This is a genomic window from Streptomyces sp. RG80 (assembly GCF_040446465.1).
Taxonomy (GTDB): Bacteria; Actinomycetota; Actinomycetes; order Streptomycetales; family Streptomycetaceae; genus Streptomyces.
This window is the reverse complement of record NZ_JBEAAJ010000001.1, coordinates 1,133,861-1,249,203: the sequence shown is the minus strand read 5'-3', so window position 1 is coordinate 1,249,203 and position 115,343 is coordinate 1,133,861. Positions and strand designations below refer to the sequence as shown.

Annotated in this window: 101 protein-coding genes (2 of these 101 running past the window's edge); 24 read left to right on the top strand and 77 right to left on the bottom strand. The window is 70.2% G+C overall.

Annotated elements, in window-relative coordinates; genetic code table 11:
• From ABKA17_RS05725 to ABKA17_RS05675, 11 genes are all read right to left on the bottom strand, one after another.
• Positions 1-1,691, bottom strand: partial view of a proline--tRNA ligase gene (locus tag ABKA17_RS05725; protein WP_353690701.1) — the 5' portion only. It extends 13 nt beyond the left edge of the window; the window shows 1,691 of its 1,704 coding nt (coding positions 1-1,691); the start codon lies at positions 1,689-1,691; its stop codon lies off the left edge, out of view.
• Between the two features lie 260 nt (positions 1,692-1,951).
• Positions 1,952-2,518: a GNAT family N-acetyltransferase gene (locus ABKA17_RS05720; RefSeq protein ID WP_353690700.1), complete on the bottom strand. Its 567-nt coding sequence runs from the start codon at positions 2,516-2,518 to the stop codon at positions 1,952-1,954.
• 132 nt (positions 2,519-2,650) lie between these two features.
• Positions 2,651-3,499, bottom strand: coding sequence for a GNAT family N-acetyltransferase (locus ABKA17_RS05715; protein WP_353690699.1), 849 nt, complete (start codon positions 3,497-3,499; stop codon positions 2,651-2,653).
• A 274-nt stretch (positions 3,500-3,773) separates the two neighbouring features.
• Positions 3,774-4,931, bottom strand: coding sequence for a flavodoxin-dependent (E)-4-hydroxy-3-methylbut-2-enyl-diphosphate synthase (gene ispG, locus ABKA17_RS05710; RefSeq protein WP_353690698.1), 1,158 nt, complete (start codon positions 4,929-4,931; stop codon positions 3,774-3,776).
• A gap of 169 nt (positions 4,932-5,100) precedes the next feature.
• Complete coding sequence (locus tag ABKA17_RS05705; protein WP_502994137.1) at positions 5,101-6,405, bottom strand: M50 family metallopeptidase; 1,305 nt, start codon at positions 6,403-6,405, stop codon at positions 5,101-5,103.
• Complete coding sequence (gene dxr / locus ABKA17_RS05700; protein ID WP_353690697.1) at positions 6,402-7,658, bottom strand: 1-deoxy-D-xylulose-5-phosphate reductoisomerase; 1,257 nt, start codon at positions 7,656-7,658, stop codon at positions 6,402-6,404. The genes ABKA17_RS05705 and dxr overlap by 4 nt, the downstream gene beginning before the upstream one ends.
• Before the next feature lie 110 nt (positions 7,659-7,768).
• Complete coding sequence (locus ABKA17_RS05695) at positions 7,769-8,005, bottom strand: helix-turn-helix domain-containing protein (RefSeq protein ID WP_353690696.1); 237 nt, start codon at positions 8,003-8,005, stop codon at positions 7,769-7,771.
• A gap of 103 nt (positions 8,006-8,108) precedes the next feature.
• Complete coding sequence (locus ABKA17_RS05690; protein WP_353690695.1) at positions 8,109-10,040, bottom strand: acyl-CoA dehydrogenase family protein; 1,932 nt, start codon at positions 10,038-10,040, stop codon at positions 8,109-8,111.
• 113 nt (positions 10,041-10,153) lie between these two features.
• Positions 10,154-10,963, bottom strand: coding sequence for a GH12 family glycosyl hydrolase domain-containing protein (locus ABKA17_RS05685; protein WP_353690694.1), 810 nt, complete (start codon positions 10,961-10,963; stop codon positions 10,154-10,156).
• A 74-nt stretch (positions 10,964-11,037) separates the two neighbouring features.
• Positions 11,038-11,286 carry a hypothetical protein gene (locus tag ABKA17_RS05680; RefSeq protein WP_353690784.1) on the bottom strand — a complete coding sequence of 83 codons (249 nt, stop codon included), beginning with the start codon at positions 11,284-11,286 and terminating at the stop codon, positions 11,038-11,040.
• Positions 11,183-11,704 carry a winged helix-turn-helix domain-containing protein gene (locus tag ABKA17_RS05675; protein WP_353690781.1) on the bottom strand — a complete coding sequence of 174 codons (522 nt, stop codon included), beginning with the start codon at positions 11,702-11,704 and terminating at the stop codon, positions 11,183-11,185. The genes ABKA17_RS05680 and ABKA17_RS05675 overlap by 104 nt, the downstream gene beginning before the upstream one ends.
• Positions 11,705-12,128: 424 nt before the next feature.
• Between ABKA17_RS05675 and ABKA17_RS05670 the strand changes: the two genes are divergently transcribed.
• Positions 12,129-13,142, top strand: a complete 1,014-nt coding sequence (locus ABKA17_RS05670; protein ID WP_353690693.1) for a LacI family DNA-binding transcriptional regulator — start codon at positions 12,129-12,131, stop codon at positions 13,140-13,142.
• 156 nt (positions 13,143-13,298) lie between these two features.
• Positions 13,299-15,347 carry a glycoside hydrolase family 31 protein gene (locus ABKA17_RS05665; protein WP_353690692.1) on the top strand — a complete coding sequence of 683 codons (2,049 nt, stop codon included), beginning with the start codon at positions 13,299-13,301 and terminating at the stop codon, positions 15,345-15,347.
• Positions 15,348-15,400: 53 nt separating this feature from the next.
• Here ABKA17_RS05665 and ABKA17_RS05660 read toward each other — a convergent pair whose 3' ends face one another.
• The 8 genes from ABKA17_RS05660 to ABKA17_RS05625 form a co-directional block, all read right to left on the bottom strand.
• Positions 15,401-15,967: a chorismate mutase gene (locus ABKA17_RS05660; protein WP_353690780.1), complete on the bottom strand. Its 567-nt coding sequence runs from the start codon at positions 15,965-15,967 to the stop codon at positions 15,401-15,403.
• A gap of 28 nt (positions 15,968-15,995) precedes the next feature.
• A complete protein-coding gene (locus ABKA17_RS05655) occupies positions 15,996-16,721 on the bottom strand; it encodes a glycoside hydrolase family 12 protein (RefSeq protein WP_353690691.1) in 726 nt (241 codons plus the stop codon).
• 41 nt (positions 16,722-16,762) lie between these two features.
• Positions 16,763-18,997, bottom strand: coding sequence for a glycosyl hydrolase family 95 catalytic domain-containing protein (locus tag ABKA17_RS05650; protein WP_353690690.1), 2,235 nt, complete (start codon positions 18,995-18,997; stop codon positions 16,763-16,765).
• Positions 18,994-20,961 carry a beta-galactosidase gene (locus ABKA17_RS05645; RefSeq protein WP_353690689.1) on the bottom strand — a complete coding sequence of 656 codons (1,968 nt, stop codon included), beginning with the start codon at positions 20,959-20,961 and terminating at the stop codon, positions 18,994-18,996. The genes ABKA17_RS05650 and ABKA17_RS05645 overlap by 4 nt, the downstream gene beginning before the upstream one ends.
• Positions 20,961-23,174, bottom strand: coding sequence for a 1,4-beta-glucanase (locus ABKA17_RS05640; RefSeq protein ID WP_353690688.1), 2,214 nt, complete (start codon positions 23,172-23,174; stop codon positions 20,961-20,963). The genes ABKA17_RS05645 and ABKA17_RS05640 overlap by 1 nt, the downstream gene beginning before the upstream one ends.
• 126 nt (positions 23,175-23,300) lie before the next feature.
• Positions 23,301-24,248: a carbohydrate ABC transporter permease gene (locus tag ABKA17_RS05635; protein WP_353690687.1), complete on the bottom strand. Its 948-nt coding sequence runs from the start codon at positions 24,246-24,248 to the stop codon at positions 23,301-23,303.
• On the bottom strand, positions 24,245-25,279 hold the full coding sequence (locus tag ABKA17_RS05630) for an ABC transporter permease (RefSeq protein WP_353690686.1): 1,035 nt from the start codon (positions 25,277-25,279) through the stop codon (positions 24,245-24,247). Before ABKA17_RS05630 ends, ABKA17_RS05635 begins: the two co-directional genes overlap by 4 nt.
• A 27-nt stretch (positions 25,280-25,306) precedes the next feature.
• Complete coding sequence (locus ABKA17_RS05625; protein WP_353690685.1) at positions 25,307-26,998, bottom strand: extracellular solute-binding protein; 1,692 nt, start codon at positions 26,996-26,998, stop codon at positions 25,307-25,309.
• Between the two features lie 328 nt (positions 26,999-27,326).
• Here ABKA17_RS05625 and ABKA17_RS05620 point away from each other — a divergent pair, with 328 nt between their 5' ends.
• On the top strand, positions 27,327-30,179 hold the full coding sequence (locus ABKA17_RS05620) for a glycoside hydrolase family 3 C-terminal domain-containing protein (RefSeq protein WP_353690684.1): 2,853 nt from the start codon (positions 27,327-27,329) through the stop codon (positions 30,177-30,179).
• Between the two features lie 190 nt (positions 30,180-30,369).
• On the opposite strand, the gene ABKA17_RS05615 is transcribed toward ABKA17_RS05620, so the two are convergent.
• The 3 genes from ABKA17_RS05615 to ABKA17_RS05605 form a co-directional block, all read right to left on the bottom strand.
• A complete protein-coding gene (locus ABKA17_RS05615) occupies positions 30,370-31,815 on the bottom strand; it encodes an aldehyde dehydrogenase family protein (RefSeq protein WP_353690683.1) in 1,446 nt (481 codons plus the stop codon).
• Positions 31,816-32,109: 294 nt separating this feature from the next.
• A complete protein-coding gene (locus tag ABKA17_RS05610; RefSeq protein WP_353690682.1) occupies positions 32,110-33,768 on the bottom strand; it encodes a PucR family transcriptional regulator in 1,659 nt (552 codons plus the stop codon).
• Between the two features lie 118 nt (positions 33,769-33,886).
• Positions 33,887-36,292 carry a type IV secretory system conjugative DNA transfer family protein gene (locus ABKA17_RS05605; RefSeq protein WP_353690681.1) on the bottom strand — a complete coding sequence of 802 codons (2,406 nt, stop codon included), beginning with the start codon at positions 36,290-36,292 and terminating at the stop codon, positions 33,887-33,889.
• A gap of 265 nt (positions 36,293-36,557) precedes the next feature.
• Between ABKA17_RS05605 and gabT the strand changes: the two genes are divergently transcribed.
• Positions 36,558-37,892 carry a 4-aminobutyrate--2-oxoglutarate transaminase gene (gabT, locus tag ABKA17_RS05600; protein ID WP_353690680.1) on the top strand — a complete coding sequence of 445 codons (1,335 nt, stop codon included), beginning with the start codon at positions 36,558-36,560 and terminating at the stop codon, positions 37,890-37,892.
• Positions 37,893-38,113: 221 nt separating this feature from the next.
• The gene (locus ABKA17_RS05595; protein ID WP_353690679.1) at positions 38,114-38,923 is read left to right on the top strand and encodes a phosphatase PAP2 family protein; all 810 of its coding nucleotides are present in this window, start codon (positions 38,114-38,116) and stop codon (positions 38,921-38,923) included.
• Between the two features lie 55 nt (positions 38,924-38,978).
• On the opposite strand, the gene ABKA17_RS05590 is transcribed toward ABKA17_RS05595, so the two are convergent.
• Complete coding sequence (locus ABKA17_RS05590) at positions 38,979-39,434, bottom strand: bifunctional DNA primase/polymerase (RefSeq protein WP_353690678.1); 456 nt, start codon at positions 39,432-39,434, stop codon at positions 38,979-38,981.
• Between the two features lie 138 nt (positions 39,435-39,572).
• Between ABKA17_RS05590 and ABKA17_RS05585 the strand changes: the two genes are divergently transcribed.
• Positions 39,573-40,160, top strand: a complete 588-nt coding sequence (locus tag ABKA17_RS05585; RefSeq protein ID WP_353690677.1) for a hypothetical protein — start codon at positions 39,573-39,575, stop codon at positions 40,158-40,160.
• 4 nt (positions 40,161-40,164) lie between these two features.
• On the opposite strand, the gene ABKA17_RS05580 is transcribed toward ABKA17_RS05585, so the two are convergent.
• Genes ABKA17_RS05580 through ABKA17_RS05555 form a run of 6 tightly spaced genes read right to left on the bottom strand, consistent with a single transcriptional unit; the run spans position 40,165 to position 47,360 of the window.
• On the bottom strand, positions 40,165-41,592 hold the full coding sequence (locus tag ABKA17_RS05580) for an NAD(P)/FAD-dependent oxidoreductase (protein WP_353690676.1): 1,428 nt from the start codon (positions 41,590-41,592) through the stop codon (positions 40,165-40,167).
• A 37-nt stretch (positions 41,593-41,629) separates the two neighbouring features.
• Complete coding sequence (locus ABKA17_RS05575; protein WP_353690675.1) at positions 41,630-42,430, bottom strand: ABC transporter permease; 801 nt, start codon at positions 42,428-42,430, stop codon at positions 41,630-41,632.
• Positions 42,431-43,360 carry an ABC transporter permease gene (locus ABKA17_RS05570; RefSeq protein ID WP_353690674.1) on the bottom strand — a complete coding sequence of 310 codons (930 nt, stop codon included), beginning with the start codon at positions 43,358-43,360 and terminating at the stop codon, positions 42,431-42,433.
• On the bottom strand, positions 43,360-44,526 hold the full coding sequence (locus ABKA17_RS05565; protein ID WP_353690673.1) for an ABC transporter ATP-binding protein: 1,167 nt from the start codon (positions 44,524-44,526) through the stop codon (positions 43,360-43,362). The genes ABKA17_RS05570 and ABKA17_RS05565 overlap by 1 nt, the downstream gene beginning before the upstream one ends.
• Positions 44,523-45,770 carry a polyamine ABC transporter substrate-binding protein gene (locus ABKA17_RS05560; RefSeq protein ID WP_353690672.1) on the bottom strand — a complete coding sequence of 416 codons (1,248 nt, stop codon included), beginning with the start codon at positions 45,768-45,770 and terminating at the stop codon, positions 44,523-44,525. The genes ABKA17_RS05565 and ABKA17_RS05560 overlap by 4 nt, the downstream gene beginning before the upstream one ends.
• Before the next feature lie 54 nt (positions 45,771-45,824).
• Positions 45,825-47,360, bottom strand: a complete 1,536-nt coding sequence (locus tag ABKA17_RS05555; protein WP_353690671.1) for a gamma-aminobutyraldehyde dehydrogenase — start codon at positions 47,358-47,360, stop codon at positions 45,825-45,827.
• A 210-nt stretch (positions 47,361-47,570) separates the two neighbouring features.
• Between ABKA17_RS05555 and ybiA the strand changes: the two genes are divergently transcribed.
• Positions 47,571-48,137 (top strand): riboflavin biosynthesis intermediates N-glycosidase, encoded by a 567-nt coding sequence (gene ybiA / locus ABKA17_RS05550; RefSeq protein ID WP_353690670.1) that lies wholly within the window; start codon positions 47,571-47,573, stop codon positions 48,135-48,137.
• A gap of 114 nt (positions 48,138-48,251) precedes the next feature.
• Here the strand turns inward: ybiA and ABKA17_RS05545 are convergent, their stop codons facing one another.
• Complete coding sequence (locus tag ABKA17_RS05545; RefSeq protein WP_353690669.1) at positions 48,252-48,893, bottom strand: DUF4190 domain-containing protein; 642 nt, start codon at positions 48,891-48,893, stop codon at positions 48,252-48,254.
• A gap of 470 nt (positions 48,894-49,363) precedes the next feature.
• Here ABKA17_RS05545 and ABKA17_RS05540 point away from each other — a divergent pair, with 470 nt between their 5' ends.
• Both ABKA17_RS05540 and ABKA17_RS05535 read left to right on the top strand, forming a co-directional pair.
• Positions 49,364-50,425 carry an adenosine deaminase gene (locus ABKA17_RS05540; RefSeq protein ID WP_502994135.1) on the top strand — a complete coding sequence of 354 codons (1,062 nt, stop codon included), beginning with the start codon at positions 49,364-49,366 and terminating at the stop codon, positions 50,423-50,425.
• Positions 50,426-50,443: 18 nt separating this feature from the next.
• The gene (locus ABKA17_RS05535) at positions 50,444-51,151 is read left to right on the top strand and encodes a glycerophosphodiester phosphodiesterase (RefSeq protein ID WP_353690668.1); all 708 of its coding nucleotides are present in this window, start codon (positions 50,444-50,446) and stop codon (positions 51,149-51,151) included.
• Here ABKA17_RS05535 and ABKA17_RS05530 read toward each other — a convergent pair.
• Positions 51,133-52,821 (bottom strand): RNA polymerase sigma factor, encoded by a 1,689-nt coding sequence (locus ABKA17_RS05530; protein WP_502994134.1) that lies wholly within the window; start codon positions 52,819-52,821, stop codon positions 51,133-51,135. The genes ABKA17_RS05535 and ABKA17_RS05530 overlap by 19 nt on opposite strands.
• Positions 52,822-53,061: 240 nt before the next feature.
• Here ABKA17_RS05530 and ABKA17_RS05525 point away from each other — a divergent pair, with 240 nt between their 5' ends.
• Positions 53,062-54,201 (top strand): serine hydrolase domain-containing protein, encoded by a 1,140-nt coding sequence (locus ABKA17_RS05525; protein WP_353690667.1) that lies wholly within the window; start codon positions 53,062-53,064, stop codon positions 54,199-54,201.
• Here the strand turns inward: ABKA17_RS05525 and ABKA17_RS05520 are convergent.
• From ABKA17_RS05520 to ABKA17_RS05490, 7 genes are all read right to left on the bottom strand, one after another.
• Positions 54,194-54,709, bottom strand: a complete 516-nt coding sequence (locus tag ABKA17_RS05520; protein ID WP_353690666.1) for a hypothetical protein — start codon at positions 54,707-54,709, stop codon at positions 54,194-54,196. The genes ABKA17_RS05525 and ABKA17_RS05520 overlap by 8 nt on opposite strands.
• A gap of 55 nt (positions 54,710-54,764) precedes the next feature.
• Positions 54,765-55,172: a hypothetical protein gene (locus tag ABKA17_RS05515; RefSeq protein ID WP_353690665.1), complete on the bottom strand. Its 408-nt coding sequence runs from the start codon at positions 55,170-55,172 to the stop codon at positions 54,765-54,767.
• A complete protein-coding gene (locus ABKA17_RS05510; RefSeq protein ID WP_353690664.1) occupies positions 55,156-55,647 on the bottom strand; it encodes an RNA polymerase sigma factor in 492 nt (163 codons plus the stop codon). Before ABKA17_RS05510 ends, ABKA17_RS05515 begins: the two co-directional genes overlap by 17 nt.
• Positions 55,644-56,258, bottom strand: coding sequence for a class F sortase (locus tag ABKA17_RS05505; RefSeq protein WP_353690663.1), 615 nt, complete (start codon positions 56,256-56,258; stop codon positions 55,644-55,646). Before ABKA17_RS05505 ends, ABKA17_RS05510 begins: the two co-directional genes overlap by 4 nt.
• Positions 56,255-56,605 carry a sortase-dependent protein gene (locus ABKA17_RS05500; RefSeq protein WP_353690662.1) on the bottom strand — a complete coding sequence of 117 codons (351 nt, stop codon included), beginning with the start codon at positions 56,603-56,605 and terminating at the stop codon, positions 56,255-56,257. The genes ABKA17_RS05505 and ABKA17_RS05500 overlap by 4 nt, the downstream gene beginning before the upstream one ends.
• A 111-nt stretch (positions 56,606-56,716) precedes the next feature.
• A complete protein-coding gene (locus ABKA17_RS05495) occupies positions 56,717-57,907 on the bottom strand; it encodes a polyamine ABC transporter substrate-binding protein (RefSeq protein WP_353690661.1) in 1,191 nt (396 codons plus the stop codon).
• 233 nt (positions 57,908-58,140) lie between these two features.
• Positions 58,141-59,580 (bottom strand): gamma-aminobutyraldehyde dehydrogenase, encoded by a 1,440-nt coding sequence (locus ABKA17_RS05490; protein ID WP_353690660.1) that lies wholly within the window; start codon positions 59,578-59,580, stop codon positions 58,141-58,143.
• A 171-nt stretch (positions 59,581-59,751) separates the two neighbouring features.
• Here ABKA17_RS05490 and ABKA17_RS05485 point away from each other — a divergent pair, with 171 nt between their 5' ends.
• The 7 genes from ABKA17_RS05485 (at position 59,752) to ABKA17_RS05455 (ending at position 66,529) form a co-directional block, all read left to right on the top strand.
• A complete protein-coding gene (locus ABKA17_RS05485) occupies positions 59,752-60,270 on the top strand; it encodes an Lrp/AsnC family transcriptional regulator (RefSeq protein ID WP_353690659.1) in 519 nt (172 codons plus the stop codon).
• Positions 60,271-60,289: 19 nt separating this feature from the next.
• Positions 60,290-61,654, top strand: coding sequence for an aspartate aminotransferase family protein (locus ABKA17_RS05480; RefSeq protein WP_353690658.1), 1,365 nt, complete (start codon positions 60,290-60,292; stop codon positions 61,652-61,654).
• A gap of 211 nt (positions 61,655-61,865) precedes the next feature.
• Positions 61,866-62,606: an ABC transporter ATP-binding protein gene (locus tag ABKA17_RS05475; RefSeq protein ID WP_353690657.1), complete on the top strand. Its 741-nt coding sequence runs from the start codon at positions 61,866-61,868 to the stop codon at positions 62,604-62,606.
• Entirely contained in the window at positions 62,588-64,000 is a 1,413-nt protein-coding gene (locus ABKA17_RS05470) for a hypothetical protein (RefSeq protein WP_353690656.1), read from the top strand. The genes ABKA17_RS05475 and ABKA17_RS05470 overlap by 19 nt, the downstream gene beginning before the upstream one ends.
• 99 nt (positions 64,001-64,099) lie before the next feature.
• On the top strand, positions 64,100-64,519 hold the full coding sequence (locus ABKA17_RS05465) for a VOC family protein (protein ID WP_353690655.1): 420 nt from the start codon (positions 64,100-64,102) through the stop codon (positions 64,517-64,519).
• Between the two features lie 36 nt (positions 64,520-64,555).
• Positions 64,556-65,677: an LOG family protein gene (locus ABKA17_RS05460; RefSeq protein WP_353690654.1), complete on the top strand. Its 1,122-nt coding sequence runs from the start codon at positions 64,556-64,558 to the stop codon at positions 65,675-65,677.
• A gap of 147 nt (positions 65,678-65,824) precedes the next feature.
• The gene (locus ABKA17_RS05455) at positions 65,825-66,529 is read left to right on the top strand and encodes an LAETG motif-containing sortase-dependent surface protein (RefSeq protein ID WP_353690653.1); all 705 of its coding nucleotides are present in this window, start codon (positions 65,825-65,827) and stop codon (positions 66,527-66,529) included.
• Between the two features lie 81 nt (positions 66,530-66,610).
• On the opposite strand, the gene ABKA17_RS05450 is transcribed toward ABKA17_RS05455, so the two are convergent.
• The 5 genes from ABKA17_RS05450 to ABKA17_RS05430 form a co-directional block, all read right to left on the bottom strand.
• Positions 66,611-67,633, bottom strand: coding sequence for an ABC transporter ATP-binding protein (locus ABKA17_RS05450; RefSeq protein ID WP_353690652.1), 1,023 nt, complete (start codon positions 67,631-67,633; stop codon positions 66,611-66,613).
• Complete coding sequence (locus ABKA17_RS05445; protein WP_353690777.1) at positions 67,633-69,234, bottom strand: ABC transporter permease; 1,602 nt, start codon at positions 69,232-69,234, stop codon at positions 67,633-67,635. Before ABKA17_RS05445 ends, ABKA17_RS05450 begins: the two co-directional genes overlap by 1 nt.
• 71 nt (positions 69,235-69,305) lie before the next feature.
• Positions 69,306-70,394: a thiamine ABC transporter substrate-binding protein gene (locus ABKA17_RS05440; RefSeq protein ID WP_353690651.1), complete on the bottom strand. Its 1,089-nt coding sequence runs from the start codon at positions 70,392-70,394 to the stop codon at positions 69,306-69,308.
• Positions 70,395-70,613: 219 nt separating this feature from the next.
• Positions 70,614-71,720, bottom strand: a complete 1,107-nt coding sequence (rlmN, locus tag ABKA17_RS05435; RefSeq protein ID WP_353690650.1) for a dual-specificity RNA methyltransferase RlmN — start codon at positions 71,718-71,720, stop codon at positions 70,614-70,616.
• 42 nt (positions 71,721-71,762) lie between these two features.
• Positions 71,763-72,296, bottom strand: coding sequence for an NUDIX domain-containing protein (locus ABKA17_RS05430; protein ID WP_353690649.1), 534 nt, complete (start codon positions 72,294-72,296; stop codon positions 71,763-71,765).
• Between the two features lie 151 nt (positions 72,297-72,447).
• Here ABKA17_RS05430 and ABKA17_RS05425 point away from each other — a divergent pair, with 151 nt between their 5' ends.
• Entirely contained in the window at positions 72,448-72,852 is a 405-nt protein-coding gene (locus ABKA17_RS05425; protein ID WP_353690648.1) for a hypothetical protein, read from the top strand.
• Positions 72,853-72,882: 30 nt separating this feature from the next.
• On the opposite strand, the gene ABKA17_RS05420 is transcribed toward ABKA17_RS05425, so the two are convergent.
• The 6 genes from ABKA17_RS05420 to rpsB form a co-directional block, all read right to left on the bottom strand.
• On the bottom strand, positions 72,883-73,332 hold the full coding sequence (locus ABKA17_RS05420) for an SRPBCC family protein (RefSeq protein WP_353690647.1): 450 nt from the start codon (positions 73,330-73,332) through the stop codon (positions 72,883-72,885).
• 287 nt (positions 73,333-73,619) lie between these two features.
• Positions 73,620-74,624 (bottom strand): phosphatidate cytidylyltransferase, encoded by a 1,005-nt coding sequence (locus ABKA17_RS05415; RefSeq protein WP_353690646.1) that lies wholly within the window; start codon positions 74,622-74,624, stop codon positions 73,620-73,622.
• 128 nt (positions 74,625-74,752) lie between these two features.
• Positions 74,753-75,310 carry a ribosome recycling factor gene (gene frr, locus ABKA17_RS05410; RefSeq protein WP_046261972.1) on the bottom strand — a complete coding sequence of 186 codons (558 nt, stop codon included), beginning with the start codon at positions 75,308-75,310 and terminating at the stop codon, positions 74,753-74,755.
• Between the two features lie 169 nt (positions 75,311-75,479).
• Complete coding sequence (gene pyrH / locus ABKA17_RS05405) at positions 75,480-76,238, bottom strand: UMP kinase (RefSeq protein WP_353690645.1); 759 nt, start codon at positions 76,236-76,238, stop codon at positions 75,480-75,482.
• A 189-nt stretch (positions 76,239-76,427) separates the two neighbouring features.
• Positions 76,428-77,264: a translation elongation factor Ts gene (gene tsf / locus ABKA17_RS05400; RefSeq protein WP_353690644.1), complete on the bottom strand. Its 837-nt coding sequence runs from the start codon at positions 77,262-77,264 to the stop codon at positions 76,428-76,430.
• Between the two features lie 95 nt (positions 77,265-77,359).
• Entirely contained in the window at positions 77,360-78,280 is a 921-nt protein-coding gene (rpsB, locus tag ABKA17_RS05395) for a 30S ribosomal protein S2 (RefSeq protein WP_353690643.1), read from the bottom strand.
• A gap of 252 nt (positions 78,281-78,532) precedes the next feature.
• On the opposite strand from rpsB, the gene ABKA17_RS05390 reads away from it, so the two are divergent.
• Entirely contained in the window at positions 78,533-79,111 is a 579-nt protein-coding gene (locus ABKA17_RS05390) for a murein hydrolase activator EnvC family protein (RefSeq protein WP_353690642.1), read from the top strand.
• Between the two features lie 227 nt (positions 79,112-79,338).
• Here ABKA17_RS05390 and ABKA17_RS05385 read toward each other — a convergent pair whose 3' ends face one another.
• From ABKA17_RS05385 to ABKA17_RS05305, 17 genes are all read right to left on the bottom strand, one after another.
• Entirely contained in the window at positions 79,339-79,896 is a 558-nt protein-coding gene (locus tag ABKA17_RS05385) for a TetR/AcrR family transcriptional regulator (RefSeq protein WP_353690776.1), read from the bottom strand.
• A 94-nt stretch (positions 79,897-79,990) separates the two neighbouring features.
• Complete coding sequence (whiG, locus tag ABKA17_RS05380) at positions 79,991-80,830, bottom strand: RNA polymerase sigma factor WhiG (RefSeq protein ID WP_353690641.1); 840 nt, start codon at positions 80,828-80,830, stop codon at positions 79,991-79,993.
• Between the two features lie 283 nt (positions 80,831-81,113).
• Positions 81,114-82,262 carry a DNA-processing protein DprA gene (dprA, locus tag ABKA17_RS05375; protein ID WP_353690640.1) on the bottom strand — a complete coding sequence of 383 codons (1,149 nt, stop codon included), beginning with the start codon at positions 82,260-82,262 and terminating at the stop codon, positions 81,114-81,116.
• Complete coding sequence (locus tag ABKA17_RS05370) at positions 82,259-83,869, bottom strand: YifB family Mg chelatase-like AAA ATPase (RefSeq protein WP_353690639.1); 1,611 nt, start codon at positions 83,867-83,869, stop codon at positions 82,259-82,261. Before ABKA17_RS05370 ends, dprA begins: the two co-directional genes overlap by 4 nt.
• A 1-nt stretch (position 83,870) precedes the next feature.
• A complete protein-coding gene (locus ABKA17_RS05365; RefSeq protein WP_353690638.1) occupies positions 83,871-84,233 on the bottom strand; it encodes a YraN family protein in 363 nt (120 codons plus the stop codon).
• A gap of 107 nt (positions 84,234-84,340) precedes the next feature.
• Positions 84,341-84,649 carry a DUF2469 domain-containing protein gene (locus ABKA17_RS05360; protein WP_005311352.1) on the bottom strand — a complete coding sequence of 103 codons (309 nt, stop codon included), beginning with the start codon at positions 84,647-84,649 and terminating at the stop codon, positions 84,341-84,343.
• Between the two features lie 56 nt (positions 84,650-84,705).
• Positions 84,706-85,221 carry an NUDIX hydrolase gene (locus tag ABKA17_RS05355; protein ID WP_353690637.1) on the bottom strand — a complete coding sequence of 172 codons (516 nt, stop codon included), beginning with the start codon at positions 85,219-85,221 and terminating at the stop codon, positions 84,706-84,708.
• On the bottom strand, positions 85,211-85,999 hold the full coding sequence (gene lepB, locus ABKA17_RS05350; protein ID WP_353690636.1) for a signal peptidase I: 789 nt from the start codon (positions 85,997-85,999) through the stop codon (positions 85,211-85,213). The genes ABKA17_RS05355 and lepB (ABKA17_RS05350) overlap by 11 nt, the downstream gene beginning before the upstream one ends.
• Before the next feature lie 105 nt (positions 86,000-86,104).
• Positions 86,105-87,067, bottom strand: a complete 963-nt coding sequence (lepB, locus tag ABKA17_RS05345) for a signal peptidase I (RefSeq protein WP_353690635.1) — start codon at positions 87,065-87,067, stop codon at positions 86,105-86,107.
• Positions 86,955-88,049 (bottom strand): signal peptidase I, encoded by a 1,095-nt coding sequence (lepB, locus tag ABKA17_RS05340; protein WP_353690634.1) that lies wholly within the window; start codon positions 88,047-88,049, stop codon positions 86,955-86,957. The genes lepB (ABKA17_RS05345) and lepB (ABKA17_RS05340) overlap by 113 nt, the downstream gene beginning before the upstream one ends.
• Complete coding sequence (lepB, locus tag ABKA17_RS05335) at positions 88,042-88,758, bottom strand: signal peptidase I (RefSeq protein ID WP_353690633.1); 717 nt, start codon at positions 88,756-88,758, stop codon at positions 88,042-88,044. The genes lepB (ABKA17_RS05340) and lepB (ABKA17_RS05335) overlap by 8 nt, the downstream gene beginning before the upstream one ends.
• Before the next feature lie 45 nt (positions 88,759-88,803).
• The gene (gene rplS, locus ABKA17_RS05330) at positions 88,804-89,154 is read right to left on the bottom strand and encodes a 50S ribosomal protein L19 (RefSeq protein ID WP_013000407.1); all 351 of its coding nucleotides are present in this window, start codon (positions 89,152-89,154) and stop codon (positions 88,804-88,806) included.
• 133 nt (positions 89,155-89,287) lie between these two features.
• Positions 89,288-90,121 carry a tRNA (guanosine(37)-N1)-methyltransferase TrmD gene (trmD, locus tag ABKA17_RS05325; RefSeq protein ID WP_353690632.1) on the bottom strand — a complete coding sequence of 278 codons (834 nt, stop codon included), beginning with the start codon at positions 90,119-90,121 and terminating at the stop codon, positions 89,288-89,290.
• Positions 90,121-90,705: a ribosome maturation factor RimM gene (gene rimM, locus ABKA17_RS05320; protein ID WP_353690631.1), complete on the bottom strand. Its 585-nt coding sequence runs from the start codon at positions 90,703-90,705 to the stop codon at positions 90,121-90,123. Before rimM ends, trmD begins: the two co-directional genes overlap by 1 nt.
• Before the next feature lie 104 nt (positions 90,706-90,809).
• A complete protein-coding gene (locus ABKA17_RS05315; RefSeq protein ID WP_003973401.1) occupies positions 90,810-91,049 on the bottom strand; it encodes an RNA-binding protein in 240 nt (79 codons plus the stop codon).
• A 2-nt stretch (positions 91,050-91,051) separates the two neighbouring features.
• Positions 91,052-91,471, bottom strand: coding sequence for a 30S ribosomal protein S16 (gene rpsP / locus ABKA17_RS05310; RefSeq protein WP_020138753.1), 420 nt, complete (start codon positions 91,469-91,471; stop codon positions 91,052-91,054).
• A gap of 267 nt (positions 91,472-91,738) precedes the next feature.
• Entirely contained in the window at positions 91,739-92,335 is a 597-nt protein-coding gene (locus tag ABKA17_RS05305) for a hypothetical protein (protein WP_055517136.1), read from the bottom strand.
• 574 nt (positions 92,336-92,909) lie between these two features.
• Between ABKA17_RS05305 and ABKA17_RS05300 the strand changes: the two genes are divergently transcribed.
• The gene (locus ABKA17_RS05300) at positions 92,910-93,767 is read left to right on the top strand and encodes an SAM-dependent methyltransferase (protein WP_353690630.1); all 858 of its coding nucleotides are present in this window, start codon (positions 92,910-92,912) and stop codon (positions 93,765-93,767) included.
• A gap of 27 nt (positions 93,768-93,794) precedes the next feature.
• Here ABKA17_RS05300 and ftsH read toward each other — a convergent pair whose 3' ends face one another.
• The 6 genes from ftsH to nsdA all read right to left on the bottom strand — a co-directional run bounded on the left by ftsH (position 93,795) and on the right by nsdA (position 103,496).
• Entirely contained in the window at positions 93,795-95,732 is a 1,938-nt protein-coding gene (gene ftsH, locus ABKA17_RS05295; RefSeq protein ID WP_353690629.1) for an ATP-dependent zinc metalloprotease FtsH, read from the bottom strand.
• A 174-nt stretch (positions 95,733-95,906) separates the two neighbouring features.
• The gene (ffh, locus tag ABKA17_RS05290; RefSeq protein WP_353690628.1) at positions 95,907-97,460 is read right to left on the bottom strand and encodes a signal recognition particle protein; all 1,554 of its coding nucleotides are present in this window, start codon (positions 97,458-97,460) and stop codon (positions 95,907-95,909) included.
• An 83-nt stretch (positions 97,461-97,543) separates the two neighbouring features.
• A complete protein-coding gene (locus tag ABKA17_RS05285; RefSeq protein ID WP_353690627.1) occupies positions 97,544-99,997 on the bottom strand; it encodes a [protein-PII] uridylyltransferase in 2,454 nt (817 codons plus the stop codon).
• A 24-nt stretch (positions 99,998-100,021) separates the two neighbouring features.
• A complete protein-coding gene (locus tag ABKA17_RS05280; protein ID WP_003997576.1) occupies positions 100,022-100,360 on the bottom strand; it encodes a P-II family nitrogen regulator in 339 nt (112 codons plus the stop codon).
• Positions 100,357-101,694, bottom strand: coding sequence for an ammonium transporter (locus ABKA17_RS05275; protein WP_353690626.1), 1,338 nt, complete (start codon positions 101,692-101,694; stop codon positions 100,357-100,359). Before ABKA17_RS05275 ends, ABKA17_RS05280 begins: the two co-directional genes overlap by 4 nt.
• Before the next feature lie 314 nt (positions 101,695-102,008).
• Complete coding sequence (nsdA, locus tag ABKA17_RS05270; protein ID WP_353690625.1) at positions 102,009-103,496, bottom strand: transcriptional repressor NsdA; 1,488 nt, start codon at positions 103,494-103,496, stop codon at positions 102,009-102,011.
• A gap of 447 nt (positions 103,497-103,943) precedes the next feature.
• Here nsdA and ABKA17_RS05265 point away from each other — a divergent pair, with 447 nt between their 5' ends.
• Positions 103,944-104,609, top strand: a complete 666-nt coding sequence (locus tag ABKA17_RS05265; RefSeq protein ID WP_353690624.1) for a bifunctional DNA primase/polymerase — start codon at positions 103,944-103,946, stop codon at positions 104,607-104,609.
• Positions 104,610-104,693: 84 nt separating this feature from the next.
• Here the strand turns inward: ABKA17_RS05265 and ftsY are convergent, their stop codons facing one another.
• Entirely contained in the window at positions 104,694-105,896 is a 1,203-nt protein-coding gene (ftsY, locus tag ABKA17_RS05260) for a signal recognition particle-docking protein FtsY (protein WP_353690623.1), read from the bottom strand.
• 130 nt (positions 105,897-106,026) lie between these two features.
• Between ftsY and ABKA17_RS05255 the strand changes: the two genes are divergently transcribed.
• Positions 106,027-107,448: a cytosine permease gene (locus ABKA17_RS05255; RefSeq protein WP_353690622.1), complete on the top strand. Its 1,422-nt coding sequence runs from the start codon at positions 106,027-106,029 to the stop codon at positions 107,446-107,448.
• A gap of 47 nt (positions 107,449-107,495) precedes the next feature.
• Complete coding sequence (locus tag ABKA17_RS05250; RefSeq protein ID WP_353690621.1) at positions 107,496-108,467, top strand: LLM class flavin-dependent oxidoreductase; 972 nt, start codon at positions 107,496-107,498, stop codon at positions 108,465-108,467.
• A 116-nt stretch (positions 108,468-108,583) separates the two neighbouring features.
• Here the strand turns inward: ABKA17_RS05250 and ABKA17_RS05245 are convergent, their stop codons facing one another.
• From ABKA17_RS05245 to ABKA17_RS05230, 4 genes are all read right to left on the bottom strand, one after another.
• Positions 108,584-110,002: a sugar porter family MFS transporter gene (locus tag ABKA17_RS05245; RefSeq protein WP_353690620.1), complete on the bottom strand. Its 1,419-nt coding sequence runs from the start codon at positions 110,000-110,002 to the stop codon at positions 108,584-108,586.
• A gap of 164 nt (positions 110,003-110,166) precedes the next feature.
• A complete protein-coding gene (gene smc, locus ABKA17_RS05240; protein WP_353690619.1) occupies positions 110,167-113,778 on the bottom strand; it encodes a chromosome segregation protein SMC in 3,612 nt (1,203 codons plus the stop codon).
• A gap of 236 nt (positions 113,779-114,014) precedes the next feature.
• Entirely contained in the window at positions 114,015-114,218 is a 204-nt protein-coding gene (locus tag ABKA17_RS05235) for a hypothetical protein (protein WP_037649730.1), read from the bottom strand.
• Between the two features lie 381 nt (positions 114,219-114,599).
• A complete protein-coding gene (locus ABKA17_RS05230; RefSeq protein WP_353690618.1) occupies positions 114,600-114,881 on the bottom strand; it encodes an acylphosphatase in 282 nt (93 codons plus the stop codon).
• A 173-nt stretch (positions 114,882-115,054) separates the two neighbouring features.
• Between ABKA17_RS05230 and ABKA17_RS05225 the strand changes: the two genes are divergently transcribed.
• A protein-coding gene (locus tag ABKA17_RS05225; protein ID WP_353690617.1) for a CAP domain-containing protein crosses the window boundary here: on the top strand, positions 115,055-115,343 show its 5' end (the start). Its footprint extends 848 nt past the window's final position; only the first 289 of its 1,137 coding nucleotides appear in the window; its start codon is at positions 115,055-115,057; the stop codon falls past the right edge of the window.

The window sequence follows — 115,343 nt, the reverse complement described above, 5'->3', positions numbered from 1 at the left end:
CGGGCGATCGCCTCGTCGACCGTCAGCTCCTCGCGCTCACCGGTCCTGCGGTCCTTGAGCTCCAGGACGCCCTCGGCGGAGCGGCGGCCCGCGACGAGGATCTTCGGTACGCCGATGAGCTCGGCGTCCGTGAACTTCACGCCCGGGGAGACGCCGGCCCGGTCGTCCACGAGGACGCGGAGGCCGGCGGCGCGCAGCTTCTCCGAGACGTCGAGGGCCAGCTCGGTCTGGAGGGCCTTGCCGGCGGCGACGACGTGCACGTCGGCCGGGGCGACCTCGGCGGGCCAGCACAGGCCCTGCTCGTCGGCGGTCTGCTCGGCGAGGGCGGCGACGGCGCGGGAGACGCCGATGCCGTAGGAGCCCATGGTCACGCGGACCGGCTTGCCCTGCTGGCCGAGGACGTCGAGCTTCAGCGCGTCCGCGTACTTGCGGCCGAGCTGGAAGATGTGGCCGATCTCGATGGCGCGGTCCAGCTTGAGGCCGGTGCCGCACTTCGGGCAGGGGTCGCCCTCCTGCACGACGACGACGTCTACGTACTCGCCGACCTCGAAGTCACGGCCCACGACGACGTTCTTGGTGTGCGTGTTCGCCTTGTTGGCGCCCGTGATCCACGCGGTGCCCGGTGCCACGCGCGGGTCGGCGATGTACTTGACCTTCTCGCCCAGCCCCCGCGGGCCGACGTAACCGCGGACCAGGTCCGGGCGGCCGGCGAAGTCCGCCTCGGTGACCATCTCGACGACGGCCGGGGCGAAGTGCGCCTCGACCTTGCCCATGTCGACCTCACGGTCACCGGGGACGCCGACGGCCACGATCTCGCCGTCGACCTTGACGAGGAGGTTCTTGAGGGTGGCGGAGGCCTCCACGCCGAGCTGGGCGGCGAGGGTCTCGATGGTGGGGGTGTCCGGGGTCGGGATGTCCTCGGCGGCGGGCACGGCGGAGCCGTCCACCGGCTTCAGCTCGTACGTGATCGCCTCGGTGTTGGCCGCGAAGTCGCAGTTGGGGCAGTCGGCGAAGGTGTCCTCGCCGGCGCCGGCCGGGGCCAGGAACTCCTCGGACTTCGAGCCGCCCATCGCACCCGCGGTCGCGGCGCAGATGCGGTAGTCGAGGCCGAGGCGCTCGAAGACGCGCTGGTAGGCCTCACGGTGCAGGGCGTAGGACTTGGCCAGGCCCTCGTCCTCGGTGTCGAAGGAGTACGAGTCCTTCATGAGGAACTCGCGGCCGCGCAGGATGCCGGCCCGGGGGCGGGCCTCGTCACGGTACTTGTGCTGGATCTGGTAGAGGATGACGGGCAGGTCCTTGTAGGAGGACGCCTGGTCCTTCACCAGCAGGGTGAAGATCTCCTCGTGGGTCGGACCGAGGAGGTAGTCGCCGCCCTTGCGGTCTTGGAGCCGGAACAGCTCCGGGCCGTACTCCTCCCAGCGGCCGGTCGCCTCGTACGGCTCGCGGGGCAGGATCGCGGGGAGCAGCACCTCCTGGGCGCCGATCGCGTCCATCTCCTCACGGACGATCCGCTCGACGTTGGCGAGGACCTTCTTGCCGAGGGGCAGCCAGCTCCAGATGCCGGCCGCAGTGCGACGGACATAGCCGGCCCGGACGAGGAGCTTGTGGCTGAGGACCTCGGCGTCCGCCGGGTCGTCGCGCAGCGTCTTCGCCATCAACTGGGACATGCGCTGGACCGGTGCGTTGGCCATGGTTCTCGTACTCCTGCCGGGTAAGGGTGGTGGCTGGGGGTGCCTGACACATTCCCGTCGTCCGTCCGCAGGACGGGCCCGGCGGCGTCTGGCGCGTGCGATCGCAAGGCGCCGGAGCGCCCTCGTGGCGGAGCCACGTGGGTGGTTCGGCAACGCGGCGAGCGTGCGTGCCAGGCGTCGCCGGGCAGGCGGGAATGTGTCAGGCACCCCCAGGGAGGTTAGCCGGGGGGCCGGTTCCGGTGGAAATCGGTTAGCGGTGGCTATCGCCTTCGGAGCGGGAGTGGGGCGCCCATCACGGCATACGGCTTGGGGGCGCTGGGGAACAGGACCTGGCGGGCGAGGTCCGTGTAGCCGAGCGAGTGGTAGAGGCCTCGGGCCGGGCTGTCGGTGTCGATCGCGGAGAGGATCGAGCGGGGTTCGCGGGCGCCGTCCGTGATCGTGGTGATCAGGGAGCGGCCGATGCCGCGGTTCTGGTAGCCCGGGTGGACGTGCAGTTCCGTGATGACGAAGGAGTCGTCCAGCCAGATGTCGTGCTCCTGGGCACGGAGGTACGGCTCGACGACCGTGGACCACCAGTGGGCGCGGTCGTTGGGCATGCCGTAGACGAAACCCACGAGGCGGCCGTCGGCTGTGGCGCCGAGGGCTCTCGCGCCGGGGTACGTCATGTGGCGCAGGACGATCTGGCGGCGTACGGCGACCTCGTCGGGGCCCAGTCCGAAAGCGATGGCCTGGACGGCGAGGGCTTCGTCGACGCGGGCCGACAGGTCGAGCGGGCCGATCACGATGTCGTCGGGGTGGCGGCGGTGTCCGTGACCGGGAAAGCGCATGTGGGGATCGTATAGGGGGGTGCGCGTTGTTGGGTGGGTGCGGGTTCGTAGTGGCTGGTCGCGCTCACGCGGCGGTAGCCGCAAATCGAAACAGCCCCGCACCCCTGGGGGCGTTGCCCCTCAGGGCGTCCTTCAGAAGAGCACGCTCATGAACGCGCCCACCTCTTGGAAGCCCACCCTCGTGTACGTCCTTCTCGCCGCCGTGTTGAAGTCGTTGACGTAGAGGCTGACCACCGGGGCCACGTCCGCGAGGGCGTAGCGCAGGACCGCTGCCATGCCGGGCGCCGCCAGGCCCCTCCCCCGGTACTCGGGGGCCACCCATACGCCCTGGATCTGGCAGGCCTGGGTCGTCGCCGCGCCGATCTCGGCCTTGAAGACGACCTTGCCGTCGCTGTCGAGGCGGGCGAACGAGCGGCCGGAACCCACGAGTTCGGCGACCCTGGCCTGGTAGAGGAGGCCGCCGTCGCCCGCCAGCGGGGAGACGCCGACCTCCTCGGTGAACATCGCCACGCACGCCGGCATGATCGTCTCCATCTCGTCCTTGCGGATGCGACGGAGGTAGGGATCCGGGGCGATGTCGGTGGGCATGCGGTCGGTGACCATGAGGGGCTGACGGCTGCGGACCTCTCGGGCCGGACCCCAGCTGGGTTCGAGCAGGCGCCACAGCTCGGCGGTGGCTTCCGCCGGGCCGACGATCGACGAGCAGCGGCGGCCCGCCCTGCGGGCACGGTCGGCGAAGGCCCGGACGGCTCGGGGGGTGGCGCAGATGGGGACCAGGTTGGCGCCGGCATAACAGAGGGACGTCAGCATGCCGTCCTCGTACCAGCCCCACATCTCGCCGCCGAGCCGCCAGGGGTCGAGGCCGGCGACCTGGACCCGGGAGGTCACGAAGGCGTTCGCGACCGGCTCGCGGTCCAGGACGGCGAGCGCGGCGTCCAGGTCGCTCGGTTCGAGGACCCGGGAGGTCGTCTGGGTCAACACGGGCGGGGCCTCACGCTGGGGACTGCTGATCTCCGCACTGTACCTGCGGAAGCTGAGCGGTGCCGCCCAGTGGAGGTGGCCGTTGTTTTTGCGGTACGCGGAGTGGGGGGCGGCGGGGCGCCTATGAGCTCGGGGCCTTGTGTCGAGTTGCGGCTGCGGGTCGTGGGGGCTTGTCACGCAGTTCCCCGCGCCCCTGGAGAGCTGGGGCCTGCGGCCCTCAGCCCCCAAACCCCTTCAGCCCTCCGAACCCTTCAGCCCCGAACCCTTCCGTTCCTCAGCCCGCTACCGCCACCGACGGCTCGCCCGATGCCACGCCGTCCGCCTCCATCTGTTCGGCCAGCTTCATGGCCTCCTCGATGAGGGTCTCGACGATCTTGGACTCGGGGACGGTCTTGATGACCTCGCCCTTGACGAAGATCTGGCCCTTGCCGTTGCCGGAGGCGACGCCGAGGTCGGCTTCGCGGGCCTCGCCGGGGCCGTTCACGACGCAGCCCATGACGGCTACGCGGAGCGGGACCTCCATGCCGGTGAGACCGGCCGTGACCTCTTCGGCCAGCTTGTAGACGTCGACCTGGGCGCGGCCGCAGGACGGGCAGGAGACGATCTCCAGGCCGCGCTGCTTGAGGTTCAGGGACTCCAGGATCTGGTTGCCGACCTTGACCTCCTCGACCGGCGGGGCCGAGAGGGAGACGCGGATCGTGTCGCCGATGCCCTGGGAGAGGAGGGCGCCGAAGGCGACCGCGCTCTTGATCGTGCCCTGGAATGCCGGGCCGGCCTCCGTCACGCCGAGGTGGAGGGGGTAGTCGCACTGGGCGGCGAGCTGCTTGTAGGCCTCGATCATCACGACCGGGTCGTTGTGCTTCACCGAGATCTTGATGTCCCGGAAGTCGTGCTCCTCGAAGAGGGACGCCTCCCACAGGGCCGACTCGACGAGCGCCTCGGGGGTCGCCTTGCCGTACTTCTTGAGGAGGCGGCTGTCCAGGGAGCCCGCGTTCACGCCGATGCGGATCGGGGTGCCGTGCTCCTTCGCGGCGCGCGCGATCTCCTTGACCTTGTCGTCGAACTGCTTGATGTTGCCGGGGTTCACCCGGACCGCGGCGCAGCCGGCCTCGATGGCGGCGAAGACGTACTTCGGCTGGAAGTGGATGTCCGCGATGACCGGGATCTGGGACTTGCGGGCGATGGTCGACAGGGCGTCCGCGTCGTCCTGGGTCGGGCACGCCACGCGGACGATCTGGCAGCCGGAGGCCGTCAGCTCGGCGATCTGCTGGAGGGTGGCGCCGATGTCGGACGTACGGGTCGTGGTCATCGACTGGACCGAGACCGGGGCGTCCCCGCCGACCGCGACGGAGCCGACCTGGATCTGCCGGCTCTTCCGGCGCTCGGCAACCCTGGTCGGAACGGACGGCATGCCGAGAGAAATCGCAGTCATCTGCTGTGCAACCCCAAGTCGTGGATCAAGGTCCGGTTCCCGTACGCAGCGGGCTCCAGGCTTCGAGATTACGGCACGCGCCGAGGCCCTGGCACATCCCGCTGATCAAGCCACACGAACGGGGACGGCCCGGCACAGAGTGTGCCGGGCCGCCGTGAACGCCGTATGGCTAGGAGATTCTCACCGGGTTGACCACGTCCGCGATGAGGACGAGGACGGTGAAGCAGATGAAGATTCCCGCCACCACATAGGCGACCGGCATCAGCTTCGCCACGTCGAACGGGCCCGGGTCCGGGCGGCGCATCACCTTTGCCACGTTCCGCCGCAGGGACTCCCACAGGGCGCCGGCGATGTGGCCGCCGTCGAGGGGGAGGAGCGGGAGCATGTTGAAGAGGAACAGGGAGAGGTTGAAGCCGGCGAGGAGCATCACGAACATCGCCAGTTGCTGGGACGCCGGGATGTCCAGGGTGGCGATCTCGCCGCCCACCCGCGCCGCGCCGACCACGCCCATCGGGGAGTCCGGTTCACGCTGGCCGTCGCCGAAGGCGGCGTCCCACAGAGCCGGGATCTTGGAGGGCAGGGCGGCGAGGGAGTCGACGGCGTCGCCGACACGGTCGGTCATCCAGACCACGGAGTCGCCGAAGTCCTGCTTGACGACGCCGGTGGCGGCGCTGAAGCCGAGGAAGCCGGCCTTGACGTACTCGCCCTGGACGTAGGCGCCGCTGGAGTCCTTCTTCGCGACGAGGTTGGTGGCGATCTTCGCCTGGAGAGCGACCTGTTTGCCGTCGCGGTCGACGACGATCGGGACCGTCTTGCCGGCGCTGTCGCGGATCAGGTCGGACAGGGTGTTCCAGTCGTCGGTCCGGACGCCCGCGAAGGAGACGATCTTGTCGCCCTTCTTCATGCCGGCCGCCGCGGCCGGGGAGGCCGCGTCGGTCTTCTTGCAGGTGTCGCGGTTCTCGCTCTGGGAGATGACGCACGGCGAGACCGAGGCCACGTCGGTGGTCTGCTGCTGGATGCCGAAGCCCATCAGGACCGTCAGGAACAGGGCGATCGCGAGGATCAGGTTCATGAAGGGGCCCGCGAACATCACGATGACCCGTTTCCAGGGCTTGCGGGTGTAGAACATCCGCTTCTCGTCACCCGGCTGGAGTTCCTCGTACGCGGCCGAGCGGGCGTCCTCGATCATGCCGCGCCAGGGCGAGGTGGAGCGGGCCTCCAGCTTGCCGTCGGCTCCCGGCGGGAACATGCCGATCATGCGGATGTAGCCGCCGAACGGGATGGCCTTGACGCCGTACTCGGTCTCGCCCTTGTTCCTCGACCAGATGGTCGGGCCGAAGCCGACCATGTACTGGGGCACGCGGATGCCGAAGAGCTTGGCCGTGGACAGGTGGCCGAGCTCGTGCCACGCGATCGAGACGAGGAGTCCGAACGCGAAGACCGCTATGCCGAGGATGAACATCAGGGTCGTCATGCACGGGCCTCCGCCGTCTGTGCTGCCAGTTCCCGGGCCCGGGTCCGCGCCCAGGTCTCCGCTTCGAGGACGTCCGACACGGTGAGTGAGGTTCCCGTGACCAGCGTGCCGTGTTCGTCCACCACGCGGGTCACGGTCTCCAGGATCCCGTTGAACGGCAGTGCGCCGGCCCGGAAGGCCTCCACGCACTCCTCGTTGGCGGCATTGAACACCGCCGGGGCCGTGCCCGCGAGCTCCCCCACGCGCCTCGCAAGGTTGACCGAAGGAAACGCGTCGTTGTCGAGCGGGAAGAACTCCCACGTCGACGCCTTGCTCCAGTCGAAGGCGGGGGCCGCGTCGGGGACGCGTTCGGGCCAGCCGAGGCCGATGGCGATGGGCCCGCGCATGTCGGGGGGCGTCGCCTGGGCGATTGTCGATCCGTCCGTGAACTCAACCATCGAGTGGACATACGACTGGGGATGCACGACCACCTCAATGCGGTCGAAGGGAATGTCGTAGAGGAGGTGCGCCTCGATGACCTCCAGGCCCTTGTTGACGAGGGTCGCGGAGTTGATCGTGATCACCGGGCCCATGGCCCAGGTGGGGTGGGCGAGGGCGTCCTCGACGGTGACGTTGGCGAGTTCCGCCTTGGTACGGCCGCGGAACGGGCCGCCGGATGCGGTCACGACCAGCTTCCGCACGTCGGCCCTCGTCCCGGAGGCCAGTGACTGGAACAGTGCCGCGTGCTCGGAGTCGACCGGGATGATCTGGCCGGGCTTGGCGAGCGCCTTGACCAGCGGGCCGCCGACGATGAGCGACTCCTTGTTGGCGAGCGCGAGGGTGCGGCCCGCCTCCAGGGCGGCGAGGGTCGGGGCGAGGCCGATGGAGCCGGTGATGCCGTTCAGCACGGTGTGGCACTCGGAGGCGGCGACCTGGGTGGCCGCGTCGGGTCCGGCGAGGATCTCGGGGAGCGGCTCGCCCGTGCCGTAGAGGCTCGTCAGCGCCTCGCGCAGCTGCGGTACGACGTCCTCGCGGGCGACCGCGACGGTCCGCACCCTCAGCCGGTGCGCCTGCTCGGCGAGGAGGGCGACCCGGCCGCCGTTGGCGGAGAGCGCGGTGACCCGGAACCGGTCCGGGTTGCGCAGGACGAGGTCGATGGCCTGCGTGCCGATCGACCCGGTGGAGCCGAGGATCACCACGTCCTTGGGACCGTCGCCCGCGACGGGGTCGTACACCAGATGCGGGTCGGCGAGGGGGGCTGGACTGTCGCTCATCCCCCCATTGTTGCCGTAAGGACGGTGTGTGAGGACAGCGCGTCCCCCTCACGGGGGTGCCGGCCGTCACATGAGCGACTCGCACCCCGTAGGTCTGGCTGAGCTGCCGCTCACTCGGCAACCAGATCCGCGGGCGACACGTCGAGGGCGTGGGCGATCAGCAGAAGGTCGTCGAGGCTCGTGTCGTAGGAGCCTCGCTCGACTTGCTCGATCCGGCTGCGCCCGAGCCTTGTCGCCCTTCCCAGATCATCCTGGGTGAGCCTCTGGTCCTCCCTGGCGGCTCGGACACTCTCTCCAAGCGCGAGAAGGCGGTCTACAACCCAGGCAGGCGGCGTCTCGGATCGCATGGGCGCACCTTGTGCCGGGTGATCGTTCGGGAGGGTATCGCTCAGCGGACGCCCGGTCGCCGGACAAGGGGTCCCCTTCACCAGGGGACACCCTTGCGGCCGGTCAGCGGATGGGGCGGTGGACGTTTTCGTGTTCGCTCGGGCCGGGGGTGGCGTCGGCGATCCAGGGGCCCTCGCCGGAGGGGTCGACGATGCCGTCCTCGAGCCATTCGTAGGTGCCGGACATGACGCCCTTGACGACCTTGCGGTCGACGTCGTCGGTGTTGGTCCACAGGCGGCCGAAGAGTTCCTCGACGCGGATGCGGGACTGGCGGCAGAAGGCGTCGGCGAGTTGGTAGGCCTGGCGGCCGTGGTCCTCGGTGGTGCGCAGGAGTTCGGCGCGGACACAGACCGCACTCATGGCGAAGAGCTCGGCGCCGATGTCCACGATCCGGCCGAGGAAGCCCTGCTTGGTCTCCATGCGGCCCTGCCAGCGGGACATGGCGTAGAAGGTGGAGCGGGCCAGTTTGCGGGCCGTTCGTTCCACGTAGCGGAGGTGCGGGGAGAGGTCCACCTCGTGTTTGAACTCGCTGTACGAGTACGGGAGTTGACCCTGGCCCGCGACCAGTTTCGGGAGCCACTTGGCGTAGAACGCGCCTGCCTGGGCGCCTGCCTTCGCCTTGTCCGAGAGGGACTTCTCCGGGTCGATCAGGTCGCCTGCGACGGAGAGGTGGGCGTCGACCGCCTCGCGGGCGATCAGCAGGTGCATGATCTCGGTCGAGCCTTCGAAGATGCGGTTGATACGGAGGTCTCGGAGGACCTGTTCGGCGGGGACCGCGCGTTCGCCGCGGGCCGCCAGCGAGGCGGCCGTCTCGAAGCCGCGGCCGCCGCGGATCTGGACGAGCTCGTCGGCGATGAGCCAGCCCATCTCGGAGGCGAAGAGCTTGGCGAGGGCGCCCTCGATGCGGATGTCGTTGCGGTCCTCGTCGGCCATCTGCGAGGACAGGTCCAGGACCGCCTCCAGGGCGAAGGTCGTCGCCGCGATGAAGCTGATCTTCGAGCCGACGGCCTCGTGGTGGGCGATCGGCTTGCCCCACTGCTCGCGGGCGGCCGACCACTCACGGGCGATCTTCAGGCACCACTTGCCGGCGGCCACGCAGGACGCGGGGAGGGAGAGACGGCCGGTGTTGAGGGTGGTGAGCGCGATCTTCAGACCGGTGCCCTCCGGGCCGATACGGTTCGCCGCCGGGACCCTGACCTGGTGGAAGCGGGTGACGCCGTTCTCGATGCCGCGCAGGCCCATGAAGGCGTTGCGGTTCTCGACGGTGATGCCCGGTGAGTTGGTCTCGACGACGAACGCGGTGATGCCGCCCTTGTGGCCCTCGCTCTTGGGCACCCGGGCCATCACGACGAGCAGGTCGGCGACGACGCCGTTGGTGGTCCAGAGCTTCACTCCGTCGAGGACGTAGTCGTCCCCGTCGGGGACGGCCGAGGTGGCGAGCCTGGCCGGGTCGGAGCCGACGTCCGGTTCGGTGAGGAGGAAGGCGCTGATGTCGGTGCGGGCGCAGCGGGGCAGGAAGGTGTCCTTCTGCTCCTGGGTGCCGAACAGCTTCAGCGGCTGGGGTACGCCGATGGACTGATGGGCGGAGAGCAGTACGCCGATCGCGGGGCTGGCCGAGCCGGCCAGGGCGAGTGCCTTGTTGTAGTACACCTGGGTGAGGCCGAGGCCGCCGTACTTGGTGTCGATCTTCATGCCGAGGGCGCCGAGCTCCTTGAGGCCGTTGATGACCTCGTCGGGGATGCGGGCCTCGCGTTCGATGAGGGCGCCGTCCACCTTGGTCTCGCAGAAGTCGCGGAGTTTGGCGAGGAACTCCTCGCCGCGCTGGGCGTCCTCCGCGGGCGGCATGGGGTGGGGGTGGACGAGGTCGAGGCGGAAGCGACCGAGGAACAGTTCCTTGGCGAAGCTGGGCTTGCGCCAGTCCTGTTCCCGGGCCGCCTCCGCGACCTGGCGGGCCTCACGTTCGGAGACGGTGGGTTTGCTGGGTGGGGCGGACATGAGGGTCACCTCGCCGCGAATCGGGATCTTGGACCGTTTTCGTTACCGACCGGTGCTACTCGATCGTATGTACCCGATCCCAGGCGACCCCACCACCCCTGGGGCGCGGCCGTTCAGCCGATGTTGACGGAGTAGGCCTTGGTGTCAAGGCGTCCGGTGCCCTTGAAGACCTCGGTGCCGGACTCGATGCCGGAGACGTACTTGTCGTTGCTCAGCAGCTTGCGCCGGACGAGTGCCTGGGTGAAGTCGTCCAGGTCGAGCGTGGCCTTGGTGGTGTTGGTGCGGCGGACGAAGGAGTACACCTTCCAGCCGATGTCGCCCTGGTAGATGTCCCACATGGCGCCGCCGAGGCTGACGGACCCGTACTTGCTGCCCAACGGGCCCGCCCCGCCCTGCCGGTTGAGCCAGATCATGATCTCGTCGGTGGGCTGGTCCTGCCAGTCGGCGGTGCTCTTGTTGTGCAGCCACAAGTCGTAGGCGACATTCATGACGCCCGGATCGGAGCTGACCGTGAACTCCCAGCTGGTCTTCACGGGCTTGCGGTCGCCGACGCGCAGGGGCAGCCCGGTGGAGTTCTTGTCGACCTTCCAGCCCCAGTGCCAGCCGAGGACGCTCGACGCGTAGGACTTCACGTCGTAGTCCTTGCCGGTGCCGCTGTTGGCGAGGCTGTAGTTCGTGCCCCAGGAGATCGTGGCGCCCGACTGGGAGTTGCTCCAGACGCACTGGGTGCCGGTGGCCTTCTCACGGTTCCAGACGTTGTTGTTCACGTAGTACTTGCCGAGCGTGATCGTGTCGAAGTCCGTGCACTTCTTGCTCGACTCGTCCGCCTGCGCGACGGTCACACCGACGGCCGCGGCGATCGCGACCGCACCGGAGACAAGGGTCTTCGCCCTTTTGGAGAAGCGGGGGCGGCGGTGCTGCATGGGGCGGGTCCTCACGAAGGGGGTGATCGGTTACGTCCCTTCAGTGGGCGCCGGGGTGGCAAAGGTTGCCGTGCCTAATCGGTGAGGTGCTCCCAGATGGCGTCGAACCATTCCTGAAAGGAGTTCACGAACACGGTCCCCTGGGAGTTCGGGTTCTCGTCCGTGACGTGATGGGCGAGGCCGACGCCAGCACCACTCACGTCAAGGACCCGCTCGATCTCACGGCCGTCCTCGAGAACGACGTTCCGCATGTAGAGCATGTAGTGCCCGAGCACCGCCTCCGCGCCGTTGAGGAGATAGAGCTTGAAGCTCGTCGTCGGCAAGGTCCGATGTGCGCCAGTACGGAAGTGACAGCGACTGGGCGGGCGACAGCACGCGCAGCGTGATGCGCCGGGGGGCGATCTCTCCGGCCCGTATCCGTTCGATCTGGAGGCGCAGGTGTGCGTCCAGCGACTCGCAGGTCAGGGTGAAGACATCCAGGGTCACCTCGCGCCGGCCGAACGCGCGATCAATGACTGACCGCAGGGTGACCGTTCCCTCAGGGTGCCTGTCGTTCGCGAGAGAGTGGATGTGCTGTGCCCTGACGACCCGGGTGCCCATTCCCTGCCGAGTCTCGATCCAGCCTTCGGCGCGGAGCTCCCTCAGTACTCGTTGCACGGTGTCGCGCGAAACACCCAGCTCCTCCGCCAGGTGGCGCTGCGGCGGCAGCAACGAGTTGAGGGGGTAGCTGCCGTCGGCCATGCGCGCCCGCAACACATCCGCGACGCGCGCGGACTCCCCGCCCCCGCCATCGCCGTCGCTCACACCGCGAACGTACCCGTCACGTCAGTGGGTAAGCGCGCAGGCGCGTGCCGCGCGAGAGCAGGCGTCGTGGGTCTCGGGTCCTGCCCGCGTGTCCGCGTGGAGGGCAGTGGTCGCGGAGAACCCGCAGAGTTACTCATGCGGGGTGGAGAACGCTCAAGTACCGTCGGTGTCCGACCCTGGTCGCCCCGCCCCCCGGAAGAGCCGTCGGGAGGCCCGAAGGGGACCCTGTTTCAAGTCGATGTCGAAGCGCTTCGACAACCTATGGACACCCACCTCGGGTGGAGCTACTGTCGAACCACCCTCACCCGCCCTTGTTCGTACTGCGCACTGTCGAAGCGCTTCACAAAGCTTGGAGAGCTGGATGGTCACCCTCGCCGAGGTCGCCCAGCACGCCGGAGTCTCGGCGAGCACGGTGAGCTATGTCCTCAGCGGCAAGCGGTCCATCTCCGGGGCCACCCGGCAGCGGGTCGAGGAGAGCATCCGCACACTGGGCTACCACCCGAACGCGGGCGCCCGCGCCCTGGCCAGCAGCAGGTCGAACATCATCGCGCTGATGGTCCCCCTCCGCACCGACATGTACGTGCCGGTGATGATGGAGATCGCCATCGCGGTGGCCACCACGGCCCGCCTCCACGGCTACGACGTCCTGCTGCTCACGGGCGAGGAGGGCCCCGACGCCGTCCGCCGGGTCACCGGCAGCGGGCTCGCCGACGCGATGATCCTGATGGACGTCGAACTCGACGACGAGCGGCTGCCGTTGCTGCGCGGCACCGACCAGCCGTCCGTGCTCATCGGCCTCCCCGCCGACATCTCCGGACTCACCTGCGTCGACCTCGACTTCCGGGCCACCGGCGCGCTCTGTGTCGAGCACCTCGCGATGCTCGGCCACCGGGACATCGCTGTCATCGGCGAGGCCCCGGCGGTCTACGAGCGGCACACCGGCTTCGCCGAGCGCACCCTCGACGGACTGCGGTCGCGGGCCCAGGAGTTGGGCGTACGACTGCTGCACCGGCCGTGCGAGGGCGGCTACGACGCGATGGCCGTGACCCTCGCCCGGATCCTCGACGAGCGCCCGGCCACCACGGGTTTCGTCGTGCAGAACGAGTCGGCCGTCGAGCCGCTGCTCGCCCTGCTGCGCCAGCAGGGGCGGGCCGTGCCCGAGGACGTGTCGGTGGTGGCGGTCTGCCCCGACCAGGTCGCGACCCAGGCCTCGGTGCGGCTGACGTCGGTCGCCATCCCCGCGCAGGAGATGGGCCGGCATGCCGTGGAGCGTCTGGTGGCCAAGCTCGAAGGGCGCGGCGAGGACGAAGTCGTGCTCATCGCACCGGAGTTGACGGTCCGGGCGAGTACGGGACCCGCGCCGTCGGCGCACTGAGAATCTGCCCGCACCGATCTCTCCGCACCGATCCCGCTGCACCTCCGCACCGATCATTCCGCAGCCTCTGAACCGATCTCTCCGCACCGATCCTTCCGCACCGCGCAGCCCCGCTGGGGCACCACCTGTCTCCACTCGCCTCCAGGAGCACATCTCGTGACTCAGCCTGCCGAAAACCAGCCCCAGCAGGGCACTGTCAGCCTCGCGCAGTCGTCCCCCACCGTCGGCACGTTCCGCGAGCGGGACGGTGCGCTGGAGTGGAGCGGCCGTCAGGAGACCCTCCGTATCGAGCCCTGGGGTCCGGACGCCGTCCGGGTGCGTGCCCGGCTCGGCGGGCCGATCCTCGAGGGGCTGCCCGGTGCCCTGCTCGACGAGGCGCCGGCCACCGAGAGCTCGGTCAAACTGGGCGACGGGGACGCCCAGTTGACCGTGGGGGCCCTGACCGTCCACGTCGACGCCGAGGGCCTGATCCGCTTTCTGCGCACCGACGACTCCACCGAGCTCCTCTCGGAGGCCCGCGCCCACTTCTGGTGGCCCGGCTCGCGTCTCTACACCGCCGTGGGCAACGGCCACCACCGCCTCGAGCAGCGTTTCGCCGCGTACGACGACGAGAAGCTGTACGGCCTCGGCCAGCACCAGCACGGCCGGCTCGACCAGAAGGGCCTGGTCCTGGACCTGGTGCAGCGCAACGCCGAGGTCGGCATCCCGGTGCTGACCTCCAGCCGCGGCTACACCCTGCTGTGGAACAACCCGGCGATCGGCCGTGTCGAGCTCGCCCACAACGGCACCCGCTGGGTCGCCGACTCGGCCCGGCAGATCGACTACTGGATCACGGCCGGCGCCCCGGCCGACGGGCAGCGCCGCTACTCCGCGGCGACCGGCCGTACGCCGATGATGCCGGAGTGGGCGGCGGGCTTCTGGCAGTGCAAGCTGCGCTACCGCACCCAGGACGAACTCCTCGCCGTGGCCCGGGAGTACAAGCGCCGGGGGCTGCCGATCTCGGCGATCGTCTGCGACTTCTTCCACTGGACGCACCTGGGCGACTGGAAGTTCGACCTGAGCGAGTGGCCCGACCCGGCCGCGATGGTCCGTGAACTGGAGGAGCTGGGCATCAAGTTGGTGGTCAGTGTCTGGCCATCGGTGTCCCCGCTGAGCGAGAACCACCAACTCATGGAGCAGCGAGGCTACTTCATCGGCACCCAGTACGGCCCGATGGCACACGCCGACTGGCCCGACAAGGAGGTCGCCTCCACGGTCCAGGTCGCGTTCTACGACGCCACGAACCCCGACGCCCGCGAGTTCATGTGGTCGCGCGTCCGCGACAACTACCTGAAGCCTTACGGCATCACGGCGTTCTGGCTGGACGCCTGCGAGCCCGAGCTGAAGCCCGGCTTCCCGGAGAACCTGCGCTACTGGGCGGGCCCCGGCCTGGAGGTCGGCAACAGCTACCCGGCCGAGAACTCCCGTACCTTCCACGAGGGCCTGACAGCGGAGGGCGAGGAGGTCATCACCCTCAACCGCTCGGCGTGGGCGGGCAGTCAGCGCTACGGCGCCGCCCTGTGGTCCGGCGACATCGGCACCGACTTCCCGACCCTGCGCCGCCAGATCGCGGCCGGCCTCAACACCGCGCTCTCCGGCGTCCCCTGGTGGAACACCGACATCGGCGGCTTCCACGGCGGCGACCCGGACGACCCGGCGTACCAGGAGGTCATGGTCCGCTGGTTCCAGTTCGGCACGCTGTCCCCGCTGATGCGGCTGCACGGCTTCCGCGACCCGGGCATGCCGCTGGGCCCGGAGATGACCGGCGGGCCCAACGAGGTGTGGTCGTACGGCGAGGCGGCCGGGGCCGTCCTGGAGCGGTATCTGCGGCTGCGCGAGCGCCTGAAGCCGTACATCCTGGAGGTCATGCGGGAGGCTCACGAGGAGGGGCTGCCGCCCATGCGGCCGCTGTTCCTGGAGTTCCCGGACGACCCGGCGACCTGGGCGGTCGACGACGCCTATCTCTTCGGCGGCGACCTGCTGGTGGCCCCGGTGCTGACGGCGGGCGCCACGGCCCGCACGGCCTATCTCCCGGCGGGCGCGACCTGGACGGACGCGTGGACCGGTGAGACGTACGAGGGCGGCAGGACCGTGACGGTCGACGCCCCGCTGGACCGCATCCCGCTCTTCCTGCGGGACGGGGCGCGCCTGCCCGTAGCGGAGTAGGCACGCCGGTGCGGCCGGTCCCGATAGGGGAGGGGACCGGCCGCACACTCATGTCAGCGGCAGACCGAGGCGAGCGAGCGGATCAGCGCGCTGGTGTGCAGGAGGTCCGGGTGCCGCTCGTGGTGGATCTCGACCACGGCGAGCGCGAGTTCGGGCTCGCAGGTGGGCGCGGTGCGCTCCTCGGTAGAGCCGGCGACGGCGTCGACGAGGTCGGTGTTCACACGGTTGATCCGCTCCCGTACGACGTTCAGGTCCGGCTTGGTCGTCGGCGCCTGGTCGGGATGCGCGGTCCAGCGGCGGTAGAGGCCGCGCTGGACCTGCTTGTTGGCCTCGATCTGGTCGCGGAAGATCCGCCGGATCTCGTCCGGGTCGGCGCCGATCCGCTGGGCCTGTGCGGCGACGGTGTCGAGGACCTGCTGTTCGCGGGCGGGGTCGTCGATGGGGCTGTCGGTGCCCCATTTCGCGGCCGCGACGAGGTCGGCGGTGGCAAGGCGCTCGGCGGCGAGGTCGGCCACTGGCCGCAGGTCCGAGGGCTGGGGTGCCGCCGCCGCGGTGCCCGGTGAGGCGAGCAGCGCGGCGGCGGCGATCAGGGTGACGGTGAGGGGGGTGGAGTTGCGCATGGGGTCCATGTAACCCCACCCCGCCTGCTCAACTGCTGCTGACCGTCAGGTTGTTGGTGACGAAGTCCAGACCGCCGGAGGAGCTGGTGATCTCGTAGCCGAACTGGACGTCGCCGATGGTCTCGCTGCTGGACATCCAGCCCTTGGTGCCCGAGATCCAGGTGAGGATCGGCTTGATGTTCACGGTGCCGGAGCTGGAGTCCGAGGTGCGCAGGAACGAGAACACCTCGTTGGCGCCGTTGCTGCCCTTGTAGACGGTCCAGGTGTGGCCGCCGAGGGTGACATTGCCCTGCGAGGTGCCGAGCGGGCCGACGGCCCCGTTGTAGTTGACCCAGAGCATGATCTCGTAGTCGTAGTCCGTGTCCCAGATGTCGTACGACGTGTTGTACGCGCCGGACGACGGGACCGTGACGTTGTAGCTGCTGGTGAGCGAGCCGAGGGAGGCGATGGTCTTGTTGACCACCTTCTTGGAGTTCGGGTAGGACTTGATGCCGCCGGTGTTGGGGTGGTTGGCCCAAACGCCCCAGTTCGTACCGGAGTTGGCCCAGACGCACTGGCTGCCGGCGCCGGAGCCCCAGATGTTGTTGTAGAGCGTGTAGCCGTTCAGGCTCGTGTTGCCCCACTGGTCGCAGGAGTTCCAGACGGCGGCGGAGGCGGGGGCGGAGGCGAGTCCGACGGTGGCGCCGAAGGCCATCGCCGGGGCGAGTACCGCCATGGTGATCCTGCGGAGGGTGTTCTTCCTGCTCTTTGCCATGGGGTCCCTTTCCATGGGTGGGGGGAATTGCGGGGGGGGTGTTACCACGCCCCAAGCGGCAGGACGTGGTCTTCTCCGGCGACGAGATCGAGCATCCGTGCGCCGGAGGAAGTCCGGAGTTCGACGCGGTGGCTGCGGGTGGGGCGCAGCACCGCGGTCGCTTCTTGCGGGTTCCAGCTGAGGTCGAGCTCCGCCCCGAACCGGGTGCGGATGCCCGTGACGCGTCCCGACGGGTACGCCGCCGGGACCGCCGGCAGCAGCACCAGCCGGTCCGGGGTGGACTGCGCGAGCATCTCGACGAGGACGGCCGGGAGGGTGTGTGCGGCGTCCGCGTTGTAGACGTCGCGGTTCGGGTAGTGCGCGCTCATCAGGGAGGCGTGGAAGAAGTCGCCCTTGAGGACCTGGCCGAGGGCGTGTGCGACCCGTTCGCCGTCGCGCAGCCGGGCGGCGATCAGGGCGTGGTGGAGGTGGCCGTGGGCCGAGTCGTTCTCGGCGCCGCGGAGTTCGAGGGCGCGGTACGCGGCGGCGGCGAGGTCCGGGGTGTCGTACGGGGTGATCTCGTCGAGCGGCCAGACGCCGTACAGGTGGCTGAGGTGGCGGTGGTCGTAGGTGTCGTCGAGGCCGGGCCAGGCCCATTCGGCGAGGGCCCCGTCGTCGTTGATCCGGTGCGGCGGGAGCCGGTCGGCGAGTGCCGTCCAGCGATCGGCCTCCCCCGTCCCGGGGTGGTACGCGGCGGCCGTCAGCAGCGCGTGCCGGGCGGCCGAGAGGTCCATGGCCGCGTTGATCGCGCCCCAACTGCCGTTGGCGGGGCGGTTCTCGGGCGAGTAGGACGGGACGACGACGAGGTGTCCGTCGGCGTCGGTGCGGGTGAGGAAGTCCTCGTAGAACTGGGCGACTTCGGCGAGTGCGGCGGCGGTGCGCGGGTCGCGTTCGCCGCGGGTCTCGTCGTGGTCGACGAGCGGCTTGAGCAGCCAGTCGGCGCCGGCGGTCCACAGGTGCAGCGGGTACTCGCGGCTGAAGTGGTACGTCAGTCCGGACTCGCCGTCGCTGTGCGGCGGGGCGACGACACCCCGGGCCCCGAAGATCGCGCGGGCGTTCTCGCGCCAGTCGTGGAGCTGACCATGGATCAGGGAGGCATGTGCCGCGGTGACTTCGGGGAGGGCTGCGACCGCGGAGGACGCGGTCTGGAGGTTGACGTTGGCGTCGTTGGTGAACGCTCCCGCCCAGGCCGTGTCCCAGTCTCCGGTCCACAGGCCGGTGAGGCGGGGCGGGAAGAGTCCACTGGCGGAGAGCAGGTGGTAGCGGCCGGCGGCGAAGAGGCGTTCCAGGAGGGCGGGGCTCTCGGTGCGGTGCAGCAACTCCGAGCCCGGCAGGGCGCGTTCGGCGGGGTCGGCGTGGAGGTCGAGGGTGACGCGCTCGTAGGCGGTGCGGTGCAGGGCGGTGTGCGCGTCCAGGAGGGTGTCGTACCCGGGGCCGAGGTCGCGCAGGGCGCGCGCCTGCTCCATGACGTCCAGCTCGCCGGTGTGCCGTTGGACGCGGGTGAGCAGCAGCACCGACTCGGCGCCGGTGATCCGCAGGCCGGGCGGGGTGAGGGTGGCGGTGCCGCCCGTGACGAGGACCAGGGTGATGCCGGTGTAGGCGCGGTCGCTGCCGGGGTAGCGGGCGCGCAGGGTGAGCAGGGCGCCGTCGGGGGTGAGGACGGCGCCGTGGCCGACGCCGAGGTCCTTCGGGGCGCCCGGGAGCCGGTGGTCCAGGGAGATGTCGAGGTCGGCCGTGGTGACCCGCTGGACGATGACGTCGTCGGCGCGGGAGACGAAGAGGCGGCTGCTCCAGCCCTCGTACTCGCTGTGGACGACTCCGGTGGCGAAGGAGACGGAGCGTCTGTAACCCTCGGCGTCTTCGTGTCCCCCCGCGTCCGCCTCTCCGTCTCTCCCCGCGCCATCGGGCGTTCCGCGCAGCCGTAGCTGGAAGGCCGGATGGAAGGGCTGCACCCACTGGAGGTCGCGTCCATCGGTGAAGGTCTCCGCCGCGGTCAGTTCCCCGGCGAGCAACCGGTCCTGGAGTGCGGGGAGTTCGGCGGCCAGCCTGGGCGGGCGGGCCCGTTCGGCTCCATTGGGGCGCACGAGGGTGTGATGGGTGACGACGACCCGCTCGCCGTTCGGCTCACCGAACACCAGAGCGCCGTGATGGCCGTTGCCGCTCAGGAAGCCGTCCTCCCAGCGGGTGGCGGGGGTGGGTTCCCAAGTGCCGTGCACCGTACCGAGTTCCGCGTTCATGGGCGCAACACCACCACGCCGTAACGGTCCAAGGTCAACTCGTCCGTGACGGTCGCCCCCGTCAGCAGGTCGTGGTGGGTGCCGGGCACCTCGACGCGCACGGACTCACGGGAGTGGTTGAGGACGAAGAGCAGCTCGCCACGGCGTACCGCCTCGACACCGGCTGGAAGCCCGTTGAGCACCGGCCGTACACCGGCCTCGGCCGCGATGCCGGCGAGGAGGGCGCGCAGGTCGCCGGAGTCGGGAAGCGTGGCGAGGTACCGGGTCCGGCCCTTGCGCAACACCGCGGGCAGACCGTCGAGTTCACCGCCCTTGAAGGCGGCCTCCGTCGTCGCCTCCTCGTCCTTCTCGATCTCCTCCGACCACAGCGTCCCGCGGAAGCCGTCGCACTCCACGCTCTCCCCCGCGTCCAGCGGCCACCACTCGTGCAGCGTGCGGATACCGAAGAGCTCACGCAGGCGCGAGTCCATCCCGCCGGCTCGCACCCGGTCGTCCTCGTCGGCGACGCCGGTGAGGAAGCCGGAGACGAGGGTGCCGCCGCCGCGGACGTACGCGAGGAGGTTCTCGATCGCCGCGTCGCCCAGGGAGTACAGCTGGGGCACGACGACGAGCTTGTACGCGGTGAGGTCGTGCTCGGGGTGGGCGAAGTCGGTGGCGAGCTGCGCCTCCCACAGGGCCCGGTGCCAGGCGGTGAGGACCTGTGCGTAGTCGACCTGGGTGGAGAGCCGGCCCTCATGGGAACCGGCCCACCAGGAGTGCCAGTCGTGCAGGACCGCGATGTCGCCGACGGTGTGACGGCCCGTCACCTCACCCGATATCCGGGCGAGTTCCGCCCCCAGCCGCTTGACCTCCTGATACGTACGGCCCCGCTCCCCCGCATGACTGACCATCCCGGAGTGGAACTTCTCCGCCCCCTGCCGCGACTGCCGCCACTGGAAGTAGCAGACGGCGTCGGCACCCCGGGCGACGGCCTGGAGGGACCAGAGGCGGTTGAGGCCACGGGGCTTGGGATGGTTGACGCCCCGCCAGTTGACCGGACCGGCCGCCTGCTCCATGAGCATCCAGGGGCCGCGGGCCTGCGAGCGGGTCATGTCCTGGACGAGAGCGCCGGACTGGGCACCGAGCGGGTCGCGTGGATCGGGGTAGAGGTCGACGGAGACGACGTCCTCCTCCTCGACCCACCGCCAGGCGTCCTGACCCACCCACAGCGGCATGAAGTTGGTGGTGACCGGGAGGTGCGGGGTGTGCCGCCGCACGATGTCCCGCTCGGCGAGGTAGCACTCCAGGAGCATGTCGGAGGTGAACCGCTTGAAGTCCAGCACCTGCGCCGGGTTCTTGAGGTAGTGGGCGTGGCGGGGCGTGTGCACCTCGGCCCAGTCGCCGTAGCCCTGGCTCCAGAAGGCGGTGCCCCAGGCCTCGTTGAGACCGTCGAGCGTGCCGTACCTGTCGCGCAGCCAGTCGCGGAAGCGGGCGGCGGCCTCGGGGCCCCAGTCGTAGGTGCAGTACTCGTTGTTGATGTGCCACAGGGTGAGGGCCGGGTGGCCGCCGTAGCGGGCGGCGAGGTCCTCGGTGATGGCGGCGGCGTAACGGCGGTAGACGGCACTGGAGTGGGAGAAGTGCTGCCGGCCGCCCCACCACTCGGTGCGGCCGTCCTGGTCGACGGGAAGGGTGTCGGGGTGCAGGTGCCCCATCCAGGGCGGCGGCGAGGAGGTGGGCGTGGCGAGGACGACACCGATGCCGTTCTCGTGCATCAGGTCCATGAGCCGGTCCAGCCAGCCGAAGTCCCGCTCCCCCGGGCGGGGTTCGAGCTTCGCCCAGGAGAAGACGCCGAGGGTGACGGTGTTGACCCCGGCGTCCTTCATGAGCCGGACGTCCTCGTGCCAGGTCTCCTCGGGCCACTGCTCGGGGTTGTAGTCGCCGCCGAAGAGGAGGCGACCGTTCGTCACCGCACCGAGGTCGGGCATCAGACGGGCTCTCCGTACTGGATGCCGCGCCCGTTGGTGGCGAGGTAGACCCGGCCGTACACGCGCGGGTCGCCGGTGATGACCTCGCCGGTCCACCCCCACTGGTGCTGGTCGTCGTTGATCCGGGTCCAGCTCTTGGCCTCGTCGTCGGAGCGGTACACGGCGGTGATGGACTCGGTCGAGCCGACCATGTAGATCGCCGGGTAGTCGGCGCCGTCGGCGGCCTTGCCGAAGCCGAGCGTGTACGAGGCCCAGCAGCTGGCGACCTTGGCGAAGCTCGCACCGCCGTCGGTGGACCGGTAGAGCCCGTTCCACTTCACGCTCAGCCACAGGTCGCCGGAGCGCCCGGGCGCGGCGACCAGCTCGAACTGGGTGTCACCGGAGGGCAGCCCGGTCGCACGCTCGGTGAAGCTGAGGCCACTGTCAGTGCTGGCGAGTAGCTTTCCCGTGTCGGTGTCGTACGCGTAGAGGAGCGTCGGGTCGGCCGGGTCGGCGACCGGCGTGGCGCCCTTCGGGAAGGAGGAGATCTCGGTCCAGGTGGCGCCGTTGTCCGCGGAGCGGTAGGCCGGGTACTTGGTGCCGTCCCAGTGCACGAAGACCCACAGCAGCACGCTGCCGTCGGCGTTGGTGGTGATCGGCCCCGGAGCGTCCTTGGCCATGGAGGGCTGGGCCTCGAAGGGCGCCCAGGTCTGCCCACCGTCGTTCGAGTACGCGCCGTTGCCGTGGTCGCCCCAGCCGCTGCGCACGACGTACGCCGGCTTCAGCGCGGCCTGCGCGAGTCCCGTCGCCGTCCCGAACACGGGGTTCGTGGCCATGCCGCGCGAGGGCGAGGCGGTGAGCCGCTCGTGGTACATCACGCCGATGTCCCCGAGCCCGCTGATCAGGTGCGCCTTCCCGACCGGGGGCGAGATCAGCTGGCGCACGGAGGTCTCCTCCAGGCCGCGGATCTGCGGGGCCCAGTGCTTCAGGTCCCGGGTGCCGTAGAGGGTGGCGCCGGTGCCGTAGACGACGTGCTTGGAGTCGTACGGGTCGAGGGCGAGGGCCTGGATCCACCAGCCGAACTTGGGCTTGTCGTCGCCCCACTTGAGGAAAGGAGTCTCGGAGACGTCGAAGACGGCGGAGTCCTTGAGGGACGTCCAGGTGCGACCACCGTCGGTGGACCGGAACACGGTGTCGACGGCGGCCCACCGGTTGTTGGTGGAGACGACGAGGGTCCCGGGTCTGCGGGCGTCCACGGCGACCCCGCCGTAGCCGAAGGTGTCGGAGGATCCGTCACTCGTCGTGCCGCCGGGCTTCACCGGAGTCACCTCGGTCCACTTGCCGTTGGCGGTGCACAGCTTGTGCACACTGCCGTCGGACTGCCCGTTGGGCCCGGGAGCGTTGGCGTACGTCAGGTACAGCTCGCGGGTGTGCTTGTCGTACGCGGCCCGGATCGGCACCTTGGCGGCGGCACCGGAGGGCTGCCCGGGCACGGCCTCCCACTTGGTGCCGTCGGCGGTGCGGTACAGGTTGGCGGCGGTGCCGTCGGAGTCTCCCCAGCCGGCGTAGAGGGTGCGCCCGGCGGCGACGAGCAGGGTGACGCCCTGCCCGGAGGCGCTCGGGGTGCCCGGGAAGCCGGTCGCGGTGGCCCAGGTGGCGCCCCGGTCGGTGGACTTGAGCAGCCCGTCGTGCCGGGTCCCCAGCCACAAAGTGTCACTGTCCCGCGGGTCGACGAGCAGGCGCTCACCACACCCACGCCCGTCCTCATTGGCCCCGAGCTTCACGGTGAGGTCGGTCCGGGCCCAGGTGGCACCGCGGTCGTCGGAGCGCAGCACGGCACCGTTCCCGGCCCACGCCTGGGCGTAGGTGCCGAGCGAGAGATAGACCCGGTTCGGGTGGGCCGGGTCGACGGCGATGGCCTCGACACCGAGAAGGTTCCAGTCGTCCCACCCGAGGTGATCGGTGAGCGGCACCCAGGAGGCGGCGGCGCTGTCCCACCGGTACGCCCCACCGATGTCGGTACGGGCGTAGGCGAGCCCGCGGACGGAGGGATGGAAGAGAACACCGGTCACGAACCCGGTACCCCCGATGACGGCGGTACGCCAGCGATAGGCGCCGGCACCGGCGGTCTCGGCGGCATGCGCACGCCCCGGCAGCAGGGGAACAGCGGTGAGCGCGGCGGCGGCCGCGGTCCCGGCAAGAACGGTTCGCCTACTGAGGCGGGACGTGCTCATGACATACCTCGCTCTATGAAAAGGGGGTGGAGATACCAACCTCAGGGGCGCGGGGAACTGCGCGACCAGCCACAACGAACCCGCAGCCGCCGTCCTGTCCCCGCCACCCTCTTCAATGGGCGCGGATCAACCCTTCACCGCGCCCGTCAACATGCCCTTCTTGAAATGCCGCTGGACGAACGGCGAAAGCACAGCCACCGGCAGCAACGCCATCACCATCACAGCCATCTGCACGGCCAGCCCGGACAGCTGCCCCGTCTTGATGGCCTGCCCCAGCCCCACCGGAGCCTCCTGCTTCTGCACCAGCTGGATCATGACGTTCTGGAGCGGCATCATGTCCTGGTCGTTGAGATACAGAGACGCGTTGAACCACGCACTCCAGTACCCGACCGCGTAGAACAGCGTGATCACCGCGATGACGGCCCGCGACAGCGGCATGATGATCTGCCACAGGATCCGGAAGTCCCCGGCCCCGTCGATCCGCGCACTGTCGGTCAGTTCCGGCGAGATCCCCATGAAGAACCCGCGCAGCACCAGGATGTTGAAGACACTGATCGCGCTCGGCAGGATCAGCGCGAGATAGCTGTCGGTCAGCCCGAGCGTCTGCACCAGCAGATACGTCGGGATGAGACCGGCGCTGAAGAACATGGTCGCCAGCAGGGCCATCAGGATCCACCGATGCCCCAGCGACCCGCTCCGCGACAGCCCGTACGCGCAGAGCACGGACACGGTCATGGAGAACGCCGTACCCACCAGCGTGACCAGGACGGAGATGATCGCGGCCCGCGTCACCTGTCCCCCGCTGAGGAGTTCCTGGTAGGCGATGAAGGTGATGTCCTTGGGCACCATCACCAGACCGCCGGCCTCGTCGATGGTCTTGCGCGAGGAGAGGCTGGTGACGACGACGATCCAGAGCGGGAACAGGATGGCCAGACAGGCGATGCCGAGCACCAGCCCCTTGCTCGCCAGTCCGACCTTGGAGGGTTCCTCCTCCCAGACCGGCCGGGGCGGCGCGGCCCACCGGCCGGGCTTGGGTACGGGCTTGGGTACCGGCTTGTCGATCACGGCGGTCACTTCTTGTACACCCCCTGCTCGCCCATGAGATGGGCCACTTTGTTCGCGGCCAGGACGAGGCCGATGCTGATGACGCCCTTGACGAGGCCGGCGGCGGCCGCGTAGCCGAAGTCCTGGTTGCGCACGCCGTTCCACCACACGAAGGTGTCGAGCACTTCCGCGGCGCCCGGTCCCACGGCGTCGCGTTGGAGAAGGATCTGTTCGAAGCCGACGGTCAGCGCGTCACCGACCCGCAGCACCAGCAGCAGCGCGATCACCGGTCGCAGCGCGGGCAGGGTGACGTGCCACATCCGGCGCCAGCGCGAGGCCCCGTCCATGGCCGCGGCCTCGTACAGGTCCGGGCTCACGGAGGCCAGCGCGGCGAGGAAGACGATGATCCCCCAGCCCGCGTCCTTCCACACCGACTGCGCGGTGACCAGGAACTTGAAGGTGTTCGGGTCGGTCATGATGTCGAGGCCGTCGTACCCGTGGTCGCGCAGCAGCGTCGAGAGCAGTCCGGCGCCGCCGAGCAGTTGCTGGAAGACCGCGATGACCAGCACCCACGAGAAGAAGTGCGGCAGATAGAGAACGGCCTGTGCGATCGCCCGCACCCGGGGCCTGATCACGCTGTTGATGAGCAGCGCGAGCAGGATCGGGATCGGGAAGAACAGCACGAGCTGGAGGACGAACAGCACGAGGGTGTTCTGGACCGCCTGCCAGAAGGAGGAGTCCGCGAAGATCCGCTGGAAGTTCTCCAGCCCCACCCAGGGGCTGTGCAGCATGGACACGACGCCGTTGTCGCTGATGTAGGGGTCGTAGTCCTGGAAGGCGACCACGTTGCCGAGGATCGGCACGTAGTTGAAGAGCAGGACCAGCACGACGGCCGGCAGGGTCATCAGGATGAGGACGCGGTCGCGCCGGAACCTGAGTCTCAGGCTCAGCTTGCCCGCGCGTTTCTTGCCCTTGGAGCCGGTGGCGCCGCCGGACGCCACCGGGGTCTTCTCCGTCGTGTCGGCCTCGGTCCTGCTCCGAGGCACCGTGCTGTGGGACACGGCCGTTCTCCTTGCCTCGGTACCCGGTCAGCTGGCCGCGGAGCCGTTCTCGTCGAGGATCTGCTTGTACCAGTCGCGCAGCTTGTCGCCGCCCTTGCTCTTCCAGTCGGAGACGGCCTGCTGCATGTCGCTGATCTTCTTGCGGCCGCGGACGATGTCGTCCTCCAGCTGCTCGAAGTCGTTGGCGAGGTTGGTGTAGCGGTTGGGCTCGGTGATCTGCATGCCCCAGAAGGTGGACTTCTTGGTGAAGGCGCCCATCCGCTGCTGCCACTCGACCTGGCCCTTGGCGACATCGGGGAAGTCGGGGTGCGCGATGGTCGCGGCGGGGCCGTCGATCATGACGTAGGCGTTCATCACCTCGAGGTTGCCCTGGTCGGTCTTGGCGGGGACGCCGTCCTTGACCGTGTAGTGGGTGCCCTCCACGCCGTAGTTGGTCATCATGTACTCCTTGGTGCCGTACGGCGCCGCGGTGACGTTGGCGACGGCGAGCACGTCGCGGATGACCGACTCGGAGGCCTTCTTGTTGACGAAGGCGAAGATGCCGGCGGGCTGCTCGGCGTAGATGGTGGGGTTGCCGCCGTCGTGGCCCCAGACGTCCATGCCCCAGATCTTGAACTCCGGGTTCTGCTGGGCCTGTTCGGCGGTGCGGCCCCACCACTGGGAGATGTTGTTGGGGTAGATCAGGAACTCGCCGGCCGCGAACTTGGGGCCCGGATCGGGGGCGTTCTTGCCCATCTTGGAGTCGGGGTGGACGACGCCTGCCTCGAACAGCTTGCGGGACCACTCGATCGCCTCGAGGTACTGCTCGGTCTCGACGCGGTAGACCAGCTTGCCGTCGACCATGTTCCAGCCGAGCGGCTTCTCGCTGCCGGAGAAGACACCGAAGGCCTGCCAGGCGGTCCACTTCATGTCCAGGCACGCCCAGCGCTTGGCCTTGGCGTTGGTGATCTCCTTGGCCAGTGCCATGAACTCGTCGCAGGACTTGGGTATCTCGTACCCTTCCTTGTCGAAGATGTCCTTGCGGTAAAGCGGCACGATGCTGGGGGCCCACGGCGACGGCATCGGCAGACCGCGCAGCTTGCCGCCGAAGATGGAGCGGCGCCAGGCGTCCGTCGGGATCGCCGCGAGGTTCGGGTAGTCCTTGACCGCGTCGCCGGAGAGGTAGGGGCCGAGGTCGGCGAACTTGCTCATGATGGCGGTGGGGATCTTGCCGTTCATGTTCCAGCCGGGGACGACCACCACGTCCGGCACGTCGCTGGAGGCGAGCACCGCGCCGAGCTTCTGCTCGTAGGTGTTGCCGTCCTGGTTCTGCCACTGGACGTCGACGCCGATCAGGTCGTTCATCGCCTTGTAGTAGGCGTTGCCGCTCTTGGGCGGGGAGCCCCAGAACGGCGACATGACGGTGACCTTGCCGCCCTTGCCGAGCTTCTTCTCGACCGACGTCTTCAGCGTGGCGAGGTCCAGCTTGCTGGTGAACCCGATCGCTGAGCCGTTCTTGGCGGGGATGTCCGGCGTCACCACGTTGCTCGCCACGTACGCCGGAAGGATCTTCTTCGCGTCCTTGCTCGACGTGGTGCCGTCGCGCGACCCGCTGTCCGAACCGCCGCAGGCGGCGAGCAGCGGCATTCCACCGGCCACCGCTGCGGTGGCGACCGCCGTGGAGGCGAGGAAGCTTCTCCGGCTCGGTCCGGAGGAGGCGGGGGCGGCGTTCGGCGTCATTGCGTCAACCCTTCATGGCGCACCAGGACACCCGGCGGTGGAGCCGTCGGCTGTGGTGTCTTGAGTGGAACTGGCTGAGCTGAAGCGATGCCCCGACGGATCCGGCCTACCGCCGTAGTCGAAGCGCTTCGATGTTGCTGTGAGGTTAAGTGAAGGCATGTGGGTGCACAAGAGTCGCTTCCAATATTCCTCCGGGGTATGGGAGGTGACCTTTTCTTATGCACGACTTGAAGTGACGGCGCTGCTCTCTTGACACCCGGCCCTGTGTCGAATCAGCATCGAAGCGCTTCGAAAGCGCTCGGCCGCTCCACTTCAAGGGGAACCCCACGTGACCGCACAGACGCCGCCCACGCCGCCTTTCCGCGATCCGCATCTGCCGTTCGCGAAGCGCATCGACGACCTGTTGTCGCGGCTGACCCTCGATGAGAAGACCGCGTTCCTGCACCAGTTCGCCCCCGCCGTGGAGCGGCTCGGCATCGAGGCCTTCCGCACCGGCCAGGAAGCCCTGCACGGGGTGGCCTGGATGGGCCCGGCGACGGTGTTCCCGCAGGCGGTGGGCCTGGGCGCGACCTGGAACACGGATCTCGTGCACCGGGTCGGCGAGGCCGTCTCCAAGGAGGTCCGGGCGATGCGCGCCCTCGACGACCGCGTCGGCCTCAACGTCTGGTCCCCCACGGTGAACCTGCTGCGCCACCCCCTGTGGGGCCGCAACGAGGAGGGCTACTCGGAGGACCCGAAGCTCACCTCGGCGATCGCCGTCGCGTACACCCGGGGCCTGCGCGGGGACCATCCGACGTACTGGCGCACCGCGCCCGTCCTCAAGCACTGGCTCGCCCACAACAACGAGACGGACCGGGCCACTTCGTCCAGTTCGGTCCGCCCGCGCGTGCTCCACGAGTACGACCTGCGCGCCTTCCGCGAGACCGTCGAGGCGGGCACGGTGGCCGGGGTGATGCCGGCGTACAACCTGGTCAACGGCCGCCCGAACCACGTCAGTCCGTATCTGCGCGAGCACCTGCGCACCTGGACGGACGAGGACCTGCTGGTCTGCTCGGACGCCGGCGCGCCCTCCAACCTGGTCGACCACGAGCACTACTACGACACCCACGAGGAGGCCACCGCGGCCTCGTTGCAGGCCGGCGTCGACAGCTTCACCGACCACGGCACCGACAGCTCGCAGATGGTCGGCCGGGTCAAGAGGGCTTACGAGCAGGGCCTGTTGACGGAGGCCGACATCGACACGGCGGTCCGCCGCCAGCTCTCGGTCCGCTTCCGCCTCGGCGAGTTCGACCCGCAGTACGACCCGTACGCGCTGACCAAGGACTTCGACACCCCGGCCCACCGCGCCCTCGCCCAGGAGGCGGCCGAGCAGTCGGCGGTGCTGCTGCGCAACGACGGTGTGCTGCCGCTCGCCCCGGACACCCGGCTCGCCGTGGTCGGGCTGCTCGCCGACGAGTGCAAGCTCGACTGGTACAGCGGCACACTGATCCACCGCTCCACCCCGCTGGAGGGCCTGTACGAGCGGTTCGGCGCCGACCGCGTGGAGTTCGCGGAGGGGGTGGACCGGGTCCTGCTGAAGACCTCGGACGGCACCTTCCTGCACGTCCCCGAGGCGGAGGCCGACGACGCGGTGCGCGGCGCCGAGGGCGCCCTCGACCCGGCGCTGCTGGCGGGCCGCACGGATCTGCCGCCGCTCGCCACCGGCCCGGTCGGCACCGAGCTCGCGCTGGTCGACTGGGGCGAGGGCGTACTGACCCTGCGCGCCCCCGACGGCCGCTATCTCTCGGTCGCCGACGACGGCTTCCTGCGCGCCTCCGCCGACCAGCCTGGAGGCTGGATCGTCCAGGAGACGTTCCGGCTGGAACCCCATGAACACGGACACCTCCTCAGGCACGTCGGTACGGGTCGCCACGTCTCTGTCGGCGCCGCCGGAGTAAAGGTTGCCGATGAGAACGCGGAACTCGACGATCAGCCCGAAATCTTCACGTTGATCGTCGCCGAGCACGGCAAGGACGCGGTGGCCAGGGTCGCCGCCGAGGCGGACGTGGTGCTGGTGGTCGCGGGCAACGACCCGCACATCAACGGCCGTGAGACCGAGGACCGTACGACGCTCGCCCTGCCCGCCCACCAGGAGCGCCTGCTGCGCGCGGCCCGCGCCGCCAACCCGAACACGGTGCTGGCCCTGGTCTCCGCCTACCCGTACGCCTTCGACCCGGCGCCGCTGCGTGCGGCGCTGTGGACCTCGCACGGCGGTCAGGCGGCCGGCACCGCGCTGGCCCGGATCCTGGCCGGCGACGTCTCCCCTGCGGGCCGCCTCCCGCAGACCTGGTACGCCGCCGACGCCGACCTTCCCGACCTGCTGGACTACGACGTGCTCGGCGGCCGCCAGACCTACCTGTACTACGAGGGCACCCCGCTGTTCCCCTTCGGCCACGGCCTGTCGTACGCGTCCTTCTCCTACGCGGACCTGAAGTCCCGTGTCGGGGAGGGGGAGTTGCAGGTCTCCTTCACAGTCACGAACACCGGGGACGTGCCGGCCGACGAGGTCGCCCAGCTCTACGCCCGCGCCGCCGATCCCTCGGTGCCGCGTCCGCGCCGTGAGCTGGTGGCGCACGAGAGGTTCACGCTGGCCCCCGGCGAGAAGCGGGAGCTGTCCTTCGAAGTACCGCTGCCGGCACTGGAGTTCTGGGACGTGGCGCACGGCCGGTGGCGCCTGGAGCCGGGCCCGTACGACCTGCTGGTCGGCGCCTCCAGCGAGGATGTCCGGCTGCGTACGACGGTCGTCCTGGACGGCGAGGCGGGCGGGCCGCGCCCGGTCGTCGAACGCGGTCTGCACGGGGCCGACTTCGACGAGCAGAGCGGTGTCGCGATCGTCGACCGCACGAAGACGGCGGGCGACGCGGTGACGCCCGCGAACGGTGGGTCGGCCGAACTGCTCTACCGCGCCTGCGACTTCGGGGCGGGGGTCACGGAGGTGACGGTGACCGTGGCGGGCGAGGGCGAGGTGGAGGTGTCGCTCGACGGCGGTTCGGCACTGGCGGTGCTGTCACCACCCGCGCCCACGTCGGGCCCGTACGACTATGTGACGGTGACCGCCCCGCTGCCCGCTTCCGGGGTGCATGACGTCCGTCTCAGGCTGCGCGGCCCGCTGCGGCTCGCGCGTGCCGGCTTCTCCGGTTGAGGGTCCGGAGGAGAGCGGCACAGTGAAGGGGCCCGGCACCGGAAGGCATCGGTGCCGGGCCCTTTCGGGTCAGCGGGCTAGCGCCGCTGTCGCCACCCTATCTGAAAATGGTTCCCATTAGCTAGAGGGTGGGCGAGAAGCGGCCGGAGCCCCCGCACAGCGGGCTCCGGCCGTCGGTCTTCCCCAGAGGTCAGAGCGCGATCCCCGTGAGCACGAGCACCCGCTCGTAGGTGTAGTCGTCCATCGCGAACTTCACGCCCTCGCGGCCCACACCGGACTGCTTGGCGCCGCCGTACGGCATCTGGTCGGCGCGGTAGGAGGGCACGTCGCCGATGACGACACCGCCGACCTCGAGCGCGCGGTGGGCACGGAAGGCGGCCTGGAGGTCGTGGGTGAACACGCCTGTCTGGAGGCCGTACTTGGAGTCGTTGGCGGCCGCGAAGGCCTCGGCCTCGCCGTTCACCTTCTGCACGGTCAGGACGGGCCCGAAGACCTCCTCGCAGGAGATCGTCGTGTCGGCCGGTACGTCGGTGAGGACGGTCGGCGCGTAGGAGGCGCCGTCGCGCTCGCCGCCGGTGAGGAGCGTGGCCCCGGCCTCGACGGCCTCCTTGACCCACGCCTCGACACGGAGGGCGGCGTCCTCGCTGACCAGCGGCCCGACGTCGGTCTTGTCGTCGCTCGGGTCACCGGTGACCTGGGCCTCGACGGCGGCGACGACGCGGGGCAGCAGCCGGTCGTACACGGACGCGTCCGCGATGACCCGCTGCACCGAGATGCAGGACTGGCCGCCCTGGTAGTTGGAGAAGGTCGCGATACGGGTCGCGGCCCAGTCGAGGTCGGCGTCGGAGGCGTAGTCGCCGAGCACGACGGCCGCGCCGTTGCCGCCCAGCTCCAGGGTGCAGTGCTTGCGCGGCACCGAGTCCATGATCGCGTAGCCGACCTTCTCGGAACCGGTGAAGGAGATGACCGGCAGCCGCTCGTCCTGGACGAGGGCGGGCATACGGTCGTTCGGCACCGGCAGGATGCTCCAGGAGCCCGCGGGCAGCTCGGTCTCGGCGAGCAGCTCGCCGATGATCAGCCCGGAGAGCGGGGTCGCCGGAGCCGGCTTCAGGATGATCGGCGCGCCGGCCGCGATCGCCGGGGCGATCTTGTGGGCGCACAGGTTGAGCGGGAAGTTGAAGGGCGCGATGCCGAGGACGACACCCTTGGGGAAGCGCCGGGTGAGCGCGAGGCGCCCCTGACCGCCGAGGTCGGTGTCGAGGCGCTGGGCCTCGCCGCCGTTGAACCGACGGGCCTCCTCGGCCGCGAACCGGAACACGGAGACGGCACGGCCGACCTCACCGCGGGCCCACTTGATCGGCTTGCCGTTCTCGGCGGAGATCAGCTGCGCGATCTCCTCGGTGCGCTCGACGAGGCGGCGGCTGACGTGGTCGAGGGCGGCGGCCCGCACATGGGCGGGCGTGGCGGCGAACTCGTCCCGTACGGCGTACGCGGCGGCGACGGCCTCCTCGGTCTGCGCCTCGCTCGGCACGCTGACCTTGCCGACGATCCGCCCGTCCCACGGCGAACTGACGTCGAAGCTGTCCTCGCCGGTGACCTGGCGGCCGGCGAGCCAGAAGGCGTGGGTGGAAGTCATATGCGGGTCCCGGCCCTTCCGCGTTGGGGGTGTGCGTTGGCTTTCGGGTCCACGGTAGGGGCGGGGGCGCGGAGGGGCGTTTGTCCGGGGCGGAGTGCTGGGGGGTGGGAGTGCGCCGGTTTGGCGGGGTGCCGCTCCTCGAACGCCGGAGGAGCTGACCGACCAGCCCGTCTGGGGGCACCCCCTCTGGGGGAGTTTGAGGACGAGGCCCTTTCGGGCCGAAGCGGGGGTCTGGGGGCGCAGCCCTCAGGGATGGGACGGGTAGGGGCAGCGGGGGCGAGAAAGACCCCGCGGTCACTGTTCCGTCGACGTCGCCTTCAGCGCCAGCCACAGCTCCATCCGTACATCCGGATCGTCCAGCGACCGCCCGAGGATCTCCTCCACCCGCCGCATCCGGTAGCGCAGCGTGTGCCGGTGCACCCCCAGATCCGCGGCCGCCGCGTCCCACTGCCCGTGCCGTGACAGCCACGCCCGCAGCGAGGCGACCAGATCTCCCCGCCCGGTCGCGTCGTGCTCGTACAACGCCCGCAGCAACCCGTCCGCGAACGCCTTCACCGCGTCGTCGGCGAGCAGCAGCAGCACCGACCCGGACGCCAGCTGCTCGTGCTCCACATACACCCGCCCCCGCCGGCGCGCGACGGACAACGCCTGCTCGGCCTGTCGGTACGCGGCCCCCACCGCGACCGGCCCGACCGGCGCCGACACCCCGACGACCAGCTCGGACCCGTCCCCCGAGCCGCCCTGCTCCCCCACGCCCCGCCCGGCCTCCAGAACGGCCGCGTACTCCCCGCACGCCCGGACCGCCGCACCCCCGTCCGCGGCCAGCACCACCAGCCGCTCCCCCTCGGGAACGACCAGCACCGCCTCCCCGGCCCGCGCCGCGGCGGACTCCACGACCTCGGTGAGCGCGTCCAGCGGATCGCCGTCGGAGTCGGCGGCGACCAGCGCGGCGGCCGACGGCCTCCCGGCGGGCCGCGCCGGAGCCTCCTCGCCCGCCATCCGTACCGCCGACACCGACTCGGCGACGATCACCCGGAACGGCGCGTCCAGCAGCGCCCCGTACAGATCCCCGGCCACGGCCCGCGCGTGGTCCGGCTCCCCTGCCAGCAGCATCCGCAGCACCGCCGCCCCGAGCCGCTGCTCGGCCTCGTGCAGGGACCGGGAACGCTCGGTGGTCAGGGTCAGCAGGGCGATGGCCGAATGGACGGCGTACCGCTCGGCCGTGCCCGGCGCCGCCGCCGTGCCCACCGCGAGCGCGGCCCGCGGGCGCCGCCCGGTGCCCAGGGAGTGCAGTTCGACGCGGTCCTCGTTGTCGGGCCCGCCCACCACGGAGGAGGCCGGCGCGGGCCGCTCCCGCAGCCGCTCCACGTCCGCGGTGAGCCGCGCGGCCCGCCGCCCCGCCCACTCCGGCGCGGTGGCGACGACGGCGCCGGACGCGTCGTACAGCGCCGCCCACCCGTCCACCTGCGAGGCGAGCGCGGCCAGCAGCCCCTCCGGCCCGTCGCTCAGCGCCTGCCTGGTCAGTTCCCGCTGCGCCGCGAACCCGGCCGTCACCGCCCGGTACTGGTCGGCGGCGATGGCCGCGGAGACCGCCTTGCTGATGGCGAGGAACGGCGTGCGCTGGGGCACCTCGAGCAGCGGGAACCCCTCGCCGACGGCGGCGTCGACGAGCGCCTCGGGAATGTCCTCGTAGTTGACCCCGACCGCGAACCCGAGCCCCACGACCCCGGCCCCGACCAGCCGCTTCACATACCGCCGCATCGCCTCCGGATCCTCCGCGTCCAGCTTCAGCGCGGTGATCAGCAGCAGTTCCCCGCCCTCCATGTACGGCACGGGATCGGCGAGTTCGCTGACATGCGCCCAGCGCACGGGAACGTCGAGCCGGTCCTCGCCCGCCCGCACGGTCAGCTTGAGCGCGGAGTGGTGGACGAGCGAGGCGAGCGTGGGAGGCATGAGGCCTTCAAGGTCTACGGGGATCAGATGAGCCTTGTGATCATTTGGCCGCCGTGTATGAACGGCCTGTGCCGATTCTGCCTCACCGTACGGTCACCCGGTCACCGCGAATCCTGGCCTAACCCCGCAGATCCACCAGCAGCGGCGGCGCGTGCTCGCCGTCGGCCCCGGTCAGCGACAGCACCGCGTGTCCCGGCGGCACGGCGTGCGCCAGCTCGGACGCGGACCACCGCTCCCGCTCGACCTGCCGGACGGTGACCGCCTCGGTCGTCACGGCCTTGCCGGTCACCAGCTTGCGCAGGGCGTGCATGGCCCGGGTCATCGGCTGGTCGGCGAAGACGGTGTGCTGGGCGACGTCCTTGGTCTCCACCCACTCGGTGCCCCAGGCGTTGGCGAAGCGGCTGCCGTCCCAGGTGGTCACCCCGGACAGCGCCATCCGGCAGCCCACCGCCCCGAACAGCGGCCCGTGCAGCGCCTCCGGTACGTCGGAGACCGTACGCAGCGCGAGCACGACCCCCGCGTTCTGCGAGCGCAGCCGCTGGATCCGCCGTACGGCCTCGGGGGTGACGGTGCCGGTGGCGTCGTCGACGACCAGGCCCGCGAAGTGCTCGCGCGCCCTGTCCCGTACGACGCCGCTGAACTGCGCCAGCACCAGCCGGGCGAGCAGCCGGGACGCCTCCTCGTGACCGCGGTCGGGCAGGTCGACACGGACCCGCAGGGGATGGTGGACGAGGGCGCGCAGCGAGAACGGGCGGAGCCCGTCGCCGACCGCGCCCCCCGCGCCGAGGAATCCGGCGAACGCGGGCCGGTCCAGCAGAGCCAGCCGGTCGGCGAGGACGGGACCGGGGTCACCGGGGTGTCCGTTCTGCCGCGCCCGTGCGTCGAGTTCGCGGCGCATCACCGCGAACCGCTCGTCGGCCAGCCGCCCGCGCAGCTCGTCGAGGAGCGCGGGGTCGCCTTCCAGCAGCTCCCTCAGAACCGGCAGCGGAGGGAAGTGCCCGTACGCGGCCCGATAGGGACCGAGGAGCTGGGCGAGAGCCCGTGCCGCGCGCTCGGGACCCACCGTGTCGAGATCCCCGGCCAGCGCCTCGGCGAGGAACCCGGCGGCCTCGTCGGGGTCGTCGGCCTCCGCGTACGGGTCGAGGTCGTGGACGGAGCCGGGGTCGCCGACGCGCACGACGACGTCGTACGACGAGTCGGCACCGATCGGTGTGCCCGCGCCGCACAGCACGACGACGGCGCAGCCGCCGGTGAGCGCCTGGAGCGCGAGGGACTCGACCACGGGGGCGATCACATGCCGGGTCTTGCCGGCGCCCGAGGGCCCGACGACCAGCAGCGAGGTGGCGAGGGTGGCCGGTCCGAGCGCCGCGCCCACTCCGCCGTACGCGCGCGGGGTGCGCTCGGCGGTGGCCCACCGCCCGATGCGGACCTGGCCGGTGAGCAGGTCGTGCCGGGCGATACGGCCGGACAGGTCGCGCGCGCCGGAGGGGTGGGTGAGCGCGGCGGCGCCCTGGCGCAGCACGGTGTCGGTGAAGGCGGTGTGCCTGCCCTGGCTCCGGGCCCGCTGCCAGCCGCGCTCGACGCGGGCGCAGTCCACGTCGTTCATCCGCCCGGCCTGCACCTCCGCGGTGAGCAGATCGGCGGCCTGGTACTGCCCGGCCTCCCGCAGCTCGGGCCAGCGCGAACGAGGCTGCTCGGCGACGGGCACCGGGTCCTCACCGTGCCGGGCCCGACTCCGGGCGGCGAGCCAGGTCCGGGCCAGCGGCCACCAGGCGCCGATCCGGGCGAAGGGCCACAGCACGAGGACGGTGACGAGGGCGTAGAGCGTGTCCGTGGCCCAGGGCGAGGTGTAGACGCCGTAGCCGCCACTGACGAGGGCGATGAGGGAGAACAGCGGGTTCACGACGGGCAGCGCGTCCCAGCCGACGAGGGGGAAGGCGTCCGGGAAGACGAAACTGAGGGTGATCAGGGCGCCCAGGGCGGCCAGCAGGGCGCGGGTGGGCTGCGGTTTGCGGCTCACGACGTGGCGGACGACGGCCGGCCAGCTGCCGAGCCGGCCCACCGTGTAGACGAGCACGGCGAAGAAGAGCCCGCTGTAGACCTCCAGGGCCTCCACGCCCGGGAACTCCAGCGACCGTCCCTCCAGCCGCTTGGGCGAGGCCATCGTGCCGCCCCACCACCAGTCGTCCGGGGTGAAGAGCCTGAGCAGCGTGAACTGGTACGGCAGCCCGCCGCGCCGCCACAGGGACCACAGCACGAGCGCCACCACGAACGGGATGAGCATGCCCGCGACGGTCAGCGGATTGAGCCGCTCCGACCGCGACGCGGCTTTCGGCAGCCGGTATCCAAACCGCCAGATGCCGGGCCCGGTCTCGGGCCGGTCCTCGTCGAGCCAGTCGGCCACGGACGCGCCGGGTGTGTGCGCCGGCCGCGGTGGCACCTTCGGCACGTCCGGCGGCCCCGCCGGTCGCGGCACAGGATTCGCATGCGTACCCCGCACGTCCCGCGTCCCGTCGCTGTCCATCGCCTTCGCTCCCTGACCAGCCGTTCCGTCCACCGTCAGCGGCCAATCTAACGCCCGCACAAGGGGAGTTCACCGCTTACGCGGCCGACGTCCGAGGAGCGGACGTACGCGGTCCGCACACCCTCGCTATGTCCACCACGGACAAACCCTCACCCCGGACAACGCCCACATGGAGCATGCCCACCCCCCGCCCTCCGTCCTAGCCTGCGAGAAAAGAAGAGAAGCGTCCGCAAAGACCCCGTTCGCAACACCCCAGGAGCCCCTCATGAGCGCACTTCCGCAGGAGCGCCGGATCGTCACCGCCATCCCCGGCCCGAAGTCGCAGGAGCTGCAGGCCCGCCGCGTGAACGCGGTCGCGCAGGGCGTGGGCTCGGTGCTGCCCGTGTTCACCGCGCGGGCGGGCGGCGGCATCATCGAGGACGTCGACGGCAACCGGCTCATCGACTTCGGTTCCGGCATCGCGGTGACGAGCGTCGGCGCCTCCGCCGAGGCCGTCGTACGCCGGGCCTCCGCGCAGCTCGCCGACTTCACCCACACCTGTTTCATGGTCACGCCGTACGAGGGCTACGTGGAGGTCGCCGAGGCCCTCGCGGAGCTCACGCCGGGTGACCACGCCAAGAAGTCCGCGCTGTTCAACTCCGGCGCCGAGGCCGTCGAGAACGCCGTCAAGATCGCCCGCGCGTACACCAAGCGCCAGGCCGTCGTCGTCTTCGACCACGGCTACCACGGCCGTACGAACCTCACGATGGCGCTGACCGCGAAGAACATGCCGTACAAGCACGGCTTCGGGCCCTTCGCGCCCGAGGTGTACCGCGTCCCGGTCGCCTACGGCTACCGCTGGCCGACCGGTCCGGACAACGCCGGTCCGGAGGCCGCCGCGCAGGCCATCGACCAGATCACCAAGCAGGTCGGCCCGGAGAACGTCGCCGCGATCATCATCGAGCCGGTGCTCGGCGAGGGCGGCTTCATCGAGCCCGCCAAGGGGTTCCTGCCCGCGCTGAGCAAGTTCGCCGCCGACAACGGCATCGTCTTCGTCGCCGACGAGATCCAGTCCGGCTTCTGCCGTACCGGGCAGTGGTTCGCGTGCGAGGACGAGGGAATCGTCCCGGACCTGATCACCACCGCCAAGGGCATCGCCGGCGGTCTGCCGCTGGCCGCCGTGACCGGCCGTGCCGAGATCATGGACGCCGCGCACGCCGGTGGCCTCGGTGGTACGTACGGCGGCAACCCGGTCGCCTGCGCCGGTGCGCTCGGCTCGATCGAGACGATGAAGGAGCTCGACCTCAACGCCAGGGCGAAGCACATCGAGGGGATCATGAAGGGCCGCCTCGGTGCCATGGCCGAGAAGTTCGACATCATCGGTGACGTGCGGGGCCGCGGCGCGATGATCGCCATCGAGCTGGTCAAGGACCGTACGACCAAGGAGCCGAACCCGGAGGCGACCGCCGCCCTCGCCAAGGCCTGCCACCAGGAGGGCCTGCTGGTCCTTACCTGTGGCACCTACGGCAACGTGCTGCGCTTCCTGCCCCCGCTGGTCATCGGCGAGGACCTCCTCAACGAGGGCCTCGACATCATCGAGCAGGCCTTCGCGCGCATCTGACGTCCCAGCGGACCCACTGGTGGGACTCGGCCGCAGGTCACTCCCGTCACACCCGCCCCAGCCCAGGATTCACAGCGGATTCCGGGTCTGGGGCGGCCGCCGTCAGAGGGTGTGAAGAACGTGTGCGAGGTGTCTGTCAGGACTCGATTCCGGCTGTCGCAGTCCCATCGGCTGCCGTAGGTTCTACCCAGATGAGAGATACACCCCGCCCACAGGGGACTGTGGGCGACATCAGGCCGGGGCCTCCCCAGCTTCGACCTGGTCGTGCCCTCGCGCACACAAACGGAGCCTCCGGCTCTGGATCTCCTCACCGATCGGACGGCCGCCCGCCCCAAACCCCCCGGGGCGCGCGGCGATCCGATCCGGACGGCCGCCCCGGAACCACCCCCCCTGTTCCGGGGCGGCCGACCTCCTTCTTCTTCCTCTTCTTTCTCCTCGGCCTGCCGGCCGCCCTCTTCGCGCTGATCACCTGGCAGGTCGTCGCCGACGGGCCGCTGCTGCGACTGGACCGGCGCCTGAGCGACGCGCTGGTCCATCCGGACCGCGCCTCCGCATTCCTCGCCGACCTGGGCAACGTCCAGGTAGCGGTCCCCGTCCTCGCCGTGGCACTGGTGTACGTGGCCCTGCGCGCCCGCCGTGCCGGTACAGACCGCTGGTGGTTCCCGCCCCTCGCGGCGGCCGGCCTCATGGCCCTGGTCCCGGCGCTGGTCATCCCGCTCAAGGAACTGACCGACCGCCACGGCACCTCCGTCGTACCGCCCAGCACCGGCTTCTACCCGTCCGGGCACACCGCCACGGCGGCCATCGCGTACGGCTGCGCGACCATGCTGCTCGTCCCGTACCTGCCGCGGGCCCGGCGCGCGCTGATCGCCCTCTGCGGGGTCCTCGTCCTCGGTGTCTCCTTCGGGCTGGTGCGACGGGGTTATCACTGGCCACTGGATGTCGTGGCCAGTTGGTGTCTGAGTGTGGTCCTGCTGTCGTCGCTGTGGCTGCTGCTCGGGCGGGGGACGCCCGGCACGCCGAAGAAGTGACCGATCGCGGGCCCGCGTCGGCCGCACGGGCGGCCGACGAGTCACCGGCGGACTGCTAGCCGTCGCCCTCCTGCGTGGCCAGGCCCGCCGCCGCCTCGTGCATCGCCAGTTCGAGGAGCGCCGGGTCGGTCAGCGTGCCGGAGCCGTCCGGCGGGACCAGCCAGCGGACACCACCGGTGGAACGCCCCGGATACGGCACGACGATCCAGGTGCCCGCCCCGGCCGTACGGATCCCCGTGCCGACCCACCGCGCGGCCGTGCCCGGCGGCACGAGGAACCCCATCCGGGCGTCACCGAAGTCGACCAGCACCGGACCCGGCTGGTCGATGATCCGGGTGAGGACGTCGAGCGTGGGATAACCGAGCTCGCCCGGCAGGATGAGCACGTCCCAGGCCTTGCCGGCGGGCAGCAGCGCGACCCCAAGAGGATTGCGCTCCCACTCCCAACGACAGGCCTCGGGATCCGGCGCCACCGATGCCAGCCACTCGACCGCCGTCTTCGCCCCACTCATGAGAAGACCTCCCTTTCCTACGTGAACGCGGATCGCGTCACGAGGGAGAGGGCAGTCCCGGGCAGGCATTACGCGGGTTTCGCCACCCTGTTGGAGTGAACTGAATCACTCACGGCGGAGAGAGCCTAGGGTGCCTCCATGCGGGGACACCCATGGTTCGAGAACGACGACCCTGACGACGAGTTCGAGTTCGACGAGGCGGAGTTCGCCTTCACCGAGCGGCTCGGTGAGCTGGCCGCTTCCTGGACCGTGCCATGGGCCGACAGTTGGGTGGGGCGGCCGGAGGACGACTCGTCACTGCTCGCCGTCGTCCGATTGAGCGACCCCGTGCGCCGCCTGTCGCTGGTAGACATCGGCGTCCATGTCACCGGATCCACCCTGCGCGGCGACCGCCTCCACAACCAGCTCTACTTCCTGCCGGACGAGCCGACGCGCCTCGCCACGAAGGCGACCGGCACGCCGCGGCAACTCGCCGAGCACGCCGCCGTGTGGTTCGAGGCCGTTCTGCGTGAGCCGATCGTGCGCTACGAGTGGGAGCACGACGGGCGGGTCTACGCCCACCTGTATCTCTTCGCGGACAGCAAGGAGGGCCTGGCCCAGAGCTACGACCGTCGGCTCGCCCCGCCCGGCCGACTGTCGCGTCTGGCGGCGGCCGGTTTCGCACGGAACGGCTGGGCCCAGACGGTCGGACTGGGCGATCCGGATCGCGTCGTCCCTGTCAGGTGAGACGTCAGCTGTCGAAACCGAGCCCCAGCTTGTCCATCGTTTTCAGCCACAGGTTGCGTCGGCCGCCGTGTGAGTCGGCTCGGGCCAGTGACCACTTGGTCAGGGCGATGCCGGTCCAGGCGAAGGGCTCGGGTGGGAAGGGCAGGGGCTTTTTGCGGACCATCTCCAGGGAGGTGCGTTCGGTGGTCTCGCCGTCGAGGAGGTCCAGCATGACGTCCGCGCCGAAGCGGGTCGCGCCGACGCCGAGTCCGGTGTAGCCCGCCGCGTAGGCCACGTTCCCGTGGTGCGCGGTGCCGAAGAACGCCGAGAAGCGCGAGCAGGTGTCGATGGCGCCGCCCCACGCGTGCGTGAAGCGGGTGCCCTCCAGCTGCGGGAAGCAGGTGAAGAAGTGCTCGGCCAGCTTGGCGTAGGTCTCCGGCCGGTCGTCGTACTCGGCGCGCACCCGGCCGCCGTAGTGGTGGACCGCGTCGTAGCCGCCCCACAGGATCCGGTTGTCGGCGGACAGCCGGAAGTAGTGGAACTGGTTGGCGCTGTCCCCGAGGCCCTGCCGGTTCTTCCAGCCGATCTCCGCGAGCTGCTCGTCGCCGAGCGGCTCGGTCATCAGCGCGTAGTCGTAGACCGGGACGGTGTACGAGCGGACCCGCTTGACCAGGTTCGGGAAGATGTTGGTGCCGAGCGCGACCTTGCGGGCGCGGACCGAGCCGTAGGGGGTGCGTACGGCCATCCCGGCACCGTACTGCTTCAGCGTCAGGGCGGGGGTGTGCTCGTAGACGCGGACGCCGAGCTGGACGCAGGCGCGCTTGAGGCCCCAGGCGAGCTTCGCCGGGTTGAGCATGGCGACACCCCGGCGGTCGTACAGGCCCGCCTGGAATGTCGGTGAGTCGACTTGTTCCCGTACCGCGTCCGCGTCCAGCCACTCGACGCCCTCGGCGAGACCCTCGCGCTCCATCTCCTCGTACCAGTCGCGCAGTTCCCACGCCTGGTACGTCTCGGTGGCGACGTCGATCTCGCCGGTGCGCTCGAAGTCGCAGTCGAGGGAGTAGCGGGCGACCGCCTTCTCGATCTCGTCGAGGTTGCGGGCGCCCAGCTCCTCCAGCTTGTGGATCTCGTCCGGCCAGCGGGTCAGCCCGTTGGCCAGACCGTGGGTGAGGGAGGCGGCGCAGAAGCCGCCGTTGCGGCCCGAGGCGGCCCAGCCCACCTCGCGGCCTTCCAGCAGGACCACGTCCCGCTGCGGGTCACGCTCCTTGGCGAGGAGCGCGGTCCACAGTCCGCTGTACCCACCACCGACGACCAGCAGATCGCAGGTCTCGGGGCCGGTGAGGGCGGGCTCGGGGTGGGGCTTGCCGGGGTCGTCCAGCCAGTACGGGACCGGCTGGGCGTCAGAGAGTGCCTTTGTCCAGTTACTGCCACGGCTCATGGCGCTTGGGGCCATGATTTCAACTCCCTACAGAGCGTTACGCGGTAAAGGCTTATGCCTTTTGCTTGTTACGGCGATTGCTGATGACCATAGAGGTCAGGACGAGCAGAACGGCGACCAGGAACATGGCCGTACCGATCACGTTGATCTGAACGGGTGTGCCGCGCTGTGCCGAGCCCCAGACGAACATGGGGAAGGTGACGGTCGAGCCCGCGTTGAAATTGGTGATGATGAAATCGTCGAAGGAGAGCGCGAAAGCCAGCAGCGCGCCCGCCGCGATTCCGGGGGCCGCGATCGGCAGGGTGACCCGGATGAACGTCTGGAACGGGCCGGCGTAGAGGTCCTGCGCGGCCTGCTCCAGCCTCGGGTCCATCGACATCACGCGCGCCTTGACCGCCGTCACTACGAAGCTGAGGCAGAACATGATGTGGGCGATCAGGATCGTCCAGAAGCCCAGCTGCGCGCCCATGTTGAGGAACAGGGTGAGCAGCGAGGCGGCCATGACGACCTCGGGCATCGCCATCGGCAGGAAGATCAGCGAGTTCACGGCACCGCGCGCGCGGAAGCGGTAGCGGACGAGCGCGAAGGCGATCATCGTGCCGAGGACGGTGGCGCCGATCGTCGCGAAGAACGCGATCTGGAGGCTGATCGACAGCGAGCCGCACATGTCGGCGACGCCGCACGGGTCCTTCCAGGCATCCAGGGAGAACTGCTGCCATTCGTAGTTGAAGCGCCCCTTCGGATTGTTGAAGGAGAACACCGTCACGACGACGTTGGGCAGCAGCAGATATCCGAGCGTCAGCAGTCCCGCGATGACGACGAATTTGCGCTTGAGCCAGTTGACGAAGGCCATTTAAACCAGATCCTCCGTTCCGGACCTGCGGATGTAGACCGTGACCATGACGAGGATGGCGGCCATCAGGATGAAGGAGAGCGCCGCCGCCGTCGGGTAGTCCAGAATGCGCAGGAACTGGGACTGGATGACGTTTCCGACCATGCGGGTGTCCGTCGAGCCGAGCAGATCGGCGTTGACGTAGTCACCGGCGGCCGGGATGAACGTCAGCAGCGTGCCGGAGACGACACCGGGCATCGACAGCGGGAAGGTGACCCGGCGGAAGGTCGTGGCCGGCTTGGCGTACAGATCGCCCGCGGCCTCGTGGAGGCGGGTGTCGATGCGCTCCAGCGAGGTGTAGAGCGGCAGGATCATGAACGGCAGGAAGTTGTACGTCAGACCGCACACCACCGCCATCGGCGTGGCCAGCACACGGTCGCCGGTGGTCCAGCCGAGCCAGCTGGTGACGTCCAGGACGTGCAGCGTGTTGAGCGCGCCGACGACCGGACCGCCGTCCGCGAGGATCGTCTTCCAGGCGAGCGTGCGGATCAGGAAGCTGGTGAAGAACGGCGCGATCACCAGGATCATGATCAGGTTCCGCCAACGGCCCGCGCGGAAGGCGATGAGGTACGCCAGCGGGTAGCCGAGGATCAGGCACAGGATCGTCGCCGAGCCCGCGTACAGGATCGAGCGCAGGTACTGCGGCCAGTACTCGGACAGCGCGTCCCAGTAGGTGGCGAAGTGCCAGGTGACCTTGTAGCCCTCCTCCAGGGAGCCCGTCTGCACGGACGTGGAGGCCTGGTAGATCATCGGCAGCGCGAAGAACACCAGCAGCCACAGGATGCCGGGCAGCAGCAGCCAGTACGGCACCAGGCGGCCGCGCTTGCGCGGGGGCTTCTTCTCGGGCGCGGTCGGGGAGAGCGGCGGCGGCGCCTCGGTGAGGGTCGTCATCAGACCGCCACCGCTTCGTCGACGCCGGCGTCGATGTCCTGGGCGGCGTCAAGGCCGAAGGTGTGCGCCGGGCTCCAGTGCAGGACGACGTCGGCGCCGGGCACCAGACGGGAGTCGCGCTCGATGTTCTGGACGTAGACCTCGAACTCGGGGCAGACCGCGCTGTCGATGACGTACTGCGTGGAGACGCCGATGAAACTGCCGTTGGCGATCTTGCCGGTGATGCGGTTGCGGCCCTCGGGGATCTCGCCCGCGTCGTCGGCGTGGGTGAGGGAGATCTTCTCGGGGCGGACGCCGACCAGCACCTTGCCGCCGGTCTGGGTGGGCGCCGAACAGCGCGACTCGGGCAGGACGAGCTTGCCGCCGCCGGCCTTGAGGACGATGTCGTCGCCGCTCTTGGAGTCGACCTCGGCCTCAATGAGGTTGGAGGTGCCGAGGAAGTTGGCGACGAAGGTCGTCTGCGGGTTCTCGTACAGGTCGGTCGGCGAGCCGAGCTGCTCGACGCGGCCCGCGTTCATCACGGCGACCTGGTCGGCCATGGTCATGGCCTCCTCCTGGTCGTGCGTGACGTGGATGAAGGTGATGCCGACCTCGGTCTGGATGCGCTTGAGCTCCAGCTGCATCTGGCGGCGCAGCTTGAGGTCGAGGGCGCCGAGGGGCTCGTCGAGGAGGAGCACCTTGGGCGTGTTGATCAGCGCGCGGGCCACGGCGACACGCTGCTGCTGGCCGCCGGAGAGCTGGTGCGGCTTCTTACGGGCCTGCTCGCCGAGCTGCACGAGTTCCAGCATGTCCTCGACCTGCTTCTTCACGCTCTTGATGCCACGCCGGCGCAGACCGAAGGCGACGTTCTCGAAGATGTCGAGGTGCGGGAAGAGGGCGTAGGACTGGAAGACGGTGTTCACCGGCCGCTTGTACGGCGGCAGGTGCGTCACGTCCTGCTCGCCGAGCGAGACGGTGCCCGTGGTGGGCTCCTCCAGCCCCGCGATCATCCGCAGGGTGGTGGTCTTGCCGCAGCCGGAGGCGCCGAGCAGCGCGAAGAACGAGCCCTGCGGCACGGTCAGGTCCAGCGGCTGTACGGCGGTGAAGCCGTTGTCGTACGTCTTGCTGATGCCGGAGAGACGGACGTCGCCGCTGCCCTCGGTGTTCTTGTTCGTCACGGTGGTCACGCCCCAGTCAGCTTCGCGAACTTCTCTTCGAACTCGGTCTCTTCCTTCGAGCTCAGTGAGCGGAAGGCGTGGGACTTCGCGGCCATGGCCTTGTCCGGGATGATCAGCGGGTTGTTCGCCGCATCCGGGTCGAGCTTCTCCAGCTCGGCCTTCACCCCGTCGACGGGCGTCACGTAGTTGATGTACGCGGCGAGTTCGGCGGCCGGCTTCGGCTCGTAGTAGAAGTCGATGAGCCGCTCGGCGTTCGTCTTGTGACGGGCCTTGTTCGGGATCAGCATGTTGTCGGTCGACGTGATGTAACCGCTGTCCGGGATCAGGAAGTCGATGTCCGGGCTGTCGGCCTTGAGCTGGACGACGTCACCGGCCCAGGCGATACAGGCCGCGAAGTCGCCGCTGGTCAGGTCCGAGGTGTAGTCGTTGCCGGTGAAGCGGCGGATCTGGCCCTTGTCGACGGCCTTCTGGATCCGGGCGATCGCGGCGTCGTAGTCGTCGGCGGTGAAGTTCGCCGGGTCCTTGCCCATGTCGAGGAGGGTCATGCCGATGCTGTCGCGCATCTCGGAGAGGAAGCCGACCTTGCCCTTGAGCTTGGGGTTGTCGAGCAGGTCGGAGACCGACTTCACCTCCACGCCGTCCAGCGCCTTCTTGTTGTAGGCGATGACGGTGGAGATGCCCTGCCAGACGTACGAGTAGGCGCGGCCCGGGTCCCAGTCGGGGTCGCGGAACTGCGCCGACAGGTTGGTGTACGCGTGCGGCAGGTTGGCCGGGTCCAGTTTCTGGACCCACCCGAGGCGGATCAGCCGGGCGGCCAGCCAGTCGGTGAGGACGATGATGTCGCGCCCGGTGTCCTGACCCGCCGCCAGCTGCGGCTTGATCTTGCCGAAGAACTCGACGTTGTCGTTGATGTCCTCGGTGTACTTGACCGAGATACCGGTGCGCTTCTTGAACTGGTCGAGCGTGGGGTGGTGCTTCTCGCTCTCGTCCACGTCGATGTACTCGGTCCAGTTGGAGAAGTTGACGACCTTCTCCTTCGCCGAGTGGTCCTCGGCGGAGACGCCGCCCTTGGTGTTGCCCGCCGCGGGGATGCCGCAGCCGGTCAGCGCGCCGAGGCCGCCGACCGCGAGCGCGCCACCTGCCGAGGCGCGCAACAGGGACCGCCGGGTCATGGCGGCCCGGCCATTGCGGAAGCTGCGCCGCATGGCGGCCACTTGGGCCGGGCTCAGGCGGTCGGGCTCGTACTGCTCCATGCGCGTGGTGCCCTTTCGGGAGGATCGGCCGCGGGTCGGGCGGCCTGTGTACGGCTATCGGTCCCCGAAGATCGTGCGGTGCCAGTCCTTCCTGACGACCGCCGTGTTGTCGAACATGACGTGCTTGATCTGGGTGTACTCCTCGAACGAGTACGCGGACATGTCCTTGCCGAAGCCGGACGCCTTGTAACCGCCGTGGGGCATCTCGCTGATGATCGGAATGTGGTCGTTGACCCACACACAGCCCGCCTTGATCTCGCGGGTGGCGCGGTTCGCCCGGTAGACGTCGCGGCTCCAGGCGGAGGCGGCGAGTCCGTACGGGGTGTCGTTGGCGAGCCGGATGCCCTCGTCGTCGCTGTCGAAGGGCAGGACGACCAGGACCGGCCCGAAGATCTCGGACTGGACGATCTCGCTGTCCTGGGCGGCGTCCGCGACCAGGGTGGGGCGATAGTACGCGCCGTTCTTGAGATCCCCCTGAGGGGCCTCGCCGCCGGTCACCACGCGCGCGTAGGCACGCGCACGGTCGACGAAGGCGGCGACGCGGTCCCGCTGGACGTGGGAAATGAGCGGGCCGAGGTCGGTACCGGCGGCGAAGGGGTCACCGAGGCAAACGGTCTCCATGAGCGCGGCCGTCTTCTCGACGAACGCCTCGTAGAGGGGCCGCTGCACGTACGCGCGCGTGGCGGCCGTGCAGTCCTGGCCGGTGTTGATGAGCGCGCCCGCGACGGCGCCGTTGGCGGCGGCGTCCAGGTCGGCGTCGTCGAAGACGACGAAGGGCGCCTTGCCGCCGAGCTCCAGGTGGATGCGCTTCACGGTGGCGGTCGCGATCTCGGCGACCCGCTTGCCGACGGCGGTGGACCCGGTGAAGGAGGTCATGGCCACGTCGGGATGCCCGACGAGATGCTCACCTGCCTCCTTCCCGGTCCCGGTGACGATGTTGATGACTCCGTCGGGGATCCCGGCGTCGGTCGCGGCCTGCGCGAAGAGCAGCGAGGTCAGCGGGGTGAGCTCGGCGGGCTTCAGCACGATGGTGTTGCCCGCGGCGATCGCCGGGAGGACCTTCCAGGCGGCCATCTGGAGGGGGTAGTTCCAGGGCGCGATGGACCCGACGACACCGATGGGCTCCCGGCGCACGTACGAGGTGTGGTCGCCGGAGTACTCCCCGGCCGACTGCCCCTGGAGATGCCGGGCGGCGCCCGCGAAGAAGGCGGTGTTGTCGATGGTCCCCGGCACGTCGAACTCACGGGTGAGCTTCAGCGGCTTGCCGCACTGGAGGGACTCGGCACGGGCGAAGTCCTCGGCGCGATCGGCGAGCACGGCGGCGAAACGGTGCAGCGCGTCCGAGCGTTCGCCGGGGGTGGTGGCGGCCCAGCCGGGGAACGCCGCCCGGGCCGCGGCGACGGCCGCGTCCACGTCGGCGGTGCTCGCCAGCTCGTAGGTGAGGACCTCCTCGCCGGACGACGGGTCGACGACCGCGTGCGTACGTCCTGAGGTGCCCTTGGTGAGGCGGCCCCCGATGTACTGCGCGCCGTCGGCGAAGCGTTCCTGTGCGGGGAATCGGTCCGGGGTGAAGGTGCCCGGGTTGTGCATGTCGCTCTCCTCCGCCGCCGGCCCACATTCCCGCAGGCGGTTGGCGTAGCTCCAGCTCGATTTGAGTGCCGATCCTGACAGAGCAAGTGCCGCTCGACAAGGGATTCCGTTGTTGCCTTTTAGTTACGCGACGGAATCTGTCGACCAGGTGTCGAGTCGGCATGGAAAAGCCAGGACGGAATGTCAGTGGTGGCTGCCAGACTCGCATGCATGACGAAGATCGATTCTCGGGACACCCTGGTCAGGGCGGTCCGGACGGGGGCGAGGGTCAAGTACCTCCACTTCTGGGGCCACCGCCCGCTGCCGGACGGCCGGCTCGGCGCGAGCTGTCTGAGCCAGTGGTGGCCGTCACCGTTCGTGGTGGACGGAGTGACCTATGCGACCGCCGAGCACTGGATGATGGCGGGCAAGGCACGGCTCTTCGGCGACTCGGAGGCGGAACGACGCGTCCTGGCCGCGGACCATCCCTCGGTCGCGAAGAAGGAGGGGCGTCTGGTCCGGGGCTTCGACGACACGGCCTGGGAGCGGGAGCGCTTCGGGATCGTCGTCGAGGGCAGCGTCCACAAGTTCGCCTCGGACGACGGGCTACGGGCGTTTCTGCTGGGCACCGGCGAGCGCGTACTGGTGGAGGCGAGCCCCGTCGACCGCGTCTGGGGCATCGGCCTCGCGGCGACGGACGAGGCCGCGCTGGACCCGGAGCGGTGGCGGGGGCCGAACCTGCTGGGGTTCGCTCTGATGGAGGCGCGGGCGCGGATACGGGGGGCCTGCGGCGCTTAGGCGAATTCGGGGTTCGGGGTTCGGGGGCGAGGCTCTGGCTGGGGGACGAGGGCGGGAGCTCAAGGTGGGACGACTCGTGGGGCCACTCGGGGATGCGGCCCCGCGTGCTCCCGTCTACGTCGCGATCAGCAGGACGACCATGCCGATGCCGAGTGCGATGCCCGCGACCCCGCAGATGAGCCCCGCGAGTGCCTGTCCGGGGTTGGTGGCCTGGCCCCTGCGGGCCTTACCGCGACCGATCGCGCCGAAGATCACGCCGAGAATGCCGAGGACGATCGCCAGCGGCCAGAGGCAGAAGACGAGCGCCGAGAGAACCCCCAGCACCAGCCCGGCGGTGCCCATGCCGTTACTGGGCAGCGACTGCATGCCGGGCCAGCCGTAGTACCCCTGCGGTGCGGCCCCCGGGTATCCGTACCCGCCACCCGGATAGCCGTAGGGCACCTGTCCCGGGCCGTCGGGGGCGATGGGCGGCGGAGGGACGTGGCCGTCGGCCGGTGGCGCGAAGGGGTTCACAGGGGGGCCGGGGTGCGGTGCGGCGAAGGGGTCGGCGGGGCCGCTGACCGGACCGGACGGAGGGGCGAACGGGTTGGCCGGTCCGCTCGCCAGGGTCTCGGGCGCTCCGAACGGACCCGACGTGCCGCTCCCCGGGGCCACCGGCGGGGCGAGCGGGGAGGACTGGCCGGGCGGGGCGAAGGGGTTGGCGGGACCGCTCGCCGGACCGGACGGCGGAGCGAAGGGGTTGGCCGGTCCGCTCACCAACGTCTCGGGCGCACCGGGCGGCGCCGACGCACCGCTCCCCGGGCCCACCGGCGCAGCAGGCTGTGAGGTCGAGGGGGAAGCCTCCGCCTTGTCCAGGCTCACCCTGGAAGCCGCTGCCTCGTCGCGCTCCTCAGGCTCAGTCGCCTCGGTCGGCCCCGCCCCGGAAGCCGCCGCCTCGTCCCGCTCCCCCGGCGCCGCAACCCCACCGCCCGGCCCCGCTCCGAATGCCACTGTCTCGTCCCGCTCCCCCGCGGAATCCCCCCGCGGAGTCGGCCCGTGCGCTTCGCCTTCCGGCGGACGCGCGTCGTCGGACATGGTCGGGACCCCCTCTGTCGTATGCCTCGTCATGCTACGGCCCGGGCCCCTCCCCCGCCCGGGCGGCCTACGATGATCCCCGAGTCATCGATCAGCCGATCACCCGCGCCCCGCCGCTCGCCGGCGAGAGGGCGCCGTTCCGGGGAGGAACCTTGACCGAGCACCTCATCGACCCCAGCGTCCCGCGCGACCTGCACGCGTTCATCGCCTCGCTGCCCAAGGCCGAACTGCACGTCCACCACGTCGGTTCCGCCTCCCCCCGGATCGTCTCCGAACTGGCCGCCCGCCACCCCGACTCCAAGGTCCCCACCGACCCCGAGGCCCTGGCCGACTACTTCACCTTCACGGACTTCGCCCACTTCATCGATGTGTACCTGTCCGTCGTCGACGTGATCCGGACACCGGAGGACGTACGCCTGCTGACGTACGAGGTGGCCCGGGACCTGGCCCGCCAGCAGGTGCGCTACGCCGAGCTGACCATCACGCCGTTCTCCTCGACCCGCCGCGGTATCGACGAGCGGGCCTTCATGGAGGCGATCGAGGACGCCCGCAAGGCGGCCGAGGCGGAGTTCGGGACCGTGCTGCGCTGGTGCTTCGACATCCCCGGCGAGGCGGGGCTGGAGTCCGCCGAGGAGACGGTCCGGCTCGCCACCGACGACCGGCTGCGCCCGGAGGGACTGGTCTCCTTCGGACTCGGCGGGCCCGAGATCGGCGTACCCCGCCCGCAGTTCAAGCCGTACTTCGACCGCGCGATCGCCGCCGGCCTGCACTCGGTGCCGCACGCCGGTGAGACGACCGGCCCGGAGACGGTGTGGGACGCGCTCACCCACCTCGGTGCCGAGCGCATCGGGCACGGCACCAGCTCGGCACAGGACGAGAAGCTGCTCGCGCACCTCGCCCAGGAGCGGATCGCCCTGGAGGTGTGCCCGACCTCCAACATCGCCACCCGCGCGGTCCGCACCCTCGACGAGCACCCGATCAAGGAGTTCGTGAAGGCCGGGATCATCGTCACCGTCAACTCCGACGACCCGCCCATGTTCGGCACCGACCTCAACAACGAGTACGCGGTCGCAGCCCGCCTCCTCGACCTCGACGAGCGCGGTCTCGCCGACCTCGCCAAGAACGCGGTCGACGTCTCCTTCCTCGACGAGCCCGGCAAGGCCCGCATCAAGGACGAGATCGACACGTACACCGCGGCTTGGCTCGCGTCCTGACGCCACCACAATGGGCGCATGCAGAAGCTGACCGCAGTGGCCCATCGCGGCGACCCCTACCGCGTCCGTGAGAACACGCTCGACTCCGTGCGTTCCGCGCTCGACCTGGGCGCGGACGCCGTCGAGATCGACGTACGCCTCACCCGGGACGGTGTCCCCGTGCTGCTGCACGACCACACGCTGAAGCGGCTGTGGGAGCACGACCGGCCCCTGCTGTCGCTGTCGTCGGACGAGGTGCGGGGACTGACGGAGGGGCGGGTTCCGACCCTCGCCGAGACCCTCGCCGTGGCCGACGGGAGCCGGCTGATGCTCGATCTGCCGGGCACGCCGGACGTGAAGGCGGCCCGCCGGGTCGTCGACGTGGTCCGGGAGTGCGGCGCCGAGGACCGCGTGTACTACTGCGCCGGGGCCCGGGCCATGCTCGCCGTACGGGCCGCCGACCCGGCCGCCGAGATCGCCCTGACCTGGACGTCGCTGGCCCCGCCGCGCCGCGCGCTGCTGGAGGCGGTCCGCCCTCGCTGGCTCAACTACCGCTTCGGGCTGGTCGACAAGGCCCTCGCCGACCGCGTCCACCGCGACGGCTTGCTGGTCTCCGTCTGGACCCCCGACACGGTCCGCTCGATGCGCCGCCTCATCGCGGCGGGCGTCGACTCGATCACCACGAACCGCGTCGACGCCCTGTGCGCCCTGCGCGACGACGCCGGCAGCTACACCCGGGAGCGCTGAGCGACCGTCGCCGGATCGGCGGGGTTCGCGCGGGTGACGTACTGCGGTACCGGCGTGGTGTCCGTGCCGTTGTCGCGGACCAGGCCGTAGCGGAGGGCGCCCTGCGGGGGGCCGTAGCGGATGTCCTTGTCGGCCGCCTCCCAGGTGGAGGGGAAGACGATGAGGCCGTAGTCGGCGCCGCGTTCGTTCTGGTTGAGGGTGACGGTGCCGTCCAGGTAGAAGTACTCGTTCTGCCACATCTGCTGGGCGCCGTCGGGGAGCACGGTGTAGCCGGTGGCGGGGCCTCCCATGCCGGTGGTGTCGGTGCCGGTGCTGTCGTCCATGCGGCGGCCGCCGCCGGAGGCGACGTGGAAGAGCTCGCCCTTCAAACCGGTCCAGGCCGGCATGGCCAGCGCGCCGGGCCGTGACTGCGGGGAGATCTGCCAGCGGACCAGGACATAGCCCTGGCCGCTGAGCGTCACCTTCTCGCCGCGGTGCTGCATGACGGCCTTCGCGCCCCAGGTGCTGGTGATCCCGGACTCGGGCCGGTGCGGCAGGGCCGCGGGCTCGGCGTTCGGGTCGGGGGCCCGGTCGACGGCGTCCACGACGGTGCCGTAGAGGGCGACCTTCCGCTGGGTGGGGGACGGCGAAGGGGTGGCGGAGGGGGACGGGGACGGGGAGACGACAGCCGGCGGGCGGGCCGTGCTCGCCGCCGTGGGGCTCGCGACCACCCGCGGGGGCGAACTGTCCGCGGGCCGCGTGACGACGTACGCGCCGCCCGCCACGATCGTCGCGCCCGTCGTCACCGCGACGACGGGCTGGGTGAGCGCGGCCATCACCTTGGCCGACCAGCCCACGGAGGTGGCCGCCGCGGTGGCGGCCGCGGCCGTCTTGCCGCCGAAGGCCAGGGACAGCGTGAAGCCGACGGGGAGCGGGACCAGGGCGATGCCGACGAGAAGGCGTTCGGCGGGTACGACGGTCTCGCGGGCGTCGCCGCAGTAGCCGCAGCCCCTGATGTGCCGGGCCAGCCGCTTGCGCCAGACGGAGTCGGGCCGGCCGTTCCAGCGGGCGGTCACCTCGCGCAGGTCGGGGCAGGCGCCGTCGAGGGCCCTGACGATGCCGCGCGCGGTCTCCACCCGCTCCTTGAGCCGCTGGACGCGCACGGCGGCGTGCTGCCGGTTGATGCCGGCGGCGGCCGCCAGTTCGCGCCGGGTGAGCTCGCCGGCGACCTCCAGCCACCACAGGGACAGCAACTGCCGGTCCTCGTCGTCGAGCCAGCGCACCGCCTCCGCGACCTCGCGCCGCTGCCCCTCCAACTGGAGCCTGAGGACGGTGAGTTCGGCGAAGTCGGCGGCGTCGCTCGCGGTGGACTCGTCGAGCGGGGCCGGGGCCGCCCGGCGCCGGGCCCGGTCCCGGATCTGGCGCATGGCGATCGCCACCAGCCAGGACCGGAAGCTGTCCGGGTCGCGCAGCGAGCCGAGGTTGTCGACGGCCCGCAGCATGGTCTCCTGGACGACGTCGTCGACGTCGGCGTGACCGTTCAGGGCCCGGCCGACGACGTTGTAGACCAACGGCAGCCAGCCCGCGACCAGGTCGTCCAGCGCCTGCCGGTCACCGGCCTGCGCGGCCGCGATGGTGTCGCGCCACTGCCGCGTCTCCACGTCGTTCCGTCCCTCGGTTCGGTTCTGCACGCACCCTCTCAGGCAGCCCCGGGGTCATGGCTATGCCGGAGATCACAGTGAGGAGACGGAGTGAAGGGCTCCGCGATAACACTTTTTCGTTCCCCTAGGTGGCTTCCCCGGCAACTCCCCTACCTGTAGCGGCAGTTGCCCCGGACCCAATCAGGGGTCGGCGCCCTTCTCGCCGACGATCCGGGAACCGCCGTGGCGACACAGGATGATCACAGATCCCCGACACCCTGGAGCCGTCGCATGCACCCCCTCAGCCGCAGAACCGTCCTCGCCACGTCCCTCGCCCTCACGCTGGGCGCAGGCCCCCTCGCCTCCGCCACCTCCGCCGCCTCCGCGCGGAGCGCCTCCGCCCCGAACGCCCGGGCCCTGCGCGCCGCGATCGCCGGACTCCCGGACACGGACGCCACCGCCGCGCTCGTCCGGGTCGGTGGCGGCGACGGCAGCTGGCGGGGCAGCTCGGGCGTGCGCGACCTGGCCAGTGGACGGCCTGCGCTTCCGCACGCCCGGTTCCGGGCCGGGTCGACGACGAAGGTGGTGACGGCGGCGACCGTCCTGTGCCTCGCCGCCGACGGCCGGATCGACCTGGCCGCGCCGATCCAGCGCTACCTGCCGGGGCTGCTCGGCCGGCAGTTCCGGCCGGTCACCGTGCGGCAGCTGCTCAACCACACGAGCGGCATCCCGGTGGGCGACAGCCTGGGAGACGACTTCGAGGAACTGTTCGCCCATCGCTACGAGTCGCTCGACCCGAGGCGGGTCGCCGCGTCTGCGGGCGCGAAGGAGCCGGAGTTCCGGCCCGGGAGGAAGCAGCACTACCTCAACATCAACTACACGTTCCTCGGGCTGCTGATCGAGAAGGTGACCGGACGGTCGTACGCCTCCGAGGCCACCCGGCTGGTCCTGGCACCGGCCGGGATGCGGGACACGTACTTCCCGGGCGCCGACCCGCGCATCCGCGGCCCGCACAACCTGGGCTACCAGGCCGTGGCGAAAGCCGACGGGACGACGGAGTTCGTGGACGTCACCGAGTGGAACCAGCTGGACCGGTTCGCGGCCGGGGAGATGATCTCCACGACCGCCGATCTGGAACGCCTGCTCTTCTCGCTCTTCAAGGGCCGGATCGTCCCCGAGCCGCAACTGGAGGAGATGTTCACTGTTCCGGCGGACATCGAGGGCGCCGACTACAGCGCCGGCCTCACGCGCTTCGAGGCCGACGGCGAGGTCTACTGGGTCAAGTCCGGCGCCCGCTGGGGCTACAGCTCGGCGGTCGCCGCCACCCGCGACCTCCGCCGCACCGTCGTGTACTCGGTCAACTCCACGGACGCGAAGAGCGAGGCCATGAACCCGGTCGTCGGCCGGATCATCACCGCCGCCCTCACGTAGCGGGCACCGCCCACGCGTTGCCCGGGGTCAGCGCCTCCAGCAGCTTGATCTTCCGCCGTACGACATACAGCGGGATCACCCCGAACACCCCGAACGACATGTCGATCACCTGCCACCAGAAGGGGATCCCGCGGATCGGCCCGCAGATCAGCGCGAGCGGGATGATTCCGGCGCAGGCGATCATCGAGAACTCCACGACCCAGATGTTGCGGACCGGGTCACGGTACGGGCCGTAGAAGGCGACCGCGATGACGAGGTGCGCGAAGGCGAGCCAGTCGGTGCCGTAGAGGAGGAAGGGGTGGTCGGCGTCGGCCGTGTCCAGGCCCTGCCGGACCCGCGTGATCCAGTCCGTGAGGGCGTCGGGGGCTGGCAGGTGCCGGAGCAGGTCCTCGGTCCAGCGCAGTTCGTGGACGAGGGGGAAGGCCGTGGCCCCGCTGAGCACCAGGCAGACGACGAACAGGACCAACCAGGCGCGGATGCCCTTGAGCAGGGCGGCTCTGTCGCTCATGGCAGCAGCGTACGCCTGGAATTGAACATGTTCAAAACACTTCCGCGGTCACTCGCTACGGCCGCTCCGTGGGCGTCGGTTCGGCGGCGCCGGTCGTCGTCGGTGTGGCGGTGGGCACCGAGGACGCCGAGGGCGTGTCGGGCACGGGGCTGATTGGTGCCGGCGTGGCCGTCGCGGGCGGCACGGACGAGGGGCTGCTCGCGGGCGGCGGCGCCAGCGGGACCGTCGGGGTCACGGGGGCCTCGGACGTCGACAGCCGCAGCGGCAGCAGTACGGCGGCGGCGACCCCGCAGGCCACGGCCGCGCCCGCCGCCGTGCGCAGCAGCTTGCGCCGGATCGCGCCGCGCCGGATCGCCTCGTAGCGGCCGTGCGGCGGGCCGAGGTAGTCGGCGGGCGGGCGCAGCAGAACGGTGAGCGGGTCGTCCGGGTCGAGGTCCGGGTCGTCGTCAGGGCGTGTGATCAAGGCTTCTCCTCAGGTGGGCGCGGAGCAGTTCGCGGGCCGCGTGGAGGTCGGCCTTGACGGTCCCTTCCTTGCGTCCGGTCAGCACGGACACCTCTCGGATCGGCATGTCGGCGTAGTAGTGCAGCAGGATCGGCACGCGCAGCCGCTCGGGAAGCGACTGGACGAGGAGTCGTACGGAGGGGTCCGCCTGTTCCGGCTGCGGGCGCACCGCGGCCTCGTGACCGGCCCGGCGCACGGCTCTGCGCTCGCGCTCCAGTTTGCGCCAGTGGTCGCGGACGATATTGGCCGCGGTGACGTAGAGGAAACCGCGTGGCTCCTCCACGGCCGTCCAGCGCGCCCACAGCCGGGTGAACGCCTCCGAGGCGATCTCGTGGGCCGTCTCGTCGTCGTCGACCAGCCGGCGGCACCAGCCGGCGAGACGTGGGTAGAGGGCGGCGAACAGTTCGGACGCCGCCCTCTCTCGGGACCGTTTCAACGTGCTCCTGAAGACATCGACGCGGCGAAGACGATCACGTTGTCGCGGTACCCGGCACCGGAACGGGGTCCGCCGCACGTGATGAGACGCAGCTCCGGCCGGTCGACGTTCCCGTAGACCGCGTCGGCCGGGAAGTCGGCCTTGGCGACCGTACGGACCTCGGTGACGGCGAACTCCGCCGTCGTGCCGTTCTCCAGGCGTGCCTCGACGCGGTCACCCCGGCGCAGTTCCCCCAGCCGCCGGAAGACCCCGTCCCCGTACTCGCCGACCGTGACATGCCCGAGGATCACCGACGGACCTACCCGACCGGGCACCGGGGAGTGCTCGTACCAGCCCGCCCGGTCGTGCGCGGTGACCGGAGGCACCTGCACCGTGCCGTCGGAGGCCAGCCCCAGGCGTATGACGGGGGTGTCGACGCCGATCTCGGGTATCCGCAGTCGCACGGGGACCGTACGGCCCTGCGGCGCCGTCGACTTGGCGGACGACGGCGTACTCGTCGGGGCCGTACGGCCCCCGGTTCCGGTGCCGGTCCCGGTCCCCTGGCCGCCGCACCCCGCGAGCAGCGTGGTCAGCGCCGCCGCGGTGAAGGCACGCCTGGAGAGCGGACTCATGCGCCGGTCGCCCGCCGACGTCGTACGAGAAGGACGGCACCGCCGCCGAGGACCACGGCCGAGGCGGCGCCCCCGCCGACCAGCGCGCCCGAGCCGCCGGACCCGGACGGCGTCACGCCGGTGTCGGGCGCCCCGCTGGGCACGACGGAGACCTGCCCGGACGGCGCCTCGGTGGGAGCGGCGGTCGGTTCGCTGGGAACCGGAGTGGCGGTCGGCGCCTCGCTCGGGGCCGTCGTGGCGGTCGGGACGGGGCTGGGGGTCGCGGTCGCGTCGGCGAACGCGGGCACCGCGCCCGCCAGGACGGCGGTGCACGCGAGTACCAGGGCACTGAGGCCGGTTCGGCGCATCAATCGCTCTCTTTCGTCGGTCCGCCCGCGGGCTGCGGGACGGATCGAGCGGAGAGACGAGACAGCCAGGGGGCAGGTTGTAAAGAGATGGCAAAGCCGACCGGGGGTCGTCTAGAGGCCCACGATCGCGTTCCACCTCTTCGCAAACCCCACCCGTTCCTTCGATGTGATGTCCCGCGCGATGACCAGCCGTTCCCGCATCTCGTCGTCGGGGAAGATCAGCGGGTTCTCGGCAAGCTCGGCGGTGTCCTTGTCGTCGGAGGCCGCGAGGACCTCCCGGGCCGCCGGTACCGGGCACACGTAGTTGACCCACGCGGCGAGCTCCGCGGCGACCTCGGGGTCGTAGTAGTAGTCGATCAGCCGCTCCGCGTTGGCCTTGTGCAGCGCCCGGTCGGGGACCATCAGCGAGTCCGACCAGAGCTCGGCGCCCTCCTCGGGGACGACGAAGCGGATGTCGGGGTTGTCGGCCTGGAGCTGGATGACGTCGCCGGAGTACGCCTGGCAGGCGAGGACGTCTCCGGTGACGAGGTCCTTGGTGTAGTCGTTGCCGGTGAAGCGGCGGATGTGGCCGCTGCGGACGTGCCGCTCGACCTGGTCGCAGACCTCGTCGAAGTCGGCCGCCCGCCACCTGCGGATGTCGACGCCGTTGCCCTGCATCAGCAGCGCGAACGCCTCGTCGAGCCCGGAGAGCAGGGTCACCCGGCCCTTGAGGTCGTCCGCCCAGAGGTCCCGCACGCTCCGTATCTCGCGGCCGAGCCTGCGGTGGTCGTAGGCGATCCCGGTGATGCCCGACTGCCACGGCACGGTGAACTTCCGGCCGGGGTCGAAGGCGGGCGACCTCAGCAGCGGGTCGAGGTACTCGGTGACGTTCGGCTGGTTCGCGCGGTCCATCTCCTGGACCCAGCCGAGGCGGACGAAGCGGGCGCACATCCAGTCGCTGATGACGATGAGATCCCGATCGGTCTGCTGGTGGTTCATCAGGGCCGGGCTGATCTTGCCGAAGAACTCGTCGTTGTCGTTGATCTCCTCGACGTAGTCGACGGTGATCCCCGTGCGCTTCCCGAACGCGTCCAGCGTCGGCCGCCTCGTCGAGTCGTCGTCGTCCGTGTCGATGTACAGCGGCCAGTTCGCCCACGTCAGCCGCTTGTCGGTGGTGGAGAGATCAGCGACGGCACGGTCCCCCGGCGCCACGTACGCGGCAGGCACCCCGCACCCGGAAAGCACGCCCAGCGCCGCACCGCCGCCGAGCGCGCGCAGCAGGGTCCGACGGGAGAGCGGAGGCGTCTTCGGTGTGAGGGGCATGGTGGGCAGCATGCCGTCCGTGCCTGGGCGCGGACAATCGACGCTGCGTCGAGCCCTGGCAGGCGCAGCGGACACCTTGTCGATCACGTGTGCGCAGCTCGCGCAAGCCCCATCGCTGCCCCGGGCGAGGAGTTCATCACACCCGGGGCCAGCGCACCCACCCAGGGGCGCGGGGAACTGCGCGACCAGCCCCCACGCACCCGCAGACGAATCCCGCCCCCCTCAGCGGAGCGTCACGCGTCCAGAGACGTCATCACGTGCTTGATCCGCGTGTAGTCGTCGAAGCCGTACCCCGAGAGGTCCTTGCCGTAGCCGGACTTCTTGAAGCCGCCGTGCGGCATCTCGGCGACCAGCGGGATGTGGGTGTTGATCCACACGCAGCCGAAGTCCAGCTTCTTCGACATCCGCATGGCCCGGCCGTGGTCCTTGGTCCACACCGACGAGGCCAGCGCGTAGTCGACGCCGTTGGCCCACTCGACGGCCTGGTCCTCGTCGGAGAAGGACTGGACGGTGATGACCGGCCCGAAGACCTCGTTCTGGATGATCTCGTCGTCCTGCTTGAGCCCGGAGACGACGGTCGGGGCGTAGAAGTAGCCCTTCTCGCCGACCTGGTGGCCGCCGGCCTCGACCTTGGCGTGGGCGGGCAGCCGCTCGATGAACCCGGTGACCTGCTTGAGCTGGTTGGGGTTGTTGAGGGGGCCGAAGAGCACGTCCTCGTCGTCGGGCTGTCCGGTCTTGGTCTCGGCCGCGGCCTTGGCCAGGGCCGCCACGAACTCGTCGTGGATCGAGGACTGCACCAGCACGCGGGTGGCCGCCGTACAGTCCTGGCCGGCGTTGAAGAAGCCCGCCACGGAGATGTCCTCGACAGCCTTGGCGATGTCGCTGTCCTCGAAGACGACGACCGGCGCCTTGCCGCCCAGCTCCAGGTGGACCCGCTTGAGGTCCTTGGACGCGGACTCGGCGACCGACATGCCGGCGCGCACGGAGCCGGTGATGGAGGCCATCGCCGGGGTCGGGTGCTCGACCATCAGACGGCCGGTGTCACGGTCGCCGGTGACGACGTTGAAGACGCCCTTGGGCAGGATGGAACCGATGATCTCCGCGATCAGGACGGTCGAGGCGGGAGTCGTGTCGGACGGCTTCAGCACGACCGTGTTGCCCGCCGCGATCGCCGGCGCGAACTTCCACACGGCCATCATCATCGGGTAGTTCCACGGCGCGACCTGGGCGCAGACACCGACCGGCTCGCGGCGCACGATGGAGGTCATGCCCTCCATGTACTCACCGGCCGAGCGGCCCTCCAGCATCCGCGCCGCGCCCGCGAAGAAGCGGATCTGGTCGACCATCGGCGGGATCTCCTCGGACCGCGTGAGCCCGATCGGCTTGCCCGTGTTCTCGACCTCGGCGGCGATCAGTTCCTCGGCCCGCTCCTCGAAGGCGTCCGCGATCTTCAGCAGGGCCTTCTGACGCTCGGCGGGAGTCGTGTCGCGCCAGCCGGGGAAGGCCGCGGCGGCCGCGCCCATCGCGGCGTCCACGTCCGCCTGCCCGGACAGCGGCGCGGTCGCGTACGCCTCGCCCGTCGCGGGGTTGACCACATCCGTGGTCCGTCCGTCGGCGGCGTCCCGGAACTCACCGTCGATGTAGTTGCGCAGACGACGCAGCTCGGTGCTCACTGACCGGCCTCCTGTGTCGGGTCGAACTGTCCATTGGTTGAGACACCCACCCTAATCGCCAGAGCCACGTTTTCAACACCCCTGATCGCACCGTTGCTGCGAAATCCGCAGGTCTGAATCACGTAAACAACGAATTTCATCGCTGCGGCCTTGCGAAACCGTCGAGACGTCGTGCACAGTGAGGTCGTGGCCAGTCGAAGCGCAGAGCACAGGGACTCCCGCGAGTCCAGGAACGGCACCAGCCCCAATCTGGACGCCGTCTCCCTCGCCATCATCGAACAGCTTCAGGAGGACGGCCGCCGGCCGTACGCCGCCATCGGCAAGGCCGTCGGCCTCTCCGAGGCGGCCGTGCGCCAGCGCGTCCAGAAGCTGCTCGACCAGGGCGTGATGCAGATCGTCGCCGTCACGGACCCGCTCACCGTGGGCTTCCGGCGCCAGGCGATGGTCGGCATCCATGTCGAGGGCGATGTCGAGTCCGTGGCCGACGCGCTGACCTCCATGTCCGAGTGCGAGTACGTGGTGATGACCGCGGGCTCCTTCGACCTGATGGTGGAGATCGTCTGCGAGGACGACGACCACCTGCTGGAGGTCATCAACCGACGTATCCGCGCCATCCCCGGCGTGCGCTCCACCGAGAGCTTCGTTTATCTGAAGCTCAAGAAGCAGACCTACATGTGGGGAACCCGATAACCGTGAGGACCCGATAACCGTGAGCTCCAAGGACCTCAGCCAGACCGCGTACGACCACCTGTGGATGCACTTCACCCGCATGTCCTCGTACGAGAAGTCGCCCGTGCCCACCATCGTCCGGGGCGAGGGCACCCACATCTACGACGACAAGGGCAAGCGCTACCTCGACGGTCTCGCGGGCCTGTTCGTGGTCCAGGCCGGCCACGGCCGCGTCGAGCTCGCCGAGGCCGCCTTCAAGCAGGCCCAGGAGCTCGCGTTCTTCCCCGTGTGGTCCTACGCCCACCCGAAGGCCGTGGAGCTGGCCGAGCGCCTCGCCCACCACGCGCCCGGCGACCTCAACAAGGTCTTCTTCACCACCGGTGGCGGCGAGGCGGTCGAGACCGCCTGGAAGCTCGCCAAGCAGTACTTCAAGCTCACCGGCAAGCCGACCAAGTACAAGGTCATCTCCCGCGCGGTCGCCTACCACGGCACCCCGCAGGGCGCCCTGTCCATCACCGGCCTGCCGGCCCTCAAGGCCCCCTTCGAGCCGCTGGTCCCCGGCGCGCACAAGGTGCCGAACACCAACATCTACCGCGCCCCGATCCACGGCGACGACCCCGAGGCCTACGGCCGCTGGGCCGCCGACCAGATCGAGCAGCAGATCCTCTTCGAGGGCCCCGACACGGTCGCCGCGGTCTTCCTGGAGCCGGTCCAGAACGCCGGCGGCTGCTTCCCGCCGCCGCCCGGCTACTTCCAGCGGGTCCGCGAGATCTGCGACCAGTACGACGTCCTGCTGGTCTCGGACGAGGTCATCTGCGCCTTCGGCCGCCTCGGCACGATGTTCGCCTGCGACAAGTTCGACTACGTCCCGGACATGATCACCTGCGCCAAGGGCATGACCTCGGGCTACTCCCCGATCGGCGCCTGCATCATCTCCGACCGCCTGGCCGAGCCGTTCTACAAGGGCGACAACACCTTCCTGCACGGCTACACCTTCGGCGGCCACCCGGTCTCGGCCGCGGTGGGCCTCGCCAACCTCGACCTGTTCGAGCGCGAGAACCTCAACCAGCACGTCCTCGACAACGAGGGCGCGTTCCGCTCGACCCTGGAGAAGCTGCACGACCTGCCGATCGTCGGCGACGTCCGCGGCAACGGCTTCTTCTACGGCATCGAGCTGGTGAAGGACAAGGCCACGAAGGAGTCCTTCAACGACGAGGAGACCGAGCGCGTCCTGTACGGCTTCCTCTCCAAGGCGCTGTACGACAACGGCCTGTACTGCCGCGCCGACGACCGTGGCGACCCGGTCGTCCAGCTCGCCCCGCCGCTGATCTCCGACCAGGGGACCTTCGACGAGATCGAGCAGATCCTGCGCGCGACGCTGACCGAGGCCTGGACGAAGCTCTAGTAGCTCGCAGTCCGTTCCCGCCTTCGGCGGTTCAGCCGCTTATACGGCCCGGGGTGCACCCGTCCGAGTGAGAAGGACGCACCCCGGGCCGCGTGCTGTCCGGGGTTTCCACCCCGTCTCTCTAGCGTGCCTGGTAACCGATCGGCCCTGTCTTCGTTCCCCCGCACGGGGGATTTGACGAGGCAAAAGGATCTGAACCGAGGTGTACGCCATGGTGGCCCCGCCCGACAACGACGTTCTCTGGGCTCGTGCCCTGCACTTCACCTACAAGGACGGCTCACCCGGCCTCGGTGGTGTCTCGCTCGGTGTCCAGGAGGGCGAGATCCTCGCCGTCAGCGGCCCGCGCGGCAGCGGCAAGACGACGCTCCTGCACTGTCTGTCCGGACTGGTCCCGGCTCAGCGCGGCGAGGTCTGGTTCAACAGCGTGCCGGTCCACACGATGGGCCCGATGACCCGCGAACGGCTGCGCCGCGACCGCTTCGGCTGGATCGACCCGGCCCCGGTGCTCGTCCCCGAGCTGAACGTCTGGGAGAACGCCGCCCTCCCCCTCATGCTCCGCGGCACCAGTCGCCGCCGCGCCAAGACGGCCGCGCTGGAGTGGCTGGAGCGCCTCGACGTGGGCGACCGGACCCGCAAGCGCCCGCACGAGCTGAACCAGTCGGAACGCCAGCGCGTCTGCATCGCGAGGGCCCTCGCCCCCGCCCCGACCGTGTTGTTCGCGGACGAACCGACGGCCCCGCTGCACCGCGCCGACCGCGGCCACGTCCTGCGCACCCTCACCACCGCCGCCCGCTCGCACGGCATCACCGTGGTCCTGGCGACCCACGAGGCGGAGACGGCCGCGCTCGCCGACCGCACGGTCTCGCTCCTGGACGGCCGCCGCGTGCACACGGTCCACCTCCCCCCGGTCACCGAGTCGGAAGGCCGGGCCGCGTGCTCGCTCTCCGTCTGACCCGCGGCGCGAAGCCGGCCGTACAGCTCCGCCGGCTGCTGGTGGCCATGGCCTCGGCGGGCACGGGCTTCCTGCTGCTGTGCACCCTCGGCTACGCGATGACCCACCAGGACGATCCGACGGGTTCGCTGCTCCGCCTGGCGTGGTGCCTCACCCCGCTGGCGGCCACGGTCCACTTCGCGATGGCGGTGGCCCGCACCGACCCGGGCACCCGCCCCCGGCCCGGCCTGGCGGCCATCGGTCTGGGCCCCGCCCGTCTGATGGCCGTCTCGGCGGCGACCACGGCCCTGTCCTGCACCCTGGGCTCGATGCTGGCGCTCCTGTTCTTCCTCCACCTGCGGGGCGACCTGACGGGCATGCCCTTCGACGGGGCGGCGGCGGAGTTCCTCGCGGCGGACGAGTCCCTGCCACTACCGGCCGCCCTGACACTGCTGGGCCTGGTCCCGGTGATCGCGTCGGTCGCCGTGGCCCTCGCCCACCGCCCGAAGGACACCCGCACCGCCGCGACCCGGCGGGCGGCCCGGTCGTACGGCAGGTTCGGGGCGTACGGCAGGACCGGGGCACGGGAGACGTTCGGCGCGTACGGCAGGTTCGGCGCCCGGCTGCGCGGAGCCGTCCAGCCGGCGGGCGGTCCAGCCGCCGAGGCGGCTCCCGAGCCGAAGAAGACCGGCGCCCCGCCCGCGCGGACAGGCGACCCCGCCCCCGCGGCGCCCCCCACCGACGAGAGCCGGCCCCACGACCCGACCCCCAACGACCTGGCCCCCCACGTCCTGCCCCCGGCGCCCCGAGAAGCCCCCAAGGGCCTCCCCTGGGGCATCGCGGTCCTCGCCGCGGGCCTGGCCACGGAGGCCTACGCGACCCGGGCCACGAACCCCCGTCCCCTCACCATGCCCGGCGGCCTGACCACCGCCCCCGTCCCCGTCCTCCTCGGCTGGCTCCTCACCGCCACGGGCCTCGCCCTCGCCGGCCCCGGACTGACCCACCTCTGCGGCCGGCTGCTCCAGTCCGCCCGCCCCGGAGCCCTGCGCCTCCTCGCCGGACGTGTCCTCATGGAGGAGGCCACCCGCATCGGCCGCCCCCTCGGTGTGGTCTGCGCGGTCGCCTCCGCGACGTACGCCATGACGGAACTCCAGGACCCGGGCACCGACGCCTTCGGCCCGCTCACCACCCTCGGCACGCTCCTGGTGACCGGCTGCACGATCGCGACTCTGCTCACCGCGGCGGTGGAGGCCAAGCACGCCCGGGCCGACACCACCGCCGCCCTGCTCCGCCTCGGCGCCCCCGCCACGATGCTCCGCAGTGCGGCCGCCCTGCGCGCGGGCGCGGTACTGGCCCTGTTCGCCCCGCTCACCCTTCTCGTCGCCGAGCTCGCGGCGATGCCGCTGACCCGCTGAGAAACTCCTCCGAAAAAAGTTGACCTCCCGCCGATGAGTTCCGCTCATCGCCCCGGTCTACCCACCGAACACGACGAACCCCGATGGGAGAGACCCGACATGACCGCCACGCCCTACCAGCAGATGATCTTCGTCAACCTGCCGGTCGACGACCTCGACGCCTCGAAGAAGTTCTTCACGGAGCTCGGCTACTCGATCAACGCCCAGTTCAGCAACGAGGACGCGGCCTCCGTGGTGATCAGCGACACCATCGTCGCGATGCTGCTGACCAAGTCGTTCTACTCGACCTTCACGAAGAAGGAGATCGCGGACGCCTCGAAGGCCAGCGAGGTGATCCTCTGTCTGAGCGCCGAGAGCCGCGAGAAGGTGGACGAGCTGGTCGAGAAGGCGGGCGCTGCGGGCGGCACCGTGTCGGACAAGGTCCAGGACCCCGGCTTCATGTACGGCCGCGCCTTCGACGACCTCGACGGCCACACCTGGGAGGTCGTGTGGATGGACCCGGCCGCGATGGAGGGCTGAACCACCCTCACAATTCGCCCTGTCTAGCATGGGCGGGTGCACACGATGCCCGCCCATGCGGCCCACCACGACGACCGTGAGATCGAGACCCTCGAAGAGTTCGACGCGACGGTCTCGGCCCGCGGCTCCCTCGCCGGCTTCCGTGTCCAGGCCGTCGATCTGACGGACCGCACACGGGAGTTGCTCGCCACGGACACCGCGAACGCCGTCTTCCTCGGCTGCCCGATGCGCGAGGACGCGGCGGCCAAGGTCCGCGCGGACGGCGCGATGGTCTTCCCGCCCGTCCCGGGCCTCCCGTTCGACCCGTACCGGGGTCTTCTCTACTCGCCGGACGAGCTGTTCGCCGGCCTCGCGAAGGGCTACGAGGAGACTCTCGACGCCCGCGCGTACGCCTGGTTCCAGCAGACCAAGGCCGACGGCGACATACTCGCCTCGATGCTCCGCTCGATCCATGACGACGCCGTCTCGGACGCCCTGGACGAACTCCTCAGAGACACCAGGGTCGTGGGCGTCATGGGCGGCCACGCGATGGGCCGCGGCACGGACGCCTACGCCGGTGCCGCGCGGCTCGGCCGGGAGCTGACCCGGGCCGGCTTCACGGTCGCCACCGGCGGCGGCCCGGGGGCGATGGAGGCGGCGAACCTCGGCGCGTACGCCACCCCGTTCGACGACGAGATGCTCACCGAGGCGCTCCAACTCCTCGCCAAGGCACCGAAGTTCACCCCCTCGATCACCGACTGGGCGGCGGCCGCGTTCGAGGTGCGCACCCGTTGGCCCCGGGGCGGCGCGTCCGTGGGCATCCCGACCTGGTTCTACGGCCATGAGCCGCCGAACCCCTTCGCCTCGCACATCGCCAAGTACTTCGCCAACGCCACCCGCGAGGACGGTCTGTTGGCCCGCTCGAACGCCGGTGTGGTGTTCCTGCCGGGCGCCGCCGGGACCGTACAGGAGATCTTCGACAACGCCACGCCCAACTACTACGAGTCACGCGGCGAACCGACGCCGATGGTGCTGGTGGACCGGGTGCACTGGACCGAGAAGCTGCCGACCTGGCCGCTGCTGCGGTCACTTGCCCGGGAGCGGTCTATGGAGTCGCGAATCGCCCTGGTTGACCGAATCGAGGAGGCTCCGGAGGCGTTGAAACGTCTCGGTGGTTAATAAGACGGCAAAGGCAATGCCCAGGATGCGCCTACACGTTGACACTACTTACGTCACGCTTATAAACCTGTGAGTCTCGTGGGGATCGTGATGTCACATCACTTCTCCCTCAACCCCCCGCATTTGCGCATCCCGTAAAGGACAAACGTGGCAGTTCTGTCCATATCCCGCCGCACCGTCGCACGTTCCGTGCGCATCCTCGGTGTCGCCTCCGCCTCGGCCGCGCTCGCGCTCGGCGTCGCCGGCAACGCGCTGGCGTGCAACATCAACGAGTTCTCCGCCGAAGCCAAGTGCGACGGCGAGAACGGCGTCATCACCGTCACCGACGTCGACAAGGCCGGCGTCAAGGCCACCGTCTCCGTGTACCTGGTCGACAACAACGCCGACGTCCGCAAGGTCGGCGAGCAGACGGTCAAGGGCTCCAAGGAGGGCACGACCATCACCTTCGAGGAGGACTGGGCGCCCAACGCGGAGTACCGCATCCACGTCGAGGCCCTGCCTTACATCAAGGGTGAGGACATCAAGCCGAACCTGACGACCCCGTCCACGGCCTGCAAGAAGGAGGAGGAGTCCCCCACGCCGACGGCCACCCCGTCCCCGTCGGAGTCCGCCTCCACGCCGGCCGAGGAGCCCTCGAGCCCGGCCCCGTCGGCCTCGGAGAGCGAGAGCACCGCCCCGGCGGCCACGCCGAGCAACGCTCCGACCCCCGCGGCCGGTGACTCCAACCTCGCCGAGACCGGTGCGAACTCCAACACCGGCGTCATCGCCGGAGTGGCGGTCGCCCTGGTCGCCATCGGTGGCGGCGCGGTCTTCTTCGGCCTGCGTCGCCGTGGAGCGAGCAGCACCCGCTGACGTCCCGCCCGTAGTACCTGTGGCCCGTCCTCCGTCAGGGGACGGGCCACAGTCATGCGAGCCCCCGGTGGCTGTGCAGACTCAGTCGAGTACGACGATCTCGTCCCCGTCGAACTCGACCCCCACCCGGTCCCCGACCTCCGGCGCCTCCCGCAGCGCGCACGCCGCCTCCAGGCGCGGCCCGTCCCCCTCCGGCCGCAGCCGTACGGCGACATGCGTGCCCTTGAACGTCCGGGCGGCGACCGTGCAGAGCAGTCCCTCGTCGGCGCCCACGAGCCGTACGCCCGCGGGTCGCACGAGCAGGCTCCGCACACCCTGCGCGGACCCGACGGGCACCGGCAGCTTCCCCCAGGGCGTGTCCGCGGCCTCGCCGCCGACCAGGCCCTCCACCACGTTCTCGAAGCCGAGGAAGCGGGCCACGAACTCGTCCACCGGCCGCTGCCACACCTCAAGTGGCGTACCGGACTGGGCGATCCGCCCGTCCCGCATCACCACGACCCGGTCGGCGAGCGCGAAGGCCTCCCCCTGGTCATGGGTGACCGCGAGCACGGTCGTGCCCAACCGCCCGAAGAGTTCCCTGAGTTCGACGACCAACCGCTCCCGCAGCGAGCGGTCCAGCTGCCCGAGCGGCTCGTCCAGCATCAGCAGCCGGGGCCGGGGTGCGAGGGCGCGGGCCAGCGCGACGCGTTGCTGCTCCCCGCCGGAGAGCGAGGCGACGGCCCGCCGCTCGGCACCGGGCAGACCGACGAGGTCGAGCAACTCCCTTACCCGAGCCGTCTGTTCGGCCTTCGCCGTGCCGTGCATCCGCGGTCCGAACGCCACGTTCCCGCCCACGTCCCGCTGCGGGAACAGCTGGTGGTCCTGGAACATCAGCCCGACCCCGCGCTTGTGCGCGGCCACCCCCGCCTGATCGCGGCCGTCCAGCGACACCCGCCCCGCGTCCAGGTGTTGCAGCCCGGCCACCGCTCGCAGCAGCGTGGACTTCCCGCTCCCGCTGGGCCCGAGCACACACACGATCTCGTGCTCGGCGACCGCCAGGTCGACCGCGTCCAGCACGGCCCGGCCGCCGAAGCGGACCGTCGCGCCCTCAAGGCTCAGCAGCATCAGAACTCACCCGTCCGATCGGTCCGCAGCCGCTCGAGCACCAGCAACGCCACCGCGCACACCACCATCAGAATCGTCGAAAGGGCCATCGCCTGCCCGTAGTTGAGGTCACCGGCCCGCCCCAGCAGCCGCGCCACCGCGACCGGCAGCGTCGGATTGTCGGGCCGCGCGATGAACACGGTCGCCCCGAACTCCCCCAGCGACACCGCGAACGCGAACCCGGCCGCGATCAGCAACGCCCGCCGCACCAACGGCAGATCGACCTCCCGCCACACCCGCCAGGGCGACGCCCCGAGCACGGCCGCGGCCTCCCGCAGCCGGTGGTCCACGGCCCGCAGCACGGGCAGCATGGTCCGTACGACGAAGGGGACCCCGACCAGCGCCTGCGCGAGCGGCACCAGGATCCACGACGCCCGCAGATCCAGCGGCGGCTCGTCGAGGGCGATCAGGAACCCGAAGCCGACGGTCACCGCGGACACTCCGAGCGGCAGCATCAGCAGCGCGTCGAAGCCCCGTACGAACCGTCCCGCGTCCCGCCGGGTCAGCGCGGCCGCGGCGAGTCCGCCGATCAGCACGGCGATGGCGGTGGCGGCGAGGGCGTACTCCAGCGAGTTCCCGACGGCCTCGATCGGCGGGACCAGGAAGACGCCGCCGTCGCTGTGGGTGAGGGCCCGGTAGTAGCCGAGGTCGGGGGCGTCGAGCGACCGCTGCACCAGCACGGCGAGCGGCAGCAGAAGCAGCACGACGACGGTGGCCAGCACCCCGGCAAGCAGCGCCCACTGTCCGGCCCCGCGCGGCCGCCGGGCCGTCAGCGACGCGTCCACCAGCCGCAGTGCCGTCTCCCGCCGCCGTACGGTCCAGGCGTGCAGGGCGAGGATCGAGCCGACGGCCACGAACTGGACGATCGTCAGGACGGCGGCCGTGGCCAGGTCGAAGATCTCCGAGGTCTGCCGGTAGATCTCCACCTCGAGGGTGGAGAAGGTCGGTCCGCCGAGGATCTGCACCACACCGAAGGAGGTGAAGGTGAACAGGAAGACCATCAGGGTCGCGGCCGCCACCGCGGGCCCGAGCGCGGGCAACGTGACCTTCCGCCAGGCGCGCAGCCGGGACGCGCCCAGCATCCGCGCGGCCTCCTCCTGCCGCGGGTCCAGCTGGGCCCAGAGCCCGCCGACCGTCCGTACGACGACCGCGTAGTTGAAGAAGACATGCGCGAGCAGGATCGCCCACACGGTCGTGTCCAGCCGTACGCCCCACAGCTCGTCGAGCAGTCCCCCGCGCCCGACCAGCGCCAGGAACGCCGTACCCACGACGACCGTCGGCAGCACGAAGGGGACGGTGACCACCGCCCGCAGCACCTGCTTGCCGGGGAAGTCGAAGCGGGCGAAGACATAGGCGCCGGGCAACGCGACCAGCAGGGTGAGCGCGGTGGAGGCGAGGGCCTGCCAGGTGGTGAACCACAGCACGTGCCGGATGTCGGACTGGGCGAGCACGTCCGTGATCCGGCCGAACTCCCACACCCCGTCCACCTTGAGCCCGCGCGCCACGATCGCGGCGACGGGCCAGGCGAAGAAGACCCCGAAGAACGCGACGGGGACGGCCATCAGACCGAGCCGCGCCGCCGCGCTCTTCGCGGAGCCCTTGCGAGCGGAGCCCTTGCGAGGGGCCGGCTTCGCTACTTCAGTACGAGCGAGGTCCACGACTTGACCCACTGGTCACGGTTGTCGGCGATCTTGGCCGGGTCCATGGTCTCCGGATCCTTGGCGGCGGGCCCGTACTTCGTGAACTCGGCGGGCACGGCCGCACCCTCGACGACCGGGTACACGAACATGTTGAGCGGCATGTCCTCCTGGAACTTCTTGCTGATCAGGAAGTCGATGAGCGCCTTGCCGCCCGCACTGTTCTTCGCGTTGCTCAGCAGCCCCGCGAACTCGATCTGCCGGAAGCACGTCCCCTCGGCGACCCCGGTCGGCGCGGTCGTCGGCTTCGGATCGGCGTAGATGACCTCGGCGGGCGGCGAGGAGGCGTAGGAGACGACGAGCGGCCGGTCGGCCTTGGCCTTCTTGCCGCCGGCGGACCCGGAGAACTCCTCGTTGTAGGCCTGCTCCCAGCCGTCGACGACCTTCACGCCGTTGGCCTTGAGCTTCGTCCAGTAGCCCTCCCAGCCGCTGTCGCCGTACTTGGCGGCGGTGCCGAGGAGGAATCCCAGCCCGGGCGAGGAGGTGGAGGCGTTCTCGGTGACGAGGAGGTTCTTGTAGGCTGGCTTGATCAGGTCGTCGAGGGAGGCCGGGGGCGCCAGCTTGTGCTCGCTGAAGTAGGCCTTGTCGTAGTTGACGCAGATGTCGCCGTAGTCGACGGGGGTGACCCGGTGCTTGTCCCCGTCGAGCTGGTACTGCTCGGCGACCGAACCGAGCCCCTTGGCCTCGTACGACTGGAACAGCCCGTTGTCGAGCGCCCGTGAGAGCAGGGTGTTGTCGACGCCGAAGAAGACGTCGCCCTGCGGGTTGTCCTTGGTCAGGATGGCCTTGTTGACGGCCTGCCCGGCGTCGCCGTCCTCGAGAACCTTGACCTTGTACCCGGACTGCTTCTCGAAGGCGGCGAGGACGCCCTTGGAGACGGCCCACGAGTTGTGGCTGACGAGCGTGACGGTCTTGGAACCGCCACCGCTGTCACTACCGCCGTCGCTGTCGGAGGACCCGCACGCGGACAGCGCGACGAGACCGAACCCGACGGCGAAGACCGTGGCCTTCTTGGTGATGCTCACTGGATTCCTCCTGGGGGTGACCAGGAAGAGACGCGGCCCCGCCCGGGACCGTGGGACAACCCACCGGCTCCCGGGCAGGGCGCAACAGCTTGAGTGATGACCGAACTTCCTACCCAGAATGACCTGGGCGAGGTTCAGAGGGTCTGCGGCCCGATTGCCGCACTCTCAGCGCTGTGGCGCTCCCCTGTCGGAATATGAAGATGTACGTACGAGCTCAGGTTACCGCTCGCCGGCCGCCAGCTGACCGCAGGCCCCGTCGATCTCCTGCCCCCGGGTGTCCCGAACGGTGACGGGCACCCCGTGCGCGGCGATGGCCTCGACGAAGGCCTTCTCGTCCTCCGGCCGGGAAGCGGTCCACTTGGACCCGGGAGTCGGGTTCAGCGGAATCAGATTCACATGCACGGGCTTGCCGCGCAGCAGCCGCCCGAGCCGGTCCCCACGCCAGGCCTGGTCGTTGATGTCGCGAATGAGCGCGTACTCGATCGAAAGCCGCCGCCCGCTCTTCTCGACGTACTCGAACCCGGCGTCGAGCACCTCGCGCACCTTCCACCGCGTGTTCACGGGGACGAGGGTGTCGCGCAGCTCGTCGTCGGGGGCGTGCAGCGAGATCGCGAGCCGGCACTTGAAGCCCTCGTCGGCGAACCGGTGGATGGCCGGCACGAGCCCGACGGTCGACACGGTGATGCCCCGCTGCGAGAGCCCGAGCCCGTCGGGCGCGGGGTCGGTGAGCGCGCGGATCGACTGCACCACCCGCTTGTAGTTGGCGAGCGGCTCACCCATACCCATGAAGACGATGTTGGAGAGCCGAGCCGGCCCACCGGGCACCTCGCCGTCCCGCAGCGCCCGCATCCCGTCGACGATCTGATGGACGATCTCGGCGGTGGACAGGTTCCGGTCCAGACCGGCCTGCCCGGTGGCGCAGAAGGGACAGTTCATCCCGCACCCGGCCTGCGAGCTGATGCACATGGTCACCCGGTCCGGGTACCGCATCAGCACCGACTCCACGAGCGTCCCGTCGAACATCCGCCACAGCGTCTTGCGCGTGGTCCCCTCGTCGGTCGACAGATGCCGTACGACGGTCATCAGCTCGGGAAGCAGCGCCTCTTGGAGCTTGGGACGGGCCGCGGCCGGGATGTCGGTCCACTGCTCCGGGTCGTGCGCATACCGCGCGAAGTAGTGCTGCGAGAGCTGCTTGGCACGAAACGGCTTCTCACCGATCTCGGCCACGACGTCCTTGCGCTCGGCGGGCGTGAGATCGGCGAGGTGCCGCGGCGGCTTCTTGGCTCCGCGCGGGGCGACGAAAATGAGTTCTCCGGGCTTGGGCATGGTCATACCAGTGTCGCAGATCAACCGGAGTGCCCCAGTCGGCTACCGCCACGCCCACAGATGCGCGGAAACCACCCCGTCGCCGGCCTCCCTGGTCCAGAAGTTCCCCGAGGACAGGCCCGGCACCTCGACGTCGACGTCGTGGAAGACGTACTCGGAGGCCAGACCGGGGTACGACGGTGAGGAGTCCCTGCGCAGACGCCGTTCGGTAGCGGTGCCCACGACGACTCCGGGACCCTCGACGCCCAGTTCCTCGGCCAGGCACCGCCGTGCCGTGGCGGACGCTTCCTCTCCCGGCTTCATCTTCTCGGCGGGGGCTTCGTTCCGCGGGCGCCACGTGCCGTCGGCCATCAGCTGCGCGATCTCCACGAGCTCCTTGCCACCCTGCCGGATCCGCAGGGTGACGACGCTGACGCGACGCAACGCCGGCCCGGAGTCCAGGGTCGTCTCCCCCGCCTCGATCTCGTCCCACAGATGCTGGACGGATTTGGTCCCGTCGGTCCCCCACGACGCGTGAGGAATGCTGTTCCCCTCCAGCCACTCCCGCAGTTGCCCCAGGCTGTTCGGAACCCACATACGCCCCGCCATACGCCCGCCCCTCGCGGTGTAGCCCGCTCCACCACCCATACGGGAGGCAGCTGCCTCGTAGCAGGAGACCCTACGGCGGAATCGTGGACGGCACACAGCTCGCAGCAGCGCCCTGTGCCTTCCAGGAGGGGACCGTTCCATGGCCGCCAACCGCCGACGCGGACGCCGTATCGCCGCCATCGCCACCACCGTCGCCGCCGTCACGCTGACCGCGGGGCTCCTCACCGGCTGCGAGGACACCGACAAAGCGATCAACTGCCTCGGCAACGCCGACACCATCGCCGACAGCCTCAAGGCGATCCACGAGGCGGGCTGGGACGCGGCGAAGGACCCGTCGAGGACCGACGAATCCATCGACACCATCGAGAAGAACCTCGACAAGATCAACGACGACACGGACGACAGCAAGGTCGACCAGGCCGTCGCCGACCTCGACAAGGCCATCAAGGACTACAACCAGGCGATCCTCGACGGCGACACCGACCCGGACAGCAGCCGGATCGACGCCGCCGCGAGTGCGCTGACGGACGTCTGCACGTCCTAGGTGGCGGGGCGCTCCAGTTAGTGGGGCGCACTAGGTGGTGGGGCGCTCCAGGCACTCCTTGAGCAGCTGCTCGTCGCGCGGGAGCTCCTTGCGGACCTGGGGGCGGACGACGAGGGGTACCAGGGCCTTGCCGAGGCCGTGCCCCTCGAAGTCGATCTCTATCGTCACGCGGGACCGGCGTCCGTCGTCGAGCGGCTCGATCTCGCCGTGGGTACGGGGCCTGACGGGGCCTTCGACTCCGTGCAGGTCCCAGCTGTAGGGAGGGTCGAGCCGGTCGAACTCGACGGTCATCGGTATCTCACGGTTCCCGATGCGCCGGGTGACCCGGACCCGGGAACCGGCGTGCACGGGCCCCTCGTCGAGCGGCTCTGCCTTGACCGCGCTCAGCTGCCATTCCGGCAGGTGGGAGGGGTCGGTGATGTACGCATAGACGTCTTCGGGACTGCGGTCGACGTCGATCACTTCACGGATGGCGGACATGACGCCCTCCTTCCAGGGCGGTCCCCTTCGAGGGCTTACAGGGGAATCGTCCCACTCGGCCGCCCACCGCAACAGCTCGACCGCCCACCGGAACAACCGGGCCGCCCCCGGAAACAGCGGAAGCCCCCGCCGAAGCGGGGGCTCCTCACCGTTACGGAAACGATCAGCCGGACCCGACGAACAGCACCAGCAGCAGCCACACCACCGGCGCCGTAGGCAGCAGGGAGTCCAGCCGGTCCATGCTGTGTCGACGCGCCGCTACCGCGGCATGGCGCCGTGCCCCGGCTTCAGCCCGACCCGACAAAGAGAACGAGCAGCAGCCACACCACCGGCGCCGTGGGCAACAGGGAGTCCAGCCGATCCATGATGCCGCCGTGCCCCGGCAGTAGCGTGCCCATGTCCTTGATGCCCAGGTCCCGCTTGATCATCGACTCGCCGAGGTCACCCAGCGTGGCGCTGGCCGCGACCGCGAGGCCGAGGAGCAGCCCCTGCCACCAGGTGCCGTCGTCGATCAGGAAGTGCATGCACAGCGCACCCGCGACCATCGCGAACGACACCGCGCCCAGCAGGCCCTCGCGGGTCTTGCCGGGGCTGATGCGCGGAGCGAGCTTGTGCTTGCCGAAGCGCCAGCCGACGGCGTACGCCCCGGTGTCGCTGACGACGGTCAGGACCAGGAACGTCATGACCCGGAACGCGCCGTCGTCCGCGGTGAGCATCATCGCGACGAACGTCGCCAGGAACGGCACGTAGAACGCCGCGAAGACGCCCGCGGTGACGTCCTTCAGATAGCCCTCGGGGGGCTCCGTCATCCGCCAGACCAGGACGGCCAGCGCGGTCAGCGCCATCGCGACCCAGGCGCCCTCGGCACCCCGGACGTATCCGGCGACGACCATCGCGGCACCGCCGACCGCCAGCGGCACGAGGGGCGCCTTGATGCCCTTGCGCTCCTGGAGCCGGGAGGTCAGCTCCCACAGACCGACGACGACGGCGACCGCTATGACGCCGACGAAGACGGCCTTGACGACGAACAAGGACGCGACGATCACCGCGCCGAGCCCGACGCCGACCCCTATGGCCGCACCCAGGTCCCGCCCCGCGCTCTTCTTCTGCGGCGCGGGCGCCGGCTGCGGGGCGTCGGGCATGGGCTCCGGATTCTGCGGCGCCGCCGCACGGGGCTGCGCCGACGTGGTTTCGTCGCGGAACAAGGGGCCGCTCAGCCGAGCGGCCCCCCGGTCGTCATCCTGGTCGCCGCCGTATCGGGGTACGGCGGGTCCGTCGGGCACGATGGGCATGGGGCGAGTGTGCTGCGCCTCAGGCGCATCGTACGCGGGACCCGCCGGGGCAGCCCCCTGGACAGGCCCCTGGTCGGACGGCCCCCAGTACCCGGCTTGTGGCGGCGCGCCCCAGGAAGAGTCGTTCATCAGACCTCGAGAAGCTCCGCTTCCTTGTGCTTCAGGAGCTCGTCCACCTGGGCGACGTACTTGTGCGTCGCGTCGTCGAGCTCCTTCTCCGCACGGCGGCCCTCGTCCTCGCCTACCTCGCCGTCCTTGACGAGCTTGTCGATCGCGTCCTTGGCCTTGCGGCGGACCGAGCGGATGGACACCCGGGAGTCCTCCGCCTTGCCCTTGGCGACCTTGATGTAGTCGCGGCGGCGCTCCTCGGTGAGCTCGGGGAACACCACGCGGATGATGTTGCCGTCGTTGCTCGGGTTGACGCCCAGGTCGGAGTCCCGGATGGCCTGCTCGATGTTGCGCAGGGCCGTCTTGTCGAACGGGGTCACTACCGCCATGCGCGGCTCCGGCACGGAGAACGAAGCCAGCTGGTTGATCGGCGTCGGCGCGCCGTAGTAGTCGGCCACGATCTTGTTGAACATCGCCGGGTGCGCACGGCCGGTGCGGATCGCGGCGAAGTCCTCCTTGGCGACCACGACGGCCTTCTCCATCTTCTCCTCGGCCTCGAGGAGGGTCTCTTCGATCACCACTTGCTCCTGCGTGTCTTGAGTGAGGCCCGGCTGCGGTTCCTTGGTGAGGGGCGGCGGCCGGCTGCGTCGCGTCTTCTTCCTGCACGGTTCCCGACCGGCAGGACATTGTCCATCCCCCGGCAGGGTCCGTCCCGTCCGTCCCCCGGACGGGGTGGTTGCCGGATCGTCAGTCCCGGCTGCCCTGGTCACCCACGAGCGTGCCGATCTTCTCACCCTTGACGGCGCGGGCGATATTGCCCTCCGCCAGCAGCTCGAACACCAGGATGGGGAGCTTGTTGTCGCGGCACAGCGTGATGGCGGTCATGTCGGCGACCTTGAGGTCCCGGGTGATGACCTCGCCGTAGCTGAGCGAGTCGAACTTGACGGCCTCGGGGTTGGCCTTGGGGTCGGAGTCGTAGACCCCGTCCACGCCGTTCTTGCCCATGAGGAGCGCCTCGGCGTCGATCTCCAGGGCGCGCTGGGCGGCGGTGGTGTCGGTGGAGAAGTACGGCATGCCCATACCGGCGCCGAAGATGACCACACGGCCCTTCTCCAGGTGGCGCACGGCGCGCAGCGGGATGTACGGCTCGGCGACCTGCCCCATGGTGATGGCGGTCTGCACGCGCGAGTCGATGCCCTCCTTCTCCAGGAAGTCCTGGAGGGCGAGGCAGTTCATCACGGTGCCGAGCATGCCCATGTAGTCGGAGCGGGCCCGGTCCATGCCGCGCTGCTGGAGTTCGGCGCCGCGGAAGAAGTTGCCGCCGCCGATGACGACCGCGATCTCCGCTCCGTCGCGCACGACGGCCGCGATCTCCCGGGCGATCTTGTGCACCACGTCCGGGTCCACGCCCAGGCCCCCGCCACCGGAGAAGGCCTCTCCGGACAGCTTCAGCAGAAACCGGCCGCGTACTTTGCCGTCGTCGCTCTTCTGGGCCTTGGTGGTCATGGAGTTCTCGCCTCTTTCAAGGGGTCGCACATACGAAGAAGGCCATTGCCGATGGGAACTGGTTCGCATCCCATGCTCGGCAATGGCCTCCTCGTCAGATCTGCTGTCGTCCGCCACACGCGTGCGTGGCGGCGTACCGGACGACTGCCTACGACCCTATCGGGGTCCGGCGTCGCACGCGGTACGGACTCAGATGCCGACCTTGATGCGCGTGAAGCGCTTCAGGGTGACACCGGCCTCGTCCAGAACCTTCTGGACCGACTTCTTGTTGTCCAGCGCGTACGGCTGGCCGAGCAGCGTGGCGTCCTTGAAGAAGCCGTTGACGCGACCCTCGACGATCTTCGGCAGGGCGGCCTCGGGCTTGCCCTCGGCGCGGGTGGTCTCCTCGGCGACGCGGCGCTCGGACTCGACGACCTCGGCCGGCACGTCCTCCTTGGAGAGCCACTTCGGCGCGAAGGCGGCGATGTGCTGGGCGACACCCTTCGCCAGGTCGGCGTCGGCCTTGTCCAGCTCGACCAGGACACCGATCTGCGGGGGCAGGTCGGGCATGGTGCGGTGCATGTAGGAGAAGACGAAGCCGTCGGCGAACTGCGCGAAGCGGTCCAGGACGATCTTCTCACCGAGGTTGGCGTTGGCCTCGTCCACGAACGCCTGGACGGTCTTGCCGGCCTCGATCTCGGAGGCGAGCAGGGCGGCGATGTCGGCCGGGGAGGTGGCGGCGACGTGCTCGGCGATCGCGGTGGCGACGGCCTGGAACTTCTCGCCCTTGGCGACGAAGTCCGTCTCGCACTTCAGCTCGACCAGGACACCGGAGGTGTTGTCGTCGGCGATGAGGGAGACCACGGCGCCGTTCTCGGCGGAGCGGCCCTCGCGCTTGGCGACGCCCTTCTGGCCCTTGATGCGCAGGGCCTCTACGGCCTTGTCGACATCGCCCTCGGCCTCGTCCAGGGCCTTCTTGCAGTCCATCATGCCGGCGCCGGTGAGCTCACGAAGCTTCTTGACGTCGGCGGCGGTGTAGTTCGCCATGATCCTTGAAGTCTCTCTCGAAGTCTGAAGATCTACGGGCCAAACGGCGGGGGCTGGTGGGCCCCCGCCGTCGGAACACCCGAAGGGGTGAGGGGTCAGGCCTGCTCGGCCTCGGCGGCCGGAGCCTCGGCAGCGGCCTCGGCGGGGGCCTCGGCAGCGGGGGCCTCAGCGTCGGCGGCGGGCGCCTCGGCCTCAGCAGCGGCCGGAGCCTCAGCCTCGGCGGCCGGGGCCTCCTCGGCCTTCTTCTCGCCCTCGAGCAGGTCGCGCTCCCACGCGGCGAGCGGCTCGCCCGCGCCCTTGTCACCCTTGTCGCCGGTGGCGACGCCGGAGCGGGCGATGAGGCCCTCGGCGACGGCGTCGGCGATCACGCGGGTGAGCAGGGTGACGGAGCGGATCGCGTCGTCGTTGCCCGGGATCTTGTAGTCGACCTCGTCGGGGTCGCAGTTGGTGTCGAGGATGGCGACGACCGGGATGTTGAGCTTCCGGGCCTCACCGACCGCGATGTGCTCCTTCTTGGTGTCCACGATCCAGACGGCGCTGGGCACCTTCTGCATCTCGCGGATACCACCGAGGGTCTTCTCCAGCTTGGCCTTCTCGCGCGAGAGCACGAGAAGCTCCTTCTTGGTGAGGCCCGACGCGGCGACGTCCTCGAAGTCGATCTGCTCGAGCTCCTTGAGGCGCTGCAGACGCTTGTAGACGGTCGAGAAGTTGGTGAGCATGCCGCCCAGCCAGCGCTGGTTGACGTAGGGCATGCCGACGCGGGTGGCCTGCTCGGCGATGGCCTCCTGCGCCTGCTTCTTCGTGCCGACGAACATGACCGTGCCGCCGTGGGCGACGGTCTCCTTGACGAACTCGTAGGCGCGGTCGATGTACGACAGCGACTGGAGCAGGTCGATGATGTAGATGCCGTTGCGCTCCGTGAAGATGAAGCGCTTCATCTTCGGGTTCCAACGACGGGTCTGGTGACCGAAGTGGACGCCGCTTTCCAGCAGCTCCCGCATCGTGACGACGGCCATGGCCGTTCTCCTTGTTTTTCTCGGTTATGTACCTGACGCCCACATGCGCCGTGCCACGAAGGACCGAGGGGCGCTGACAGGGACGGGCCGTTGCCGGCCGCCGTGTCGGGGCGTGCGAAGTCGACCCGGTGACCCGGATCGCCAGAAGAAGTGTACGGGACCCGCGGGGCACCGGGTGACGCCGCTGTCCACAACCGGGGAACGGTCCACAGGTCCCGGCCATGATCACGGGGTTTCGGCCAGGGTTGCGGCATGCGAGCGATGCTATGTGCGAGCAGGGCGGGCCTGGGGTTGCTGCTGGGTCTGGCGCTGATTCTCCTGACCTCCGGCCCGGTGTCGAGCGACCCGGCCCCACCTGCGCCGGCCTCCCCGAACCCGTCGGTTCCGGCCATCGGCCGCAGCTGGCCGGTGGGGCTGCGCCCCTCGGTCCTACGAGGCTGGGAACCCCCGGCGACGGCGTACAGCCGCGGCCACCGGGGCGTGGACCTCGCGGCCGCGCCGGGTACACCTGTACGAGCGGTGGCGGCGGGCCGCATCGCCTTCGCGGGGCGGGTGGCGGGCAAGGGCGTGCTCTCGGTGGACCTGACCGGCACGGCCCTGCGTACGACGTACGAACCGGTGTCGGCGACGGTGGAGAAGGGCGCCGAGGTGACGGCGGGCGAGGTGATCGGCACGGTGGAGGCCACGGGCTCTCACTGCACGGCTACGTGCGTGCACTGGGGCCTGCGAAAAGGCGAGACCTATCTGGACCCACTGTCACTGCTACCCCCGTGGCTGCTGCACAGGGGCCCGTCGAGACTGCTGCCGGTACTGGGCGTACCGCTGCCGTAGCCGGGGGCGGGCCACTGCCCTCGCCGGGGCGTCCCTCGGCCTTGGCCGGGGGCGAGACTCCACGGTGGGTGCGGGTAGCTGTAACGGCTGCGCCGGCTCCCGACCCGGAGGAGGGCGAGCCCCGGCCGACGCCGGGCAAGCACTCCCTTGCCTCAGCTCCCCCGGCTCCCCCGACCCCCAGCTCCCCGGTTCCGGCTCCCCGGCTCCCTCGGCGGCAGCGACCGGTGTCAGCCGCGAACGCCCCGCAGAGCCATGGTCACCGCGGCGTCGACAATCGCCGTGGGCTCCTCCGCGGCCCCCAGCTCGATCCGCCGCACAGCCGCGTCCACCACGCCCTGGAGCAACATCGCGGCGAGCCGGGGCTCCGAGTGCCCCATCTCCGCGAGCGCCTCGACGATCATCGCCACCAGCCCGCCGTGCGCGGCCCGGATCTTCTCCCGGGCCCCGGCGTCCAGCTCGCTCGCGGAGATGGCCACGACAGCCCGATGCCGCCGGTCCCCGACCAGGCCCAGCTGCTGACGCACATACGCCTCGACCTTGGCCTCGGGCCCCTCCGCCGCGGCCATCGCCGCCGACACCTCCGCGGCCCAGACGGGGAAGTCGACCTCGCACAGCTCCTCGACCACCGCGGCCCGCGACCGGAAGTACTCGTACACGGACGACCGCGCCAGCCCCGTCCGCTCGGCGAGGGCCGGGAACGTCAGCGCGTCCGTCCCGCCCTCGGACAGCAGAGACCGGGCCGCGTCCAGCAGGGCGGCTCGCTGCATCGACCGGTGCTCGGCCACGGAGGCCGCTCGAATCCTTGGCACGTCGTCCACTTTACGGACGCACCACGCCGGGCGGGAGACACTCGCGCCGACGAACGGTCATCCAGCCAGGTCACCGACCGAACCCGGCCAGTTTCGCCCGCAATTGCAGCACCGACTTGGTGTGGATCTGGCTCACCCGGCTCTCGGTCACACCGAGTACGTTGCCGATCTCGGCGAGCGTGAGGCCCTCGTAGTAGTACAGCGTGACCACGGTCTTCTCCCGCTCGGGCAAGGTGTTGATGGCCCGCGCCAAGAACCGCCGCAGCTCCCTGTCCTCGGCCACCTCGACCGGGTTGTCGGCGGCGGTGTCCTCCAGCGTGTCCATCAGGCTCAGCCGGTCGCCGCCCTCACCCCCGACGTGCAGCAGTTCCTCCAGCGCCACCACGTTGGCCAGCGACAACTGGCTGAAGACCGCGTGGAGATCGTCCACCGCGATCCCCATCTCGGTGGCGACCTCACCCTCACTGGGCGTCCGGCGCAGCCGCGCCTCCAGCGTCGCGTACGCCCGCTCGACGTTGCGCGCCTTCTGGCGCACCGAGCGCGGGATCCAGTCCAGCGCCCGGAGCTCGTCGATCATCGCGCCCCGGATCCGCGTGATCGCGTACGTCTCGAACTTGATCTCCCGGTCGATGTCGAACTTCTCGATCGCGTCGATGAGCCCGAAGACCCCGGAGGAGACGAAGTCGGCCTGCTCCACGTTGGGCGGCAGACCCACGCTCACCCGGCCCGCCACGTACTTCACCAGCGGCGAGTAGTGCAGGATCAGCTGCTCCCGCAGCCGCTCGTCGCCCGTCGCCTTGTACGAACGCCACAGTTCGTCGAGCGTCGAGGGAGCGGGCGGCCGCACGCTACCGTCGCGGGCGGCTGGGGGGATCGCCGCCCGGTCGGACCCGGAGGTGTGCTGGGGCATTCGTCGCCTTGTGCCGTTCTGCCGTGAAGTGGGTGTGCCTGGGTGAGCTGTCTGTCTGATGTCGAGTTCGATGTCCAGGTGCCGGTCTGTGCCGGAATCCACGTGAGCGTAGCGTGACTGGAGTGTCGCGGTGCGCGAAGGGCGAGGCGGGCGGCGTGCGCAGATACGTTCCTCTGACCGCTCCACCGAGTCACGGCGGTAGCTCTGTGTGATCATGCGCCGTGGCCAACTACGGGAAATCCCAAGGCTGTCGGGGTTCCCCCGGACGGCCGAACACGCTCGGTCAACATCGACTCCGACCGGTTCGGACGGAGATCATCGCCTGGCGTGTCAACTTCCAGCCGTCGCCGTGTCGTTCGACGTAACCAAGTGCTCGGAGTTCGTACAGTCTCGCGATCGCGTCGTCCTCCGTCGTCTGCGCACCGCGCCCGATCTCGGCCGTGGTCGCCGCGCCGCGTGCCGGCAGCGCGGCCAGGACCCGCCGGGCGTCCGGCGCGAGCAGATCGCGCGGCAGGACGGGCCCCCGCCGGTCCGGGGCCAGCTCGCCCATGTCACCGACCAGCTCGACGACTTCCTCGGCGTCGGTGACGAGCACCGCGTCCCCGCGCAGCAGTTCGTGCACTCCGGCGGAGAGTGCGCTGGTCGCGGGCCCGGGCACCCCCATCGTGTGCCGCCCCAGCCGCTGCGCCGCCCTCGCCGTGACCAGCGAGCCGCTCCGATGGGCGGCCTCGACGACCACGGTCCCCCGGGTGAGCGCGGCGATCACCCGGTTCCGCAGCACGAACCTGCTCGGCGTCGGATGATCACCGGGCGGCAACTCCCCGATCACCAGCCCCTGTTCGGCGATCCTGGTGATCAACTCGGTGTGGCCTCGCGGGTAGGGCCGGTCCACCCCGCAGGCCAGCACGGCGACGGTGGCCCCACCGGTGCCGAGGGCACCACGGTGTGCGGCCCCGTCGACGCCGTAGGCTCCGCCGGACACGACGACCCAGCCCCGCTCGGCGAGCTCGCCGGCGAGGGTGGCCGCCATATGGGCGCCGTACTCGGTGCAGGCGCGGGCGCCGACCACGGCGACCGACCGGAGCGCCCACATCCGCAGACTGGGCGCCCCGCGCACCCACAGCCCCAGTGGCCGCGCGTCCCCGAGGTCGTCGAGCTGACCTGGCCATTCCGCGTCCCCGGGGCACACGAACCGCACCCCGGACGCCTGGGCGACCCGCAGATCGGTGGCCGGCTCGGCCACCCTCCCCCGAGCCACCAGCCCACCCCACCGCTTCCCGGTCACCCCGGGCAACGACACCTCCCGCCCCTCCCGCACCCGCCGGGCCACCTCCCCCACCCCGAACTCCCGCACCCACCGCCCGGCGACCTCGTCGCCGGGCTCGATGACACGGGTGAGGAAGACGCGGTCGAGCAGTTCGTCGTGCGTCACCTGCCGGCCCCTTCCAGGATCGCGCCACGCCGAATGCCGGTACGTAGTTCGAGAGCCCAGTTCACGTCGTTGGCCGAGGGCCGGTCGCGGCCGCCCAGATCGGCCACCGTCCAGGCGACCCGGAGTACCCGGTCCAGACCCCGTGCCGTCAGAAGCCCTCGGTCGAGGTCGTCCTCGGCCTTGCGGAGCGCGCCGGGCTGGACGTGCCACCGGGTGCGCAGCTCATGGCCCGGCACCTCGCTGTTGGTGCGCCACGGGGTTCCTTCATAGCGCTTGACCGCGCGCTCCCGGGCAGCCCTGACGCGTACGGCCACCGTGGCTGTCGTCTCGGCACCGGAGTGCAGCCGGAGCAGTTCGGCCCGGGCGACCGGTTCGACAGTGACACGCAGATCCACCCTGTCCATCAAAGGACCCGACAGTCGAGCCCGGTACCTCTTGATCGACGACGGCCTGCACTCACAGATGTCGTCCCCCCGGCCGTGCCGACCGCAGGGGCACGGATTGGCCGCCAGGACCATGAGGAACCTCGCCGGCATCCGCAGCATGCCGGCGGCACGGGCGACCACGACGTGGCCGGACTCGAGCGGCTGCCGAAGCGAGTCCAGGACACTGCTGTGGAACTCCGCGGCCTCGTCGAGGAAGAGCACCCCGTGGTGAGCCAGGGACACCGCGCCCGGCCGTGGCAGCCCGTTGCCGCCACCGACCAGCGAGGCCATGGTCGCCGAATGGTGGGGTGCGCAGTATGGGGACCTTTCGACGAGCGGATGTCCCGGTGGCAGCATCCCGGCCACCGAGTGGACCGCGGTGACCTCCAGCGACTCCTGTCGGCTCAGTTCGGGCAGCAGCCCCGGCAGCCGCTCGGCGAGCATCGTCTTGCCGGCTCCCGGCGGCCCCTTGAAGAAGACGTGGTGCCGCCCCGCGGCGGCCACTTCCAGGGCCGCCCTGGCCACAGGCTGCCCCGCCACATCTGCCAGATCCGGCGGGCGCTCACTGGAGACAGCACCCGTCCCGAGCCCGGTGCCGGGCAGTGCCAGCCCGGCCAGGAAGGGATCGGGGCGGATGTCCCCGGAGACGGGTTCCTCTTCGGGCACGGGCTCGTCGGTGAGGACCGCGATGAGCTGACGCAGGCTGCGTACCCCCAGCACCGAGACCCCGGGCACCAACGACGCCTCCGGCACGGCGCACTCAGGCACGACCACCTGCTCGTACCCTGCGTCCGCCGCCGCGAGCACGGCGGGGAGGATGCCGCGAACCGGCCTGACCCGCCCGTCCAGGCCCAGCTCTCCGATCATCACGATGTCGGCGAGTACCCGAGGGTCGATCCGCTCGGCCGCGCCGAGGACCGCTGCGGCCACGGCAAGATCGAATCCGCTGCCACTCTTCGGCACGGACGCCGGGCTGAGCCCCACCGTCAGCTTCTTCTGCGGCCACGGCGCACCCGAGTTGACCACCGCCGCCCGAACCCGGTCCTTGCTCTCCGTCAGACTCTTGTCCGGCAGCCCGACCAGCGTGAACGCCGCCACCCCGGGCTCCAGGTCCGCCTGGACCTCGACCACCACACCTTCGACGCCCACCAGCGCCACCGAGCACGTACGAGCGAACCCCATCTCAGGCCACCCCCCGCGCGTGCTCGACGACGGGTGCGCCGCGGCTCGGCAGGACGACGCCCACCAGGTCGATGCGGACGCCGCCCGGTGGCGCTCCTCCGTGGGCGTGGATCCAGCACGCGGCGAGGCCCCGCAGCCGCTCCGCCTTCTCGGGGGTCACCGCGGCCATCGGATGCTCGAAGGCACCCGTCCGCCGGGTCTTGACCTCGCAGACGACCAGGACGTCCCCGTCCCGCGCCACGATGTCGATCTCACCCGTCCTGCCACAGCGCCAGTTGCGCTCCAGGACCGTCATCCCGGCCTCCGCCAGCCGCCGTGCGGCCAGCATCTCGCCGTACCTGCCGAGTGCACTTCGTGCGTTCATGTCGGCACCACCTCCGGCACCAACCGTCACGCGAAGCGGCCCACCAAGTTGATCTTGGTGGGCTACTCGGCGGTTGTGGACAACTCCGTCACCCCGCCAGGGCGACGTCAGCTGCCGGGAAGCTCCAGATCACTCTTGTTGAGCTCCTCGATGTTCACGTCCTTGAACGTCAGCACCCGCACCTGCTTCACGAAACGCGCCGGCCGGTACATGTCCCAGACCCACGCGTCCGCCATCGACACCTCGAAGAAGACCTCGCCCTGGACCGAGTGCACCTGCATCTCGTAGTCATTGGTGAGATAGAAGCGCCTCTCGGTCTCGATCACGTACTTGAACAGACCGACGACATCGCGGTACTCCCGATAGAGCTTCAGCTCCATCTCGGTCTCGTACTTCTCGAGGTCCTCGGCGCTCATGGCATGTTCCCCTTCAGCCGTGCGGTCCCACCATTGTGCGCCAGTCCCGTCAGCCCCTAGACGATTTCGGGGTCAAGGGTCACGGGCCCGGCCGGGGGGCCTTCGTCGAGCAGCCTGCGCAGCAGCCCGGCGAGTCTGGTCGGATACACCGTCTCATGTGCCCGGCTCAGTTCCTGACACGTCCACCAGCGCGCTCCGGCGACGCTGCGCCGCTCCAGCTCGGTGAGGGCCACGGCCCGGACGGCCGTCTGTGTCGTACGGGCCAGGTAGTACCACTCGTCCTGGTCCCACCGGCGGCCCGCGAACGGGAAGGAGCACCTCCGCCGCCACAGCACCGGTCCCAGCTCCACCTCGGTGATGCCGGTCTCCTCCTCGAGTTCCCGCAGAGCGGCCTCTTCACGAGTCTCCGCGCCCTCGACTCCGCCGCCCGGCGTGAACCACCAGTCGTCCGTCTGGTCGTCCGGCTCATGGCCGTGCAGCAGGAGGATGCGGTCGTCCGGGTCGAGCAGCACCACCCTGGCGACCTTGCGCAGCCCGCCCTCGTAGGTGTCCGCCGGTGCCTCAGCGGGCACCCACGGGCTCCGTCCGGGCCCCGGACCGGCGCGACCGGCGCTTGCCCAGCCCGTTCGCGATCGGGCCGTAGGCGCCGCCGCCGAGGACCAGCACCGCGCCGGCCACGATCGCGACGGTGATCAGCCGCAGCGGCCCGGGCGAGGAGAGGGCGCCGAGCTTCTCGAAGCCGGTCGGCTCCTTCAGCATGCCGTTCATCGGCCATACGACGGCGTCGACGCGGGCCGTCACCGCGGAGCGCGCGACCGTGCCGCTGGCCGCGTCGGTCAGGTGGGCGCTGGAGTCCAGGGAGCCCTGCCGCTCGTCGCCGAGGAGGAACAGCCGCCCCTCGGGGACCGTCACGCTGGGGATGTTCTTCCACTCGGCCGCGGTGCCCTCGGGCAGATACGGTTCGTCGATCTGCTTGCCGTTGACCGTGAGCTTGCCGTCGGTGCAGCAGGCGACGGTGTCGCCGCCGACCGCGACCACACGCTTGACCACGGGGGCGTTGGACACCCAGTTCTTGTCGGTGAAGACGACGACGTCACCCCGGCGGACCTCGCCGCCGTCGACCCGCTGCGCCAGGACCCGGTCGCCGGCGCCGATGGTGGGCGCCATCGAACTGGTGGGCACGGTGTACGGCCGGTAGACGACAGCTCCCCAGACGAACCCGCCGAGGAACAGCACAAGGCCCAGCGCGACAGCCAGTCCGGACAGTCGCTGTCCGGTCCGGCCGCCCACCGGGCCCGTGTTGGTGCCGCCGCTGCGCGGGGCCGTACGTGTCGTGCTCTCGCCACCCATGGGTCCGCACCCTACCCGGCGGTACCAGACCCGGTCAGCCCCTTCCCGGGCGACCTGGGTCACCCGCTTCGTAAAGCTTTCACCGGGTCGGCGAGGGCCTCGCGATCAGTGCGTGTCGACCGGCGCGATCTTCCGGCGGCGCCACAGCACGACCGGCACCACGCCAGCCAGCGCGAGACCCTGCGGGGCCACCACCAGGGCGGCGGAGGCGGACGACTGGGTGTTCAGACCGTCCTGGTCGAAGGTGTCCGGGACCGGCAGCGTGCCCCAGCGGTTGATCGGCCAGGCCTTGACGATGGCGCGTCCGACGACCTCGTCGACCGGGACCATGCCGTGGTACTTGTCGTCCTGGTTGTAGCGCGAGTCGCGCGAGTTCTGACGGTGGTCGCCCATGACCCAGATGAAGCCGTCGGGCACCTTGACCTTGAACTGGCCGCCCATGTCGTCGTCGGTGCACGGGGTGTTGCCCGCGTAGACGTACGACGCCTCGTTCAGCGCCTTGCCGTTGACCTTCAGCGGGCCGGTGCCCTTGCACTCGACCGTGTCGCCACCGACGCCGATGACCCGCTTGATGAGGTCCTTCTCCTCGGCGGACGGCATCAGGCCGATCCAGCTGAGGAACGTCTGGACGGCGTTCGGGTCGGCGGCCGGCTCGCCGGCCAGCCACTGGGTGGGGTCGTGGAAGACGACGACCTCACCGCGCTCGGGCTCGGAGCCGAACCACGGGGTGAGCTTGTCGACGAGGACACGGTCACCCTGCTGAAGGGTGTTCTGCATCGAGTCGGAGGGGATCGAGAACGCCTGCACCAGGAACGTCTTGATCAGGAGCGCCAGCACCAGCGCGATGCCGATGAGGATCGGCAGCTCCTTCCAGAAGGAGCGCTGCTTCTTCTGCTGGGGGGCCGAGTCGCCCGGCCCGTCCTCCCCGGGCTCCGTCCGCTCGTCCGACGCGGAGTCACTCCCGGGGGTCACGGCGCTGTCCGTGGCCGGGTCGGCCGCGTCCACGGGGCGCCCGCGGTGTTCCTCGCCGTCGTGTCCGGACCGTGCGCCAACCGCCACATCCCCCACGCCAACTCCTCACTCTGTGTCGCCGCCTGCCCCATGTACGGCGCAGGCCCACTACTCCCATAACGAGCGGGAGTTCCGCAGGGCTCGGGAGCTGGATCGTTCCGTTCGGATCGTCGGAGGCAACCCTATGCGACAGCCGGGGGGCCGCAGTCGACCCGGCGGCCGAGTCGGTAATGGATGAGTATGTTTTCGGCTCGTCGAGGCTGTTCCAGTGGCCGAAGGGCCAGGCGATCACCCGCGCCCGTCCCACCACCGAGTCCTCGGAGACCGTACCGCCGTAGTCGGTGTTCTGATGCGCGCGGGAGTCCGCGGAGTTGGCCCGGTGATCGCCCATCACCCACAACCGCCCCTGGGGGACGGTGATGTCGAACTCCTGGGTCGACGGAGCGTTACCGGGGTAGAGGTAGTCCCCCTCGGTGAGCGGGACGCCGTTGACGGTGACCCGCCCTTGCGTGTCACAGCACTTGACCCGGTCCCCGCCGACGCCGACGACCCGCTTGATGAGGTCCTTCTCGTTCTCGGACGGCAGCAGACCGATGAAGGTGAGCCCTTCCTTGATCTGCTTGATGACGACGGGGTCTTCCTTCTTCGTCGTGGTCTGCTCGTCCTGCAACCAGCCACCGGGGTCCTTGAAGACCACGACGTCCCCGCGCTGCGGCTTGGAGCCGAACCACGGGGTGAGCTTGTCGACCAGCACCCGGTCGCCGATCTGGATCGTCTGCTCCATCGAGCCGGACGGGATCACGAAGGCCTGCACGAGGAAGGTCTTCAGCACCAGGGCTATGAGCACGGCGACGCCGACGAGGAGCGGTATCTCCTTGACCGCGGAGCGCCTGCGGCGCCGCTTGACCTTGGCCTGGAGCTTGCGCCGCTCCGCGCGCGTACGGCCGCCGGCCGGGCTGGCGGCGCGCCGGACGCCGGTGGGCAGCAGGTTGTCGGCGGCGCTGGCGGGCACTCCGCGCGGTTTGCCACGGTTACCCATCCGCGCCCTCCGCGGCGGGCACGCGCGCGTAGCCGTCCGGACGCTCCAGACGGGTCCAGTGGGCGGTCGGCCATACGATCCAGTCGGCGCGGCCGATCACCTCGCCCACGGGGATCATGCCGCCGCCGGGCGAGCCGAGATGGTCGCGGGAGTCGCTGGACTCAGCGCGGTGGTCGCCGAGGACGAAGAGGGTGCCGTCGGGCACGACGACGTCGAAGTCGACCGAGGACGGACTGTCACCGGGGTACAGGAACGCGGACTCGTCGACCGACCGGCCGTTCACCTCGATCCTCCCCTCCTTGTCACAGCAGACCACGTGGTCTCCCCCCACACCCACCACACGCTTGATGTAGTCCGCATCCCCGAAATACCCGGTTCCGTCGAACACCACTACATCCCCGCGCCGCGGCTCGGCACCGAAACGGTACGCCAACTTATTTACGAGAACGCGGTCCCCGATCCTCAATCCCTTTTCCATGGATCCGCTGGGAATCTGGAAGGGTTGCACCACGAAAGCGTTGAGGAGCAGCAAAAACAGCAGGCAGAGCAGCGTGCTCAGGGTGATCCGCCCGCCGGGCACCCATTCGGTGATCCGCGACACCAACGCGAAACGCGACCGTCCCTCCGGTCCCCCTGTGTCCGAGATCTCCTCGGAGTCGGAGGGGCTGGAGGAGCGGTCGCGCTCCGTCGGCTGTGCTTCGGTGTCCATCGGGGCCAGATGCTATCCGGCCCCTCTGTGGGACTCCGCGCGCGATCAGTTGTCGCGCTTCTCCTTGATCTTCGCGGCCTTACCACGCAGCTCACGCAGGTAGTAGAGCTTGGCGCGACGCACGTCACCGCGGGTGACGAGCTCGATCTTCTCGACGATCGGGGTGTGCACCGGGAAGGTGCGCTCGACGCCGACGGAGAAGGAGACCTTGCGGACCGTGAAGGTCTCGCGGACACCGGCGCCCTGGCGACGGATGACTACGCCCTTGAACTGCTGCACACGGGAGCGGTTGCCCTCGATGACGCGGACGTGGACGTTGACGGTGTCACCCGGGCGGAAGGCCGGGATGTCGCTGCGCAGCGACGCGCTGTCGACGGAGTCGAGCAGGTGAGACATTTCGTCTGCTTTCTTCACCCATGCCACAGGTCACAGGCGGGAACTAGGTGTATCGGAGGATGCTGTCCGTGTCGGGGCGGGCGTCATGTCCCCCTGTGGCAGGGGCGCACGCCGGACGACGCACAACAGCGGCCTATTCTTCCACGTCGTCGACCCGACGCCAAAATCGGCCGTACGGTTCCCCCGCCGGATCGGGCGCCCAGCCCAGGATGGAGAGCATCTCGCGGTCCTTCTTGTCGAAGGCCTTGGGGTCGCAGCCCTCGATGAGGTCGGGACGGTGGGCCGTGGTGCGCTTGAGTGCCTCGTCGCGGCGCCAGCGGGCGATCCTGCCGTGGTGGCCGCTGAGCAGCGCCTCCGGGATCTCCCGGCCACGCCAGGCGGGCGGCTTGGTGTAGACGGGGCCCTCCAGGAGGTTCGCCATGGCGCCGGGCGCGAAGGAGTCGTCCCGGTGCGACTCGGCGTTGCCGAGGACGCCGGGCAGCAGCCGTGCCACGGCCTCCGTGACGACCAGGACGGCCGCCTCGCCGCCGGCGAGGACGTAGTCGCCGATGGAGACCTCGTAGACCGGCATCCGGGTCGCGTACTCGTCGATGACGCGGCGGTCGATGCCCTCGTAGCGGGCGGGTGTGAAGACCAGCCAGGGGCGCTCGGAGAGCTCCACGGCGAGTTCCTGGGTGAAGGGGCGGCCGCTGGGGGTGGGCACGATGAGCGCGGGCGTGTGGGAGCCGGACTCGTAGCCGTCGGCCAGGACGGAGTCCAGCGCCTCTCCCCAGGGGCCGGTCTTCATGACCATGCCGGGACCGCCGCCGTACGGGGTGTCGTCGACCGTGTTGTGGCGGTCGTACGTCCACTCGCGCAGGTCGTGCACCCGGACGTCGAGCTGCCCACGCGCGCGTGCCTTGCCGACGAGGGAGACGTTCAGGGGTTCCAGGTACTCGGGGAAGATCGTGACGACGTCGAGGCGCATTACGACTCGTCCCCGGAGTCGGCGGAGTCGGCGGACTCGGCGACCTCGGCGTCGCGCGCGGACGCGATCTCGGCGTTGTCGTCGATCAGCCCGGGAGGCGGGTCGATGATCGCCCGCTGCTCCTCCAGATCGATCTCCGTGACGATCTCCTGGACGAACGGGATCATCACCTCGCTGCCGTCGGGCCGCTCCACGATGAACAGGTCCTGGGAGGGCAGGTGCGAGATCTCGGTGATCCGCCCGACCTCCACGCCGTCCTTGGTCACCACGTCCAGGTCCATCAGCTGGTGGTCGTAGTACTCGTCCTCCTCCTCCGGCAGTTCCTCCGGGTCGATCTCGGCGATCAGGAGGGTGTTGCGGAGGGCCTCGGCGGCGTTGCGGTCCTTCACGCCCTCGAAGGTCAGGAGCAGGCGCCCGCTGTGGACGCGGCCGGTCTCGATGGTGAGCGGGCCCACGGAGGCGGGGTCGGTGGCCAGTACGGCACCGGGGGCGAGCCTGAGTTCCGGCTCGTCGGTGCGGACCTCGACGGTGACGTCGCCCCTGATGCCATGGGCGCGGCCGATACGACCTACTACCAGCTGCACTTCTCTAGATCTCCTGTCAGACGACCGGCCGTACGACTACGGGCCGGGGACGGCCCAATGGCCCTCCCCGGCCCGAGCCGGTGCTGTGTTAGCTGCGTGTTGCGTCAGCGGACATGGTCCACGTCGACGAGGTCGACGCGGACACCGCGGCCGCCGATGGCGCCCACGACGGTACGCAGAGCGCGTGCGGTGCGGCCGTTGCGACCGATCACCTTGCCGAGGTCGTCGGGGTGGACCCGGACCTCCAGCACTCGCCCGCGGCGCAGGTTGCGGGATGCGACCTGCACATCGTCAGGGTTGTCGACGATGCCCTTCACGAGGTGCTCGAGAGCCTCCTCGAGCATGCTCAGGCCTCGGTCGACTCGGACTCGGCGGCAGCCTCGTCCTTCTTCTCAGCCTTCTTCTTCTGGGTGATGGCCTCACCCTTGCCCTCGTCGTCGCCACCGAGGGCGTCGAACACGGGGCGCGCGGCCTTCGGCTCGGCCACGAGCAGCGGAGCCGGGGCCGGCAGGCCCTTGAACTTCTGCCAGTCGCCGGTCAGCTTGAGGATGGCGAGGACGGGCTCGGTCGGCTGCGCGCCGACACCCAGCCAGTACTGCGCACGCTCGGTGTCGACCTCGATGCGCGAGGGGTTCTGCACCGGGTGGTACAGGCCGATCTCCTCGATCGCACGGCCGTCACGGCGGGTGCGGGAGTCGGCGACGACGATGCGGTAGTGAGGCGAACGGATCTTGCCCAGACGCTTCAGCTTGATCTTGACTGCCACGGGAGTGGGTTCTCCTGGTTTTGACGTGGTTGGGCACGGCGAGATTGCCGCGTGGGGTTGCGGTACCCGAGTGCCCGATGGACGCGTCAGCCGGAGGCGAGAGGGTTCCTGTGCGGCTGTCGAGTACAGCTAGCCATTGTGCCACACCCCACGGGTCGCGTCGGACCGAGGCCGCGCGGAAGGCACGCCTGAGGGGCACCCGGCGTGGCAGGGTGCCCCGGGCGTCGTTCCGGCACCCACGAGATGCCGGGACTCCACCGGCCGCGGCTACGCCGCCCCGACGACCTCGGGAATCCGGAACGGCTTGCCGCACCCGCCGCAGACGATCGGCGCCTGCGCCAGTACCGACGGGACGACGCGCACGTTGCGGCCGCAGTCGCAGACCGCCTTGACGCGTACGCCACCGCCGGAGGAGCCGTGCCGGGCGGCCGGGCCGCGGAAGGAGCGGGCCGTGTCGGCGGAGGTGGCCGCGGTGTGGGCCTTCAGGGCGCGCTGCAGCCGCTCGATGGTCGGGCGGTAGCGGCGCTTGGCCTCGGGGTTGAGCGTGACGAGCGAGAAGCCGCTGCTGGGGTGCGGTTCCTCGGGGTGGTCCAGGCCCAGCTCCTCGGCGATCGCGAGGAATCTGCGGTTGTGGTAACGGCCGGCGCGGGAGGTGTCGCGGACGCCGCGCGCGGCGGCGATCCCGTGGACTGCCTCATGGAGCAGTCGCTCGAAGGAGAGCTCGTGTCCGCACGCGGACGACGACTCTCCGATCAGGGACTCAGGCGCGGCGAGGTCCGGCAGCTCGGGGTGGTACCGCTGAATGTCGGCCCACGCCTGCGCCAGCTCGGCGGCGAGAACAGGTGGTGTCTGTGTCGTGCTCACGTAATGACAACGAGCGTGAGGGCCCGTGTGTTCCTATTCCGGGCCATCCCAAATAATTTGCACGTACCCGTCAGTTGCCGCTGATGCGTCCTGACGAGGGCGGGTGCGCTGATCTGCGGAGAAGCCTCACAGCTCATACCAAGGCGGTACGTAGTCTGATATACGCCCCGGCCTGTAGACGGTGTCCGCACTCCGGGGCGACTGAGGTCCGCGGATGCGCAAGGGGCGTTTCGGTCGCTCTCCCACCGGAAGGGCCCTACCCCAGTCAGCGCACGCGACGACCGCGACGTTACCGGGCGCCTGGCCGCCGACCGGGACCGACCCGCCCCACCGACCAGACACCGTACGCGGACCTTGGCCTGAACCGCTTCGCCACGGCGTGATCGTACGGGCCCAGGTTGCCGGGATGTGAAATCTCGCCACGTGCGCGGGGAACCCGCAAGCCGGGCCCCACAGACCCTGGACGCGCGGTCGAGTGCGGAGTTATCTGGCATACGGGGGGAGTGCGAGCGCACGTCACGGGGGCCATGCAAACGGGCACAGAGGTAACTCTCGGCGGATTGGGGCGCTTTCGATGACACCTACGCTCGTGCGGCAGCACCGGACTCACACGGGAGACGCGCCCCGTGTGGACCTGGGTGCACGCGCGCGTGACTGGTCCGAGATCCAGGAGCGGATGCTGGTCCCGCTCTACGAGGCCGTCTACGAGCGACTCGAAGTGGGTTCCGGCACCCGGCTGTTGAGCCTCGGCTGCGGCAGCGGGCTCGCCCTGCTGATGGCGGCGTGCAGAGGAGCCGCGGTCACCGGTGTCGACTCCTCGTCCCCCGAGCGACTGGCCCTCGCGCGGGAGCGGTTGCTGCCCGAGGCGTGGGGCACGCGTGCGCGTGCGGACACCCGGCTCATCGACGGTCACCCAGAGGACGCGGCCGACGCGGAGACGCCCGCGTACAACCTGGTGACCGCTTTCGAGCCCATCGGGTGTCTCGCAGGTGACTCGGAGGGGCTCGCCGGGCTGCTCGCCGCCGCCGCGCCGCTCGTGGAGCGGGGGGCGCCCGTGGTGCTGGCCGGCTGGGGTCCGCCGGAACGCTGCGCCACGTCCTCCGTGCTGCGGGTGGCCACGAAGCTGGCGGATCCGCTGCGCAGCACGGGCAGTTGGCGCCCGGCCCTGCGTGACGACCTGGAGGAAGTCGCCCAGCGGGCGGGCCTGAAGCCGGACGGCTCCGGCCGGGTGGCGTGCCCCTTCGGTTACGCCGACGTGGACAGCGCCCTGCGCGGCCTGCTCTCCACCAGCCTGTTCGACGCGGCGATCTCCGCGACGGACCAGGCGCAGGTCGACAAGGAGGTCACGGAGGCGCTCCACCCGTACCAGCGCAGGGACGGGACGGTGTGGATGCCGAACGTGTTCCGTTACCTGATCGCGCGCGTCCCCTGACACCGGCGCACGGGCCCGGCGGCCACCCTAGGCGTCGTCCTTCGTCAGCCGTGTGATCCCCGCGATCCGGTACGCGTCCGCCTCCTCCAGCGTCTCGTTCTCCAGCAGCGCCTGGGCCAGGGCGTCCAACTGGCCCCGGTGGTCGCGGAGTTTGCGGCAGGCCTCCTCGTAGCAGTCGTCGACGATCCGCCGCATCTCGTCGTCGATCACGTCGAGGGTCTGCGGGGCGGCCGCGAGCCCGTACGCCTGCTGGGCGTCGTTGGGGAGCGCGGACAGCCGGCCCACGCGCTCGCTCATCCCCCACCGCGCCACCATCCCGCGCGCGATGTTGGTGACCTGTTCCAGGTCGTTCTCCGCACCGGTGGTGATCACGCCGTAGACGACCTGCTCGGCCGCCATCCCGCCGAGCGCGCCGATGATCCGGCCGCGCAGGTACTCCTCGGTGTAGGCGTACCGGTCCGCGTCCGGCGTCGACAGCGTGACGCCGAGGGCACGTCCGCGCGGCACGATGGTGATCTTGCGGACGGGGTCGGCCCCCGGCCGGAGCATGCCGAGCAGGGCGTGTCCGCTCTCGTGGTAGGCGGTGCGGCGGCGCTCCTCCTCGGGCATCACCAGCGGCCGTTCGGCGCCCAGTTGGACCTTCTCCAGCGCCTCCGAGAGGTCGGTCTGGGTGACCTCCTCCTGCTTGCGCTTGACGGCCAGCAGCGCCGCCTCGTTGGCGAGGTTGGCCAGTTCGGCGCCGGTCATGCCCGGGGTCGTACGGGCGACCTGGGCCAGGTCGACGCCGGTGGCGAGCGGGATCTCGCGGGTGTGGATCTCCAGGATCGCCTCGCGGCCGCCGCGGTCGGGGGGCGAGACCATGACGACCCGGTCGAAGCGGCCGGGGCGAGTCAGGGCCGGGTCCAGGACGTCGGCGCGGTTGGTCGCCGCGATGACGATGACGCCCTCCGAGCCGGAGAAGCCGTCCATCTCGGTGAGGATCTGGTTGAGCGTCTGTTCGCGCTCGTCGTGGCCGCCCATGCCGGAACCGCCGCCACGCGCGCGTCCGATGGTGTCGATCTCATCGATGAAGATGATGGACGGGGCCACCTTGCGGGCCTCCGCGAACAGTTCACGCACGCGTGAGGCGCCGACGCCCACGATCATCTCGATGAACTCGGAGGCGGACGCCGAGAAGAAGGGCACCCCCGCCTCACCGGCGACCGCGCGCGCGAGCAGCGTCTTGCCGGTACCGGGCGGACCGGCGAGCAGCACACCACGCGGCATCTTGGCGCCCATCCTCCGGTACGCGTCCGGGTTCTTGAGGAAGTCGACGACGTCGTTGAGCTCGCCCTCGACCTCGTCGATGCCCGCCACGTCCTCGAAGGTCGTGCGCCGCTCCCCCGACTCCAGCTCGACCGGTTTCGGCGGCGCCTTGCGGCCCAGCATCCCGCCCGCCCCGCCCATGCCGGCGCGCATCCGCCGCGCGATGAAGATCCACAGCACGATCAGGAGCAGCATCGGGGCGAGGGAGATCAGCAGATTGGCCAGAAAGCTGCGGTGCTGGACGACGGGCTCGGCCGTGACGGTGACCTTGTTCTTGGTCAGGTCGTCCCAGAGCTGGTCGTCGGCGAAGGTGGGCCGCTCGGTGTTGAACTTGGTGTACTTGCCGTCGCCGTCCGGGTCGTCCTGCTCCTTCTTTAGCTGGCCCTGGATCGCGTCGCCCTTGGCGTAGATCTTGGTGACGTTGCCGGCGTCGACCTGCTTGCTGAACTCCGTGTACGAGATCGTCGGCTCGTCGCCGTCGTTGAAGTAGGACAGCACGAGGTTGGCGGCCAGGAACACGATCAGCGCGGTGAGGAGCAGGCTCCACCAGCCCCCGCGCGGCCTGCGCCCGCCCGACGACGGCTTCGGCGGCTCCTCCGGGGTGCCCTCGGTACGCCAGGGCTGGTCGGGAGACTTCCGCGACGGCGCAGGGTTGGTCATATCCGGACGTTACGACAGGAAAGCGGCACGAGCATGTGCGCTTACGTCGCTGGAGGCACCCCCAAGCCCTCGGACATCCCAAGCCGTCCGGCACCCCGCCCCAAAGGGCGCCCCAACCCAAAGGGCGCCCCTCCGAAGAAGGGCGCCCCAAGGACGTACGACAGGCGATGCGGGTCAGCCCATGAACTTCTTGAACTCGTCCGGCAGCTCGAAGTCCTGCGGGGCCTGCTGGCCCGGGACACCGAAGGCGTTGCCGCCCTGGGCGCCGGCGGCCCTGCGCGCGGCCTCCTCGGCCTCCTGCTGCTTGCGCTTCATCGGGTTGCCGGAGCGCTGCTTGCCCTTGGCCTGCTTCGGCTGCTTCTTGGTGCGACCGGCGCCGCCACCCATGCCCGGCATCCCCGGCATGCCGGGCATCCCGCCGCCCTGGGCCATGCGGGACATCATCTTGCGGGCCTCGAAGAACCGCTCGACGAGGTTCTTGACCGCGCTGACCTCGACACCGGAACCCTTGGCGATACGGGCGCGGCGCGAGCCGTTGATGATCGTGGCGTCGGCGCGCTCGGCCGGGGTCATCGACTTGATGATGGCGGCCGTGCGGTCGACGTCCCGCTCGTCGAGGTTGTTGATCTGGTCCTTGATCTGGCCCATGCCGGGCAGCATGCCGAGCAGCTTGGAGATGCTGCCCATCTTCCTGACCTGCTCCATCTGGGCCAGGAAGTCGTCCAGGGTGAAGTCCTGGCCCTTCTTGGACGCCAGCTTGGAGGCCATCTTCTCGGCCTCTTCCTGGCTGAACGTCTTCTCCGCCTGCTCGATCAGGGTGAGCAGGTCACCCATGTCGAGGATGCGGGAAGCCATCCGGTCAGGGTGGAAGGCGTCGAAGTCGTCGAGCTTCTCGCCGTTCGACGCGAACATGATCGGCTTGCCGGTGATCTGCCGGATCGACAGGGCCGCGCCACCGCGGGCGTCACCGTCGAGCTTGGAGAGCACCACGCCGTCGAAGCCGACGCCGTCGCGGAAGGCCTCGGCGGTGTTGACCGCGTCCTGACCGATCATCGCGTCGACGACGAAGAGGATCTCGTCCGGGGAGACCGCGTCCCGGATGTCCGCGGCCTGCCGCATCATGTCCTGGTCGATACCGAGGCGACCCGCGGTGTCGACGATGACGATGTCGTGGACCTTCGCCTTGGCGTGCTCGATGGAGTCCTTGGCGACCTTGACCGGGTCACCGACGCCGTTGCCCGGCTCCGGCGCGAAGACGGCCACGCCCGCGCGGTCGGCGACCACGCTGAGCTGGTTCACGGCGTTCGGGCGCTGGAGGTCGGCGGCGACGAGCAGCGGCGAGTGGCCCTGGCCCTTCAGCCAGTGGCCGAGCTTGCCCGCGAGGGTGGTCTTACCGGCACCCTGGAGACCGGCCAGCATGATCACGGTGGGCGGCTGCTTGGCGAAGCGCAGGCGCCGGGTCTCGCCGCCGAGGATCGTGACGAGCTCGTCGTTGACGATCTTCAGAACCTGCTGGGCGGGGTTCAGCGCCTTGGAGACCTCGGCACCCATCGCGCGCTCCTTGACGTTCTTGATGAACGTCCGCACGACGGGCAGGGCCACGTCCGCTTCGAGGAGTGCGATGCGGATCTCGCGCGCGGTGGCGTCGATGTCCGCCTCGGAGAGCCGTCCTTTGCCGCGCAGGTTCTTGAAAGTCGCTGAGAGGCGATCGGAGAGAGTATCGAACACGGCGCTCGCGGTCCTCGGGGTCGGTGGCAGCTGGGAATCGCCCTCCAGGGTATCCCGGCGGCACGCGTCACCGGGATCCCCGTTCAACCTCGCAGGGTCTCCTCCAGTTTCCGCGCCACGGAAGCCGCTTCCTCACTGGGCAGCGGAGCCCCTTCAGGCCCGGTGACATAGAAGGCGTCGACGGCGTTGGCGCCGAGCGTGGACACATGCGCGCTGCGGACACGCACGCGTGCGTCCTCCAGCGCCCGGCCGATCCGGAACAGCATCCCGGGGGCGTCCTGCGCGCGTACCTCGATGACCGTGGCGAGACGGGAGGCGGCCGGGTGGACCGAGACCCGGGCCGCCGGCGGCACCACACCGCGCCTGCGCGGGTAGGCCGCGTCACGCTCCGCCAGCCGCCCTGCGATGTCCAGGGAGCCGTCCAGGGCCCGTACGAGGTCGGCGCGGAGCCGGGCGGCCTGCGGCAGCGAGCCGTACTCCGCCGCCACCCGCCAGTTCAGCAGCAGCACGGAGCCCTCGACGCCGTCCGGCAGGTCCAGGGCCCGCAGTTCGGCCGTGCGGACCGTCAGTCGGTGCATGGCCAGGACTCCGGCCACCGCGGGCAGGACACGCGGCTGGTCGGGTACGGCGATCAGCAGCTCCACGCCGAGCGGCTCGGGGTCGCCGGGCGGCTGGTCCTCGGCGCGGGCCGGCGCCTCGGTCTGCGCGCGCAGCGACAGCACCGGGCTGCCCGTGGCGACCGCCTCGATGGCGAGCCGCTCCTGCTCGGCGGTGGGTGCGGCGGCCTCGGGCTCGTCGGGTTCGTCCCCGGCGAGCACGGCCGCGACCCGCTTGACCAGGTCGGCGACGAGCGAGCCCCGCCAGGACGACCAGGCGGCCGGTCCGGTGGCGAGCGCGTCCGCCTCGGTCAGCGCGTGCAGCAGCTCCAGGGTCCCCTGCGAGCCGACCGCGTCGGCGACCGACCGGACCGTGGCCGGGTCCTCCAGATCGCGCCGGGTGGCCGTGTCGACGAGCAGCAGATGGTGCCGTACGAGGGAGGCCAGCACCGCCACGTCCTCGCGGTCGAAGCCGATCCGCGCGGCCACGTCCTTGGCGATGATCTCGCCCGCCACGGAGTGGTCGCCGGGCCAGCCCTTGCCGATGTCGTGCAGCAGCGCGGCGACCAGGAGGAGGTCGGGGCGGTGGACGCGGCGGGTGAACTCCGAGGCGCGCACCGCGGTCTCGATGAGGTGCCGGTCGACCGTCCAGATGTGGACCGCGTTTCGCTGCGGCCGGCAGCGCACCCGCTCCCAGTCCGGCAGCAGCCGGGTGATCAGCCCCTCGGCCTCCAGGGCCTCCCAGACGTCGATCGTCGGGCGGCCGGAGCCGAGCAGGGTCACGAGCTGTTCGCGCGCCTCGGCGGGCCAGGGCGTGGGCAGGGGGCGCACGTTGTTGGCCATGCGCCGCACGGCGTGCAGGGAGAGCGGGAGCCCGGCCTGTGCGGCGGCGGCCGCGGCGCGCAGCGGGAGGACGGGATCGCGCTCGGGGCGCGCGGCCCGGGCGAGCACCACCTCGCCGTCCTGCTCGACCACGCCCTCGGCCAGCGGCGAGCGCTCGGCGACCGGCTTGCCGCCGCCCAGCATGGCGCGCAGCCGCGGCCGCACGGCGCGCGACCTGAGCACACGCCCCACTTCACGCCAGGTGACATCACTGGCGTACGAGATGACCCGCGCCGCCTCGTACACCTGCCGCAGCAGGGTGTCCGCGTCGAGGAGTCCGAGCTCGGCGGCGACCTGGTCCTGCTCCTGGAGCGCGAGCCGGTCCGTCGCGCGCCCGGTGGTCAGGTGCAGGGCGTCACGGACGTCGAGGAGGCGGCGCCGGGCGTCGTCGAGTCCTTCGCGCGGGGCGTCGGCCAGCCAGGAGGCGGCGACGGCGCGCAGGGCGGTGGCGTCCCGGAGACCGCCGCGGGCCTCCTTCAGGTCCGGCTCCAGCAGGTACTGGAGCTCGCCCTGGCGCTCGGCGCGCTCGGCGCACAGTTCCTGGAGTTCGGGCAGGCGCTTGGGCGCCTGGTTGCGCCAGTCGGCGAGGACGGCGGTGCGCAGTCCGGCCGTCAGTCCCAGGTCGCCGGCGAGGTGGCGGGCGTCCAGGAGACCGAGTTGGACTTTCAGATCCTCTCCGGCCGTCTTGCGGGCCTCGGCGGGTGTGCGCACGGAGTGGTCGAGGGCGAGGCCCAGGTCCCAGACCGGGTACCAGAGGCGGTCGGCCAGGGCGGCGACCGCTCCGGTGTCGCTGCCGTCGTGCAGCAGGAGCAGGTCCAGGTCGCTGCGCGGGGAGAGCTCACCGCGGCCGTAGCCGCCGACGGCGACCAGGGAGACCCCGCGCAGTCCGTCGGCGCCGGTGTCGAAGAGCCCGGACAGCCAGTCGTCCGTCAGTTCGGAGAGGGCCGAACGGCGCGGCGGCCCGGACCGCGCCCCCTCGGTGAGGAGACGCAGCCGGGCCGCCGCATAGCCGCTGGGTCCCGAGTCTTCTGCTTCTTTACGCACGTCCGTACTCGACACCCAGCAGCTCCTGTTCTTCTTCTGTCAGAGCGCGTCGGGTCCGCGCTCGCCGGTCCGGACCCGTACGGCCGTCTCGACCGGCAGGGACCAGACCTTGCCGTCACCGATCTTGCCGGTGCGGGCGGCCTTGACGATGACGTCGATCAGCTGCTCGGCGTCGTCGTCCTCGGCGAGGACCTCGATGCGGATCTTGGGGACCAGGTCGACGGTGTACTCGGCACCGCGGTAGACCTCGGTGTGACCCCGCTGACGACCGTAACCGCTCGCCTCGGTGACCGTCAGGCCGTGCACTCCGAAGGCCTGGAGGGCTTCCTTGATCTCGTCGAGCCGGTGCGGCTTGACGACTGCGGTGATGAGCTTCATGCGTCCACCTTCTTGCTCGCTCCTGCGGCGGCCGGGGCGGCGACGGCCTTGGCGGCACCGCCACCCGCACCGCTGAAGTCGTATGCGGTCTCGGCGTGCTCGGCCTGGTCGATACCGGCGACCTCTTCGTCCTCGGTGACCCGCATACCGATGGTCTTGTCGAGGATGAAGGCGAGGATCGCGGAGGCGATCAGGGAGTAGGCGAGGACACCGCCGACACCGGCGAGCTGCTTCCAGAGCTGGGTGAAGCTGTGGTCGCCGTAGAAGACACCGGTCGCCTCGGACTGGCCCTTGCCGCTGGCGAAGAAGCCGATCAGGACCGAGCCGGCGATACCGCCGACGAGGTGGACACCGACGACGTCGAGCGAGTCGTCGTAGCCGAACTTGTACTTCAGGCCGACGGCCATGGCGCACAGGACACCGGCGATGGCACCGACCGCGATCGCGCCGATCGGGGTGACCGCACCACCGGACGGGGTGATGGCGACGAGGCCCGCGACCGCGCCGGAGGCGGCGCCCAGCGTGGTGAACGCGCCGTGGCGGATCTTCTCGTAGATGAGCCAGGCCAGCATGGCGGCGGCGGTGGCGACCTGCGTGTTGACGAACATCAGGGTGCCGACGCCGTCGTCGTTGCCGAGCCACGAACCGGCGTTGAAGCCGAACCAGCCGAACCACAGCAGACCGGCGCCGAGCATGACCAGCGGGAGGCTGTGCGGGCGCATCGGGTCCTTCTTGAAGCCGACGCGCTTACCGATCACGAGGATCACACCGAGGGCCGCGGCACCGGCGTTGATGTGCACCGCCGTACCACCGGCGAAGTCGATCACGCCCATGTCGAAGGCCCAGCCGCCGGTGCCCCAGACCCAGTGGGCGACGGGGAAGTAGACGATCGTGGCCCACAGCGCGATGAACAGCGCCCAGGCGGAGAACTTCACACGGTCGGCCAGCGCACCGCTTATCAGGGCGGGCGTGATGATCGCGAACATCAGCTGGAAGACCATGAAGGCCAGCACCGGGATGTTGTAAGGCAGCCAGAGGTCGCCCTTGTCGATGCCACTGAGGCCGACGAAGTCCGACGTCCAGCCGATGAGGCTGCCCTTGTCGGTGCCGAAGGCGAAGGAGAAGCCGTACAACACCCACAGGATGGTGACGATCCCCATGCTGATGAAGCTCATCATCAGCATGTTCAGGGTGCTCTTGACCCTGACCATGCCTCCGTAGAAGAAGGCCAGACCCGGGGTCATGAGCAGCACCAGGGCGGAACAGATGAGCATGAAGCCTGTGTTGGCGGGCGACAGCTCTACGTCTGCCGCCATCGTGATGGCTGGTGCCATCGGCGTCTCCTCGTCGTTGGTACGGCCCCGTGCGGGCGAAGCCTGAGCGGATTGAGGGGTGGGCCGGTTATGCGCCATGAGATTGGCGCAGCGCGGTTTCGTTGGAAGCCCCTCGTTGTTTCGCCGCCGTGACGAAGGCGCCTTGCGTGTTACGCGTCGATGAACTGGCAGATATGGGCCACATCGATCGTTATCGTGGCGCAACCTTCGATGAAGGAATCAAACCGGCCGCGGTCGGCCTTCCGATGACCTGGCATGGGGGAGCCGAGTCGGGCAGTTCGGGAGGGCCGGCCGCGGCCGGGGTTCGGGGAGTTTCAAACCGCCTCGGCGGTCTCCGGGAGTTCCACCGCGAGCTTGTCGGTCAGGTCGATGACCTCGGCTAGATCACCGAAATCGCGTACGGCCGTGTCGACCGTCTTTCGGATACGAGTGTTCACCCGCTCGGAGCGGACCTTCTTGGCGATGTGCATGGCCTGTTCCGCGAGGACCGCGCTCTGCCCGGGCTCGCGCTGGAGCAGGTGCACGGTGGCCATGCCGATCAGATTGAGTGCGTACGACCGCTGGTGCTCGGTGTCCTTGGCGAAGAGGTCCACGGCCCGCTCCATGAGCGGCTCGGCCAGGGAGGCGTAGGTGGGGCTGCGGCCGGCGACATAGGCCAGGTCACGGTAGGAGTGGGAGTTCTCGCCGTACAGCTCGGCCTCGGAGAAGAAGCGGATCCAGTCGGGGTCCGGCTCGTCCCACTCGTCGACGTCGGAGAAGGTGTCCTCGGCCATCCGGACCGCGCGCTTGCACTTGCCGGGCTGTCCCATGTTGGCGTAGGCGCGGGCCTCCATCGCATACAGCATCGACTGGGTGCGCGGGCTCGCGCAGTCCCGGCTGCCGTACTGCGCGAGGTGGATCAGCTCCAGGGCGTCGTCGGGCCGGCCGAGGTGGATCATCTGGCGGCTCATGCTGGACAGGACGTAGGAGCCCAGCGGCTTGTCGCCGGCCTCCTTGGCGGCGTGCAGCGCGAGCACGAAGTACTTCTGCGCGGTCGGCTGGAGCCCCACGTCGTACGACATCCAGCCCGCGAGCTCGGCCAGCTCGGCGGCGACCTTGAACAGCTTGCGGGTGGTGGCCTCGGGCTGGGGTTCCTGGAGGAGGTCGGTCACCTCGTGCAGCTGGCCGACGACCGCCTTGCGGCGCAGACCGCCACCGCACTGGGCGTCCCACTGCCGGAACATCACGGTGGTGGACTCCAGGAGGTCCAGCTCGGGCTTGGACAGCCGGCCGCCCCGGCGGTGCGCGGACTCCGGTTCGTGGTGCGGGGCGGACGGGGAGGGCACGAGCCAGCGCTGCATGGGCTCGATGAGGGACGGGCCCGCGGACAGGGCCAGCGAGGTCCCGAGGAAGCCGCGCCGCGCCAGCATCAGGTCGCTGCGCGAGAACTCGCTGAGCAGGGCCACGGTCTGCGGGCCCGTCCAGGGCAGGTCGACCCCGGACACGGACGGTGACTGGCGCGCGGCGCGCAGCCCGAGATCCTCCACGGAAACCACACAGCCGAACCGCTCGGAGAACAGCTCCGACAGGATCCTGGGGATCGGTTCGCGGGGATTCTCGCCGTCCAGCCAGCGGCGGACGCGCGAGGTGTCGGTGGAGATGTGGTTGGCCCCCAACTGGCGGGCCCGGCGGTTGACTTGGCGGGCGAGCTCGCCCTTCGACCAGCCGCTGCGCACGAACCACGAGGTGAGCAGCTCATTGGGGCGCTTGTCGCCGTTCGCCGCGCTGCCGGCGCCTGTTCCGCTCTCGCCGTTGCCGCTCACTGGAACGCCCCCATCCCTGAGACCACTTGTCGCTGAGTGCGCCAAGCCCTATCAGAATGCCGGTAAATACGGCCGTCCGTCCGGTGGTTCTCACCCTTCGAACGGGATACCGACTTGCCTCCGGCATACCCACAAGTGCATGTGCCCCCAGGACTCGTGCACTCAAAGTAATCCTACGATCACCCCTCCAGCCATGGCGATCCCGGAAACGCCACCATTCGCCACCCCTTCGAATGAACTCACGGTCGCCCACACGCGATTCACTTGACATAGGACAGCCGGGAGTGGGCGGAGCGGAGCATTCAGGGGCGCGCAAGTCCGGGCGCACCACCCGGGGCGCACCCGGGCGCCGAGTGGACACGCGCGAGTGGACACCCGTGACACCGCTCAGGTCACTTTCCGTGCCCGTCTCGTAACCACCGGTGCGTCGGACCCGTTGGAGGGGGCATGGGCTTCACGATCGGCAGCAGTCGGGGCATCCGCGACATCCGGTCCTCCTCGCGTCGCCGCGGCCGCTCGTCGGAGTGCACCGCCGTGGCCGAGTTCACCGGACTCTGGGGCTGGGACGTGGTCCCGGGCGCCCGGGCCGCCGCGGGCGCGTGCTCCTGCGGCCGGGCCGACTGCCGGGCACCGGGCGCGCATCCGCTGGACTTCGCCCCCGAGGTGCCCGCCGGGGCGACGCTGGACGAAGTGACCGGCGCCTGGGCCGAGTTCCCCGGCGCCTCGGTGATGCTCCCGGTCGGCCGGGCCTTCGACGTGATCGAGGTCGCCGAACCCGCCGGGCGCCGCGCCCTGGTCCGCCTGGAGCGCATGGGCCTCCCCCTCGGCCCGGTCACCGCCACCCCCGACGGCCGCGCCCACTTCTTCGTCGCCCCCGGCGCCGCCGCCGAACTCCCCGAACTCCTCTACCGCATGGGCTGGGACGACCCCACCTCCCTCGACCTGCGCGGCCTCGGCCCCGGCACCCACATCACGGCCCCGCCCTCGGACCGCGGCGGCCTGGGCCCCGTGAACTGGCTGCGCCCGCCCGCCCTGGACTCGGCGACGAAACCACCGGCGGCACGCCTGCTGCTCGGGACGCTGGCGTACGTGGCGCACAGGTCGCGCGCGTAGGCGTACACGGCGAAGTGCCCGCTCCCAACTGCACCTTGGGGGCGGGCACTTCTTCGCGCATACGGCCTTTGCGTGTACGTTTCCTCAGTCGCCGATGAGCGCGTCGACGAACGCCTCCGGCTCGAACGGCGCCAGATCGTCCGCCCCCTCACCGAGCCCCACCAGCTTCACCGGTACGCCCAGCTCCCGCTGGACCGCGACCACGATGCCGCCCTTGGCCGTGCCGTCGAGCTTGGTCAGCACGATGCCGGTGATGTCGACGACCTCGGCGAAGACGCGGGCCTGCACCAGACCGTTCTGCCCGGTCGTGGCGTCCAGCACCAGCAGCACCTCGTCGAGCGGCGCCTGCTTCTCCACGACCCGCTTGACCTTGCCGAGTTCGTCCATGAGTCCGGTCTTGGTGTGCAGACGCCCGGCGGTGTCGATCAGCACGACATCGGCACCGATCTCCTTCCCCTCCTTCACCGCGTCGAAGGCGATGGAGGCGGGGTCGCCGCCCTCGGGGCCGCGCACGGTGTGGGCGCCGACCCGGTCGCCCCAGGTCTGGAGCTGGTCGGCGGCGGCGGCACGGAAGGTGTCGGCGGCCCCGAGCACGACGGTGCGCCCGTCGGCCACCAGGACACGCGCGAGCTTGCCGGTGGTGGTGGTCTTCCCGGTGCCGTTGACCCCGACGACCATCACGATGCCGGGCTTGGTGGTCTCGGGCTCGGTCTTCACGGTGCGGTCGAAGTCGGTGCCGACCAGCTTCAGGAGCTCCTCACGCAGCAGCGTGCGCAGCTCCGCGGGGGTCCGGGTGCCGAGCACCTTCACGCGCTCGCGCAGGCCCTCGACCAGTTCCTGGGTGGGGGCGACGCCGACGTCGGCGGTGAGGAGGATGTCCTCGATCTCCTCCCAGGTGTCGTCGTCGAGGTGCTCGCGCGACAGGAGCGTGAGCAGCCCCTTGCCGAGCGCGTTCTGGGAGCGGGAGAGGCGCGCGCGCAGGCGGACAAGCCGTCCGGCCGTGGGCTCGGGGACCTCGATCTCGGGGACTTCGAGGGCGGGCGGTTCCTCGACGACGACCGGGGCCGAGCCGTCCGGGAGGTCCACCTCCTCTATCGTCCGGCGCGGTTCGTCGCGGGGCGTCTCGGCCTCGTCGCCGACATGCGGCTCGGCCGGAGGGGCGGTGATGTCGGGCGCTGCGGGAGGCGGCGGGGGCAGCGGCTTCTTACGTCGGCTGCCGACGACGAGCCCGCCGAGCACACCGAGCACGACCACGGCGATGACTACAGCAAGGATGACGGTTTCCATAACCCGTCCAGTATCGGCCATGGGTCCGGACCGCACCCAGCACGCGTTTCCTCAAAGATCCGCTGGAGCAAACACTGGGACAAAACGCATCAAAGGTCCATTTAGTAGGACTAATGTACGATGGCGCCTCATGAGCGGTCTCGAAACGCACGGCCTGGAGCCGATCCCCCGCTCCGAGCGCACCGCCAGACCCCGCGAACTGTTCCCCACCTGGGTCGCCGCCAACATCAGCGTCCTGCTCCTGACCATGGGAGCGACCCTGTCCGTGTCGTACGGGCTCAACTTCTGGCAGGCCCTGGTGGTCGGCGTCGCGGCGCCGATCGTCTCGTACGGCCTGGTCGGGCTGATCGGTGTCGCCGGCAGGCGCGGCGGCGCCCCCGGTATGGCGCTGTCGCGCGCGGCGTTCGGGCAGCGCGGGAACCTGCTGCCGGGCTCGCTGATCTGGGTGGCCCGCTGGGGCTGGGAGACGATCAACGCGGTGACCGGCGCCTACGCGCTGCTGACGGTCCTGGACATCCTCTTCGGCATCAGGAGCAGCACTCCCCTGATCGTCGTCACGCTGCTGCTCTTCGTGATCACCACGTTCGCGATCTCCGGCCTGGGCATCAACGCCGTGCAGAGGTGCAACAAGTGGGCCACCTGGCTCTTCGGCGGCTTCTCCGTCCTCGTGCTCGGCCATCTGATCGTGGAGACGGACTGGAGCGAGGTCTTCGGGCAGAGTGCCGGACCGACCTCGGCGATGATCACGGGCGTGGGCCTGATCGCGGCGGGCGGCATCAGCTGGGTGCCCTCCGCCCCCGACTTCACGCGCTATCTGCCGGACTCGACACCGGCGGCGGCGATCGTACGCAACACGGTGGGCGGCGCCGGGATCGTCGTACTGCCGATGGTCCTGATGGGTGTGGTGATGGCCGCGTCGACACCCGACCTGGCCTCCGCCGCGGACCCCGTGTCCTTCCTCGGCGAGATCCTCCCGCTCTGGCTCGCGGTGCCCTATCTGCTGATCGCCCTGGTCGGCACGCTGCTGATCAACTCGATGTCCATGTACTCGGCGGGCTTCACCGCCCAGACCCTGGGCTTCCGCATCCCGCGCCACTGGGCGGTCTCGGTCAACGCGGTGATCTCCCTGGTCTTCGGCGGCGTCCTGATGCTCGCCGCGACCGGCTTCATGGGCCCCTTCGTCACCTTCCTCTCCCTGCTCGCGGTGGCCTTCTCGGCCTGGCTCGGCGTCTTCGGCGTCGACATGCTGCGCCGCGAGGAGTACGACGCCGAGGCGCTCCTCGACACAGGCCCCACCAGCGCCTACTGGTACCGGGGCGGTTTCGGCCCGGCGGCGGTCGCGGCCTGGGCGGCCGGCCTCGGCAGCGGGCTGCTCTTCACCGCCTCCGACTGGTTCACCGGCCCGCTGGCCTCGAACAACCCGATCGGCGAGTACGGCCTCGGCTGGGTCGCCACGATCGTCGTCTCGGGCCTGCTGTACGCGGCGCTGCCGAAGCCGGCGGTCCCCGGGAAGACGACCGGGGGCGAGAGGCCCGCGGCCATGGCCATCTGACGTACCGTCAGCTACCGTCCCCCACCACCGACTGAAGGGGGACCCCCATGCCCGTCACGGTCGTCCGCTTCAACCTCGTCGAACCCGGCGCCACCCCCGCCTCCCTGCGCGCCCGCTATCAGGCCGCCCTGGAGATGGCCGCGTACGCCGACGAGCACGGGATCACCACCGTGCAGACCGAGGAGCACCACGGCGTCGCCAACAACTGGCTGCCCTCGCCCTTCGCCTTCGCGGGCGCCGTCTTCGGCGCGACCCGCCGGATCGCGGTCACGGTCTCGGCGATCATCGGCCCGCTGCACGACCCGCTCCGGCTGGCCGAGGAGATCGCCGTACTGGACCTGCTCAGCGGCGGCCGGCTGGTGACGGTCGCCGGGATCGGCTATCGGCCCGAGGAGTACGCCCAGTTCGACGTCGACTGGAAGCGGCGCGGCAAGCTCCAGGACGAGCTCCTGGAGACCCTGCTCAAGGCCTGGACCGGCGAGGAGTTCGAGTACCGCGGCCGTACGGTACGCGTCACCCCGCGCCCCTGCACCGACCCGCACCCCCTGCTCCTGGTCGGCGGTTCCTCCCGGGCCGCCGCGCGCCGCGCCGCACGCCTGGGCCTGCCGTTCTTCCCCAGCGCGCATCTGCCGGAGCTGGAGGCGTACTACAAGGAGCGGCTGGTCGAGTACGGCACCGAGGGCTGGACCATGATGCCCGCCGCCGAGACGCCGCTGCTGCACATCGCCGAGAACCCGGAGGAGGTGTGGGAGTCCTACGGCTCCTGCTTCCTGCACGAGGCCCGGACGTACGCCTCCTGGCAGTCCGGGGACATCCGGTCGGCCGTGAAGTCGGCGGCGACGAGCGTGGACGAGCTGCGCGCCGAGGGCGTCTACCGGATCCTGACGCCGGAGCAGTGCCTGGACCAAGGGCTCGACAACCTCGTACTCCATCCGCTGGCGGGCGGGATGCCGCCGGCGGAGGGCTGGCGGAGCCTCAGGCTGTTCGCGGAGCGGGTGCTGCCCGCGCTGAAGGACTGAGGAGAGCCGTGACGCACCGCCGCCCCGGCTCGGACAGTGGCCGAGCCGGGGCGGCGGCGGGATCCGGGGAGAAGGGCAGCGGGGATGGGCCCGTCCCCCCGAGTTCGTACGGGCGCTCAGCCCATCTCCTCCAGCGCCTTGCCCTTGGTCTCCTTCACGAACTTCAGGACGAAGGGGATGGAGAGCGCGGCGAAGACCGTGTAGATCACGTAGGTCGCGGAGAGGTTCCAGTCGGCCAGCGACGGGAAGCTCGCGGTGATGGCCCAGTTGGCGATCCACTGCGCGGAGGCGGCCACACCCAGGGCGGCGGCGCGGATCCTGTTCGGGAACATCTCGCCGAGGAAGACCCAGACGACCACGCCCCAGGACAGGGCGAAGAAGAGGACGAAGACATGGGCGGCGATCAGGGCGGTCCAGCCCTGCGCGGCCGGCAGCTTGCCGTCGACCAGGTCGAAGGAGAAGGCCCAGGCCTCCAGCGCCAGACCGATCACCATGCCGACCGAGCCGATGAGGGCCAGCGGCTTACGGCCGACACGGTCCACGAAGATCATGGCGATCACGGTGCCGACGATGTTCACGATCGACGTCGTGAACGAGTAGAAGAACGAGTCCGTCGGGTCGACACCGACCGACTGCCACAGCGTCGAGGAGTAGTAGAACGCGACGTTGATGCCGACGAACTGCTGGAAGACCGACAGGCCGATGCCGATCCAGACGATCGGCTTGAAGAAGAAGCTGCCGCCGAGCAGGTCCTTGAAGGTGGACTTGTGCTCGCTGTTCATGGCGTGCTCGATCTCGGTGACCCGGGCGTCCAGGTCGATGTCCTTGCCCTCGACCTCCTCGAGGATCTCGCGGGCGCGCTCGTGCTTGCCGACGGAGATCAGGAAGCGCGGGGACTCGGGGATCGCGAAGGAGAGCAGACCGTAGAGGACGGCCGGGATCACCATGACGCCGAGCATGACCTGCCAGGCCTCGATGCCCATCAGCTTGCCGCGCTGGTCGCCGCCCGCCGCGTTCAGCAGGCCCCAGTTGACCAGCTGCGAGATGGCGATGCCGATGACGATCGCGGCCTGCTGGAAGGAACCGAGGCGACCGCGGTAGGCCGGCGGGGCGACCTCCGCGATGTAGGCGGGGCCGATCACGGAGGCCATGCCGATGGCGAAGCCGCCGACGACCCGCCAGAAGGCGAGGTCCCACAGGGCGAAGGGCAGCGCCGAACCGACCGCGCTGACCGTGAAGAGGACGGCCGAGATCTGCATGCACCGGATGCGTCCGATCCGGTCGGCGATCCGGCCGGCGGTCGCGGCGCCGATGGCACATCCGATCAGGGCGACGGCGATGACCTGGGCCAGCGCCGCGGAGCCGATGTCATAGCGGTCCCGGATGGCCTCGACGGCACCGTTGATCACGGAGCTGTCGTAGCCGAAGAGGAAACCGCCCATCGCGGCCGCCGCCGCGATGAAGATGACGTGCCCGAGATGCTCGGGCTGAGCCGACCTGGCTCCTGACTTGGGTGCCTGCGCTGTGCTGGTCACGTTCAACTCCTAAGGCCATCGGCAACGCTGCCTGAAGGCAAGAACAACGATGCAGACCCTATGCCTTCAAGTTATGAAGTCAACACATGGGACGGTGTGAGAAAACAGGCACCACAGAGGAAGTTGAGTTCAAGGATTGAAGAAGTGAAAACGGGGCAGACGCGCTAACGCAGTCTCTGACTGATGACCTTCGAGACACCGTCGCCCTGCATGGAGACGCCGTACAGCGCGTCGGCGACCTCCATCGTCCGCTTCTGGTGCGTGATCACGATGAGCTGCGACGCCTCCTGAAGCTCCTGCATGATCCGGATCAGTCGCTGGAGGTTGGTGTCGTCGAGCGCGGCCTCGACCTCGTCCATGACGTAGAAGGGGCTCGGCCGGGCCTTGAAGATCGACACCAGCAACGCTACGGCGGTGAGGGAACGCTCGCCACCGGAGAGCAGGCTGAGCCGCTTGACCTTCTTGCCCGGCGGACGCGCCTCGACGTCGACGCCGGTGGTGAGCATGTTGTCGGGGTCGGTGAGAATCAACCGCCCCTCGCCCCCGGGGAACAGCCGGCTGAAGACACCCTCGAACTCCCGTGCGGTGTCCCGATAGGCCTCGGTGAACACCTGCTCGACCCGCTCGTCGACCTCCTTCACCACCTGGAGCAGATCGGCCCGGGTCTTCTTCAGGTCCTCCAGCTGCTCGCTCAGGAACTTGTGCCGCTCCTCCAGCGCCGAGAACTCCTCCAGCGCGAGCGGGTTCACCTTCCCCAGCTGCTGATACGCCCGCTCGGCCGCCCTGAGCCGCTTCTCCTGCTCGGCCCGGTGGAACGGCTTCGGCTGGTTGCGCGGATGCTCCGGATCCTCGGGCAGCTCCTCGCCCTCGGCGGGCGGAGAGGGCGGTACGAGCTGATGGGGCCCGTACTCCGAGACGAGCCCGGCGGGTTCGACGCCCAGCTCCTCCAGCGCCTTGGTCTCCAGCTGCTCGATCCGCATCCGCTTCTCGGCACCGAGCACCTCACCGCGGTGCACCGAGTCGGTCAGCTTGTCCAGCTCGGCCTTGAGGTCGCGGCCGGTGTTACGGGCGACGGTCAGCTCCTGCTCGCGGCGCGCCTTGGCGGCCTCGGCGGCGGCCCGCTCCTCCTGCGCCCGGCCGAGGGACACCTCGACGTGCGCGAGAAGCTGCCGCGCACCGGAGGCGACGGCCTCGGCGACCGTGGCCTCGTGCCGCAACCTCGCGCGCCGCTGCTCGGCACGCGCGCGTGCGTCGCGCTCCGCACGGGCGGCGCGGTCGAGGGAGTCGGCCCGGCCGGCCAGTCCCTTGACCCGCTCCTCGTGCGTACGGACCTGGAGCCGGGCTTCCATCTCGGTCTGCCGCGCGTTCGCCCCGTCCGCGGCGAGCCGGTCCCGTACGGAGGTGTCGGGCTCCTCCTCGACCGGCATCTCCTCGGCCACGGCCAGGCGTTCGGCGAGTTCCTCCACGTCCTGAAGCGCCTTGTCGAGGGACTCCTGTGCGCGGGTGGCCGCCGCGACGGATCGCTCGGCCTCGCCCGCGGCGCCACGTGCCTGCCCGGCCAGGCGACCGAGCTGCTGGGCCACGGTCGACTTCTCCCTGTCGGCGGCCCTACGCCGTTCCCCGAGCTCCTCGACGAGGGCGGCGCTGTTCTTGCGGCGCGCCTGTGCCTCGTGCTGGGCCTCACTCAACTCCTCGCAGCGGACGGCGAGTTGTTCCAGCTCGGCGGCTGCCTCGTCGACGGATGCCTGTACTTCGAGGAGGCTGGGGGCGCCCGCGGAGCCGCCGTGGGCGAAGTGGGCGCCGAGGAGGTCGCCTTCGGCGGTGACCGCGGTGAGGTGGGGGTGGGCGTAGACGAGGTCTTCGGCGTCTTCGAGGGTGCCGACGACGACGATGCGGTGGAGTAGACGGCGGACGGCCGGCATGAGGTCCGAAGGCCCGCGGACGAAATCTGCCGCGTGCTGCTGTGTGGCGTCTGCGGGTTCGTCGTGGCTGGTCGCGCCCCGCGGCGGAGCCGCAGATTGATGCAGCCCCGCGCCCCTTTGGGGCGCGTCTTCGGGGCCGCCTGCCAAAAGGAGTGACGCCCTGCCACCGTCCTGTTTCCGCAGCAAGCGGATCGCGTCCGCCGCCGCCGACGGTGATGTGACCGCCAGCGCGTCCGCCGCCGCTCCGAAAGCCGCCGCCAGTGCGACCTCGTAGCCCGGGGTCACGCTCAGCAGCTCCGCCGCCGGGCCCAGCAGGCCGGTGAGGCGGTCCTTCGCGCCCAGCAGTATCCCCGTCCCGTCCTTCCTGCGCAGCCCCAGCGCGAGCGCCTCGTGCCGTGCCTGGGTCGCCGCTCGCTTTCGCTCGGCAGCCGTGGCCGCCTCCCGAGCCGCCGTGAGAGCCGCCTCCGCCTCCGCCAGCGCCGCCTTCGCCGTGTCGTGCTGCTCCGCCAGTTCCGCGTCACCCGCGTCCAGCCCGTCGACCTCGGCCTGGAGCGTCTCGTACTCCTCCTGCGCGGCGAAGGCCCGCTCCTGGGCCTCGTCCCTCGCGGACGCCAGTCGGTCGATCTCGGCCTGCGCCGAAGCCGCGCGCGAACGGGCCGCGTTGACCTGGCCGTTCAGTCGGGCCAGACCCTCGCGGCGGTCGGCGATGGCGCGGGCGACGTCCTTCAGGCGCCGTTCCTCGTCGGTCAGCGAACGTTCGAGCTCGGCGCGGTGGGCGACCGTGTCCTCCAGAGCGTGCTCGGCCGCCTCCAGAGCCGCCTCCAGCTCGGCCTCCTGCTCGCGGATCCGGGCGGCCTCGCGCTCCATGTCCTCGGGGTCCCGGCCGCGCCGTTCCTCCGGCGGCGCGGAGGTCGCGCTCTTCACCCGGGCGTCGGCGAGCGAGACCGTGCCGCGCACCCGCTCGGCGAGCTGGGAGAGCTCGTACCAGGTCTGCTGGGCCCGCTGAAGCCGTGGCGTGAGCTGCCGTACCTCGTCCTCCAGGAGCGCCTCCCGCTGGAGCGCCTTCTTCAGCTCCAGCTCGGCGGCCTCCTTGCGCTCCTTCAGCGCGGCCTCGTCGGCGATCTCGGACTTGAGCGCCTGGCGCAGTCGTACGAGATCGTCGGCCAGCAGCCGCAGGCGGGCGTCGCGGAGATCGGCCTGGATGACGGCGGCGCGGCGTGCGACCGCGGCCTGGCGGCCCAGGGGCTTCAGTTGTCTGCGCAGCTCGTCCGTCAGGTCCTGCACGCGCGCGAGGTTGGCCTGCATCGCGTCCAGCTTGCGAAGGGCCTTCTCCTTGCGCTTGCGGTGCTTCAACACACCGGCGGCCTCTTCGATGAAGGCCCGGCGGCCCATCGGGTCGGCGTGCAGGACGGAGTCGAGCTGGCCCTGGCCGACGATGACATGCATCTCCCGGCCGATGCCGGAGTCGGAGAGGAGGTCCTGGATGTCCAGGAGACGGCAGGTGTCGCCGTTGATCTGGTACTCGCTGCCGCCGTTGCGGAACATGATCCGCGTGATGGTGACCTCGGCGTACTCGATGGGCAGCGCCCCGTCGGAGTTGTCGATGGTCAGCGACACCTCGGCCCGGCCCAGCGGCGGACGCCCGGTGGTGCCGGCGAAGATGACGTCCTCCATCTTGCCGCCGCGCAGCGACTTGGCGCCCTGCTCGCCCATGACCCAGCTCAGGGCGTCGACGACATTGGACTTCCCCGAGCCGTTCGGGCCGACGACGCACGTGATCCCCGGCTCGAAGCGGAGCGTGGTCGCCGAGGCGAACGACTTGAACCCGCGGAGGGTCAGGGCCTTGAGGTGCACGCCGCCGGACTCTACCTTCCGAGGTTGTCTCACTCCATGAACGCGCTGTTTCCCGCGGTTTCACCCATGAACGTGCAGGGCACATCAGACGTTGAAGAGGGTGGGAGGTCACTCGGGCTCGGGGGAAAGAAAGAAGGGACGCCGAAGCGTCCCTTGCAATGCAACTCTGACAACTTAGCGGTTGATACGGGCAGCCCAACCACTGCTTGTGTCGTGATGCGATGCCGATGCAGTGATCAGGTGAGCGCAGGCTCCGCCTGGTGTGCGTCGATGCTCTCCAGAAGCGAGTCGTGAGAAGCGGCAGCCGCGAGCGCGTCGTTCTCGGCCTGGATCCGTACGAGCTCGGATTCGAGGTCTTGTACGCGCTGCTGGAGCCGTCGCATCTCGGCAATGAGTCGCGGGTCGGAGCCGCCGACGTAACCGAGAAGCGCCTTTGCCATGATGGATGGTCCTCCACACTGAGTGACCGACCGAAGCGGTGTGGGTCGTGAGGGATTCGCACCCGCGATGCTTGGCACTGTTGAGTTTGTGCTGCCGTTCATCCATGCCAAACAGCTAAGGTGCGCGGGGTGCATTCAGCGTCTCACCAAAAAGTTTGACGGTCAACACGATCACGCCCTGTATTGGCGGGCAACCCGGTGCGCGCGGCCGGAAACGGCGGCGCCGCGACTCCTGCGGGGCCCTCAGGGCGGAGCGATCATCCTTAAGTGCGGAGCCTCCCAGGAAAAGCCGTTCTTGGCAACCACCAGGGCCTTTCTGCTTCAGGCAGGTGCCCGTGGCATGTCCCTCCGCTTCCACCTGGCCCGCTTTACAGAACCGGCTCAGCGGATGGCGAACCCGTCGTACCCCCCGCGGGGTGTGTCCCAGATCTCGGTGACGCCGTCCACGCGCCCGGGCGTGTCGTCACCCTCGAGCCAGCCGAGCAGTCCCTCGCACCGCTCGCGCGGCCCCTCGGCGACCACCTGGACCCGTCCGTCCCCCAAATTGAGAGCAAAACCACTCAGCCCGCCGAGCTCCAGGGCCTTGGCCCTGGTGAACCAGCGGAAACCCACACCTTGGACACGTCCTCGCACCCAGGCGACCAGTCGCACATCCTCGCTCATAGGTGCAACCTAACCAACCAATGTCTCTCTGGACTCTCCCTCCCCTGGCGCCATGCGGTACCGTCCCCTGCCAATGAATCTCATACGAAACTCACTCGATCGTGTGAGTTTTGTGAGTTCGGTCCGACCGCTGGGGACGAGTCGGCCACAAAGGACGAGGAAGGCCAGGACACATGGGACGCCACCGACGCTCCGCCGCCGGCCGCGCCGCCACGGGCCGCGCCACGGGGGTCACAGAAACAGACGGCTCATACACGAGCGGCTACGACCCGCAGCACTCGTACGGCTTGGACCAGCAGTTCTCGTACGACTTCGACGCCGATGCCCGGGGTCCGCACACCGGTGAGTACCCCACGGTGGGCATCGCGCCCTATCTGAACCCCGAGGCGCACGCCGCCCGCAGCGACGCCTATCTCTACGCGACGGACGACGACTACGCCCAGTCCACCGGCACCGTGGTGT

Bases quoted from the DNA above. Each gene is read 5' to 3' on its own strand.
- ABKA17_RS05720 (WP_353690700.1), bottom strand. From the start codon at position 2,518: ATGCGCTTTCCCGGTCACGGACACCGCCGCCACCCCGACGACATCGTG.
- ispG (WP_353690698.1), bottom strand. From the start codon at position 4,931: ATGACTGCGATTTCTCTCGGCATGCCGTCCGTTCCGACCAGGGTTGCC.
- ABKA17_RS05705 (WP_502994137.1), bottom strand. From the start codon at position 6,405: ATGACGACCCTGATGTTCATCCTCGGCATAGCGGTCTTCGCGTTCGGA.
- dxr (WP_353690697.1), bottom strand. From the start codon at position 7,658: ATGAGCGACAGTCCAGCCCCCCTCGCCGACCCGCATCTGGTGTACGAC.
- ABKA17_RS05695 (WP_353690696.1), bottom strand. From the start codon at position 8,005: ATGCGATCCGAGACGCCGCCTGCCTGGGTTGTAGACCGCCTTCTCGCG.
- ABKA17_RS05690 (WP_353690695.1), bottom strand. From the start codon at position 10,040: ATGTCCGCCCCACCCAGCAAACCCACCGTCTCCGAACGTGAGGCCCGC.
- ABKA17_RS05685 (WP_353690694.1), bottom strand. From the start codon at position 10,963: ATGCAGCACCGCCGCCCCCGCTTCTCCAAAAGGGCGAAGACCCTTGTC.
- ABKA17_RS05675 (WP_353690781.1), bottom strand. From the start codon at position 11,704: ATGGCCGACGGCAGCTACCCCCTCAACTCGTTGCTGCCGCCGCAGCGC.
- ABKA17_RS05670 (WP_353690693.1), top strand. From the start codon at position 12,129: ATGGTCACCCTCGCCGAGGTCGCCCAGCACGCCGGAGTCTCGGCGAGC.
- ABKA17_RS05660 (WP_353690780.1), bottom strand. From the start codon at position 15,967: ATGCGCAACTCCACCCCCCTCACCGTCACCCTGATCGCCGCCGCCGCG.
- ABKA17_RS05655 (WP_353690691.1), bottom strand. From the start codon at position 16,721: ATGGCAAAGAGCAGGAAGAACACCCTCCGCAGGATCACCATGGCGGTA.
- ABKA17_RS05650 (WP_353690690.1), bottom strand. From the start codon at position 18,997: ATGAACGCGGAACTCGGTACGGTGCACGGCACTTGGGAACCCACCCCC.
- ABKA17_RS05645 (WP_353690689.1), bottom strand. From the start codon at position 20,961: ATGCCCGACCTCGGTGCGGTGACGAACGGTCGCCTCCTCTTCGGCGGC.
- ABKA17_RS05640 (WP_353690688.1), bottom strand. From the start codon at position 23,174: ATGAGCACGTCCCGCCTCAGTAGGCGAACCGTTCTTGCCGGGACCGCG.
- ABKA17_RS05625 (WP_353690685.1), bottom strand. From the start codon at position 26,998: ATGACGCCGAACGCCGCCCCCGCCTCCTCCGGACCGAGCCGGAGAAGC.
- ABKA17_RS05615 (WP_353690683.1), bottom strand. From the start codon at position 31,815: ATGACTTCCACCCACGCCTTCTGGCTCGCCGGCCGCCAGGTCACCGGC.
- ABKA17_RS05610 (WP_353690682.1), bottom strand. From the start codon at position 33,768: ATGCCTCCCACGCTCGCCTCGCTCGTCCACCACTCCGCGCTCAAGCTG.
- ABKA17_RS05605 (WP_353690681.1), bottom strand. From the start codon at position 36,292: ATGGACAGCGACGGGACGCGGGACGTGCGGGGTACGCATGCGAATCCT.
- gabT (WP_353690680.1), top strand. From the start codon at position 36,558: ATGAGCGCACTTCCGCAGGAGCGCCGGATCGTCACCGCCATCCCCGGC.
- ABKA17_RS05590 (WP_353690678.1), bottom strand. From the start codon at position 39,434: ATGAGTGGGGCGAAGACGGCGGTCGAGTGGCTGGCATCGGTGGCGCCG.
- ABKA17_RS05585 (WP_353690677.1), top strand. From the start codon at position 39,573: ATGCGGGGACACCCATGGTTCGAGAACGACGACCCTGACGACGAGTTC.
- ABKA17_RS05580 (WP_353690676.1), bottom strand. From the start codon at position 41,592: ATGGCCCCAAGCGCCATGAGCCGTGGCAGTAACTGGACAAAGGCACTC.
- ABKA17_RS05575 (WP_353690675.1), bottom strand. From the start codon at position 42,430: ATGGCCTTCGTCAACTGGCTCAAGCGCAAATTCGTCGTCATCGCGGGA.
- ABKA17_RS05570 (WP_353690674.1), bottom strand. From the start codon at position 43,360: ATGACGACCCTCACCGAGGCGCCGCCGCCGCTCTCCCCGACCGCGCCC.
- ABKA17_RS05560 (WP_353690672.1), bottom strand. From the start codon at position 45,770: ATGGAGCAGTACGAGCCCGACCGCCTGAGCCCGGCCCAAGTGGCCGCC.
- ABKA17_RS05555 (WP_353690671.1), bottom strand. From the start codon at position 47,360: ATGCACAACCCGGGCACCTTCACCCCGGACCGATTCCCCGCACAGGAA.
- ybiA (WP_353690670.1), top strand. From the start codon at position 47,571: ATGACGAAGATCGATTCTCGGGACACCCTGGTCAGGGCGGTCCGGACG.
- ABKA17_RS05535 (WP_353690668.1), top strand. From the start codon at position 50,444: ATGCAGAAGCTGACCGCAGTGGCCCATCGCGGCGACCCCTACCGCGTC.
- ABKA17_RS05525 (WP_353690667.1), top strand. From the start codon at position 53,062: ATGCACCCCCTCAGCCGCAGAACCGTCCTCGCCACGTCCCTCGCCCTC.
- ABKA17_RS05520 (WP_353690666.1), bottom strand. From the start codon at position 54,709: ATGAGCGACAGAGCCGCCCTGCTCAAGGGCATCCGCGCCTGGTTGGTC.
- ABKA17_RS05505 (WP_353690663.1), bottom strand. From the start codon at position 56,258: ATGAGTCCGCTCTCCAGGCGTGCCTTCACCGCGGCGGCGCTGACCACG.
- ABKA17_RS05500 (WP_353690662.1), bottom strand. From the start codon at position 56,605: ATGCGCCGAACCGGCCTCAGTGCCCTGGTACTCGCGTGCACCGCCGTC.
- ABKA17_RS05495 (WP_353690661.1), bottom strand. From the start codon at position 57,907: ATGCCCCTCACACCGAAGACGCCTCCGCTCTCCCGTCGGACCCTGCTG.
- ABKA17_RS05475 (WP_353690657.1), top strand. From the start codon at position 61,866: ATGGTGGCCCCGCCCGACAACGACGTTCTCTGGGCTCGTGCCCTGCAC.
- ABKA17_RS05465 (WP_353690655.1), top strand. From the start codon at position 64,100: ATGACCGCCACGCCCTACCAGCAGATGATCTTCGTCAACCTGCCGGTC.
- ABKA17_RS05450 (WP_353690652.1), bottom strand. From the start codon at position 67,633: ATGCTGCTGAGCCTTGAGGGCGCGACGGTCCGCTTCGGCGGCCGGGCC.
- ABKA17_RS05445 (WP_353690777.1), bottom strand. From the start codon at position 69,234: ATGGCCGTCCCCGTCGCGTTCTTCGGGGTCTTCTTCGCCTGGCCCGTC.
- rlmN (WP_353690650.1), bottom strand. From the start codon at position 71,720: ATGCCCAAGCCCGGAGAACTCATTTTCGTCGCCCCGCGCGGAGCCAAG.
- ABKA17_RS05430 (WP_353690649.1), bottom strand. From the start codon at position 72,296: ATGTGGGTTCCGAACAGCCTGGGGCAACTGCGGGAGTGGCTGGAGGGG.
- ABKA17_RS05425 (WP_353690648.1), top strand. From the start codon at position 72,448: ATGGCCGCCAACCGCCGACGCGGACGCCGTATCGCCGCCATCGCCACC.
- ABKA17_RS05420 (WP_353690647.1), bottom strand. From the start codon at position 73,332: ATGTCCGCCATCCGTGAAGTGATCGACGTCGACCGCAGTCCCGAAGAC.
- ABKA17_RS05415 (WP_353690646.1), bottom strand. From the start codon at position 74,624: ATGCCCATCGTGCCCGACGGACCCGCCGTACCCCGATACGGCGGCGAC.
- pyrH (WP_353690645.1), bottom strand. From the start codon at position 76,238: ATGACCACCAAGGCCCAGAAGAGCGACGACGGCAAAGTACGCGGCCGG.
- tsf (WP_353690644.1), bottom strand. From the start codon at position 77,264: ATGGCGAACTACACCGCCGCCGACGTCAAGAAGCTTCGTGAGCTCACC.
- rpsB (WP_353690643.1), bottom strand. From the start codon at position 78,280: ATGGCCGTCGTCACGATGCGGGAGCTGCTGGAAAGCGGCGTCCACTTC.
- ABKA17_RS05390 (WP_353690642.1), top strand. From the start codon at position 78,533: ATGCGAGCGATGCTATGTGCGAGCAGGGCGGGCCTGGGGTTGCTGCTG.
- whiG (WP_353690641.1), bottom strand. From the start codon at position 80,830: ATGCCCCAGCACACCTCCGGGTCCGACCGGGCGGCGATCCCCCCAGCC.
- ABKA17_RS05370 (WP_353690639.1), bottom strand. From the start codon at position 83,869: ATGGGGTTCGCTCGTACGTGCTCGGTGGCGCTGGTGGGCGTCGAAGGT.
- ABKA17_RS05365 (WP_353690638.1), bottom strand. From the start codon at position 84,233: ATGAACGCACGAAGTGCACTCGGCAGGTACGGCGAGATGCTGGCCGCA.
- ABKA17_RS05360 (WP_005311352.1), bottom strand. From the start codon at position 84,649: ATGAGCGCCGAGGACCTCGAGAAGTACGAGACCGAGATGGAGCTGAAG.
- lepB (WP_353690636.1), bottom strand. From the start codon at position 85,999: ATGGGTGGCGAGAGCACGACACGTACGGCCCCGCGCAGCGGCGGCACC.
- lepB (WP_353690634.1), bottom strand. From the start codon at position 88,049: ATGGGTAACCGTGGCAAACCGCGCGGAGTGCCCGCCAGCGCCGCCGAC.
- lepB (WP_353690633.1), bottom strand. From the start codon at position 88,758: ATGGACACCGAAGCACAGCCGACGGAGCGCGACCGCTCCTCCAGCCCC.
- rplS (WP_013000407.1), bottom strand. From the start codon at position 89,154: ATGTCTCACCTGCTCGACTCCGTCGACAGCGCGTCGCTGCGCAGCGAC.
- trmD (WP_353690632.1), bottom strand. From the start codon at position 90,121: ATGCGCCTCGACGTCGTCACGATCTTCCCCGAGTACCTGGAACCCCTG.
- ABKA17_RS05315 (WP_003973401.1), bottom strand. From the start codon at position 91,049: ATGCTCGAGGAGGCTCTCGAGCACCTCGTGAAGGGCATCGTCGACAAC.
- ABKA17_RS05300 (WP_353690630.1), top strand. From the start codon at position 92,910: ATGACACCTACGCTCGTGCGGCAGCACCGGACTCACACGGGAGACGCG.
- ftsH (WP_353690629.1), bottom strand. From the start codon at position 95,732: ATGACCAACCCTGCGCCGTCGCGGAAGTCTCCCGACCAGCCCTGGCGT.
- ABKA17_RS05280 (WP_003997576.1), bottom strand. From the start codon at position 100,360: ATGAAGCTCATCACCGCAGTCGTCAAGCCGCACCGGCTCGACGAGATC.
- ABKA17_RS05275 (WP_353690626.1), bottom strand. From the start codon at position 101,694: ATGGCACCAGCCATCACGATGGCGGCAGACGTAGAGCTGTCGCCCGCC.
- ABKA17_RS05265 (WP_353690624.1), top strand. From the start codon at position 103,944: ATGGGCTTCACGATCGGCAGCAGTCGGGGCATCCGCGACATCCGGTCC.
- ftsY (WP_353690623.1), bottom strand. From the start codon at position 105,896: ATGGAAACCGTCATCCTTGCTGTAGTCATCGCCGTGGTCGTGCTCGGT.
- ABKA17_RS05255 (WP_353690622.1), top strand. From the start codon at position 106,027: ATGAGCGGTCTCGAAACGCACGGCCTGGAGCCGATCCCCCGCTCCGAG.
- ABKA17_RS05250 (WP_353690621.1), top strand. From the start codon at position 107,496: ATGCCCGTCACGGTCGTCCGCTTCAACCTCGTCGAACCCGGCGCCACC.
- ABKA17_RS05235 (WP_037649730.1), bottom strand. From the start codon at position 114,218: ATGGCAAAGGCGCTTCTCGGTTACGTCGGCGGCTCCGACCCGCGACTC.
- ABKA17_RS05230 (WP_353690618.1), bottom strand. From the start codon at position 114,881: ATGAGCGAGGATGTGCGACTGGTCGCCTGGGTGCGAGGACGTGTCCAA.